Source organism: Phenylobacterium sp. (genome assembly GCF_004299445.1).
Classification (GTDB): domain Bacteria; phylum Pseudomonadota; class Alphaproteobacteria; order Caulobacterales; family Caulobacteraceae; genus Phenylobacterium.
On the sequence record NZ_SCTC01000053.1, the window covers coordinates 55954 to 169721 of the forward strand.

Genomic DNA, 113768 nt, shown 5'->3' on the forward strand with positions numbered 1-113768 from the left:
GACGCCGCGGCGCTGAAGACCCTGTTGGAGCAGCAGGGCGCCAAGGACATCACCTCGCTGGCCGACGGCCAGGCCACGCGCAGCAACATCCGCGCGGCGCTGGAGGGGCTGGGCAAGCGTGCGAAGCCCGGCGACTGGGTGATCTTCTTCTATGCGGGCCATGGGGCGCAGGCGAAGTCGCGCGATCCGACCGAGACCGACGGCATGGACGAGTTCATGGCCCTGGGCGGTTTCACGGTCAGCAAGCCCGACCCCAACACCTACATCCTCGACGACGACCTGCGCGGCTGGCTGGTCAACTTCTTCCCGACCAGCGTGAACGTGCTGCAGATCGCCGACGCGTGCCACTCGGGCACGCTGAACCGCTCGGCGGTCGCCAAGTCGGTGTTCAAGAAGCGCTCGGCGCTGGACAACCCCATGGCCATCAGCCTGCCGCCGCCGCCCCCTGACCCGGCGCGGCTGCCGCCCTCGGCGATCGATCCGCCGAACCTGGTCTATGTGGGCGCCGCCCAGGACGATCAGTTCGCGCTGGAGGGGCCGCTACCGCGGGGCGACAGCCCCTCGCGGGGCCTGCTGACCTATGCGCTGGAAGGCGCGCTGAAGGAGCGGCGGCCGAACGGCAACCTGGTTTCCGACCTGGACAACAACGGCCAGCTCTCGCTCGCCGAGCTGGCCTCGACGCTGGAGAGCCGCACCCGCGAGCTGTCGTCCACCCAGCAGTGGTCCAGCGCCGCGGTGCCGCCGCGCAACGAGCGCAGCGTGATCTTCCAGCCGCTGAAGGCGCCGCCCGCCGACGAGCGCCCCATCGAGGTGAAGCCCGCCGACGACGCCGCCGCCGACCTGCTGGGCGGGAAGGGGCCCTGGGCCTCGATCCCGCGCGGCACGCCCGACCTGACCTGGAACGCCCAGGAGGGCTGGGTCACCGACAACCGCGGCGACCGGGTGGCAGAGGGGCTGAAGACGCCCGAGCAGCTGACCGGCGTGATCATGAAGCGCCGTGCGATCAGCCAGTTGGCCGGCTCGGCCAACGAGCGGCAGATCAAGGTCGATATCGGGCCGCGGCCAAAGGGGCAGCTCTACAAGAAGGGCGAGGCCGTCGACCTGGCGGTGACGCACCGGGGCGGCGCGGGCTTCCTGACCGCCTTCAACCTCGCCAGCGACGGCACGGTGCAGATGCTCTACCCGCTGGACGGCGACGGGAACGGGCAGATGGTGGCCGGCCAGACCCGCGTGGTCATGGCGCGGACCAAGGTGGTGCCGCCGTTCGGCGTCGATAATGTCGTGGCGGTGGTCACGCCGGACGAGCCCATCGTGCTGCGCGCGGCGCTGAAGCGCATCGACGGCAAGCGCGATTCGATGGTGGCCGCGGGCCTGGTGCGCGACGAGCTGGACCAGGCCAAGGGTCAGGCCTCGATGGCCCTGGGCGAGCTCTACACGGGTCCCTGAGCTAACCTAGCGAGCGGCGAGGTAGGCCTCGAGAGCTTCCCGGGCCTGCGCGGCGCAGCCGCCGGACTGCACAGCCAGGATCTGGTCCAGACTGTTCAGTGTCGCCGGGTCGGGGCAGACGCCCGAGCGGCGCCCCCCGAAGGTGCGGCCTTGCGGCGGCGGATCGATCAGGACCCGGAGTTGGGCCATTCGCGTCGGGTCGGCCGGCGCGCCGGGACGCGGCGCCACGGCGCCGGCGGCGCTGCCGCGCAAGGTCGTGACCTCGCCCGAGGCGTTCATGAGGCGCAGCGTCTGGCCGGGCTCCAGCGAGAGCCGCTGGCCCCCGTCGACCTCGGTTCCGGGCTTCAGGGCGGGATTCGTCGAGGCCACGATCACATAGTCGCCGGCGCTGGCGGCGCCCGCGGCGCCCAAAGCCAGAAGAATGCCCAGGACCGCGGTCCGCATGGCGCTACCTCCTGCAACTGTCGGCAGAGTGATCTCGCCCCAAGGGCAAGCGGTCAAGGCTTTGCGCCCAGCGGGGGAACGCCCCGGCCTGCCGGCCCTTCGAAAACACCAACTTTTGAAAAGATGGTGGGTGCTGGGGGATTCGAACCCACGACCCGCTGATTAAGAGTCAGCTGCTCTACCAACTGAGCTAAGCACCCGCTCTAGTCCGCACCTCGTGGAGGCCCGGCGGCGAGGGCGCGGAAAATACGCAAATGCGCGCCTTTGGCAAGGCAGGTCAGAAAACTATTTGCCTGGACCGATCGCCGCGCCGCTTCAGAAGCGCTCAATATCTCTTTGATAGTATAGTCCCGCAAAGCAACCTGAGCGGGTAGCGCGACGATGGCGCTGTGTGCCAACAACGGGGCTGCGAGCGGGGCTGATTCCCCGCCGCGGTCCGGCAAGGGGTGAGCATGAGCGGCGGCGCGGTCGACTTCGACTATCTGGAGGGCTTCGCGGCCGGCGACATGACGGTCGTCACCGAGGTGCTGGCGCTGTTTCAGGGACAAGCCGAGGGGTGGCTGGCCCGCATCGACAACCCGCCCGAGGGCTGGCGCGACCTGGCCCATACCATCAAGGGCGCGGCGCGGGGCATCGGAGCCAACAGGCTGGGCGAGGTGGCGGATCGCGCCGAGCGTGGCGACGAGAGCCTGAAGCCGGACCTTAGCGGCGCGCTCCGCGACACCCTGGCGGACATCCAGGGCTATCTCGCCCGCGCCGGCGGCTGACGCGTCCGGACACGTTTCGCCGCCGTCCGGACGGGACGCCGATTGCGGCGTGAGCGAGGGGACGGCCTCTAGGGGCCATGAGCACCCCGCAAGACACCGCCGCCGCCCCGCCGTCCGCCCGCGCCCAGGCGCTGGACTTGATCGTCACCCTGGCCACCGCGATGGCGATCGCGCTGGTCCTGCGCGTCGCGCTGTTCGAGCCCTTCACCATCCCCTCGGAGTCGATGGAGCCGGGGCTGCAGACCGGCGACTACATCGTGGTCTCCAAGTGGGACTACGGCTGGAGCCGCTATTCCATCCCGCTGGGCCTGCCGCTGTTCTCGGGTCGCGTGCTGCAGAGCAAAGGGCCGCAGCGGGGCGATGTGGTGGTCTTCAAGCTGCCCCGCGATCCCAAGGAGGCCTGGATCAAGCGGGTGATCGGGCTGCCGGGCGACCGCGTGCAGGTGCGCGACGGGACTGTGTTCGTGAACGACCGGCCGATCGTGCAGAGCGACGGCGGCCTGACCCAGGACCCCGGGGCGCCGGACGTCACGGTCCAGCGCAAGCTCGAGCATCGCCCGGACGGCCGCAGCTATGTGACGTTTGACCGTGGGCCCTTCCACGACGGCGACGACACCGGCGTCTATCGCGTGCCCGAAGGCAACTACCTGATGATGGGCGACAACCGCGACAACTCGCTGGACGGGCGCTGGCCGGGCTCGGTGGGGGTGGGCTACCTGCCGGCCGAGAACATCGTGGGACAGGCGCGGATTGTCCTATTGTCCTGGCACGGGGCCTCGATCCTGAAGCCCTGGACGTGGCTCAACATCGATCTCAGCCGCCTCTGCCAATTGATCCGCTAGAGCGCGTTGCGGAAGAGTGGGCGCCGGTTTTCCGCGCCGAAACGCGCTCCAGCTTTAGACGTTCGAGCCTGTTTACTCCGATCAGGCGGTCGCGCCTGATCGGAACAGGCTCTAGCGGCGGAACTCGTCGAAGCTCAGCACGCCGTCACGGTTGGCGTCCTGCTGGACGAACGCGGCGCGGCGCAGGGCGTCGGCGGCCGCGGGCTGGCGGGCCAGCGAGGGCAGGGCGACGGCGCCCACCGCCGCCGCGATCAGGGCGCCCACGACCAGGCGACTGCGGCGGGCCGTGGCGCGCGGCGGGGCGATCTGCTGGTCGATGTAGCCGCGCAGCGCCTCGCTGGCCGAGCGACCGTCGCGCTGGCAACGCTCCATGAACGCCAGCTTGGCGTCGTAGGGGAGCCGGATCTCGAGCGTCTCGCTCTTCTTGGGCGGCCGGGGCGTCTTCATGGGCGGAGCGAACCTCATTTCCGCGCGGGGGAACAGAAAAAAGCTGTCCGGACACGGATGTGGGGATGCCAATGTCGGCCTGCGAGGGCCTGCCGCGTCCTAGTCTGGAACCCCTGTGGAGGCCGCATGAAAGCAGAGACCATCCTCGTCGAGAACGTTGTCAGCTCCGGCAGCCAGCGCCCGGTGAACCGTGAGAAGTACGAGGCCGTTCGCGGCCCGATGCTGGAGGCGCTCCCCGCGACCGCGCCGGGGCTCTCGTCCGCCGAGCTCAAGGCCGCCGTCCTGCCACGCCTGCCCGACGCCCTTTTCCCCGGCGGCCAGACCGTCGGCTGGTGGCTGAAGTGCGTGCAGCTGGACCTGGAGGCCAAAGGCCTGATCGTGCGCCATGGCAAGCCGCTGCGCTGGCATCGGGCTTAGGGGACGAGGACGGCGTCCGTGTAGGTCTCGACCAGCAGGCTGAACGGGCGGCCGTCGGGGGTCTGGAGCAGGGCGCGGTGCTGGAGCACCTGGGGCGGCGGCGTGGCCGGCGTATCGAACGCCAGCTCGCCGCGAGCCTCCCAGCCGGCCGGCAGCGGGTTGAACAGCAGCCGCGACGACAGCGTCCGGCGCTGGAAGCGCAGGGGGGCCACCACCACCCCGAACGGCGTCTCGGTGGTGTTGAGCGCGCTGTTCATCTCGGTGGTCAGGCGGCCGGGCAGGTACCAGTTGTCGGCCTTCGACAGCACCACGTCGCCGCACATCAGCTCGACCCGGCGCAGGCGGATGGGTTCGTTGGCGGCGGCTCCCAGCTCGCGACGGGCGCCGGCGGCGGCCTGCGGGCTGTCCGGGGTCTCGATGCGAAGGGCGCGGACCCGCGGGGCTTCAGGGTCGTGACGGTCGCACAGCGCCTGCAGGACGGCGGTGGCGCTGTCGCGGCTGAGTAGCTCGGCGTTCAGCGTCTGCAGCTGCGCCAGTTGGCGCAGGCGCTGCACATAGGGACTTTGCGAGGTTTCCGCCGGGGCCGGCGAGCTCGCAGCAACCAGGGCCGCCACAAGAACTCCTACAAATCGCAAGCGGGCGTGGCCCCCTAAATCCCAGCGCCGTTGTCGATGGCTCGCAGCGCCTCTTCGTGCGCCTGCGCTTCCGCCTCGATCCAGCCAATGAAGGCTTTGACCTGCGGGAGCCGTCCCTTGGCCTTGGGATGGACGAGGTAATAGGCGAAGTCGACGGCCGTGGCGATCTGCAAAGGCGCCACCAGACGTCCGGAATCGAGGTCGGCCTGGGCCAGGGTGCGCTTGGCCAGCGCCACGCCGCGGCCGTTGGCGGCGGCCTCGATCACCAGGCTGGACTGGTTGAAGCGCGGGCCCCGGTGGCCGTCGATGCCGCGCAGACCGCGGGCGGCCAGCCACATAGGCCAGTCGGGGCAACTGTCGTCGATCTCGGGCGAGCCGTCGTGCAGCAGCACATGGCCGGCCAGGTCCTCGGGCGTCGAGAGCGGCGTCTGGGCCAGCAGGTCGGGGCTGATCACCGGGATCACGGCCTCGCTCACGAGGCGCTTCACTTCCAGCCCCGGATAGCGCCCGGCGCCGTAGCGCAGCGCCAGGTCCACCTCGCCGGCGCTGAGGTCGACCAGCTCCATCCCGGCGTTAAGCCAGACGTCGACGTTGGGGTGCGCGCGTTCGAAGGCGCCCAGGCGCGGCGCCAGCCACTTGGCGGCGAACGAGGGCGGGGCGGTGATGGTCAGGCGGCGGCCGTCGACGGCGGCGGTCAGCAGGCTGGCGGCCTCGGCCAGGCGGTCGAACGCCTCGCGCAGGGCGGGGAGGGCGGTCTGGGCCGCGTCGGTCAGCAGCAGGCCCTTGGGCGTGCGCTTGAAGAGGGCCGCGCCGACATAGTCTTCCAGGTTCTGGATCTGCTGGCTCACAGCCCCCGGCGTCACCGACAATTCGTCAGCGGCCCGGCTGAAATTGAGATGGCGCGCGGCGGCCTCGAACGCCCGGAGCGCGTTCAGCGGCGGCAGCCGGCGGCGCTGTTGGGCGCCCCTATCCATGATCGCTCCGTTCGAGAATCTCTGAACGCCCCGGCAGAAGTCCTTGGGTTGCGAATTGGCCCCTCGCCGCCCTTATTGCAAGCGTCCGCTGGTGTATCGGCCCTTTTCGCCGGCGGACGACAGGCGGGGCGGGCGCAAGTCCGCCCCGTCATGATTTCAGGGCGCGTACGTCGATAGAGAAGCTAATCATGGCCACGAGGAACGACGAAGGACGACGCACCCGGCGCCTGGTGGTGCTAGGCGGTCGCGGGCCTGCGCCGGATGTCGGACGGGTGTGGCTGGTGGGCGCCGGACCGGGAGATCCCGAGCTCCTGACGATCAAGGCGCTGAAAGCGCTGCAGGCCGCAGAAGTGGTTGTCCATGACGGTCTGGTCTCGGACGAAATCCTCGAACTCGCGCCAGCGTCCGCGCGGCGGATCAGCGTCGCCAAGCGCAAGTCGCGCCACAGCTACAGCCAGGACGAGATCAACCGGATGCTCGTCGCCTTCGCGCTGGAAGGCCTGAATGTCGTTCGCCTGAAGGGCGGCGACCCCTTCATCTTCGGCCGCGGCGGCGAGGAGCTGGAGGCCTGCCGCGAGGCGGGCGTCGACTGCCAGATCATCCCAGGCGTGACCGCGGCCCTGGCGGCTGGGGCCTCGGCCGGCGCGCCGCTCACCCACCGCGACTCGGCCCAGGCGGTCACCTTCGTCACCGGTCATGCCAAGGCGGGCGGCGAGCCCGACCTGGACTGGGCCAGCCTGGCCAGGGCCAACCAGACGGTCGTCATCTACATGGGCCTGTCGATGGCCGCGCCGATCGCCGCGCGCCTGATGGCCGCCGGCCGCGCGGGCGCGACGCCGGCCCTGATCGTGGAAAACGCCAGCCGCGCCGACGAGCGCCGCGTCGTCACCACGCTGAGCGGCCTGGCCGAGGCGGCCGCCTCGCTCGGCGGCCCGGCCCTGCTGATCGTGGGCGAGGCCATGGCGCTGGCCCGCGCCGGTGAAGAGGGCGCCGGCGAAGGCCGCGCCCAGGTCGAAACGCTTATCCAAGAGGCCCGCGCATGAAGGCGCTGACCGCCAACCGCCTGACCGATGGCGAGGTCGTGTTCTGGAAGTCCGGGCAGTGGGTCACCCGCTTCGCCGACGCTGAGCTGTGGGCCGATGACGACCCCGCTGCGGGCGAGGCCGAAGGGCAGGGCAAGACCCAACCCACGACCGTGGTCGACGCCTACCTGATCGACCTCGTGGAATCTGAAGGGCTGTGGGCCCCGCTGAGCTACCGGGAGCGCATCCGCGCCCTGGGCCCGACGAACCACCTCCACCACGGCAAGCAGGCCGAGGGCGGGGCGGTGATCGAGGCGCTGCAGCACGCCCACGGCGCGGCCCGTTCGACCGGCCGCGTCAATCTGATCAAGCGGAAGTAGGGCCGATGTACCAGTACGACGTCATCGACAAGGAGATGCTGGCCGACCGGTCCGCGGAGTTTCGCGGGCAGGTGGCGCGGCGTCTCTCGGGCGAACTCACGGAAGACCAGTTCAAGCCGCTGCGGCTGATGAACGGCCTCTACCTGCAGCTCCACGCCTACATGCTGCGGGTCGCCATCCCGTACGGCTCGCTGAACCCCACCCAGCTGCGCAAGCTGGCCTGGATCGGCCGCACCTACGACAAGGGCTACGGCCACTTCACGACGCGGACGAACCTCCAGTTCCACTGGATCAAGCTGGCCGACACGCCCGACATCCTGGACCATCTGGCCCAGGTGGACATGCACGCCATCCAGACGTCGGGGAACTGCATCCGCAATACGACGACCGACCCCTACGCCGGCGCCACGGCCGAGGAGGTGGACGATCCGCGGGTTTGGGCCGAGGCGATCCGCCAGTGGTCGACCTTCCACCCCGAGTTCTCGTTCCTGCCGCGCAAGTTCAAGATCGCCATCACCGCGGCGCCCAAGGACCGTACGGCCGCCAAGGTCCACGACATCGGGCTGGTGCTGAAGCGGGCTCGCGACGGGTCACTGGGCTTCGAGGTGATCGTGGGCGGCGGCATGGGGCGCACGCCCTACGTCGGCCCGACCATCAAGGAGTTCCTGCCGGTCAACCGGCTGCTGAGCTACCTGGAAGCGATCCTGCGCGTCTATAACCGCCACGGCCGGCGCGACAACATCTACAAGGCCCGGATCAAGATCCTGGTCGCCGCCCTGGGCAAGGACGAGTTCGCCAGGCAGGTCGAGGCCGAGTGGGCCAAGATCGGCGAGGCAGCCGACCTGCCCGACACCGAGCTCGCCCGCATCCGCGGCGCGTTTGCGGCGGCCAACTTCGAGGTGCTCCCGGCCCAATCGGAGGCCTTCGAGGCGGCCAAGGCGTCGAACCCCGCCTTCGCCCGCTTCGTGCGCAACAACCTGAAGCCCCACAAGAAGGCCGGCTACGGCATCGTCGAGATCAGCCTGAAGGGCATCGGCGACACGCCCGGCGACGCCACCTCGGAGCAGATGGACGTCGTCGCCGACCTGGCTGAGCGCTACGGCCAGAACGACATCCGCGTCACGCATGAGCAGAACCTGGTGCTGCCCCATGTGAAGCTGGACGATGTGCCGGCCGTCTGGGCGGCGCTCAGCGAGGCCGGGATCGCGACGCCGAACATCAACCTGGTCAGCGACATCATCGCCTGCCCGGGCCTGGACTACTGCGCGCTGGCCAACGCCCGGGCGATCCCGGTCGCCCAGAACATCGCGGCCAAGTTCAAGGATCAGGACCGCGCCGAGAAGATCGGCGAGCTCAAGATCAAGATCTCGGGCTGCATCAACGCCTGCGGCCACCACCATGTGGGCCACATCGGCATCCTTGGCGTCGATAAGAAGGGCGAGGAGTTCTACCAGCTGACCCTGGGCGGCTCGGGCGCCGAGGACGCGGCCGTGGGTTCGATGCTGGGCCCGGCGCTGCCCTACGACAAGGTGGCCGACGCGGTCGACACGCTGGTCGAGGTCTACCTGCGCGAACGCCATGACGGCGAACGCTTCCTCGACACCTTCCGCCGCACCGGCGTCACCCCCTTCAAGGAGGCTGTCTATGCCGACGCTCATTGAGCTGAAGGACGGCGTCTGCCGCGGCGTCGACGACCCGTTCACCCACGTGGCCGACGACCAGGACATGCCGGCTGGCGACGTGATCGTCTCGCTGGCGCGGTTCCAGGCAGAGGGCGAAGGGTTGCTGGCCGAGGGCCGGCGGGTGGGCGTGCGCCTGCAGAGCCACGAGGAGGCCGAGGTGCTGGCCTATGACCTGCCGCGCCTCTCGGTGGTGGCCCTGGAGTTCCCGAAGTACCGCGACGGCCGCGCCTATACGAACGGCTACGTCCTGAGCGGGCGGCTGAAGTTCAAGGGCCAGGTCCGCGCCGTCGGCGACGTGTTGCGCGAGCAGGCGGGCTTCATGGCCCGCGTCGGCTTCGACGCCTTCGAGCCGGCCGACGACGCCAGCGCCAACGAGTGGCAGGCCGCCATCCGCCGCTATCGCCACGTCTATCAGAGGTCTGCAGACGGCCGCGCGCCGGCGTTCGCGGAGCGGGAGTCATGAGCGTGGCGTACGACAGCATCGATCCTGGAACTGCAGCCGCCCTGCGCCTCGACGCCGAGCTGCGCCGCGCGCACCCCCGCACGATCCTGGAAGCCGCCGTGGAGAGCTTCGGCGACAAGCTGGCGCTGGTCTCGTCCTTCGGCGCGGAGTCAGCAGTGCTGCTGCACCTGGCGGCTCAGGTGAAGGCCGACATTCCGGTGCTGTTCCTCGACACCGGCATGCTGTTCGGCCAGACGCTGGACTTCCGCAAGACCCTGGCCGAGCGGCTGGGCCTGACCCAGGTCCGTGACCTGCGGCCGCAGTATCAGGATCTGGCTGTCCACGATCCCCAGGCCAAGCTCTGGCAGACCGATACGGACGCCTGCTGCAACATCCGCAAGGTGATCCCGCTGGATCGTGCGCTGGGCGAGTTCGACGCCTGGATCACGGGCCGCAAGCGCTTCCACGGCGGCGACCGCCTGAACCTGCCCGTGGTCGAGCACGCCCCAGGGGGCCTTGGGGGCCACGTGAAGTTCAACCCCCTGGCCAACTGGGGCAAGGCCGACCTCGACGCCTATGCGGCCGAGCATGACCTGCCCGCCCACCCCCTGGTCGCCCAGGGCTTTCCCTCGATCGGCTGCTGGCCCTGCACCCAACCCGCGGAGGAGGGCGAGGACGCCCGCGCCGGCCGCTGGAAGGGGATGGACAAGACCGAGTGCGGCATCCATGTGGCGCGTGCGCCGGGGACGCCCAACAACGTCGGCGGCGATATCTAAGGCTTTGACGGAATGAACGACGTGTCCCTGGTCCAGCCGGCCGCCGCGGCCCCCAAGGCGTCCGGCGCCTTCTTCGTCGAGACGGTGACGTGGGTCCATCACTGGACCGACACCCTGTTCTCGTTCCGCTGCACCCGCGACCCGGGCCTGCGCTTCTCCAGCGGCCAGTTCCTGATGGTCGGGCTGCAGAAGGAGGACGGCAAGCCGCTGGTGCGCGCCTACTCCGTCGCCTCGCCGTCGTGGCACGAGGAGCTCGAATTCTACTCGATCAAGGTGCCGGACGGCCCGCTGACGTCGCGCCTGCAGCACCTCAAGGTGGGCGACAAGGTGCTGATCGGCCGCAAGCCCACCGGCACGCTGGTGCTGGACGGCCTGAAGCCCGGCAAGCGCCTCTACATGCTGGGCACCGGCACGGGCCTGGCGCCCTGGCTGTCGCTGGCCCGCGACCCCGAGGTCTACGACCGCTTCGAGACCGTCGTGGTCACCCACACCGTGCGCGAGGTCCAGGACCTGAACTACGCCGAGCTGTTCGAGAAGGACCTCAAGGAAGACGAGATCCTGTCGGAGCTGATCGGCGACAAGCTCAAGTACTATCCGACGGTCACCCGCGAGAAGTTCCGCACCCAGGGCCGCATCACAGACCTGATCGCTTCGGGGCAGCTTTTCCGCGACCTGGGCCTGCCGCCGTTTAACCCGGCCGAGGACCGCGTCATGCTCTGCGGCGGCCCCTCGGTGCTGGCCGACCTGAAGCAGCAGCTGCTCGACATGGGCTATGTGGAAGGCTCGCTGGCCCAACCCGGCGACTTCGTGCTGGAGCGGGCGTTCGTCGAGACCTAGGCGCCTAGGTCCGGCTGAGCACGAAGGCTGCGCGGTCCTCCACGCTGCCCTTCGGCACGATCACCGGATGGTAGCCCAGATCGGGCAGCGTCCGCAGGATCTGCGCGAACACGGCCTCCATCTGCGACCAGTCCTGCCGCCGCTCGGCGTCATTGGCGTAGATGTCCTGCCACGGCGGGAAGACGAAGACCTGTCGATTGTAGCGCCGCGTCCGGATCGCCTCGACCAGGGCGGGGGAGGGCGGCACGCCGTTCGTCCCGTACATGTCCATCAGCCCGCGGTCGAAGAACACGCGGCCCGTCTCGCCCGCCAGCCGGTCGAAGTCGGCGATGTCGCGGGCTGTGGTGAGGTCGCAACAGGCCTTGGGGTCGATCCAGGGCACGGCCGAGCCGCCGGCTTCGATCTGCTCGCGGATCACGGCGCGGATGTTCTCGTCCAGGGTGAGCTCGCCCGCCGCCCGCAGGTGTTCGATCAGCGCGGTCTTGCCCGTGCCGCCGCCGCCGGTGAAGACGAAGAAGTTGGGTTTGTGCATCGGTTTCCCTCCCTCGGGGAGGGAAGGCGCCTAGTTCGGCGGGCAGCCCTTGAACTGGCCCACCTTCACGGCGGTCAGCGTCGACAGGTTGAGCTGGCGCATCGTCTTCATCGAGGCGGCGTTGTGGCCCGTGTAGAGGTCCACGCGCTGGCCCTTGATCGCCCCGCCGATATCGGAGGCGTACCAGTAGCCGTCGTGCGCCTGGCCGTCGGGCATCTTCAGGCCCACGGTCTCCTTGATGAAGACCACGGTGCGGCGCGGGATGATGGACTTGTCGACCGCCAGCGTGCGCATGGGCACGACCTTGCAGCCAAGGCTGTCCAGAACGCCGACGCCCTTGGCGCCGGCATGATACAGGGTCGCCTTCACATTGAAGACGCCGGTCCCAGGAAGCGCCCCGGAAATCACCGAAGTGATGAGGTCGCCCACAGGGTCGTTTGGCGCGGCAGACGCGCTGGACCCGAATCCGAGGGCCGAGATTACTGCCAGGGCGGCGAGGCGGCGTCGCATTGACGGCGTCTCCTTCGTCGTTGAACTGGGTGGCCGGAGTCCTACCGGCTGAGGTCCTCCGGGGCAACCCCGGAACGGCGGTTTGTCGCGAGCTGTGAGCTAACCTAACAGCGCGCGTGAGGCAGGATCGCTTGCGCCGCAGGGGAAAACGCCGCACAGCCACGCTCGAAATCCGGAGGCGGGCGCATGAAAATCTATGGGGACAGCAAGTCCGGCAACTGTCTGAAGGTCAGCTGGACCGCCGATTTCCTGGGCCGACCCTACGACTGGATCGACGTCGATATCCTGCAGGGCGAGTCGCGCACGGCCGACTTTCTGGCGATGAATCCGGCCGGTCAGGTGCCGGTCGTGCTGCTGGACGACGGACGCGCGCTGGCCCAGTCCAACGCCATCATCCTGCACCTCGCCGAGGGCTCGCCGCTGATCCCGGCGGACGCCTACGACCGGGCGCGGATGCTCGAATGGATGTTCTGGGAGCAGTACAGCCACGAGCCCTATGTGGCCGTCGCGCGCTTCCAGGTGCGCTACCAGGGCAAGCCGGTCGAGGATCTCGAGCCTCGGCTGGTGGAGCGTGGGAACGCGGCGCTGGCGCGGCTCGAGCAGGGCCTGCAGGGTTCTTCGTTCCTGGTCGGCGATCGCGTCACGCTCGCCGACGTGGCGCTGGTGGCCTACACCCGCCTCGCCCACGAGGGCGGGTTCGACCTGGCCGCCTATCCTTCGGTGAAGGCCTGGGTGGCGCGGGTGGAGCAGGCGCTGAACATCCGCTGAGCCGGCTTGCCATCCGACGGCCGGCAAGCGACACCCGCAGGCATGAAACGCCGCCCCCTTGCCTCCCGGCTGGCCGTCGCCGCGCTGGCCGCCCTGGCTGTCGCCGTCCCCACCTCGCTCGTCGCCTGGGGCGGCACCGGCCACCGGATCTTGGGCGAACTGGCCATGAAGGCCCTGCCCGCCGAGCTTCCGGCGTTCCTGCGCACGCCGCAGGCCGCCGCTGACGTCGGCGAGTTGTCGCGTGAGCCAGACCGGTCCAAGGCTTCTGGCAAGGTCCACGACCACGACCGCGACGCGGGCCACTTCGTCGACCTGGACGACGAGGGGAAGATCCTGGGCGGCCCCCCGATGCTGCCCCTGGCGGCCACCCGGGCAGACTATGAGACCCAGCTGCGCGCCGCGGGGCTCGACCAGTGGAAGGCCGGCTACCTCCCGTACGCGATCATCGACCGCTACCAGCAGCTGACGACCGACCTGGCCTACTGGCGCGTGCTGAACGCCGCCGAGAAGAACCCGGCCTGGAAGAAGAACCGGGCGTGGTTCCGGCAGGACCGGATTCGCCGCGAGGCGCTGATCCTCAAGGGCATCGGCGAGCTGTCGCACTTCGTGGGCGACGGCAGCCAGCCGCTGCACGTGACGACCCACTTCAACGGCTGGGGCGACTATCCGAACCCCAAGGGCTATTCGACGGCGCGCCTGCATGGCCCGTTCGAGAGCGAGCTGGTGCAACAGACCGTGAAGGCCCACGCCGTGGCGGCGAAGATGGCGCCCTTCAAGTCGTGCGGGTGCCCGATCGAGCAGCGCGTCGGCGCCTATCTCACCGAGACCGGCCGTTTCGTGATCCCGTTCTACGAAATGGAAAAGGCCGGTGGGCTCGCGCCCGGCGATCCGCGCGGAACGGCCCTGGCCACCGAGCGCCTGGCCGTGGGCGCCTCCGAGCTGCGCGACCTGGTCGTCGAGGCCTGGCGGGCCAGCGCCAACGTCAGGATCGGCTGGCGGCCGGTGGCGGTGCAGGACGTGCTGTCCGGCAAGGTCGATCCGTATCCGGCGCTCTACGGCGTCGACTGATGCCGCCGCAGTTCGGCGCGCCGCCGCCCGGCCAGGTCCCGCCCGATCGGCCGGCGGCGTTCTGCGTCATCGAACGTGACGGCCTGGTCGCCCTTGTCGAGGTGCCTTGGGAGGGCCGCGGCCTCTTGCTGCACCTGCCCGGCGGCGGGCTGGACCCAGGCGAGACCGAGGCCGAGGCGGCCGTCCGGGAGTGCGGCGAGGAAGCCGGGCTGGTCGTGGCGCTGGACGCCGAGCCGTTCGTCCGCGCGGACCACTATTTCCTGCACCACGACGGGATGATCCGGAACACGCGCGGGGCCTTCTTCGCAGGTCGCGTCCTGGCGGAGGATCCTTCGCGGGTCACCGAGCCAGACCATCGGCTGGTGTGGATGGCGCCGTCCGAGGCGGTCGTTCAGCTCGAGCGCGAGTCCCACGCCTGGGCGGTCGCAGCATGGCTGAGATTGCGCGCGCGCGCCTGACCGGCTAGCAGCGCTGCCCATGACGGCGCAAATCATCGAAGGACTGCCGGTCGCGGATCGCCTGCGGGCGGACGTGGCTACGGAGGTGGCGCGGCTGCGCGCCGAGCATGGGCTCCAGCCTGGGCTGGCGGTGGTGCTTGTCGGGGACGATCCCGCAAGCCAGGCCTACGTGAAGTCTAAGGGCGAGCAGTCCAAGGCGGCCGGGATGCACTCGGTGACCCATCTGCTGCCGGGCGACACGACACAGGAGACCCTGGAGGCGCTGGTCCGCGATCTGGCGGCCGACCCCGCGATCCACGGCGTCCTGGTGCAGCTGCCCTTGCCCAAGCACCTCGACGAGAAGCCCGTTATCGAGCTCATCGGGCCTGACAAGGACGTCGACGGCCTCCACGTCGTCAACGCCGGGCGTCTCGTGGCGGGGTTGCCCGCCCTGGTGGCCTGCACGCCCACGGGCTGTCTGATCCTGCTGAAGGCCACGCTGGGCGACCTGACCGGCAAGCACGCGGTCGTCGTCGGCCGGTCGCTGCTGGTGGGCAAGCCGATCGCCCAGCTGCTGCTGGCCGAAAACTGCACCGTGACCATGGCCCACTCGCGGACCGTCGACCTGCCGGGGATCTGCCGCCAGGCGGACATCCTGGTGGCGGCGGTCGGCCAGCCGCGGATGATCCGGGGCGACTGGATCAAGCCCGGCGCGTGTGTGATCGACGTGGGCATCAACCGCGTGCCTTTCGACAATCCGGAACAGGCGGCGGCCGGTAAGACCAAGATCGTCGGCGACGTGAACTACAAGGAAGCCTTGCAGGTGGCGGGTTCGATCACTCCGGTGCCCAAGGGCGTCGGCCCGATGACCGTGGCGGTGCTGCTGCACAACACCGTGCTGGCGGCGAAGCGGCTGGCGGGCGTTTCGTAGCCGGCCGGCCATCTTGGCGCGTCAGCGCCGTTCAAATCCACACGAACGGAGAGTCCGCCGCCCACCGGCTCGCTGACGATCCAGCGGGTTCGTGTGGTTCGTGTGGTTCGTGGACAAACTGACAGCGCCTGCGACGCCGCGGCGCTAACTGGCCTTCGCGTTCTCGCCCGTCCAGGCCACGACCTCGGCCAGCACGTCGGCCACGGCCTTGTCGTAGGCCGGGACAATCGCACTGACGCGGTTGTCGGCGGCGCGGACGCGCTTCTCGAAGATCCGTTCCGAGACGACGCCGCCGCTCGTGCCGGACGTGAGCGCCCCGCGCACGCGGACGACGACGACCGGCGCCGCCTTGGGCCCGCGGTCGTACTGGGTCTCGAAGTTGCGGACGTCCAGCCGCAGGATGTAGGCGGCCGAGGCCGGTTCCCCCCGCGAGATGATCCGCACATGGCCGGGATCACTGTCGAAGGCGGCGAGGACGGCGGCGTCCCACAGGACCGCGGCGGGCGCGACCCAGCGCGTCTCGGCGATATAGGCGGCCTTGCCCTGGCTGATCGTCAGCAGGCGATCGCCGGAAGACTCCCGTTGGAACAGGGCGTTGGCGCGAAGCACGCCCACCGTGCCCGCCGGCGCGGCGACGGCCTCGGCGGCGAGCGGCTGGCCGAAGCGGTAGAGGTCGGCGGGCTTGCTCTTGGGCAGCAGCGAGACGCAGCCCGAGAGCGCCAGGGCGGCGACGCCGACGGCCGCGAGACGGAGGAGGGGGGAGCGCATCACTTGGGCACCTTCATTTCCTCGGCGGCGGGTTTGCCCAGCGCGCCCGTCGGGCTGGACTGGACGTCGTTGACCAGCCGCTCCAGCGACTCTGCGGCGGTCTGCAGCTGAACGACGGCCGCGGTGATCTGCGGCAGGCCATTGGTGGCGAAGTCCGTGGTGGGGCCCTGCAGCCGCGCGATCATGGCCCGGGCGTCCTTGGCAGCCGCGCGCGCCTCTTCGGCGGCGTCGGCCAGGTTGGCGATGGCGCGCTTGCCGTCGCCGTCCACCACATTGCGGGTCGAGGCCGACAGCTTGGCGATCTCGTCGGCGGCCGTGTCGATCCGCTGGAGCGCGCTCTGGGCGTCGGCGATGATCGCCTTGCGCTCGCGCAGCTCGGCGGTGACCGCCTGGGCGTCGGAGATCGCCGCCGAGAAGGTCTTGATGTTCTCGTCCGACAGCACGCGGTTCACGCGGTCCAGCGCCTCGATGCTGCGGGTCAGCACCGTGCCGCCGCCCTCGAGGAGGTCGGAGAGTTGGCTGCGCTGGCTGCGCAGGATCGGGATGCACTCGCGCAGGCCCTGGCGCGCACAGGCCGTCTGCTTCAGCAGCGGCCGGGTGCCCGTGCCCGAGGTGATCTGCACGTAGTTCAGGCCGGTGATGCCCTGGGGCTCCAGCGTCGCGTAACTGTCGACGCGGATCGGCACCTCCTCGGTCACCCTGACGCGCGCGATGACGTTGCGGGGGTTGGTCTGGTCCAGCGCGATCTTCTGCACTTCGCCGACCTTGATGCCGTTGAAGTGGACTTCGCCGCCCTCGCTCAGACCCCGCACGGGACCCTGGAAGACGATGTCGTACAGGTCGTAATCCCGGGCGATGCTCAGCCGGGCCAGCCAGACGATGAACACCACGAGCGCCGCCATGAGGATCAGCGTCGAGAGGCCCACCAGCGTGTAGTTGGCGTTCTTTTCCATCAATACTCCGTCGTCTCGCGGGCGGCGCGCGCGGCGCGGCCGCGGGGACCCAGGAAGTATTCCCGGATCCACGGATGGTCGGATCTCTCGAGCTCCCGCACGGGCGCGGTCGCGACCACGTGCCGGTCGGCCAGGACGGCGACGCGGTCGGTGATCTCGTAAAGGGAGTCGAGGTCGTGGGTGATCATGAACACCGTCAGGCCCAGGCTGTCGGCCAGGTCACGGGTGAGCTCGTCGAAGGCGGCGGCGCCGATTGGGTCCAGGCCCGAGGTGGGTTCGTCCAGGAACAGGAGCTCGGGGTCCAGCGCCAGCGCGCGGGCCAGGCCGGCGCGCTTCTTCATGCCGCCGGACAGTTCCGCGGGCTTCAGCGATCCGGCCTCTGGCCGCAGACCCACCATGGCGATCTTGAGGTCCGCCAGTTCGTCGGCCTGTTTGCGGCTGAGGCCGGTGTGTTCGAGCATCGGCGCCGTAACGTTTTCCCGCACGGTCAGGTTCGAGAACAGCGCGCCGCCCTGGAAGAGCACGCCCCAGCTGCGCTCGAGTTCGCTCCAGCGCCGGCGCGACGCGCGCTTCAGCTCGTGGCCGAACACCTTGACCGTGCCGGCGGTGGGCGAGCGAAGGCCGATGATCGTGTTGAGCAGCACCGACTTGCCCGTGCCCGAGCCGCCGACAACGCCCATCACTTCGCCGCGCTCGACGACGAGATCCAGATCCTCATGCACCACGTGGTCGCCGAATTGGTTGCCCAGGCCGCGAACCTCGATCGCGGGCCCGTCTCCATCCAGGCCGGACGCATCATCGTCGTCGGGGATTTGGGAGGCCACGGTCATAGGTCGAGCTGCATGTAGATGAGGGCGAAGACGGCATCGATCATGATGATCGCGAAGATGGCGTGGACCACCGCGGCCGTCACGCGCTGGCCCAGCGACTGGACGTCCCCGCCCACCAGCAGGCCCTGGCGGCAGCCGATGCCCGCGACCACGGCGGCCATCACCGGCGCCTTCGACAGCGCAATGTAGAAGTGGTTCGGCCCCACGTTGTCGATGATCCGCTGCAGGAAGAACGTCGGGCCCAGGTCGAGCACGGTCCAGGTCACCAGCAGGCCCCCGGCCAGACCCGCCAGGGTGGCGACGAAGGTGAGCAGAGGGATGGTCAGCAGCAGGGCCAGGAATCGCGGCAGCACCAGCGCGTCGTAGGGGTCGACCCCCATGACCTGCATGGCGTCGACTTCCTGCTGCATCTTCATCGAACCCAGCTCGGCGGCGAAGGCCGAGGCCGAGCGGCCGGCCAGCAGCACGGCGGTGATGACGATGTTGAACTCGCGCAGCACCGCCACGCCAATCAGCTCGACCACGAACACCTCGGCGCCGAACTGACGCAGCATGTTGACGCCCAGAAGGGCGACGACCGCGCCGATGAAGAAGGTGGTGATCGCCACGATCGGGATGGCGTCGAGGCCCGCCCGCTCCATCTGCGTGAAGATCGGCGCCCAGCGGACGCGGCGCGGCGCACGGACCAGGTTCCCGAGCATCCGGCCGGTCACCACCAGCAAGTGGCCGAAGAAGGCCATGGTGTCGAGGAACTCGGCCAGGAGGTCGGTCATGCCGCGGCCGATGCGGATGACCATGTTGTGCAAGCCCACGGGCTCGCGGCGGACGACCCGCTCCACCTGGGTGGCGTTGTTCACGAGCTCGAGCAGGCGGCGCGATTCGGGGCGGCCCGTCACGCGATCGAGGCTGAGATCGGAACCGACGGCCCGTACGATCGCGAAGGCGCCGGCTGTGTCCATGCGGCGCACGCCGCTCAGATCGAGGCCGATCCCATTGATTCCCTTCACCGCCGCCGCCAGGCGATCGGCGGCGTCGCCAAGCTGCGCCGTCGTCCAGTCGCCGCTGAGCGCGACGGTGGGGCGATCGGTCGCGGGCTGCAACTGAAGGGCGGCCGGCTTCTCCATGCGGAAGGTTGTCCCGGTGTACGCGGCGACTGTCCAGCCTCGTCAGCGGGCGGAATGCTCCTTCGAAGGGCGCCGCCCCCGTCCGGGCGACCTGCCGCCAACGCGCATATGGCGAAGGCTGTTCCCGTTCCAGCCTGCGGTTCGTGCACAGCTACGGCCACGCTCAGCCAAGATTTAGTCCAAGTCGCGCGGGTAAGCATCGTCGGTCCGGCCTATACGACACGAGTAAGAGTGGAGAGAGCCCCGTGAACCGCCAGATCGACCTCGCAGGGGCCTCCGGCGCCCGCTACCGGTACTCGCCGCTGGAGGAGAACCGCTTCCTGCCGCCCGCCGGGGCGAATTATGTGATTGCCGAGATCACCGACGATGGCGCCGCCAATGTCGTCTACGCCGGTGAGACCGACAATCTGGCCAGCCAGACCTGGCGCGCCGACCTGGAAAAGGCGCGGCGCAAGTACTCGACCGTCACCGTGCTGACCCGCCTGAACGTGACGCGCGCGGTGCGCGAGGCCGAGCGGCGGGACCTGATCGACCACTACCATCCGCCGCTGAATGGCTGAGACGCTTTGGCGGTTGGCGCGACGCGCGCCATGCTGACCGCGTGGATGGGCCGCCCCTGATCGTGATCTTCGGCGCCGCGGTGCGCGCCGACGGCTCGCCGTCGGCGGCGTTGCTGCGCCGGATCGGCTATGGCCTCCAGGCCTCCCGCGCCTGGCCCGACGCCCCGATCCTCTGCTCGGGCGGGGTGGGGCGGGTCGGCCCCTCCGAGGCCTCGGTGATGCTGGAGGTGCTGGCGCGGGCGGGCGTCGCCGCCGAGCGACTGATTCCCGACGAGGCCAGCCTGGACACCCTGCAGAGCGTCGTCGTCGCGGCCCGTCTGGCGCGACGCCACGGCAGGCCTTTCGTGGTCGCCTGCAGCGACGGCTACCACCTGCCCAGGATCCGGCTCATGCTGGCGGCGCTGGGCGTGCGCAGCGTCGGCGGCCCCACGGGCGGGCCGCGAGGCGCCTTGAAGCATCGGCTGGGGATGGCGCTGCGCGAGATTCCGGCCATTCCGTACGACGTGGTCCTGGTCGCCGCACAGCGACGCCGGCTTCTGTCATAGTGCTGACCCACTCGCCCTGGAGGTTCGGACCATGGCTTCCGATCCGCAGAATCCCTTCCGCAACAGCGCCTGGCCGCAGATGCCGCAGGCGCCCTTCCGAGTCGGGCCGCTGTCACGGAGCCCGGGCTCGACCGAGACCGGCGCGGAACCCAAGTCAGCGCCCGGACCCGGACCGCAAGCCGCGCCCGAGCCGCCGCCGACCCGGGTGACGCCGCTGTACGTCCGCCCCGTGGGCGCGCCGCCGCCGCAGGGTCTGGGGACGGGCGGCGCCTTCCCGGCCGCCCAGCCGCCCGCGCCTCGACCGATCCCGGCGGACCCGCCGCCGATCGTCGCGCGGGCTGCGCCGGCCGAACCCCCGCCACCGCAGCCCCGGGTCGTCGATCCGGAGCCGGTGGGCTTCGAGGTCGAGCCGGTGATCGTCGAAGCGCCGCGGCGACCCGGATCGCCGCCTCCGGCAAAGCCCAGGCCCAGGCGCCGCCCGATCTCGTCGTCGGCATGGGCCGCGGGGGCGGTGGGCGTCGCGGGCGTCGCGGGCCTGGTCTACCTGCTTACCCGCAGCCCTCAGCCGGCCAACCCGGGGCCTGCGCCCGCTGCGGTGGTCGCGACGGCGCCAGCGGTCGCACCCGCGGCGCCTGCCATGGTCACGCCGCCTCCGGCCGCGAGCCCGCCGGTGGTCGCGCCGGCGCCGACACCAGCCCGCAGGCTTGCCGCGGCGACGCCCGCGCGATCGCCGTCGCGGGCCGTCGCCGCGCCCCCGGCCGCCGCCGTCGAAGAAGCGGCTGCGGCGCCGGTGCTGGCCCTACCGCCCGCGGCCCCGCCCCCGGCGGTCGCGCCGCAGCCGGCGTACGTTCCGCGCACGACGCCCGATCCGAACGCGCCGATCACGACGCAGCGGCCCTACTAGCAGGGGCCAAGGTCGCCTGGCCTTCTCCAGCGCACGCACAAAACAAGGGCGGCCCGGAATCGCTCCGGGCCGCCCGCTTCTGTTGTCTCAGATGCTCCGGAGGGTCCCACCGCCATGCGGCAGGACCCAAGAGCCGATCAGTAGGTGAAGCGCAGCGCGACGCCGTAGGTGCGCGGCTGGCCCAGGAACGCGTCGTACGAGCCCGACTGCAGAACGGCGTTGAAGCCGACCTGATAGTACACGTCGTCGAAGAGGTTCTGGGCGAAGGCCTCGACGGCCCAGCGCTTGTCGGCCGACGTCAGACCCACGCGGGCGTTCACCAGCGTGAAGCCCGGTTGGTTCTTCACCGGGTCGAGGTCGGAGCCGGTGTTGAAGCTGGAAACGCTCTTGGCGTTGACCGCAATCCGGCCGACCAGGTCATCGCTGATGTTGTGCTCATAGGTGACGCCCAGCGCGCCGGACCACAGCGGGGCCAGGGAGAGGCGCGAGCCGGGCAGGTTGCCGCCCAGGAAGATCGGGTTGCTCTTCGGATAGTAGGTCTCGGCGTAGGTCACGCCGCCGTTCATCGTCAGGCCTTCGACCGGCGTGAACCAGATGAAGTCGAGATCGACGCCCTTGGAGATCACCTTCGGCACCGAGGCCACCGAGAAGACCAGCCCGTTGAAGGCGTTGAGCTGGAAGTCCTCGTAGCGCTGGTAGAAGCCGGTGACGTTCAGCAGAACCTTGCGGTTGAAGAGCGTGTTCTTCATCCCGAGTTCGTAGGAATCCACCGTCTCAGGCGCGAAGCTGGTGTCGAGCACCGGCGCGGTCGGCTGGCCGCGAACCGTCTGAACGGTCGTGGCGATCCGGTCGAGGTTGAAGCCCCCGGCCTTGTAGCCGCGCGCGAACGACGCGTAGGTCATCACCTCGGGGGAGAAGCGGTAGGCCAGCTTGGCCGTGCCCGTCAGCTTCTCTTCGCTCAGCGACTGGTTGTTGTTGCGGATTTGGCCGAACGCCGGGCTGTTCGAGGCCGCGCAGAGCACCTGGTAGGTCCCGGCGCCCAGGAGGCCGCCGGCGCGGATCAGAGCGCCGCTGGCCGGGAGCGGGCCGCCGAGCGCCGAAGCGCGGGCCAGCGCCGTGGAGCAGCCGATGCCGCCGTCCGTGTTGCTCCAGAAGGTCTTGAGATCCTTGTCTTCCCACGTGTAGCGCAGGCCGACGGTGAGCTCGAGAGCGTCGGTGATCTTGTAGCTGTTGTTCGTGAAGAGCGAGAAGCCCTCCTCACGCTGCTGGTAGAGGTCGTCCTGGCCGTTGCCCGCGACGAACGTCGAGCCCAGCGGGCGGCCGGTGAACACCGACGACAGCGTGTTGCCGAAGAGGGCGTTCACATACTGCTCGTACTGGGTCCCGTAGGTCACCGTGCGGACGTGCAGGCTCAGGTCCTCGCGCGAGTAGAAGGCGCCGACCAGCCAGTCCAGCTTGTCGGTCGCGCCCGCCAGGCGGACTTCCTGGGTGAAGGTGTGGAACTTGCTCGAACCCGGGTTCGAGCTGTTGCTGTGCGTGGGCGAATACAGGATGTCGGCGCTGGTCCAGTCGACGTCCGAACCGCCGGACTGGCTCCAGTCGCGAACCGCGGTGATGGAGGTCAGCTTGGCGCCGCCCAGCCAGGGCGTCTTCCAGTTGGCTTCGACCGAGAAGCCCGAGTCCTTCACCGTCTTGAGGAAGCTGCGGTTGCTGTAGTCGCGGAACGAGTCCGGATCCGGCGGAATCGCGAGGCCGCCGGGGGCCAGCGAGTTGATGATGGCCTGGGTGGCGCCATTCAGGATCTGCACCGCGCCGCAGCAGCGCTCGTCACGCTTGGTGTAGTCCATCGAGACGTTCACATCGATCGTGGACGTCGGGGTGAACAGGAGCTGGGCGCGACCGGTGTAGAAGTCCTGGTCGTTGTTGTCGGGACCCTGGGTCTTGTAATAGCCGTCGCGCTCGCGGGCGGCGACATAGACGCGCGCGGCCACCTTGTCGTCGATGATCGGGCCGGTAAGCGAGATCGAACCGCCGAAGCCGTCGAAGTTGGTGAACTGCGCTTCCGAAGTGGCGCCCAGCCGGAACGAGGGCCGGGCGGTAATGATGTTGATCACGCCGGCGGTCGTGTTCTTGCCGAACAGCGTGCCCTGAGGCCCCTTCAGCACTTCGATGCGGCTGGTCTCGCCCAGGTCGCTGAACGCCACGCCGTTGCGGGGCCGGTAAACGCCGTCGATGATGACGCCGACCGAGGACTCCAGGCCCGGGTTGTCGCCGACCGTGCCGATGCCGCGGATGCGCGCGGTGGTGACAGCCGAGCTGCTGGTGGAGGTCACCGTCAGGCCGGGCGCGACGATGGTCAGATCCTTGATGTCGCGGACGCCGGCGTCCTGCAGCTGCTGGGCGCTGACCGACGTGACCACGATCGGCACGTCCTGCAGGCTCTGCTCGCGCATCTGCGCGGTGACCACGATCTCGTCGACGGTGGCGGCGTTGTCGGTCTCGGTCTGCGCGTTGGCGGCGGCCGCGAAGGCGCCCGCCATCACGACGGCCAGCGCCGACGTGCGGAATAGCATTCCACTGTTCATTTCGCTTCGTTCTCCCCCGGTGCGGCCCCGCTCGTAGGGGAGGTGGCAGGCGCCTGCCCGGAGGGGCGCGAGTACCCACGCAATGCCTTGTGGGCAAAGGGATTGCGTTGTTTCGGACGGGTTAGGGGCCCGGCTGTTGCGCCGAGGTCACGAAACGGTCGCAAGACCGCTGTTTTTGTTACCTCGCGTCGAGACTAGGTTCGCCGAACGAAGTCTTTTGACGCAGCTGTCAGGACTTGGAGTTCGCGCGCTGCGGCTGGGGCGCCGCACGGCGGTCAGGACGAGGGCGGCGTCACATGGAACGGCTGGACCACGGCCTGGAATTCCGGGCGGGCTTCGCAGGCGGCGGCGTGTGACGCGAGCGCCGGCCAGTCGGACGCGGCATAGACCTCGGGCAGGGCTTCGCTGACGAACCGCAGCACGCAGCCGACCGCGACGTCGGCGTGCCCGATCGTTTCGCCGAACCACCAAGGCCCGCTTCGCGCCGCCCGGTCGGCCTCCAGGGCGTCCAGCACGCCCGCGATCTGGGCCCGGCAGCGTTCGACCCACATCGGCGTCCCGCGCTGGTGGATCACTCGTTCGTAGACCAGGCTCACGGCCTTGTCGGCGAGGCCGGTCGCCAGCGCGATCGTCTTCAGGGCCTGCCGCCGGTCCAGGCCCGAGGCGGCGATCAGGGCGCGGTCGCGGCCCGCCTGCTCGTCCAGCCAGTCGAGGATCGCGCCGCTCTCGAACAGCGCCTCGCCGTCGTCCGCGATCAGGGTGGGCACTCTTCGCAAGGGGTTGTGCGCGGCCAGCCGCTCGGCGTCGCCGAACACCGACCACGGCCGGTGCTCGTAGTCGAAGCCATAGAGCCGCAGCGCCACGGCCACGCGGCGCACGAACGGGCTGTCGTATTGTCCGATCAGGATCATCGCGGCTCCCCCAGGCTGTCGCATCCACGGATATGGGCGTCGGGCGGGGCCGGGAAAGGGCCACATGTGTGGAATCCGGCTATGGATATTTCATCGCGTAGCCATTTCGGGGGACGGAGCCCGCGCGCATGAGTCTCGCCATCCTGGGCTTCGCGATGGTGGCCGCGTTCATGACGCTGATCATGACCGGGCGCCTCGCCCCCGTGGTCGCCCTGATCATCACGCCCATCGTCTTCGGCCTGCTGGCCGGCTACGGCCTGGACCTCGGCCCGATGATGCTGGAGGGCGTGAAGAAGATCGCGCCCACCGGCGTGATGATCATGTTCGCCATCCTCTATTTCGGCGTGATGATCGACGCCGGCCTGTTCGACCCGGCCGTGCGCCGTCTGATCGCCATCGTCCACGGCGACCCGGTGCGGGTGGTGATCGGCACGGTGGTGCTGGCGGTGCTGGTGTCGCTGGATGGCGACGGCTCGACGACCTACATGGTGACCGTCGCCGCCATGCTGCCGCTCTACCGGCGAATGGGGCTCAATCCGCTGATCATGGCGTGCCTGGTGATGCTCTCCAGCGGGGTGATGAACCTGACGCCTTGGGGCGGGCCCACGGCGCGGGCGGCCACGGCGCTGCAGCTGGACGCTGGCGCGCTGTTCCTGCCTATGGTCCCGGCGATGGCGACGGCGGTGGGCTTCCTGCTGCTGCTGGCCTGGCTCTATGGGCGCGCGGAACGCAAGCGGCTGGGCGCCCTGCGGATCGACGCCCACAATCCGCCGGGCGGCTTCGACGACCTGACGCTGACCGCGGACGGCGGCGTCACGGTCTCGTCCGATCCCGCCGCGCTGCGCCCGCGGCTGCTGATCGTCAACGCCGCGCTGACCGTGGGACTGCTCGCGGCGCTGGTCTCAGGCGCCGTCCCGCTGCCGATCCTCTTCATGACCGGCTTCGCGGTCGCCACCCTGATCAACTACCCGAAGCCGGCGGACCTGCGGGCCCGCATCGCCGCGCACGCCCCGAACGTCATCGCCATGACGGCGCTGATCTTCGCCGCGGGCGTGTTCACCGGCGTTCTCTCGGGAACCGGCATGGCCGAGGCGATGCCGCAGAGCCTGATCGCGATGATCCCGCCGGCCATGGGCCCCTACATGGCGCCGATCACCGCGGCGCTCAGCCTGCCGATGACGTTCTTCGTCTCGAACGACGCGTTCTACTTCGGCGTCCTGCCGGTGCTGGCCGAGGCGGGCGCGCAGTACGGGGTCTCCAAGGCGGCCATCGGCGCGGCCTCGCTGGTGGGTCAGCCGTTCCACCTTCTCAGCCCCCTGGTGCCGTCCACTTACCTGCTGGTCAGCCTGATCGGTGTCGAGTTCGCCGCCCATCAGCGCTTCACCTTCATCTGGGCCATCGCGACCTGCGCCGTCATGGCCGTCGCGGCGATGCTGTTCGGGGTGTTCCCGTTCCGGGCTTGAGACGAGGCCGCGCCGATCTGCGACGCGGCCGCGACGAGGTCTGAGACCACTCCGCCGTCCGGAAACTCACCCCTTCATGTCCTCGAGTTCAACGCCCCGCGTCTCATGCACCAGGGCGCGGACGAAGAAGAACGAAATAACCGCGAACGCGGCGTAGGCGAGATAGGTGGGAGCAAGTCCCGGCGTCACCACCAGCGACGGGAAGCTCACCGACACCGCCGCATTTGCGATCCACTGCGCGAACCCCGCCACGGCCAGTCCCGAGCCGCGGATCTGATTCGGGAACATCTCGCCCAGCATGACCCACATCACCGGGCCCCAGCTCACGTTGAAGAACACCACGTAGAGGTTGGCCGCGACCAGCGCGATGACGCCGTTGTTGCCCGGCAGGATGACGCCGGTCTCGCCGGGGATCGCCGTCGAGAAGGCGTAGGCGACGGTCGCCAGGGTCACCGCCATGCCCGCCGAGCCGATCAGCAGCAGGGGTTTGCGCCCGGTCCAGTCGACGAGGGCGATGGCCACCAGGCAGGCCGCGATCGACAGGCTGCCCGACAGGATGTTGACCAACAGGGCCTGATCCTCGGTGAAGCCCACCGCCTCCCAGAGCGTCGCGCCATAGTAGAAGACCACGTTGATGCCGACGAACTGCTGGAAGACCGCAAGGCCGATGCCGGCCCAGAGGATGGGGCGGACCTTGCCGGTGGTCTTGTCGATCAGATCCGACAGTTTCGGACGATGGTGGTCGGCCGCGAGGCTGTCGCGGATCTCGGCGATCTTGCGGTCCGCTTCGGCCGCGCCGAACAGCCTGGTGAGCACGTCGCGAGCCTGGGGTTCGAGACCCTTGATGACCAGGAAGCGCGGGCTCTCCGGGATGGCGAGCAGGGCCAGCAGGTAGATGGCGGCCGGCGCGGCCTGCAGCCAGAACATCCAGCGCCAGGCGGGATAGCCCATCCAGAGCGGAGCCGTGGAACCGCCGGCGAACTTCGCCAGCGCATAGTTCGCCACGAACGCGCCGGTCAGGCCGGTGATGATCATGACCTGCTGGATGCTCGAGAGCCGGCCGCGCACGTTGGCGGGGGTGACTTCCGAGATGTAGACCGGCGAGGTGACGCTCGCGGCGCCGACCCCGAGGCCGCCGATGATCCGACCGACGATGAAGGCGGCCGAGCTGTCGGCCGCGCCCGCGAGCAGGGCGCTCACCAGAAACAGGCCGGCGGCCACGAGCATCACGCCGCGCCTGCCGATGATGTCAGCCAGCCGCCCTGCGCCGAAAGCGCCGACCGCCGAGCCTACGAGAATCGCGCCGACGTTGATGCCGACGCCGAGGCGGTCCAGTCCGAACGCAGCTTCCAGGCCCTTCTGGGTGCCGTTGATCGCGCCACTGTCGTAGCCGAACATGAAGCCGCCGATGGTCGCGACGGCGACGACGGTGGTGATGAAGGCGAAGTTGGTGCGACCGACTTCGCCTGGCCCCTGAGCTTGCATGGTCGTCCCCCTGTTCTCGTTGTCATTGTGAAATGGCGGCCACCGACTGGCGTTCGATGATGGCGTGCGGCAGGACGCGGCATTCGGGCTCCGGCCGCCGGCCGGCGCGCAGCCGCCGTGCAGCCTCGGCGAGGAGCGCGACAGCGGCCTGCGCCATGTCGGCGACCGGCTGACGCACGGTGGTCAGCGTCGGCAGGATGGTGGTGGCGAGGGGCGTGTCATCGAAGCCGCACACGCTGACGTCGCCGGGAACGTCCAGGTGGCGGCGATGGGCCGTGGCGATGACGGCGGCGGCCATGTCGTCGTTGCTGGCGAAGATGGCGGTGGGCCGCGAGGCCAGGCGCAACAGGGTGTCGGCGGCGATCAGGCCCGAACCGTACGAGAAGTCGCCCTGCGCGATCAGGGCGTCGTCGCAAGGGATGCCTGCTTCCGCCAGGCTGGCGCGATAGCCGTTGAGGCGTCGGGTGCTGGTCGTCTGGTTTGCGGCGCCCACGATGAAGCCGATGCGGCGGTGGCCCTTCGCGATCAGGGTCCGGGTCATGTCCGCGGCGGCGGCGGCGTCATCGACTGTGACCGCGAACGCGCCGTCGACCGGGGCGCCGGTGGCGAGCTGGACGATGGGCAGGCCCGCGGCGAGCAGGCGGTCGACGAGGTCCGGCGCATCGCAGAACGGCGGCGGCAGGACCACGCCGTCGATGTGTGTCGCCCGCAAGTGCTCGACCATTCCCGCCGCATCGTAGCCCTGCACGCAGTTCTCGAGCATCAACTGGACGTCGGCGCGGCTCGCCTCGGCCAGGCAGCCCAGGAGCACCTCGCTGAGGTAGGCCGAGCTGGGGTTGCCGTAGACGAGGCCGATGCGCGTGCGCACGGCGCCGGCCAGCACGCGGGCGGCCGGGTTCGGGATGTAGTTGAGCCGCGCGATGGCGGCGTCGACGCGTTCGCGGGTTTCGTCCCGCACCCGGGCGTCGCGGTTGATGACGCGGCTGACCGTCATGGCCGACACACCGGCGGCGTCGGCCACGTCGCTGATGGTGGGCGCGACGCCCACGCGTCTGAAGCCCTTCGTCATCCCGCCCGGCTGACCAGGTTCTCGAGCCACTCCTGGCGGCCCGAACGGGGCCTGGGCGCAAGGTCGCGCGCCAGTGCGGTGTCGGCGGCCTCGGCCAGCGAACCCGTGGTCAACGCCCTGCCCAGCGGGCCGTCCCAGGCTGCGTATCGGTCGTTGCGGAACGCGTCGAGCTTGCCCTCTTCGATGATTGCGGCGGCGCGCAGGAGGCCGCGCGCGACCACATCCATGGCGCCGACGTGCCCGTGCAACAGGTCGATCGGCTCGATGCTCTGGCGGCGCACCTTGGCGTCGAAGTTGAAGCCGCCGGTCGTGAAGCCGCCGGCCCGTAGGATCTCGATCATCGCCAGCGTCAGCTCCTCCACCGAGTTGGGGAATTGATCGGTGTCCCAGCCGTTCTGCGGATCGCCGCGATTGGCGTCGATGGAGCCGAAGATGCCGAGCGCCCGAGCCATGGCGATCTCATGCTCGAAGCTGTGGCCCGACAGCGTGGCATGGTTCGCCTCGATGTTGACCTTCACCTCGCCTTCCAGCCCGTAGCGCTTGAGGAAGCCGAACACGCTGGCGGTGTCGAAGTCGTACTGGTGCTTGGTGGGTTCGTGCGGCTTGGGTTCGATGAGGATCGCGCCGGAAAAGCCGATCTTATGCTTGTGCTCGACGACCATCGTCAGAAAGCGGCCGAAGTTGTCGAGTTCGCGCGAAAGGTCGGTGTTGAGGAGGGTGTCGTATCCCTCGCGTCCGCCCCACAGGACATAGTTCGCACCGCCCAGACGGTGTGTCGCCTCCAGCGCTTCGCGGACTTGCAGGGCGGCCCAGGCGAAGACTTCCGGGTCCGGACTGGTGGCGGCGCCGGCGGCATAGCGGGGGTGGCCGAAGAGGTTCGCGGTGCCCCAGAGCAGCTTGCGTTTCGTCTGGGTCTGCAGGCGTTCCAGGTCGTCGACGGCCTCGGCGAACTGACGCTTGTAGCTGGCCGTATCCGTCGCGTCGGCCATCACATCGACGTCGTGGAAACAGTAGAAGGGCGCGCCCAGCTTCTCGAAGAAGTTGAAGGCTGCGGCGCGTTTCGCGGCGGCCGCGCCGCTGTCGTTGGCGCCTGCGTGCCAGGGCCGGTCGAACGTGCCGGCGCCGAAGACGTCGGAGCCCGGCCAGCAGAACGAGTGCCAGAAGCAGACGGCGAAGCGCAGGTGATCCTCCATCCGTTTCCCCAGCACCACGCGGTCCGGATCGTACCAGCGGAAGGCCAGGTCGTCGGTGGCCTCCGGCCCCGCGTAGCGGACCGTCGGCAGATCGGCGAAGTAGTCGGTCATGAAGTGGCCTCTGGGCGGATGCGGGGATAGGCGGCGCGGAACGCGGGCCGCTTGGCGGCCAGGCGATCGCGCAGGTCAGGCTCGGGCTCGACGGTGCGGGCGACGGGCGGGGCGGTGAAAATGTCGGCGATGGCGGCCGGCTCGATCGCGGCATGGGCCAGGCGTGCGGCGCCCAGAGCGGGGCCGACTTCGCCGCCGTCGAGGTAGACCAGGGGCATATCGAGCGCCGCGGCAAGGACGCGACCCCAGTACGCCGATCGGGCGCCCCCGCCGATGACGGCGAGCCGCTGGACCTGCGAGCCGGCCTCGCGGATGGCGTCGAGGCCGTCGGCCAGGGTGAAGGCCACGCCCTCCAGAACCGCCTGCGACAGGCGGCCGGCGTCGGTGTCGTGGTCGAGGCCCAGGAAGGCCCCACGGACGTGCGGGTCGTTGTGTGGCGTCCGCTCGCCGGAAAGGTAGGGCAGAAAGAGCTCGGCGCCCGCCCCGACGCCGCTGGCCTCGGCGCGCTGGAACACCTCTCCCGGACCGGACGCGCCGGTGAGCGCGGCGACCCAGTCGACGCAGGACGCCGCGCTGAGATGGACCGCCATCTGATGCCAGACGCCGGGCAGGCAGTGGCAGAAGGCGTGAACCCCGCGGGCAGGATTGGCGCGGAAGGTCTCGGTGGCGACGAAGATCACGCCCGACGTGCCCAGCGACAGCAGGGCCTGGCCCTCGCGGGCGACGCCGACCCCGGCGGCGCCGGCGGCGTTGTCGCCGCCACCGGCCGCCACGGAAACCTGCGCCACGCCCCACAGCGCGGCCGCCTCGCGGCTGAGCCGGCCGGTCGCCTCCGTGCCTTCATACAGGCTGGGCATTTGGCCGGGGGTGAGTCCGGTCGCGGCCAGCAGCGGTTCGCTCCAGGCCCGCTTCCCGACGTCCAGCCACAGGGTCCCTGCGCTGTCGGACAGGTCGGAGGCCGCGTCGCCCGTCAGCTTCAGCCTCACGTAGTCCTTGGGGAGCAGGACGCGGCGGATCTGACGGAAGACCTCGGGCTCGTGCTTGCGGACCCATGCGAGTTTCGGGGCCGTGAAACCCGGCATGGCCGCGTTGCCGCTGATCGTTCGCAAGTCCGGACAGGCCGCTTCAAGCTCGCCGCATTCGGCGAAGCTGCGGCCGTCGTTCCAGAGGATGGCAGGACGCAGGGGCCGATCGTCTGCGCCCAGCAGGGTGGCCCCGTGCATCTGGCCTGCGAGGCCGATCGCGCGGACCTTGCGGCGAAGGGCGGGATCGAGCTGGCCCACCGCCTTCGTCGCGGCGTCCCACCAGTCGTCAGCCGCCTGCTCGGACCAAAGCGGGCGCGGGCGCGAGACGGAGAGCTGGGCGCTCCCCTGGCCCGCCACGGCGCCGGCGTCGTCGAGCAGGACGGCCTTTACCCCGGAGGTCCCGATGTCCACGCCCAGGTACATCCGCCTGCGCCCCTCCGCGTTTCCGTCCCTTCGTTGATGGTAGCGCTAACATGGACCGCGGCGAGCGCCTAGACCGGATCTCATTCGAGACATCCTACGTGCAGACGAAGGCCCACTTCCGGCTCAGGCGCGGAAGCGCGGGTGGAGACTTCACTGGAAAGACCGGGAAAGAATGGTGGATGCGACAGGGATTGAACCTGTGACCCCCTCGGTGTGAAAGAGGTGGTGGAGGGAATTTCCTTGTTTCTGCCGGTTTCCAGAAGTTCGCAATGTTATTGAAAAATAACATAAAGTAGAATTTTCCCGTTCCGGGAGTTCTTGTCCGTATGGCCTCATTTAGCTTGCTCTGGTATCGGAGTGGTATCGGAGAAAAACCTCCGACACCAAGCTGTAGGCCTGAATCCCCGGCAATGGAAACGCGAAACGCCCGCATTACGAAGCGCTCGGTCGATGCAACGCCGACGCCTAGCGAGGAGGCCGGTGAAACCCGGCTCTGGGACACTGACCTGAAGGGTTACTTTCTTCGGGTTTATCCGTCAGGGCGGCGCGTCTACGCCTTGAAGTACCGGATGGGCCCCTCCCAACGGATCTTCACGATCGGCGTTCACGGATCTCCTTACAATCCGGACACCGCCCGTGATGCGGCTGAGACGGCGCTAAGGCGCATTGCTGATGGCGAGGACCCCGCCACGGAGAAGAAAGAGGCTCGCGCGGCTTTGACGGTCACCGCGCTCATCGACCGCTATATCGAGGAGGGGCCGGCCACGAAGCCCAGCAAGCGACAGAGCACCTGGGAGAATGACGCCTCCAACCTGAGGCGACACATCAAGCCACTGCTTGGCAGGAAGGTAGCCAACCAGGTGACGAAGGCGGAGGCTGCGAGAGCGATCCAGGACATTTCGGTCGGAAAGACAGCGGTCGACGAGAAGAGTCTCAAAAAGCGTGGTCGCGCCATCGTGAAAGGTGGCGCGGGCGTTGCGCGCCGGACAAGGATCACCGCTGCGGCAATGTTCTCGTGGGGCATGGAGCACGGGCTGGTTAAGTCCAACCCGTTCGCGTCGGTGAAGATGTCTGCCCCCCCGCAGCGGGAAAGGTTCCTGTCCCGTGGCGAGGCGGCCCGCCTATTCGCGGCCCTTGATGCGATGGTCGGCGAAGAGTCAGTCAACCCGGCGTTCTGTGACGCGATCCGCCTCCTCTTGCTAACCGGAGCGCGGAAGACCGAAATCCTCGGGCTCAAGTGGGGCGAAGTTGATATCGAGCGCAAAATCCTGCGCTTGCCGCCCGAACGCACCAAGGCCGGCGGGCAGAACGGTGAGCGTCGGATTATCCTGTCGTCGGCCGCCATCTCGATCCTGAAGGACCGGAAGCCGACCAAGGCAAAGGGCGAGGAATTCGTGTTCCCGGCGCTCCGGGGAGAAGGCCACATCGTGGGAATTCGGCGCGCGTTCGCGAAGGTTTGCGAGAGGGCGGAACTGACAGGCGTCCGCATCCACGACCTCCGGCACAGCTTCGCAAGCTTCGCGGTGGCTGACGGAGCTAGCCTTTTCCTTGTGGGCAAGCTCCTCGGTCACGCCAGCGCGCGGACCTCTGAGCGCTACGCCCACCTCAGCCGCGATCCTCTCCAAGATGCGGTGGCGGCAATCGGGAACAGCCTGGTCCCCAATTCGGAGCCAGATGTAGATGAGGGGCCGGCGGCCAATTCCGCAGCCACCGGGCAATGATGGAGGAAGGCCGCGTGCGGGAGTTCGCGAGCGCTCTTCTGGCCCGTGTCCGCATGGGGCAGCTAGCGCCTGAAGAAGCCGACGAAGCGGCCTTCGAGGCTGGCCTCGGCTCACTTTCAAGGGTGCCATCTCCAGAGGAGTATTGGCCAACCTCGAAGCCCCACTGGACCTTGCCCATGGTGCTTGCCTGGATAGCGTGGCGCACCTTCAGCGAGGTTCGTGAGTGGGACGCCGAGTACGTTCCCATGCGCCTGGACTGGGGCCCCCTCGAACCGCAGGGTAGCATGAAGGCCGATTCCGGCTACGGGCTCTTCAGGCGCAAGCGCCCTACATCTGCGCAGTTCTTGAAGTGGGGCGGAAGGCGCTTCGGCCCTTGGATCATGGGTGGCGATGGACGCCCGGCCGTATTCGCCGAGGCCACACCAGCGGACGCCATGCTGCTGATGCGACGATCGTTGGAAGACGGCGAGTTGGTCGCTCACGGCCTGCGCCGGGTGGACGCGGCTCGCGTCGAGATACCTGCCCGTGAGTGGATGAACATGCAGATCGTATCGGATCGCGATGGCGGTGAAGAGCTGCGCTGCGGCAGCGGGCCGAATCCGATCTCCTATCGTGATGCCCTGTTCCTGCGCAGCTCGGTGCTGTCAATTTGGCTAAACCACGCACGTTCCGGGCTGCCCGAACGTTCCGACCCTGAGCTGACCCGAGTGATCGAAGATCCGGCGATAAGGCGGGCAGTCTTCGAGAAGGTGAAGGCTGAAGCGCTTTTCGATAACCAGCCGCGCACCAAGGCAAAGTCGCGGGGACTAAAGGACGGTGATCTTCCCGCGCTGATCGCCGTTATCAAACAAAGCGTCTCCGATGGACATGGATTGCTCACCTTCGACGAGACCGTCGAATGGGGCGAGGACGAAGGCCTTAGTCGCGAAAGCGTGCGAACGTTGCGCCGGCGGTTGCCGGCCAATCTAAAGCGATCGAACACCGACTGGCGTCGCTAAGCAGCCTGGCGGCTAATTCGACCGCCAAGCTAGTTTGAGATGTCCGCCAATCTGGACCGCCAAGCTGGGCGGGGAACAGCTTTGCTCCGATGGCCACGCAGACACCGTGGCGGGAACTTGGAGCACTGCCTTGACCCACTCTCTCCTGACGACCCCCGAGGTCGCGGACCTGCTGCAGGTCGCCGAAATTACCCTCCGCAAGTGGCGGCTGAACGGGGCTGGTCCCCGGTTCGTCCGGTGTGGGGCCAACGTCCGCTATCGCCGCGACGACATCGACCAATGGATCGCCGACCGCACCGTCGCTTCCACGAGCGAGCCCATCCATGGGTAGCCTTCCTGCGCCGTACCGTGGCGGGGTTGCATGAAAGTCTGGGGAGCCAGTAAAACCGACTGGGCGCGGGTGAAGAAGCTGGTTAAGCGCGATGCGCTCCCGGTGGTCTCGAACCCCACCTTGCCGATCAGCCCGCGCAGCCACATGCGCGGCGTGGGCAAGACGCCCTCGATCCTGAACAGCAAGCGCCAGATCGCGGGGTTCACCGACTGGACCCAGCACCAGACCACGGTGCCCAACATCGAAGCCTGGATGGAGGAGCCCGACTACGGCGTCTGCATCCAGACCAGGGACGTGCGCGCCCTGGACATCGACATCCCCAACAAGGCCTTGGCCAAGAAGGTCCGGCTGCGGTTCCTGGAGCTGATCGGCCTGCCCGAACTGCCCAGGCGGTGGCGGGCCGACAGCGGCAAGGAGCTGCTCGCGTTCAGGGTCGAGGGCACGGGCGAGGAGCTGACGCGGCGCTCGTTCATCGTGAAGGAGTGGCAGGACGAGACCACCGGCAAGATCAAGCGCTGGCTGGTGGAGTTCCTGGCCACGGGCCAGCAGTTCATCGCAGCCGGCACCCACCCAGACGGCGAGCGCTACGTGTGGGACGGGGACGGCATGATCCCCGAGGAGGTGCCCACGATCACCCTGGAGGTGTTCCTGGCCGCCTGGGCGCAGCTCTGCGAGGAGTTCAAGCTGGAAGGCACCGAGGAGCGCCACCGGGATCGCCGAGCGCCCACCCTGGTCGAGGGCATCGACGTGTCCGACCCGGTGATCGAGCACCTGGTCGAAAGCGACTGGCCCACCTACGACTACGAGCGCGGACAGCTCTACGTCGAGTGCCCCTGGGCGGACACACACGGCTCGGACAACGGCCCCACGCAGACGAGCTGGATGGCGGCCGGGACCGGCGGCTACCGCAACGGCCACTTCTCCTGCCGGCATACGGGCTGCGACCACCACACGGACGCGGAGTTCCTCCAGGCGGTGGGCTACCGGCCCATCAAGGCCGAGGAGTTCGAGGACCTGTCAGGCGAGCCCGTGGAGCGGCGGGAGCTGGTCACGGTGGGCACGTCGGAGGACCTGGCCGTCCTCACCGCCAGCACGCTCCCTGACGCATCGGCTAAGGCGAAGGAATGGGCGAAGGCCCTCACGCTCCCCAATCCTGGCTTCGACCGGGACGGCCGCGACCATCCCATGATCAACCTGGCCAACCTTCAGCGCTCGCTGAACGCCTACCAGGTGTGCCGGTGCGAGATCGCCTTCGACACGTTCAAGGCCGAGCTGATGATCAGCACCTCGCCTGGCGCGTGGCGGCCCCTGGTGGACGCGGACGCGGTCGAGCTGCGGCTGACCATCGAGCGCACGGCGGGCATGAAGGCCAGCATCGGCCGCGAGCTGATGCGTGACGCCCTGGAGCTGGTCGGCTCGAAGACCCAGTTCGACAGCGCGGTCTACTGGCTGAAGCACGTCGTGCCGGCGTGGGACGGGATCGCCCGCATCCACCGCTTCTGGCCCGACTACATGCAGACCAAGGACACGCCCTACACGCGGGCCTTGGGCAACTACACCTGGACCGCCCAGGCCGCCCGCATCCTCGACCCTGGCTGTAAGGTGGACATGGTCCCGGTGCTGGTGGGCGAGGAGGGCACGCGCAAGTCCACGGCGATCTCGCTCATCCCGCCCAGCGAGGACCACTTCGCGGAGTTCCACCTCGACAAGAAGGACGAGGACCTGGCGCGCCTGATGCGTGGGTGCCTGGTCGGTGAGCTGAGCGAGCTGCGCGGGATCAGCGCACGCGATGGCGAGGCGATCCTCGGCTGGATCACCCGGCGCTTCGAGAAGTGGACGCCCAAGTTCAAGGAATACGCGACCAGCCTGGCGCGCCGCCTGGTCTTCTACGGCACCACCAACGACAGCGAGTTCCTCCAGGCGCACATGGGCCAGCGGCGCTGGCTCCCTGTCATGATCCTGGACATCATCAACACCTGGCTGATCGAGCGCGACCGCCTCCAGCTCTGGGCCGAGGCCCGCGATGTCTACGAGTGCGAGGGCATCCTCTACCAAGAGGTCGAGAAGCTGGCCAAGGCCGAGCGCGCCCAGTTCCGCTACCAGGACCCGCGCCACGACGTGATCGCGCGCTGGGTGGACCAGAGCCTGGACGACGACGACACGCTGACGCCCCGCAACAGCGGCACGCTGACCACGGAGCAGGTTCTGACGGAGTGTCTCGGTGTGGAGGCCTCCCGCATCCAGAAGCGCGACCAGCAAGGCGTGGCTGAAGTGCTGAAGGCCCTGGGCATGGCGCGCATCCAGCGGAAGATGCGTGGGCGCAACATCAAGGTGTGGGTCGATGGCCAAGCGTAGCCAACGGTATCCAACTGGTATCCAACTCGAAAAGGGCGAAAAGCCCAACGATAACAGCGCGGTATCCAAGGTATCCAACTACTACCCAATTAATAGAGAGGGTGAAAATGGAGAAGGTGAGAGTGTGTATGTAGGGGGTATTAATAGGGGCGAGTTGGATACCTCGGATACCTTGGATACCGCGCAAAAATGGGAGCCGGGCGCGCGTGTCCAGGTGGGGCACCCACAACCGGCGAAAAGGTTCGTGGCTCTCAACGAGGAGGGCACCCAGCGCATCGGTGAAGACCACCCGCGTGCGAAGCTGAGCGACGCCCAGGTGGAGCAGATCAGGGACGAGTACGAGGAATATCCGCAGGGCCACGAGCTGCACGTCGGCTACCGCCTCCTGGCCAAGCGCTGGGGCATCAGCCACAGCATGGTGCGCAACATCGTGACCTATCGCAGGCGCAACCAATGGGCTGGCCGCTGGAAGCGCATCGACTGACGGTGCTCTTACCCCTGCGCTGAGCGCGCATCCTGCGGCCATGACCAAGATGGGCCGCCCCACGAAACGCACCCCTGAAATTGAGCGCGAAATCCTATCGCGTCTCGCTGAAGGCGAGAGCTTGCGCGAAATTTGCCGCGACGAGCACATGCCGATGCGTAGCAACGTGTCGCTTTGGGTCAGGGAAGACAGAGACTTTCAGGACCAGGTCGCACGCGCACGCGAGGATGGCACCTGGCACCTGATCGACGAGGCACGCGAGATCGCCGACACGCCCAAGGAGGCGATCAAGACGCAGACCAAGGAGACCGAGGACGGCATCGAGACCACCACGGTGATCATGGACGCCACCGACCGCGACAAGCTGCGCATCGAACAGCGGTGGCGGGAGGCCGAGGCCCTGGCCCCCAAGGTCTACGGCAAGCGGCAGACGCTGACCCACGAGGGCAGCATCGACGTGAACCTCACCGACGACAGCGACGCGCTGATGGCCGAGATCGTCGAGCTGCTCATGTCGGGCCGCGTTAAGCTCCCCAACGGCCTCCAGGTCATCGAGCTGGATGACGAGGAAGAACCGGCCGAGGACGATTACAGCGACATCGCATGAGCCGCCTGCTGATCTTCAAACCTGAACCTTAAGCGCCATCTCCGCGAATAAGGAACTCGCGTGGATTAAGCTTTGGATCAGTCCCTTCAGGCAGGGGAGTATCCCCTTCGGCGGCGGATTTCAGGCCCTTCGCGTGTAACCAAGCAAGATGCTGTGACCAGGTGGGCGTCGGATGCGCGGGCCGTCCGCCCAGACTTACCCTAGGGCATGTAGGCTCGATCTTCTTCACATATGCCAGCGCGTCCCAGCGCGAGGTAAATTCATCGACGCGAACAGACGGTAGTTGAGAAGTATTCTCATACGTAATGAGGAGAGTCGGCTTCGAGAAATCGATTTCGTGGTCAGCTTTTATTGTCGCCACGAAACTATGATCGTCATGTTTTTCGAAATCTGACGTCAAGCGAAGTACGTACATCCGGTCATCTCGATAGGGCTCGCTGTCCACGTCGTCACTTCCAGGGGTGTGTCAGAGAAATTCAAAGCACCATGCCAAACTCAAGAGGAACCGTCGGCTCAAAAAGTGTTTTCCTGGAGCGGACGCACGCGGGGAGTGACGCAGCGTTATCCGGTGGTATCGCGCGCGTGCGCGCGAGTGGCAGTCCGTCGCCGGTTTATGTGCGGTCAGATATCCACCCGGCTGCCAAGATCGCGCGCGATGTTACCGAGCAAGGTCTCAGGGTGTTGGCCCAGAGCCCGAGCGAGGACGATGAATTCGACAAAATCGAGCCTGCGTTCACCGGTCTCAACCTTGGCGACGAACGAGGGCGGCTTGCCGATCAAGGTGGCGATCTCGCGCTGGGTCTTGCCGGCCTGGTGACGCGCCTTCACAAGCGCCTCAATCGCACTCTTGTAGGACTGTGATGACACCCAGCGTCGCATCGCGGCGGTAGCCCCCTTGAGGGCTTGGGCTATTGCGTCTGCGGGTTGCTCCCATTTCAGGAGCACGACAGAATAGACGACGCCAAAAGGGGGTACTAGCCGTGCGCATTCCAATCATTTGCGAGCGGGTGGCGCTGCGGGGGTTCTTAGCGGCCGTCGCCCTTGCCACCATGGCTCAGTCACCTGCCTGTGCTGGCCCCGCAGAAGACGGGTTTTCGGCTGCCGTCCGGGGCGACTTCGAACGCGCGCGGAGCCTCTGGTTCCAAGCAGCAAAGGCGGGCGACCCTGACGCAGCCTTTCTGCTGGGAGACATGTACGAGCGCGGAAAAGGCGTTTCGGTAGATCGGCTCGAAGCTTCGCGCTGGTATTTTCTGGCGGCCGAAAAGGGGCACGCTGAGGCGAAGGCCCGTCTGGCGACACTTACCGATGAAGGGTTCAATGCGGTTGTCGCCATTCCGAAAAGCGAGCCCCCCGTGGGCTCGGATGACTTCAAGGCTCAGTTCGACGCGGATAGTGCTGCAATCGAGGTTCGGTTCGCGGCCTTCAAGGCCTGCGTTGTTGGACAGGCCCGCCGGCTAGAACCATCAGGCGAACGCGCGGATCTGGTCGTTCAGGCGGCGCTCCGTGCCTGTGAGCCCACCCGTGCGGTCCTTCGCGAGGGTGCCCCTTCAATCGGCAGACTGGGGGATCTGATGATGTCAGGCTACGACAACGAGGCTCGCCAGGATGCCAACCTGGCGGTGGTGGAGGCTCGGGCCAAGCGGGCTGCTTCACGACGGCCGGGTTAGACTGTGGTGCCCGGATCGGAGGTGCTTGTTCGCCGTCGGCTTCGACGATCAACCCAGGCCCTAAGGTCCGCCGGTGTGTAGACGATCCGGGTCCCGAAGGTTCGGTAGGGAGGGCCGCCTCCAGAGCCCCGCGCCTTTTCCATCAAGGACTTCGAGAGGGGATATCCGACGACATCCCGAAGGTACGCCACCGCTGCCGTGGTGGTCAGGAACTCAGGGAGCGGCGGTGGAGACTCCTCTACGACCACCACGGGCCGCTCTGGAGGCTCTTGTTCCTGCCGCTCGATCGATTTGACCAGGATGTCGCGACACTCCCTGACGGCCCTTGTGAGGGCATCGGCTAAGTCGATGATTTCTTGCTTGCTGAGTTGCGTCACCGTGAAACCTCCCGTCGCATCCTGCACCACCGCTTGAATTGGGAAAGGAAACTGCAATGCCACGCCCGCGGGCGATCGAGGAAACGCCGCTGCCGAACTGGCCGATCTTGATGGGAACGGCGATGGCGGCCCGATACTTGTCGATGGACGAGAACAGCTTTGCGCTCATCATGAGACGTGAGGGCGTTCGACCTGTTGAGCTTGGTCACGCCATGGTCCGTTGGCGTCGGACCGAACTCGATCGGCTGGTCGCATCCCTCCCGTCGGCCTCCGCCATGCCGGTAGGCGATGTGACGTCGGAAGATCCCGATCGGACCGAGTTCATCGCCAAGAGGATTGCTGAAGAGCTCGCCCGTCGCACCATCATCGGGGACCGCGGCGGCACGACCAATCCGAACGCGGAGTCATTCAGCATTGCCGATGCTGCGAAGATTATCGGGATCGGCAAGTCCACCCTCTACAAGCTGATCGCTGAAGGGAGGTTGGAGACAATGCACATTGGCGGCCGCCGGCTCGTGCGAAGGACGGCGATACAGGCGCTTCTGAGCACCATGTAGGGCGAAGGCCGTCGTGTGCATTGCGAACCCCGTCGGCATGCCCGCTAAGGTATCGACGTCGATGCAATGCTGCCGCACGCGCGACGGATGCGGATCTTCCTATTTGTCGATAAAGTTATAGTTTATATATGACTTTCGCGGTATATAGAGAAATTATGCCGCGCCAACTCTCCGCCCCGTTCTTCAGCGACGCGCCGGTGTTTGATCGAGCCCAGTACGCGAAGGCGGTTGGGCGCGAAACAGGCGACCGCGTCGTGTCCGCCATGCTCGAACAGCACCTGAAGGCGGGGAACATCCGCCGTATCGCCCGCGGCGTCTTCGCCTCAGTGCCGAAACACGCAGACGCCGCGACCTGGTCTGTGGATCGGTTTCTGGCCGCCTCAAAACTGCGGCATGGCGGGGTCATCGGATACCACTCCGCCTTGGAATTGCACGGCTATGCATACACCGAGGGCCAAGACGTCCAGGTGATCGCTGAGGGCCACCCCCTGACGCTGCATGCGGAGGGCCTGACATGTCGCTTCGTGCGACCGCCCAAGGGCCTCAACACGCCGGGCGCCGTCGAGCGAATCGACCGCCTGGGCGTATTTATCCCGGTGACCACCCTGGAACGCACGCTGGCCGACCTGTTTGACCGCCCCGGTCTTGCGGGGGGCGGCGAAGAGCTTCTCAATTCCTTGGATCTCATCACGCGGGTGGACGTCACCAGGCTGCGGAGCCAGGTTGCCGCGATCGGCAACGCCACGGCGGCTGCGGTCTGCGGCTGGTGGCTTGAGAGGGCACCTCCAGAGATGAGGGTGTCTAAAGAGGCGGTGGACAGCTTCCGGCCACTGGCTCCGACGCAACCGCGCTATGCCCTGGGCGCCAAGCCGGGCGACGCGAAGCTCGTGCCGGGCTGGAAGATCTTTCTACCGCCAAGCCTGATCAATCGTCGGTTCGAGGGGACCTGATGGCCCCGCCGTCTCTTCAGACCCTGCAGAATCTTGCGGGTGAGACCCGCCTGCAGGCCGGGACGCTCGAAAAAGTGATCCGCCTCCTCGACCTCCTGGCCGACATCGCCTCCGACGAGGTCCTCAAGGACCGCGTGGCCCTGAAGGGCGGTACGGCTCTCAACGTCTTCTACCTCCAACTCGATCGGCTCTCCGTCGACATCGACCTCAACTACATCGGCGCGCTCGAACGCGAGGCGATGATAGCCGATCGGCCCCAAGTGGAGGCGGCGCTCGCGCAGATCCTCGTGTCGCAGGGGTACGCGCTGAGGCGGCAGCCCGTCGGTCACGGTGGCGGAAAATGGGCAGCGCGATATGGCTCGGCGCTGGGTGGCAATGCCTCCTTGGAGGTAGATCTCAACTTCATGGCACGCGAGCCGCTCTTCGGCGCGCGGTTGAAGCCGTCGGTCACACTCGGTGATCGCCCGCCCAGCCATGCCGTGGTCATCGACATCCATGAGGTCGTCGCCGGCAAGCTCGTGGCCCTTATCGACAGGAACGCGGCGCGTGACCTTTTTGACGCGCGGCGCATCCTGTCGATGCCGGACCTCGACTGGCGGCTCGTTCGGGCAGCATTCCTGGCGTTCGGTGCGAGCCGGCCGTTGGATTGGCGACGGGCGTCGGTAGCCGACATCGGCGGCGACCCTCGTGAACTCCGTGAGAAGCTATCCATCTGTGTGCCGCAGGGGACGTTCAAGGACGTTGGCGGAATGCGGTCCTGGATCGAGGAGTCGGTGGAGTTATGTCGGGCTGCGCTCGGCGGCCTCCTGAAGTGGTCCGACGGTGAGATGCGCTTCCTCGATGCGTTGATCGACCGCGGCGAGATCGACCCGAGCGGCCTGGATGCGCCGCAGGAGGTCATCGAGCGGATCGCTCGGATGCCCATGCTGGCCTGGAAGGCTCAAAACGTGGCGGCACACATCGCCGGAAGGCCGGCGCCGCGTTGAGATTGCGCCTCAGTGCGCCCTAGTTCGTGCCGGCGCCAGCCGCCGCCGCATATCGCTTAACCGTTGCTGGGGAGAGCCCGAAGTGTCGCGCCGTCGCGCTAATGCTGGCCGAATTCTCGCGCCTCCACAGAACGACGGCAGCCGTATCCGCTGCCTTCGGTCTGCCTAGACTATCCTTCCCCCGGTGGGTCTTCCCTGTGGCCTGAAGTGCGGTTCGAGCTGCTAGACGGCCCGCTTCGGTTCGCTCGCGGATTTTGCGCCGCTCCAGATCCGCAACTTGGGCCAGGACGGCCAGAATGATCTCTCCGACGCCGCGGCCGATTTGACCTAGCCCGTGAATTTCGACTGCAACACCAGCGTCGATGAGACGGCGCACGGTGGTCTGCACGTCCAGGGCATCCCGGCCGAGGCGGTCCACGGCGTAAACACAGAGAGTATCGCCCTTCCTGATATGCTCCAGCAGCTTGGCGAAGCCCGGGCGCCCCGCTGCCATCACCCCACCGCTGACACCCACGTCCTCGAACTCTTTGTCGAAACCGCCCCCCATCGCCTGCCGCTGGGCGGCGACGCTCTGGTCGCCGGTGCTGACCCGGTAGTAGGCGATCCGCATATCTGGCTCACAAGTTAGGGTGGAGTTTCTGCTAGCTCATAAGCGCGGCTCATAAACTTGGTCAACTATGTTATGAGCCTTGGCGCAGAACTTACAAGTTGTGATCCAAGTCCCGCCTTGCTGTTAGGCTTCGTATGAAGTGTCGAAACGGCGGTACTCCGTAGAGGTCAAGCGCTGTCAGCGATGGCTACGAGATATTCGTCGGCGGCCATGGCGGGTCCGTTATCGGCCTTGACTTCAAGCTTACCCGGCCAAGCCTGACCATCAGCGACGTTCAGAACTGCCTAACCCGCCGACATGCGCAATTCAGAGCCTTCGGCACTCTCGCGTCAGGGCCAGGCGCGGAGGGCGACGAGCGCCCGCCAGAGTGGAGCGCCAGTCTCCGGCGACGACGCCCTGGCGTACGAATCGCAGATCTTGCGTAGCGGCGTGGCGGCCGCGGGCCAGGCGTAAGCAACCACCAGCATCAGGGAGGCGAGGCGCTCAAGGGCGGCCTTCATGTCCGAACCCATAGCGGCGCGCGCCGCGGCTTCCACCACGATGGTGAAGCCTAGGGCCATCTGCTCGTCGTCGTAACTGAAGGGGCCACGCAGCGTATCGGCATAGTGCTTGGCTAGCTGGAAGATCTTCTGATCGAGCGCGTCGGCGTTCGGCTTGTCCGCAAGGCCGAGCCGGGTGTCGATAGCCATAGCCGGGCCCTGGATGGGCGTCTCACCTCCTTCAATCTTCTCGATTTTCATCGCATCGAAGACCCGGATGAGCCGGTCCTGCAGGTCGGTGGGAAGTCCGGTGCCGCAGAGGCGGTTTACCGTCGCCCAGTGGATGACCTCGGTCGGTTTCTCCTCGAGTCGGGTCACATTGACCTCGAGCGTCTGCCTGCGAGCGGCCCTTGGATCGAAAGGCGGGTCGAGGGCAATCACCGGCGGCATCGCTACGAAGCTGCCCATGGCGTTCGCGGCATCCGGGTTCCAGAGCATCAGGCCAGCATCGAGAATGACCTCTTCGTCCTTTTTGGCGAACAGCGTCGACTGGATAGCCGCTGTCAGGTCCGGCGAGGCGACCGCAACGTCTTCGTTCCCGAAAACGTAGCCGAGGCCGGAGAAGTACAGTGCGCCCGCCAGCATCTGATCCGGCGCGGCACAGTCGGAGTCGAATGGCTGGTTGCGCCAGAGGCTGACCAGCATGTCCTGCTGCGCAGGGTATTTCTCGAAGTCCTTCCTAGCCAGATCCGCCTTGGCGCCATGTTGGAGGGTGAGGGTGCACACGCGGTGCGCGTGCGACCAGACGAGCGCTAGTTGGTGACCTGTGGGCAAGGCGCGCCACGCCGGGTCGTTGGCGTAAGCCCGAGCAGTCCAGTGTAGCAGGGCATTTAAAAAGCGGCCGGCAAGGGGAAGGCCGGCGAGCTCGTCGCTGAGGATCTGGACGGCGCGCTTGCCGTCACCCGACAGGCGCGCGGTCGCCGCCAGATGCAACGCCGTCGTCGGGCTGAACGAAGGCGGAAGGTCGTCTAAACTCTTCACGGTGTCCTTGATGTCGACCGCCAGCGGGAGCGGCAGGCCGCCCAGCCTGCGCAGAGCCTTGCCCACTCCGATCTTGCCGGCCAGCTCGCGCCAGGCGGCCGGCGCCTGGTCGGCGACAGAGCGTGTCAGGTCGCCGAGGCGCAGGTGATGCACCAGCTGGCCGGCCGGTGGGGGCAGGAACTCGCCCAAGCTCTTGATCGCCTTGGCGCCTAAGGCGTCCGAGAGCTGGGCGTAGTGGTCGATCAGGCTGGCGCCGCGGGCGTCCTGAAGGGCCTCGACCAGGTCGCTATCGGACTTGGCGTCGCGAACCGCCGCTTCGACCCGCGCGAGGTCGTCGGGTGCGAGGTCCTTCGCCGCGAGGTATTTCTCGATGGCCTCGCTCCGGTCGCGGCCCTCGGCGGCGATGATGGGGAACCACGGTTCGCGGAGGCGTAGCTCCAGGGCGCCGCTGAGCGCCAGACCGCCGCCGTCGGCTTGCTTGAGAGTCAACTGAACGTCGGCCTGGCTGCGGACCGTGGCTGAACCGTTGCGCAGGGCGCGGGTGACAGCCGACCAAAAGGCCTCCGGCGAGAAATTCACGCCGTTGATGGTGAGAATCCCCATGCTCCCGACGCCGGTATCCGACAGGAACTCAGGATGCTTGAGAAGGCGCTCCTGGATCGTCTCCGGCACCAGGTCGAACACGCGGCGGCGGAACCGGCCGAGGAAGGCCTTGGTCTGATCGGGCGGCAAGTCGAAGTTCGCGACGTCGTCGAGCCGATCGGCGTCCGAGACCAGATTCGCGAGGTGGGTGGCGACAAGGTCTAGGAAGTCGCCCGCGTCGTTGTCGACCAGGGGCGCGATGGCGGTCTCGTTGAGCCATTCCAGCATGGCCGCGCGGCGCGGGCTGGGGACGCCCCAAGACGCTGAGCCCACGTTTGGGATCGCAGATAGTAGGGCGGCCAGGTTGATCGCGGCGAGCAAGGTGCTGGCGCTATCGCCGCCGGGTAGCACGCGCATCGGTTGCTCCTGGCGGAGCGCCGACCAGAGCCAGTCCGACTGAGCCCGAAGCTCCTCGACGGTCGCGTCGTCGTCTCCCCAGAGTTCGGTCAGGCAGTCGTGGACGATGCGGCGAGCGCCCACCATGAAGGGGGTCTCATCGGGGCGACCTTCGAGGTTGGGAATGTCGGTGGGGCCGATCTTCAATTTGCCGTCCAGCCGCATCGCCGCAGCCAGATTGCGACGCAGGACGTTTAGCGCTTCGGACTCGACCACCTCGCCGTCCACGATGGCGGCGGCCTTTAGGGGCGCGAGAACCTCTTCGGTGCGGGTGGGTAGGAAGACGGCGCCGCCGGCGCGCAGCTGCAGCAGCTTTTGCCGGTGTTCCTCAGGCGTGATCCGCTGCGCCGCGAGCAGAGCGTCAAGCACTTCCATCATGCCGACGACGATTTTGGTCTCAGCCAATGGGTAGCCGGTGACGTGCCGGTCATCGATCCAGAGCACGCTGTTCACGCCGCCCGGTGCCGCCAACAGGTCCATCATGCCCTGCTCGATGAAATTGGGCGGCCGCAGCTTGGCGCCTTTGGTTGCAGAGGGGTCTTCAGCGATTTCGTCGTCGCCGTCTGTCGCATGCGCATCATCGCCACCGGAGGCGGCATCCGCGCCATCTTCCTCGGCGAGGTTCATGGCCCGGTGGGCGACGCGCTGGAACTGGCCGGACTCCTGCCGCAGCGAAACTTTCTTCTTTAGTTCGCCGATCCAGTCGGCGAGGGTCTCCCGATCGGCGGCAGCGCGGACCGTCTCGGCCGCGTCGTCGATCACCGATTGGGGGACCTCGCAGGCGAACCCGTCGAGCAACGCCTCAAGGGCGTTGTGCATCGCCAGGGTCTCAAGGGTGTTCTCGACGAACAGGAGGCGGCCCCGTGGCGTCACGGGCTCATCCAGTCCGTCTTCGGCGGGCGGAACCGGCTGGCCGAGGCTCGCGAGCACGCTTCGCACCGTCGGCCCGGCTCCGGCCTCACCGCTCGGCTTGCGCTCGTGGCGCACAGTTTCCGTCTCCGAGGCCGGCGTGTCCTGGGTCTTCAGCCGACGATCCCGATGTGCGTCCAGGATCGCCTGGGCGATTTCGACCTGCGAAATCTGGTGGTGGGTGGCGTCCAGCTCCAGCTTGAGGATTGCGTCGGTCAGGCTGGGACTCACCCGCACCGGCGATTCCAGCGCGTCGAGATGGGGCCAGAGGTCAAGCTGGTCGAGCAACAGGAGGCTCGTCAGGTCCAGGTGGACCTGCCAGCGCTCCCAGGGAGTCTCAATCGGCACCTCGACCGGCCGGGCGCCGTGGCGCAGGAACAGCGGGCGAAGCGCGCCTTTCTCTTTCGCGCGCGGGGCCAGCCGGTAGTGGTCGGCGATCGAGATGCCGAGCGCCGACGCGACGAGGTGGATCGGGGTCGCGCCGGTCGCCAGCAGGTCGGATAGGTTTTGGCTGCGGTCGCGGCGGGCGACCATCTCCTGGACGACGTCGTCGATGTCCACCAACCAGACGTCGCCAGCAGCGCTCTGGGCGCGAGCATGGACCCGCGGCAGAAGCCTCTCCGCCTCAGCGTTGAGCCCTAGCTTGTAGCCCTGCGAGAACGCGTGGAGCAGAAGGCTGTCGGGCACACCAAGGGCTATGGCGACGCGCCACAGGTCCCGGGAGAGAGCCACGTCTTCCCGTGTGACCGCCAGGGAATAGCGGATCGCCCGATCTGGGCCGAGCGCATTGGCAGCGAGCGCCTCTCGGATGGGAGTGAGCGCCGCCTGCACATTGGCGGCCTGAATGTGGATGTCGGCCAAGTTCAGACGGTCGGTAATATCGCCGGTTTCGGTGGCGATGCGCTGCGCCAGCTCAAGAGCGCCGGGCAGATCGTTAACGCGCTCGGTCGCCATCATCACCATGCGCCGGCAGTCGAGGGGCAACTGACCGCCCGGGAAGTCGCCATGCCGCTGCGCAGCGAAGTCCAACAACCCCTGGGCGGATCCGGCGTGGTGGAGCGCATAGATGGCCAGGCGCGTGGCCCGGGCGGTCTCGAACTTTGCCAAGGCTTCGGCGAAGGGGGCGATGGTCCGCCAGCGGCGCTGCTCGGCCAAAGCCGATGCGAGGTCCAGTCCGATCACATTGGGCGTATCGCCGCCGAGGAACTGGCCCAGCAGAGCCTCGACCGCTGTCCAATCTCTGGAGGCTTCCGCCTTGACCAGCGCATCTGCCACGCTGGCTGGCGAGGGAAGATTGGGATCCATCGCCGGCGGGGCTCCGCCCTCGATCCAGTGGGTGGCCGCCTCGGCGGCTTCTCCGGTCTGCACGAGGAAATGGGCGGCGAGCGCCTCGGTCGCGGCGGGAAAGCTGTCGCGCTGAGCGACCATCAGGCCGTAGACCCGCACCTGGTCGCCGGTGGCCTTGCCCCTGGCATAAACTTCGGCGAGGGCCGCTTCCGCAGTCGTACGATCGAAATCCAGGCCCCGCGCCATGCCCCAGCTAATAGCCAGGGCGTCGGTTGGGTCCTCGGTCAGCATCGCGCGACAGAGCTCAGATGCGTCCCCATGGCGATCCGGAAGCAAGTTCGCGAGGCATGCTAGCCGCCAGGCCCGGTCCGTCCGCTCCGGCTTGGTCCGCTCGGTCAAGGGCGTGAAGAGCGCGAGGGCAGCTTCTAGATTGGCGCGCGCGGCGTCGTCGATGCGCACCAGGTCTGGATCTCCGGCGACGGGAAGAATGGCCAGGACGACCGGGGCCATCGGGCTAAGCGCCTCAGCATACCGCGCCATCGCCAGCGAGCGGATCACTTGCAGGTCTTTCGGCGCCATCGCATAGGCGCGCTCCGCTGCGGCGCGGGCTTCGCCCCTGCGGTTCTCCATCGCCCTCAGCCGCGACAGGATGCGCAGGGTTTCCCAGTCGTCGGGGTCTTCGGCGACGAGGCGATCAAGGATGTCTGCCGCTTCGGAAAGACGCTCCTCGTCGAGCAACAGCGCGGCATGCAGCTGACGGTCCAAACGACTAACTGGGTCGCCGAGCACGGGGAACGCGGCGGCCGGACCCACAGTCCGCGCCGCAATGACCGCCGCCACTCGCCGAATGGTCGGATCGAGCACCAGGGCCTCTTCCGACATCTTGGTGGCGGCAGCTATATCGCCCTTGCTCAGCGCCACCGATGCAGCAAGGCGCAGGGCCTGGGCCTGGATAGGCGCACGCAGCTGGCTCCACTGGGTAGGCACCTGCACTTCGGCGAGCAGGCGCTCGACCGGCCCGAGGTCGCCAGCGCGCAACTGCTGCATAGCGCCGGTGAGGCGTGCCGCGACGTTTTCCGAGTTTAGGACGATGAGGTTGTTGACCTGCTCGACCTGGGCCGCAGATAGGATGGCCGGAACGTCCTTGCCGAACAGCGCTTCTGCCCACGCCTCGTGCAGGTATTGGATGGCAACCGAACGGCCAGCCTTGCGGACCCGTGCGGTTAATTGCTCCGGTCCCCAGACCTCGTAAACGATGCCGACATTGGCGAAGCGCCGGGCCTCGGCTTCCCGTTGATCCAGCAGCTTTGTGCTGGTGATATTTTGCGCCGCAGTAGCCAGGATGAAGCGCTTGACGCCCGGCCATTGGCTTTCCTGGTGATCCAGGAAGTCCTTCGACCACTTCTTGAGCTTAGCCGACGTGGCCTCTTCTACGCATTTGCAGGAGACCACGTCACGGTTGTTGTCCGCGACCCGTCCGGCTACGCCGTCGACCCCGAACTGCGTCTGCCCTTCGATCCCGAACAGGTCGACGTTCTTCAGGCTGGGATCGTTCTCCATCAACGCCCGCACAAGACGCTCGAATTCCTTCGGCCGCTCATTGAGCAGGTGGAAGGGGATGACGCCCTTCGACGCGAGCGGCGGCGGTAGATTGGGAGATGCGGGTTCGCTCATAGCTTGCAATCTACTGGACAATGACGGCGCGCCGCCATGCGGTCGTGGGCTTAGGCGCTAAGCTGCTGGCGCGCCGCCGCTCTGCTCCAATGGCGCTCCGACCTCAGGATCCGTAACAAAGATCGCCTGGGCTCCGACGCTCCATGCTTCAACAGCGAACATCGCCGCCGCAGCGTCCTCGGCCGAGCGGGCGCGCGCCTGGATAGCTTGCCTTGAACTAGTGGACGCTGATCTCCGTGCGCGATCAGCCGTCCGAACCTCAGACAGCACCGACACCAGGTCTCCGAGCGAACGAGGCTTGACCCGCAGGTCCTGAAACACTTTCGCTACCATGCCGTCAGTGCGCACCTCCTCCAGCGGGATCGGCTCGGAGCAGATGTAGCGGCTGGTCAGGTCGTAAACGACGCGGTGACGGCCCGCGGGCTGACTGCGGGCGGTAAGCTCGCGTTCGATGTCTGAAGGCCTCACCATAAGGGAGCGGTCAAGTACGGCCCCAGCCTGATAGGCATCTTCATACTCCTGCCAATCGGAGAACCGCGGCGCCACGTAATACGCCTCCGCGCCGCGCTGCTCGGCGTCCACGAGCAGACGGAACTGATCTTCTGTCGTGTCCAGATGAAAGCGCCAGAAAGGGCTGGAGACCGGCGGCCCAGGCTTGCCGGGCGGCACCGAACGGTACCGCTTCATCTGCTGGCCGAGCTTGAACTGAAGCATCAGCACCGCTCCGGGCCGATCAAAGGCCACGTCGAAACCAAGCACCTTCTCGTGAATCAGGCTTGGCAAGAATGGCGTGGCCGTTACGCCTACAGAACGCAGGGCAGCCTCAGCTTCGCGAGTGGCCCCAAAGCCATAGGAGAACTCCGAGAGTCGTTCGTGGAGATCAATCATTCAGGATACCCGCTCCACTTCGATCAATCGTCCGCGCCGATCGCAAGATGCAGGATCCCCATCCTTGCCTTAGCGCCCTCGACAAATTCGGGCTCACCGCGGCAGCCGTCCGCGAGCTGCTTTAGGCGGCGGCCGGTCGTGTCCCACTGGTCTACCTGCGCCTTCTGTCGTCGGTACGCGTGGAACCGTTGCCAGATGAACCCCAGGGCATCGGACCAGGTGATCTGCTTCACAGATGGGTATTGCTTGGTGAGGTCGAGGCTTCGACCATTTCCGATGGCGATGAGGCGCACTCGAAGCCCGTCGGCCTGGTGCATGCCCTTCTCGTAGAGGTCCGCGGCTGCGATCGGGATGCGGTCGAGTGCGAGGCAGCCAAGGGCTGCCAACACTCGCTCGACGTTCTGGCGGTCTCGATCCGTCCAAGGGCCATTCAGCGCGCAAGGTTGGCCGGTCTTCACCTCGACGATTGCCATGTCGATCTGGTCGGGGCTGAGTGCGAGCGCCCTCACATCGTCCACCATTACATCGTCGGGGTTGTCGAACAGGCGCTCCGCCCGATTGGGAAACCTAACCGCGAGCAGATCGGCGTCGGTGCGTTGGCCGCCGCGGCCGGGGGGATGGATGACGAAATTCTCGATCTGGAGAAAGCCGTTCAAGCGGAAGTACCAGTACGCGACTTTCTCGGCTGTCAGCCTCTCGTCTGGCGAGATCGGTCGGCGCGTCGACGTCGCTCCCGTCACGCCGAGGATCCACCCCTCAGCCATCGCGATCGCGCTTTCCTCATCGCTAAGAGCCGGCTGTAGCGAGCGCGCCAACTCGCCGTCGCGGTCGGCCCTGGACATCCAGGCGGCGATGCAGAAGGCGTCGTGCTGATCGGGGTTGCGGCCGTCGTTCTCGAGGTCGCGATTCCAGAGCGCCGGATAGACCTCGGCGATGGCGGAGCGACCCTCGGGGACCTCCCACCCATCGAACGGCCAAAAGTGGACCTGCTGGCCGAGCTTGCGGCGGATGAACCGGAGCCACGGGATGCCGGAGTGGCTGGACTTCGCCACCGACCCTTGGACGTCGAAGTGGAAGACCGACTTCGCCGCACCTGCGCGCCGTTCGGTCAACCGTTTCCAGCGTGTATTGCCTCCGCGGGCCGCGCCGTTTCCGAACGCACCATCGCGCACGTCGTCGACCCTGATGTCGTCGTCGGTCGGCCAGTGGTTCTGGAAGTCTTCAAGGAAGCTGTCCCAGTCGCGCGGCAGCCCATGCGCCTGGAAGTAGCTAAGTGGGAACGAGAAGCCGTGGTCGATCCCAACCAAGGTCGGCGCGTCTTCATTCAGCCGATCCATAAGCCACTCGGCGACGCCGCGCCGGGACCAATACTTTTGGGGAGATGGCGGTGGAAGGACTTCGGCCGGTGGCCCATCGCCCTCGGCCATATAGACGCGAAGGCCCTTCAGGCTCGCGTTGGGTGTCTGAGCGCCTGAATAGTCGATGCCGATGTAGCGGTTGAACGCGGGCATCTCAGTTCCGGCTTAGGCCATAGTCGCCGCGGGCAAGCAGGATATTCTTCCAGAACGTCTCGCGGTCCAGGATGGCTTGGTCGGCGGTTGCGTGGGGGCGGTGTTCGAGCAGCGCGAACCGGAAGGCTTTGCGGCAATAGGCGAGGGTCGGGTCCGTAACGAGCTTGCGCAGTTCGACATTTCCGCCATGACCGGTGGCGGCATACTCGCACCACCGGGACCAAACGCCCCCCTCGCCATAGGCCGAGCCGACGTATCGCTTGCCCGTCGTGATGTCCGAGATCAGGTAAATGCCTTTCACGCTGGTCAAAGACGCCCTCCAGTCCGGGCGGCTGTTGCGCACGAGGGCCTCGAGTTCCTCGAAAGACAGGTCGATGTTTTCATAACCGGGGAATGACCGCCCGGCATAAGGCTCCCGCAGGATCTCCTGGACTTCGAGGTTGTCGTAGTGGTTCTCGAAGTTCACGCGCGTCTGTCGATTTCGGTAGTTCGATCGCAGCTTGAGCCGGCCGATGAACTGGGCGCCGTCGTCTGCGAGCGCCACCTCATACCGATCCTGCAACCGCTCCTGGACGTGGAATACGCCACCGAACAGCCAGATGTCCGGCTCGTGGTAGAAGCGCGCCATTGAGAAGATTAGCGGTCGGTTGAAGTCGTCGCGGGCGGGTCGATAGGCCTGCCACTCTTGCCATTCAGCCCTGTCCCGAATCCAAACTTCTAGCGGCTGATGGTCGCCGTTCCAGCGGGCGAAGTGAACCTTGAACCTAGCGGGTTCGGAAATGGGCCATATGTCTCGCAGCAGGATGGTCATGGGCGAACGCCTGCCCAAGGCCCGCTCCCACGCTTGCTTGCCATGAACGTCACCCCCTGAAGCAGTTCTCGTTGTGCCACGACAGCGCGGCCGGATCGTGGCCCTGCGCAGGGCTGTCCGGCACGGCGATCTCCTGGCCGTGCAAGGCGTAGTAGTGGCGGCCGTTATCGAACTCCTCGCGGATGCGGCGGCTGACCTCGAAGCGGCGCTCCGGGGTTACCGTCACGTATCCAGCATCGAAGAGGCTGTGGATGTCGCGGCGCAGCAGCAGACCGTTGCGGGCCTCGTGCTCCCCGCCATCGCCGTAGGGCCGGATGTGACCAGCCTCGAGGGCTGGCAGGGTTTTCTCTCCGGTCACCGCGCAGCGGCGCTTGTAGATGTCGGTCACCAACACCCGGAACGCGCCCTGGCCGAGCCGCGGTCGGATGAGCTGCGGCTCGCCGAACCGTGGCGCGCTGTCTCCAACGCCGGACGCGCCGGACAGGGGCAGACGATCCTGCACGGCTTCCCACAGCGCCAAGCGGTCAGCGGTCTCGGTGGTGTAAGTCTTGAACGAGACGATATTGGCCGACCAGCTCTCTGGGACCGGTATCCAGTCGACCTCGTCCAGAAAGAACGGCTGCGTCAGGACGCGGCAGCCGACCGTGAAATCGCTGCGGTCAGCCGGGTCGGCCCGGCGATACTTGTCGATCCGGGCGCGCATGGCCCGCGCCGACACGGCTCCGTTGGCCTCGCCGAACGCCAACCAGGCCAGCGAGCATGGCAGGGCGTTGGCGTAGGCGAAAACGCCGCCGCCCACGATGAAATTGCGCGGCGCGTGTAGCTTGAACAGGAACAGCTCACCAGGCTGCAGAGCCCGGAAGCTGCCCGCCGACGGCGCCCAGAAGCTCACCTCGGGCAGGTCAGGTCGTCGGCGAAGGGCCTCGAACCAGTCGCTGTCTGTGACCGCTACAACCAGCCTGACGCCCACGGCGGCTAAGCCCCCTTCAGGCCGAGCGCGGGCAGCAGGCGCTCAACAACCGTGGGGTAAGGACGCTGGCTCCTCACGGCGCAACCCCCTGGAAGGTCTTCGCGCGATGGACGGCTAGGCGTGCCCGGTGCCCGGGCGTAAGTCCGGGAATCGGGCGCGCGCTGGCGATCCCGAGAGCTTCGGCCGCCTTTGGCGTGAGCCGGGCGGATGGAATTGGCCTGCCGTCGTCTTCAAATGCCACCAGACCGGCGTCGAACGCGGCGTCCCACAACGAAGACAGCAGCAGCCCATTGCTGGCATCCAGGCGCTCGGCGTCCGTTGCGCAGGCGGCCCAGGGGATGATGTGTGAGGCGCGCAGAAGGGCGGGGTCGGTAATGCCGGTCATGGGGCAGCGGCCGGACCAGTAGAACATCAAGGCGTCGCGGAACTTGTCCTGCCCGATCCGCTGAACGACCAGACGCTCGGCCTCGGTGGTCTGCGGCAGTCCTGCGACGGCTGCCTCAAAGGCGACGAGCGGCGTGGGTGGCAGGCTCATGGCCAGCTTCCAGGTGCGATCCACGGTCCGCGTCAGGGCCTCGTCGTCGGCGAGCAGGACCGTCGCCGCGCCCGGCCCCGCCACGGGGCACTTTGGAAAGTTGGCGGCCAAGTCCGCCGCGACGCCGGCATGGGTGGCCGACAAGGCGAAGGGCCCAGCGGGCGGAACCCCAGCTATCCACACTTCTCCGGGTGCAGTGGTCGACGCGTATCCAAGCCAAGCGCCTCGGACGCCGAGCTCGACGCTGAAACCCCGATCCCAAGCCGCCTTTTGGGCAAGGGTGCCGACGACCAGGCCGGGGGGGTCTTGTAGGGCGAATGTCACTCGCCGAGCGCCTGAGCGTCCCAGGCCGCGAGGGTCAGGCGAGCGGTGCGGTAGTCGCCGAAGTTCGCGATGTCGTTTTTCTTGAGCACGCGAAAGGTCTCAGACGGGTAGGCGGCACCCATGACGTCTGCCGGATCGAGAATGTATCGCAGTTGGTCTCTCGTTAGGCCGTAGGCGCGGGCGAACCAAGCGTCGAGTTCGGCCCGCAGTTGGGCTCGGCGGTCAGGTTCCCAACGAAAGGGCGAGCCAGGAAAGCCGAGCGTTCTAGCGAAGGGCGAAATACTGAAGCTAGTGTAGATAAGTTCCAATATTCGAGGTATGATGAATTGGAGTGATCTCTCGTCATATTTTTGCGGCGGCAATACGGGTAGTTGTTTAACGTGAAAGAAGTTAATATTAACCCCGCCAACTTTTTGACGTACTATATAATCAAATATTAGAGAAGATAAGTTACCGAGCAATGATGCATATTTGAACGCATCTACATCGCAAAACAATTCATTTAAACTATCGCCAGCACCTACCCTAGGTATAAGACATGGAATAAATGATCTGCTATTTCCTATTCCAGTAATTTTATTGAAGACAATCATGGCCTGGTGATGAAAATCTCCAATTCGTTCTGACACTTCGGATTCGGCAACCCAGTAAAATGGCTGAGGTTCGAAATCGGGAGACTGATATGATGACAAGGGAGTTTCCGGCATTACGCGATATCCGCGCTCATCTCCGCGAGAACCATAGTCGCCGGAGCGATGATCGTAGAAATCGACCATCTTTGCTTCATACAGAGGAACGAATTTAATACCGCGAGGGGAGGTCCAGTTCGCCCCCTCCCTTTCGCAGCCTTCTGAACCAAGTTGAGCAGCAGTCCGAAACAAACCGCTGTCGTTCGACATGTGGAACATGCTCGCGAAGGACGCGCCCCAAGAATTCCCAGTTCGCTCGTTGGTCTCATCCATCAAGATGGGAACTCGAGCATAAATAGACGCAGTAAGTTCGGCGTCCGCACGGGCGCGGAAAATTGGCACCGTCCGCGTATTCGGGTTGATCGCGGAGATTTGAGCCGGTGATAGTGTGAAGCGTCGTGCTGGTTGATCGAGATCAGACGGGATGGCCAGGAAAAACGCGAAGGCCGCTGTCGGACAATCAGTGGCAAGCGTCAGCAGGCTAAACTTAATCGCACTATGAACTGCGGGAAAAAGGCCGGCCCTGTTCTCGAAATCGAAGAGGCTTGCTAGCCGATTTTGGGCTATCAAATGGGCGAAAAAGGGCGCTGTCGTGGCGTCTGTTGCAATGCCAGTCGGGATGATGATTCCGGCCCGCCCCTGTCTTCCAATCAGTCGAGCCGACGTCTCAGCGAACAGGGCATAGGTATTGACGTCTCCCCGACCAGTAAGGGGGTACCGCCCGTCTTCGCCGATCCGCGCGAAGGCTGACGCAGCTTCTGCAGTGCGTTTGGCAGCTTCGAATTCAGCAAAAAGGGTTCGCTTGGGGACATCCTCAGCGACCGCAAGCTCCGCTATCATCCTACGGCGCACCGCCGCATTGGGGGCGGCGGCGATTTCGGCATCGCGTGCGGCAAAGAACTCCTGTTCCTGCAGCTTTATCCGCTCCCATGGAGGGTTGCCTATGACGAGATCAAATCCCGGATCGTTCCCCGCGAGCTCAGCTGGGAACTCCAAGGGCCAGTGAAATACCCGCGCGCGAAGCGCCAAGGCTTCTATGTTATCGCGGAGTTGACCCTGGCCTAACTCGCCACGCACCGCATCCCAGACTGTTCGGGTTGTTGGCACCCGCATCCCGGCACGCTTAGGAACGATAAAGGCAGCAACCCAGGCGTTCGCCGCAAGGAGTAAATTCTGGCGCTCTGTGGACGCCATGAACGCCGCCAAGGCTTGCCGCTTTGCTTCGACCTCAGCAATTGTCTCCTCCGGCATCTCCCGAATTTGTACTGCTTCCCCAGCAAGGCGCTTTGGACGCAGGATCGCTGCAAGGAGTGGACGGTCACGTTCGGACCGATTGACGTTACGAAGGTCGCGGGCCGTCGGCTTGTCGTCGCCGGTTAGCGGTGAGTACGCGGCATCGGGGATGCCCTTCTCCAGTCCGGCCAGATCGTCGAGGCCCAACAATGCGTCGCCGCATCGGATATTCCCATCGAGCAAACTCAGCGGCTTGCCCGGCTCGACGCTCTCAATCCACAGCGCAACCTTGGTCAATTCTACTGCCATGGGGTTGCGATCTACCCCGTGGATACAAGCACTCATCACCTCGCGAAGTGCATGCCTATAGTCGTCCGGTGCAGGTGAGCCATTGGTTCGTATAGCGGCGAGCTGAGCAGCGATCCGGCGTGCCGCAGCCAAGAGAAAGTGGCCAGAGCCGCAAGCCGGATCGACAATCCGCAAAGCGAGCAGCGCCCCTGCCGGATCTTCAGCGCCAGAGACTGTGGCGGCCAAGAGCGGGTTGAGCGCTGAGTCCAACAACGCCTGAACCAGGCTATCGGGTGTGTAGTAGCTGCCGGAAACTTTACGGGCGTTTCCCTTGCTCTCAATTCCCTCCGTTGCGAAGGCAAATTCGGCCCCCCCGCGCTCCAATCTGGGCACCAGTTCCAAGAGGCCCTCGTAGACCGAGCCTAATTCTTCGGACTCCATATCCCGCCAATTGACCGGCACAGGGCCAGCCGGCTCGCGCAACCAAGCCAGGCGATAGATGGCCTCCAGAAGCCGTGAGTTTGCGAGTGCCGCCCCCTCCAGATCGGGGAGACTGTCATGGTCGAACAGCCCGCCGAGCGCAGGAAGACCTAGGCGCGGTTCGCCTCGCCCAAGAGCCCTCATCACGATGCAGAGACCCTCCCACGCATCATGGTGCCGGTCCCAGGCCGCTCGGCGCACCGAGCGGTCGCGCAGACGGCCCAGGGCGTAGCCGCGTGCGTATAGCTGGCGAGCTCCGACCGGCGCGTCAGCGGGATGAAGGAGGCCGCGATCCTCGGCGGCGAGAAGGAAGATCAGGCGGTACACAAGGCGCAGGAGGGTGGCGTAGTAGTCCGCGAGCGATAACGCTCCGGATCGGAGGCGCTCGGCGAGCGCTGTGTTGGCGGGATTCTCAAGGAATCCCTGGCCGAGCAGTAAAAGCGCCGCCTCGACGCCATCGCGAAGCTTGTCGCGCGCGACAGCGCCGGCCTTGGCCCCGTCAGACCGCCACGCCTCCAAGGGGCAGGTCTCATCGTTCGCGGCGAACCGGGAGCGGTGCAGTGTCAGGAACAGCGCTGCGAAGTCGGCGTAGGCCTCGTCGTCGAAGATGGCCGCGAGGTCGAATTCGATGAAGGCCGGACGGGTCAGGCTCGGGTTATCGCGGACGAGCCGCAGGCACCGCCCGTTGGTGGCTAAGCCCCAGAGCGCCGTCGGCTCTGCGTTCAGAAATTCCTGCATCAGCGTCGCGGCCGACCGGCGGCGACCCTGTGCGCTGAGCGCGTCGGACGGGCGGTCGATGGCGTCGGAGGCCGGCGCAACGGCGATGGGCACGGCCCCTGCCATAAGTGCGACGGGAAAGCTGCGCTCGCCGACCGTCACCGGCTCGTTCAGCCGGCCGATGTCCGTAAAGCCCAGAACGTCTTTGAACAGACCTTCGATGAAGCGCGCTGTCGCGCCCACGCCGGGCGTCGGGACGGCGCTGAAGGCTCGCCACTGCGCCTGCCCGATGCGGAAGAAGCGCGCCAGCTCGTCGCGAAGGGTCAGGCCCTTGGGGACGCCGTAGCTGTCGGCGTCCTGACCTGGCAGGCTCGCGGCGGCAATCTTCGCGAACTGCGCCGGGGCGATCAGCGCGCCCATGGCGGTGACGGCGGTGAAGGGTGAACTGGCAGCGGCCATCAGGCGACCTTCGGCAGTAGGGCAAAGACGCCGATGAGATCGAGGGGCAGCACGGCTTCCACCCGAACCTCACCGCTCATGCGCGCCGCCGCCCGGAGTCGGGCGTGGTCGGCGGCCAGCGCCTCTGCCCGTCCGGTCGCATAGGCCGCGAGGCCAGCGCGCGTGGCCTCACGGTCCAGGGTCTCCAACGCGCTTCCGAGCACACGGGCGCGAGCAAGGTCGGCAAGGGCTGCTGCGGCGGGATCTTCAAGTAAGGCGGCGGCGGCGAGGCCTGTAAGGCTTGGTGTGGTGTCGCCCTGCACCCATGCCAGGGTCGCTGCTTCCTCCGCGAGCAGAAGCGTCTCGCGCTGGCCGCTGCGAACGATCAGCTTGAAACGCAACCGGGCCAGCGCCACGACCGTCAGTCGCTCGACGGCCGCCGAGACCCACGCTCCAGCCCGGCCTAGCGGCGCAATGGTCGTGGACAGCGGATCGAGCGCCGCCTCCAGCAAGGCCTCCGCGAGCGTGGCGGTCAGTGGGTGAGCGCGATGCACGATCGTCGCACCGCGAGGCGGCGGCTCCTCGAATGCAAAATGGGTCGTGCCGTCCAGGCGACGCCCTTCCAGTCGGCTGCGGATCGATGCCGGCAGGGCGGCGAGCGGCGCCCGAAGGCCGCCCGACTTCAGCGCTTCCGCCGGGGCCTCCAGGCGCGCGAGGGCGCGGCCGATAAACCGTTCTAGGTCAGCGGGAGTGCCCAGCAGCTCGCGCCATCTGCGCCATTCCGGAAGTACGTCCTGGGGCGACAGGACCCGCTGGGCGAAGCGAGCGCGGCTGCGCTTCTCTCCGGCCTCCACGTCTCGCCAGACTCTTTCGACATGCGCTCGCTCATCGTCGAACGACCCGAAGTCCAGGCTGAGCTGCGTTCTGGCGACGCGGCCTTTACGCAGCAGGACCGCCTGCATCAGCGCGCCGGTCACCGCCGCGGTGTCTTCCGGCAGGGTGACGGCTACACCGGTGGCCTCTTTGATTGCGTCGGCCTTACGAAGGATCACCTCCAGGACTGCGCCGTCGATTGCGCTGTCCGGCGAGTAGAGGGTCACCGAACGGACTACTTCCGCAGGCTGCCCAAATCGATTCACGCGGCCCTCACGCTGCTGGTGGCGGGTAGGGTTCCAGCTCAGGTCGTAGTGGACGACGGCGGCGAAGAGGGACTGAAGATTGATGCCCTCTGACAGGCAGTCCGTTGCAACAAGGATGCGCTGCACACCATCGTCCGACGCCATCGCCTCAACGGCTTTGCGACGGTCGTCTGATGGCAGATCACCGGTCACCACCTCGATTCGTGCCTTGGGAAAGGCTCTGCGAAGGGCTGCGCCCACCGCGTCGGCAGTCGCGATGAAACGGCAAAAGATCACCGGATTGGTGAGGTGGGGGATCAATTTGACCAGCGCTCTTAGCTTCGGATCGGGGCCCAGATTGCTGGCCTGTTCGATGAGTTCGGAAAGCGCGCCACCCTCATCGACCCGCCAGTCGGGGGCGAGGTCTTCGGCGGGCGTTTCGTCGTCGTCGAGGTCGAAGACGCCCGCCTCCAGCTTGTCGGGCAGAGCCGCGACGCGATTGCGAAGGGCGCTGATGGCGGCCTGCGGTGAGCTGCCCACGCAGCGCATCAGAGCCAGCGTGCCCCAGAAGGCCAGTCGACGGCTACGCGCGTCAGTTCCGGCACCCTCGACGACACCCAGGCACCAATCGAGTACCGCTTCGTGGAAGTGCCGGTGGGCGGCGGTGAGCTGGTAAGGTTCTTCGTCCGCCTCATGTTTGGGGAAAGCGCGGTCCTCGCCCCAGGTCTGCCCATCGGCGGTGGGCTCGGTGATGTCGATCCGGCGTCGCTGGACCACGTGGCGAGCCAGGCGCGCACGCCCCGCATCGCTGTCGAGGGTCTCGGCCCCAAACGCCGGATCGAGCAGGCCCAGCAAGCGGGCAAAAGCCACATCGTCGCCGGAGTGGGGCGTCGCGGTAAGCAGGATGAGATGGCGCTCAGCGTCCTGGGCGAGGCGCTGGAGTAGGCCAAACCGCTGCTGGCGACCGCTTTCCGTGCCGACGCAGGCATGGGCCTCATCCACGAGCACCATGGAAGGACAGACGCGCGCGAACTCATCACGGCGACGATCCGCCTTGATGTAGTCCAGGCTCACGACCGTGAATGGGTGGGCATCGAAGAGGCTCACGCCGGGCGGCAGCTCCCGCTCCAGCCGCGGCGCGGAGGCGGCAGTCACCGCTGTCGCATTGATGTCGAACTTCAACTCAAGTTCGCCCACCCACTGATCCACCAGGTGCGGCGGGCAGAGGACGGTGAAGCGCGCGACCTCGCCCCGATCGATCAGCTCGCGAAGGATTAGGCCCGCCTCAATCGTCTTGCCGATCCCGACGTCGTCAGCGATCAGCAGGCGGACCACCGGCAGGCGCAGCGCCATCATCAGCGGCACGAGCTGGTAGGCGCGCGGTTCGAACCCTAAGCGCGCTGCCGACCTGAATGGACCTGCGCCGCGCCGCATCGTGAACCTGAGCGCATCGCTGAGCAGACGCGCAGCATCCTGTGTAGCGAACACCTGAGCGCCGTCAGGATCGATCTTAGGTGGATCGAAGCTGGCGGGGCGAACACCTCCTCGCTCCAGCTCAGGATCGATCCACTGAATGTCGTCTTCCGATCCTGAAAGCGGACGAAGGCGCAGCAGCCCCTCGGTGTCGGAAGGCAACGTGACCCATTCGCGCCCTCGCGCCCGCACAAGCTCTCCGGGGCCGAAGTCGGGCATCAGGCGGACCTTCCAAGGGCAGCAGCGAGATCTGCCGGCGCCATGGGCGCGTCGGGGTCTGTGATCACAAACAGGGTAAAGCCAAGACCCACGGCCACGGATCGAGTGGCCTCGACCGCGTCGGCAGGTCCGGCGGCGACATAGAAGGCCGACCAACTCAGCGGCAGCTGGCCATCGAATGCGGCAGGCGGCGCATTGGGTCGAGGCAGGCCCCAGCGTTCGGCAGTTGCGACCCAGGGGCCGTCCGCCCCGTCCGCATCATGGCACGTAACTTCGGGATCACGAGGAGTGACCTCGGACCTCGCCAGCCTCAAGAGTACGCGCAGGGCGTCCTCGTTGGTCCGGTCGATCAGCTCGTGGTCTGGTTGATTGTAGTAGGAGAGAAGGCACTTATAGCAGCCCTTCACGCAGGCCGCCGTCTCCAGCTCTTTGAGCCTCGAAGGGTCAGCATCATCGATCGCTTCATCAAGCTGTTCGTAGTGCATCAGCTCCAGGGCTGCGTGCGCGATGCGAGCAATTGCGCCGCTGTCCCCAATCAGCCGGTTCAGGACGCCCGCGCCGCCTTCAGTCGCCTCGAACGCCAGCACGGCTCGGCGGTTTGTGCGCTCGGGCACCGGCTCGGCCAGGGTCTCGCCTTGCTCCAGTTGAAACACTAGGTCGAGCCCACGGCTGAGCGCGTGCTGCACCGTCGCCATGGCCTCTGGCGATAGTTCCGCGCCGGCCAGCCGCAGGAGCGCCGCGTTCTTGGTGTCGTGGACGATAGGCACGACCCTCTGAGCCGGGGTCTTGTCTGGGTCGGGCTGGACGTCCGGTCCGCCGTCTTCCTCCGGCGGCTTCTGCCAGCGCCCGCTCACGGGATTGATGCCGAACCCGAAGAGGCTCTTGTCGGCGCGGCGGCGAAGGCCCTTGTTCAGTCGGCTGATGGACGCTCCGGCCGAGTAGTCGATGAGCAGGATTTCACCGTCCGCGTCGGCCGCCACGGCGCGTTTGACGTCGAATGCCCCGTCGCGACGAGGCCAGGCGAAGACCGTCTGGATATCGAATCCCTGCCGCTGGCGCTCCTCGTCATTGGCCGTGATCCGCTCGGTCGGGAGCGTCTCGACGTTCTCAATACGAAGGGTGTTCCTGACCGGCTGCACGCCGGCCATGTGCGCGTCGCACGCATGGCAACGCTCGGGCTCGGCGACCGCGTGTCCGCCGCCGCAGGCATCGCAGATCCACACAGCCGAAGTCGCGAGCCTCTGGCCGCCGTCCTCCTTGATGCTGGCGGGCAAGCGGGCCTTGTGGACGCGATAGGCGCGGCCCTCGTGGTAGATCAGACTAAGCGGCCCGAATTCGGCGATGGCCAGGAAGCGAGCGCGCTGAAGGTAGGTCGAGCGTGAGTTGGACCCGGCTTGGCCTGGTACGAACGCGTAGAGTGGCAGACGGGGGAAATTGTAGCCTGGTAGGAAGCCCTCAGTCGCCAGATAGCGGTAGGTGTAGAAGTCGGATCCGCCTTTCTCCTGCCCAGCTTCGAGCATCCGAATTTGTTCGGCGGCCTGGTTCCATTCCGACCGGGCATTCGCGCGTTCGCGGCCAGACAGGCCGGGGATATTCTGGCGACGGTTGGCCTCGTTCAGTTGGTCCTGTGCGCCGGTGTAGAGCTCTCTCCAGCGGTTGAACGTCTGGGCAAACAGGCCTGGGGCCTCGTCGATCACTTGGCGCGCCACCGCGTCCAGGTCTTCATCCCATTCCTCTCCAAGCTCCGCGCCGACGCTGTTCAGGATACGGCGCACTGCCTTGGCCGCCCTGGGGCCAAGAAGCGGGTCGGCCAGCACGGTCTGTATGTCATCGCGTAGAGGCAACTTGTCCTTAGCGAGATCGAGGACACCAGGGATCGAGGGGTCAAGCTCCGCGCCGGCCTCTGCGATCCAGACCGCGTGCAGGTGAGACAGCACGAGGTCGCGGTTTCCAAGGTCCAGAGACGGCGGCCGGACGATGCCCGCGACCATCTGCGCCCGGTTACCGAAATAGTATTGGTCATGCGGGCTCTGGGCCGCGCAGTAGGTCACCACCAATGCCGGCTGACCCGACCGACCTGCCCGACCGGATCTCTGCGCGTAGTTGGCCGGCGTCGGCGGGACGTTGCGCAGATACACCGCATTCAGGGCCGAGATGTCGACGCCCAGTTCCATCGTCGGCGAGCAGAACAAGACCGGCAGGAAAGCGTCGTTCTCGCCCTCCTTCAGGAGTTCGCTGCGGTGCTCGACCAGCTTCTCGCGATCCGGGCCTCCATAGCGAAAGCGCCACTCCCGCCACTCGCGCTTTTCGGGTTCGACCTGGGCCGTGTGCTCCCGGCCCTCCAAGCCAAACAGGCCCTCGTCACCCGCGGTCAAGCCTGCGGCGAGAGTGCGGTAGAGGCTGGAAAAATAGGGGTTTGGAGGCTTCTCTCCTGCGACTGGACGGCCGACGCCCAATCGAACGCTGGTCGGATTAAGCCGCCAGCCAGGCGTATCGAACTCGGTCGCGATTTCGCGCACAAAGCCGTACTGCCCGGCTGCTGAGAGCATCGCAAAAATCAGGTCGTGATAGGCTTGGGCGTCAAGTTTGGCGCTCCACAACTTCGCGGACCTAAGCTTTCGCGCCAGCCCACTCTGGGCCCCAGCACGCAAGACCTGGGTCTCGCCGCGCTTCCCCGCCTCTTCCTTTCGTGGCGCGTCCACCATCAGGGCCGCGGCGGTGCGTGGCTCTTCCTGGCGGCCAATTGCCCAGGGATCACGGAGCAAAGATTGGGACCGTTCGGCGATGCTGGAAAGATCTTGCCGATCAAGCGCCGGGGTCTCGATCGCGAGCCCTTTTCTCATCGTCTCGAACAGGAGGAGGAAAGCCTGTTCTCGGACCGCCGGAGTCGCCAGCCTCAGGGTGATTGGCCCGGCGGAAAACGCTTCTTCGTCGGCGACTAAGTCCTTCAACGCGGGGTAGCGCGCCTCAACCAGCCGAAGTTCTTCAAGGTTGGGGTTCGTGAAGCGCCAACCCCGTCGCTGATCCACCCAAACACGATGTGCCAGTACGCGAGCAAGCGCAGTCCCGGCGTCGGTGCGCGCAACACCCTTTGCCGTGGGATCCAGCATCCACTCGTGGCGTTGCGCTTCATTCTCGGGAGTGAAGCTGAGTGCATCCTGGACCCTCCGACCAAACTCGTCGGGCGACAGGCCTTCGTCGCCTGCACGTTCTACGGCCACTAGGATGGCTGCTCGCAGAAGGGAGACGAAAAGAAAGTCGTTGAAGTGACCCGACTGAAGAGCCGCATCCTGTCGATTGTCGGTGAAGCCCAGCAGCTTTCGCTGGTGCTTCTTCAGGCTGTCGGTGCGGTTCATCCAGCGCAGAGCGCTGGAGACCAGTAGAGTTGTCGCTGAGCTTCGACCTTCGGCCGACAAGGCGGCGAGCTTGTTGATTTCCCGCGCCTGCGGCGGGGGCTGGTCGAGGCAGGCGGGGCAGAAACCGAACTTCCCCGGGGCGAACCACATCCGCCGGCCGCTCCCCACACGACCACTGGGACCCACCATGATGCATTCGAGGGCGCGAGGGCGGTTACGGGATTTAAGCCGGGTCTGGCCGGACTTGGTTCCTTCGACCCAATCCTCCGGATAGTCCTCAGGCGCGCCGGTGAACCCGAAGTCAGCTTCGGCCGGCTCCGGCATCAGATACCCGGCGCGGTCCTCGCTGTTGGGGTCTTCCACAGGCGTGTCGTCAATCGCTCGGGCAAACACCTGCTGCCCGCCTTCGTCGACGGCGACTGTCACCGAATGAAACTCCTGCCCGCAATTCCGGCAGAAATAGAGGGGATAGAGGCGGGCCTCAGTGTCGTCGGGGTGGAAGAGCTGCCCTTCAACCGTCACCAGCCGGCGCGCCGGCTCGCGTAGCGTCGCATGTGCATGGCCTGCGCCTGAAACGAAGCGGTGCAGCTTGAATGCCAGGAATGCCCTGTCGCCTGCTCCGCCCCGTTCGATCTCTCGCTTACCTGCGAGGGTCAACATCGCACGAAGGGAGCGCTCACAAGCTTCTGCTGGCCGGTCCGCCGCCGCACTTAGCGTCGCCGCAGCCTCTCGAAGCGTAATTGGCGTGCGACGCTCGAGGCCCTGAGCGTCGTTCAAACCCACGGCCATCTCGATCCATGCCGCAAGCGGATGAAGAGCCAGATCTTCGTTGCTGAGATCTGCAGGGAGCGGGCTATCGATAGCGCCGGCAAGGCTGTCACGCCCGAGGTCGACACGGGCGTCCGTCGCACGCGCGAGGGTCTCCGCGATCACCGAGGAGGCCGTAATGTTGGTCGCAAAGAGCTTGCTGGCGACCTGAGCTACCGCGACAGCTCTTTCATCAGCCCCGCCCTCGGACGCCATTGTCGCCGAGGTACCGATGCAGACGGGTTGATTTGTGGGGCATAGACGATCGCGAACCCGCCGCATGAGCATCGCGACGTCGGCACCCTGGCGACCGCGATAGGTATGCAATTCGTCGAGAACGAGGAATTGCAAGCCTTGAGCGTTGCCCATCACTTCCCGATCCTCAGCCTTCTGGCGGGTCATCAGGAGTTCGAGCATCATGAAGTTGGTTAGAAGGATGTCTGGCTTGTTCGCGCGCACGGCTGCGCGCTGCTCCTTATCCTCTTGACCGGTATAGCGGGCGACAGTGGGCCGAAGCGCTGGGGGCAGCCCGGACTGATCAAGGTACCGGTTGATCTCTTCGAGCTGGCTGTTGGCCAAGGCGTTCATCGGGTAGACGATGATGGCCCGCGTTGACTGCGGCTGGCCGGCCGCCCGGGCGCGGATCGCGGCATCGACGATCGGAACAAAGAAGCAAAGCGACTTGCCGGAGCCGGTGCCGGACGTGACCACGAAGCTCTGCCCCGTAGTTCCCTTGACGACGGCTTGGCTCTGGTGGCGATGCAGAAGCAGTGGCTTCCCATCGCCATCGCGGAACACCTTGGCCGTTTCAGGGTGCAGCGTGCCATCCGCAGCCAGAGCACTAACGGTGGCACCTGGTTCGTAGCGCGGATTGATCGAAATGAGTGGCTCAGGCCAGAAGCGGCCGCTCGCGTAAAGCGCTCTAACGCTCTCGTCGATGTCCTTCGCCTTGATGAGGCTGAAGGACCGGGCGAACTGCGCATAGTCGCGCATCAGCGCGCTATCGAGATCAAAGATATCCAACGCACAACCCTCGCGACTCGACGCAATCATTGGGTGGGAACTGGGCAGTCGGCAACCCAGCATAGATCTACCTGCGTGGCGATCTGCCCGATCCAATTGATCGCTCGGTGGTAGCCATCTTCGCGGCGTTGGGCGGTGGCGTCGACGCCAAAGCTGCGATGCGCAGCTTATTCTGCGCGGGAGACACCGATAGTCGCGTTCCGACGGGTATCTATCGCTTGGTATCTATTTGGTATCGGGGGCGCCAAATGGGGTGACGCGAAATTCTCGCATCTCTTTGAAAAGAATGGTGGATGCGACAGGGATTGAACCTGTGACCCCCTCGGTGTGAACGAGGTGCTCTCCCGCTGAGCTACGCATCCGCCGCAGGAAGGGGCGCGCTATAGCGGACCCGATTGTTCGCCGCAAGCGCTCAACAGACGCAGGCACGCCTCGGGCAGCGCATCGAAGTGGTGGACGAGCGCGTCGCCGCCCAGGTCTGCCGCCGGGATGTCGGTGTAGCCGAAGCTGACGATGATCAGGCCGGCGTTCGCGGCGCGGGCGGCGCCGGCGTCGGTGTTCGCGTCGCCGACCAGGATCGTGCGCGACATCGACCCGCCGGCGACATCGACGGCGGCTTGCAGGTGGCGCGGGTCGGGCTTGGCGAAGCCGGCTGCGTCGGGCCCGACGATCGCCGCAAAGCGTGTGGCCAGTCCCAGGGCCTTCAGCAGGGCGACCGACAGGTCGGTGGGCTTGTTGGTGCAGACCGCCAGTGTGGCGCCCTCGGCGGACAGCACGTCCAGCGCGGCCTCGCAGCCGGGGAACGGCCGGCTCTCCTCGGCGATCCGCCCCAGATAGTGCGGAATGAACCGCTCGAAGAGCTGCTGCAGCCACTCGGGCGCTATGTCCTGCCCCGCCGCGCGGAACCCGCGCTGGATCAGGTGGCGGGCGCCGTGGCCGATGAACGGCCGCGCCTGGTCCAGCGGCAGGGGCGGGAGCCCCTCGGCCGTCAGCAGGTGGTTCAGCGTCCCGATCAGGTCGGGGGCGGTGTCGACCAGCGTGCCGTCGAGGTCGAAGGCGATCGTGGCGCCCTCCAGTCTCCTAGCCGCCATTCATCACCGCGGTCGCCGCATCCAGGCCGGCGGCATAGTCGATGAGCGCCTCGGCGGTCAGGCCGATGTAGGTCGCCGCGTCGTCGAAGCGCCGCTCCTCGATGGCCTCGCGCACGCCCGGCAGGGTCTTGGCGCCATAGCCGGTGAAGCGGCCGGGGGCGTAGAGCATGTTCTTGTACCAGGGTCGGAACGGCAGGCCATGGTCGCGCAGCAGGCGCTGCTCCAGCGGCAGGATCGCGGCGTCCAGCCTGACCTTTTGGGCGTCGGTCAGGGTCGGCCCCTTTGAGGCCAGCGTCTGGTCGAACGTGGTCGCGCTGGTCTTCAGCCGGGCGACGGCGGCTTCCAGTTTGCCGAAGTCGATCCGGGGCGATGCGGGCAGGGGCGAGGGGTCGGCGCGGCTGACGCGCGGATCGTCGGCGACCTTGTAGGCGCCCGCGGCCAGCAGCCTGGCCCGGGTCTGGGCCTCGTCGCGGCGGGTGTCGGCCAGCCGCTTCACCTCGTCGACATAGCCGCCCACCACATCGGCCAGGTCGCCGTACCGCTGCACCGGCGTGTCGGCGTCGGCCAGGCGCATCACCATCCGCCCGGTCGTCTTGGCCAGCGCGCCGGCATAGGCGTGGCCGGGGTCCACGAAGCGGCTGTGATGCTCGTAGGTGTCGTAGGCGGAGTGATACACGCCGCCCGAGTCGCCTTCGCCGCCGAAGCCGACATTCAGGCTGGCCAGGCCCAGGTTCTGCAGGAAAGCCGAGTAGTCCGATCCCGATCCCAAGGGCTCGATCGGCAGATCGCGGGCGTGATCCGTGGCCATCTTGCCCAGCGCGACCTGCCGCGGCGTGGCGGTGGGCGAGGTCGCGTCCACTTCCAGGCCCGCGCGAAGGCGGTCGCGCACCGACACGCCGGTCTGCGGGTCGATCACGTCGGCCGAAACCTCGTTGACGAAATGCTGCAGCGAATGGCTGCCGCCCACGCCCAGGAAGCCGCGGCTGTTGGAGTCGGAGTTGATGTAGACGAGCGCCTTCTTCTTGAGCTCGGCGGCATGGGTCTCGGCCCATTCGGTCGAGCCCAGCAGCATCGGCTCCTCGGCGTCCCAGCTGGTGTAGACGATGGTGCGCTTGGGCTTCCAGCCGGCCTTTACGAGGGCGCCCAGCGCCTTGGCCTCGCCCATCATGGCCACGTGACCCGACAGCGGGTCCGAGGCGCCGAACACCCAGCCGTCGCGGTGGTTGCCGCGGACGATCCACTCGTCGGGCCGCGTCTTGCCCTTCAGCGTGGCGATGACGTTGTAGGCCGGCTTCAGCGACCAGTCGGACTCGACCTTGATATGGACCCTGGCCCCGTCGCCGCCGCCCACATGGTAGGTGATCGGCAGCGAGCCGCGCCAGGCGGCCGGCGCCACCGGGCCGTCGAGGGCCGCCAGCAGCACCTGGGCGTCGCCGTACGACAGCGGCAGGGTGGGGATCTTCAGGATGGTCTGGGCGTCGGCGCGCGCCACCCGCTTGGCGTCCTTGGTCGAACCGTACCCGGGGGTCGTCGGGTCGCCCGGGAAGACGGTCATGTCGGCCACCGAGCCGCGCTGGAAGCCCTGCGGCGGCCGCGCCGCGCCCTTGGGATAGACGTCGTCCACCGAATAGCCGTCGTCGCGCGGGTCGGAGTAGATGATCGCGCCCACCGCGCCGTGCTCCTGCGCCAGCTTGGGCTTCAGGCCGCGCCAGCCTGCGCCGTAACGGGCGATGACGATCTTGCCCTTCACCGAGACGCCCAGGCGCTCCAGGGCGTCGTAGTCGGCGGGCATGCCGTAGTTCACGTAGACCAGCGGGGCGGTGACATCGCCGTCCCCCTGGAACGCCACATAGGCCGGCAGCTGGTCCTGGGTGCGGCTCGAGCTTTCGTCGCCGGGGATCGGCCGCTCGGTCAGCGTGGCCTTGAACGGCGCGCCCGCTCCGGCTGTCAGCTCCAGGGCGACCTCCTTGGGCGTCGGATAGAGCACCCAGAACGTCTCGATCTTCGCGTCCCAGCCCCAGCTCCTGAACTGGGCCAGGGTCATTTCGGCGTTCTTCTTATTGTGGGGCGCGCCCACGTGGATCGGCTCGGCCGACATGGTCTTCAGCCAGCCGCCCATCTCGGCGTTGTCGATCATCCCGTCGAACTTCGCCTCGAGCGCCTTGTCCGGGGCGGCCAGGCCGGCGGCGGGCAGCAGCGCCGCGGCGGCGACGGCGGCGAAGAGCAGACGCGAACGAGATGACATGGAGATTCCCCGACTGGACGGCGCGGACGCTAGCCCGCAGTCGCATCGGGTCACAAGGCTTGCTAAGCCGAGGGGCCACTTAAGACTCGCCTTGCCGCCGGAGAGCCCGAATGACCGCCAGAGCCGCCGTGATCATGGCCGCCGGCCACGGCACGCGGATGAAGTCCAAGACGCCCAAGGTGCTGCACAGGGTGGGCGGGCGCACGCTGCTGGACCGCATCATCGACACCGTCCAGGCGGCGGGTTGCGAGCGGATCCACGTGGTGGTGGGCACGATCCCCGCGGTGCGCAAGCTGGTGGTAGACCGCCTGGGCGAGGCCGCGGTGGTGGTCCAGGACCCGCCAAAGGGGACCGGCCACGCGGTCATGTGCGCAGAGGACGCCCTCCGCGACTTCGACGGCGACGTCCTGGTGGTCAACGCCGACCCGCCGCTTCTGACCGCCCAGGACCTGGAGCCGCTGTTCACGCTGCGCCGCGGCGGCGCGGCGCTGGCCCTGCTGGGGTTCGAGCCGGCAGACCCGCTGCTGTATGGCCGCATCCTGCGCGGGGCCGACCAGCATGTGATCCGCATCGTCGAGCCCAGCGTGGCCAGCGACGAGGTCAAGGCCGTCAAGCTCTGCAACGCCGGCATGTACCTGGCGGGCCGCGAGGATCTGTTCCGCTGGCTGTCGCGGTTGACCGACGACAATCCCAAGAACGAGTACTTCCTCACCGGCATCGTCGCCGAGGCGGTGGCCGAGGAGAAGCTGGTCCGCGCCCACATCGCGCCCGAGACCTCGGTGATGGGCGCCGACACGCCGATGCAGCTGAGTCAGGCCGAGGCCGAATTCCAGAAGCGCCGCCGCGCCCACTTCCTCGCAGGGGGCGTGGCGATGACCGCGCCCGAGACGGTGTTCTTCGCCTGGGACACCGAGATCGCCCCCGGCGCGACCGTCGAGCCCTTTGTGGTCTTTGCGCCCGGCGTGAAGGTGGCGACCGGCGCGGTGATCCGGGCCTTCAGCCACCTGGAGGGCTGCATGGTGCGCGAGGACGCTCTGGTTGGCCCCTACGCCCGCCTGCGTCCGGGGGCCGACATCGGCGAGGAAGCCCACATCGGCAACTTCGTGGAAGTGAAGAAGGTCACGGTCGGCAAGGGCGCCAAGGCCAACCACCTGAGCTACCTGGGCGACGGCACGGTGGGCGCCGGCGCCAACATCGGGGCCGGCACGATCTTCTGCAACTACGACGGCTTCTTCAAATACGACACCCACGTCGGCGAGGGCGCCTTCATCGGCTCGAACTCGGCCCTGGTGGCGCCCGTGACGGTCGGGGCGGGCGCCTACACCGGCTCGGGCTCGGTGATCACCAAGGACGTGACGCCCGACGCCCTGGCCCTGTCGCGACCGGCCCAGGTGGAGAAGCTGGGCTGGGCGGCGCGGTTCCGCGAGGTGATGGGCGCGCGGAAGAAGGCGCAGGGGAAATGAGCAGGCGCGTTCCTTTTCCCTCCCTTAATGGGGAGGGACAGGCGGCGAAGCCGCCAGGGTGGGGAAGTGTGGGCCGGAGCGCGGAAGTCGGGGAGGATCGCGACTTCCCCACCCTGACCGCCTCCGGCGGTCTGTCCCTCCCCATTAAGGGAGGGAGGATATGAGCGAGGACCAGAAGCGCGCCGCCGGCGAAGCCGCCGCGGCCCTGGTCAAGCCCGGCATGGTCGTGGGTCTGGGCACCGGCTCCACAGCGGCTTGGTTCGTCCGCGCCCTGGCCGCGCGCAAGCTGGACATCGTGGGCGTTCCGACCTCGCAGGCCACGGCCGAGCTGGCGGCCGGCCTGGGTCTCCGGCTGGGCGAACTGGGCGAGGGGAAGGGCATCGACCTGACCGTCGACGGCGCCGACGAGATCGGGCCGGGCCTCTCGCTGATCAAGGGCGGCGGCGCCGCCCTGCTGCGCGAGAAGCTGGTCTGGGAAGCCTCGAAATCCTGCGTCGTGATCGCCGACGCCGCCAAGACTGTGAAGACGCTCGGGAAATTCCCGCTGCCGATCGAGGTGGTGGCGTTCGGTCACAAGACCACGGCGGCCCGAATCTGCGACGCGCTGGCGGAATGCGATATCGGCATCGCACCGATACTGCGTCGCAAGGACGGCGAGCCTGTCAAAACCGACGGCGGCAACCTTATCTATGACGCTCACTGCGGCCGGATCGAGGAACCGGCGGCCCTGGCGGCGGCGCTGAAGAGCGTCACCGGCGTGGTCGACCACGGCCTCTTCCTCGACCTGGCCGACCGCGCGCTGGTCGGCACGCCCGACGGCGTGATCGAACTCGAACCTTAGGAGGGCCACCTTTGGCCTACGACTACGATCTCTTCGTCATCGGCGCCGGCTCGGGCGGCGTTCGGGCCTCGCGGCTGGCGGCCATGACCGGCGCCAAGGTGCTGGTGGCCGAGGAGCACCGCGTGGGCGGCACCTGCGTGATCCGCGGCTGCGTGCCCAAGAAGTTCATGGTCTATGCCTCTGAATATGCAAAGTCTTTCGAGACCGCGCGCGGCTACGGCTGGACCGTGCCCGAGGCCACCTTCGACTGGCCGCGTTTCCTGATGGCCAAGGACAACGAGATCGCCCGGCTGTCGGGCATCTATGTCCGCAACCTGCAGAACGCCGGGGCCGAGCTGGTCCACGGGAAGGCCCGGCTGGTCGACGCTCATACGGTCGAGGTCGAGGGCCGTGGCCGTGTCACCGCCGACAAGATCCTGGTCGCCACCGGCGGCCGCCCCTGGATGCCCGCCGACCTGCCGGGCGTCGAGCACGCCATCACCTCGAACGAGGCGTTCCACCTGGAACAGCTACCCAAGCGCGTCGTGATCGTCGGCGGCGGCTATATCGCGCTGGAGTTCGCCTGCATCTTCAACGGCCTGGGCGTGGATACGACGGTGGTCCATCGCGGGCCCAACGTCCTGCGCGGCTTCGACGACGACATCCGCAGCCATGTAGCCGAGGAGTTGGAGGCCGCCGGCGTGAAGGTCCGCCTCGGAACCCAGATCGGCCGCATCGAGAAGACGGCGACGGGCCTCGTGGCCCATTGCGTCGACGGTCACGCGACCGAGGCCGATGTGATCATGTTCGCGGTCGGGCGCGTGCCCTACACCGACGACCTGGGGCTGGAGGCCGCCGGCGTCGCGCTCACCGAGACCGGCGCCGTGAAGGTGGACGCGTACTCGCGCTCGAGCGTCGACAACATCTGGGCCGTGGGCGACGTCACCGACCGCATCAACCTGACACCGGTCGCCATCCGCGAAGGCGCGGCCTTCGCCCAGACGGTGTTCTACGACAACCCGACGACCTTCGATCACGACATGGTCGCCTCGGCGGTGTTCACCCAGCCACAGGTGGGCTCGGTCGGCATGTCCGAGGCCGACGCGCGCCACAAGCATGGCAAGGTCGACGTCTATCTCTCCAAGTTCCGCCCGATGAAGGAGACCTTCTACGGCGGCCACCAGCGGGCATTGATCAAGCTGGTGGTGGAGCAGGGGACCGAGAAGATCCTGGGCTGCCACGTGGTGGGCCCCGACGCCGGCGAGATCATTCAGATGGCCGCCATCGCGCTGAAGATGGGCGTGACCAAGCCGCAGTGGGACTCGACCTGCGCCGTCCACCCGACCCTGGCCGAGGAACTGGTCACGATGCGCGAGAAGTACACGCCGCCGGCCCTTGGCGCGGTGGCGTAGACCGCCGAAGCCGCTTATCACGCCGCCATGAGCGACACGGCGCCGGCGGCGCGGGACGGGCTGGGAGTCTGGTGCGGCTGGGTGCTGACCGCCGTCGCCGTGCTGACTCCGCTCATGGCCTGGCTGGGTCCCCTGGGCTTCGCGCCGCTTCTGGGCCTGGCCGGACTGCTCTGCCTGCCGGCGTTCCGGGTGAGCCTGCTCGAGGCGCCGCTTCTGGTGGTGCTGGCTCTGGCGGCGGCCTGGGCGGCCGTTTCGGGCCTCTGGAGCCCCTACAAGCCCGGCGAACTCGAGGAGTCCACGGCCCTCAAGATCGCGTTGCAGATCCCGCTCTACTGGGCCGCCTGGAGCGCCGCGCGCCGCGTCGCCCCGCCGCACAGACGGCGGATCCTCCGGATTCTCGCCTGGGGCCTGGCCATCTACGGCGTGATCCTGCTGATCGAGGCCGTCACGGGCGCGGCCGTCTACCAGGCGCTGCGGAACGCCATCGGCGATCCGATCCGCCCCGATCTCGCCCGCAAGAACATCGCCCAGGGCAGCTTTGCGCTGGCGCTCCTGTGGCCGGTGGCGCTGGCGGCCGGCGTCCGCGCCGGGGCGCCGGCGTGGCTCGCGCTGCCGATGGCGGCCGGCGCCGCGCTTCTGGCCACCCGCTTCCTGTCCGACGCGCCGACCCTGGCCGTCGGTTTCGCCATCCTGATCGCGGGCGTCACCCTGGTGTGGCCTCGGACGGCGCCCAAGGTGTTCGGCGCCGGCGTGGCCCTGCTGATCGTGGCTATGCCGCTCGTCATCCTGGTGGTGAAGGCGGTGGGCGCGGGCCAGCACCTGCCGGTCTCGTGGGCCCAGCGGGTCGGCTACTGGACCTATGCGCTGGAGCGGATCGCCGAGAAGCCCTGGACCGGCTGGGGCCTGGACGCCAGCCGCGCCTTCAGCCCCTACATCCAGCTCCACCCCCACAACGGCCCACTGCAGCTCTGGCTGGAACTGGGGCTGCTGGGCGCCCTGGCGGCGGCGCTGGTCTGGGTGTTCATCTTCCGGCGTCTGGCTCGCGATGCTCGCAACCTCGTGGCCGCCGGGTCGGCCGCCTCGGCTGCGGTGTACGTCTTCTTCGGCGCCATCAGTTTCGGCGTCTGGCAGGAGTGGTGGCTGGCCCTGGGCGCGCTCACCGCGGTGATCGCCGCGATGGGTGACGGCGAAGAGGCGGCGTCGCAGGGGAGGTGACGCCTCGGGCCGCGTCGAGTAAAACGCCCGGCCCGCCGAACGCCCGGCGGTTCCTGAGTGAACACCGATGACCGAAGCCTGGACACCCGCCTCCTGGAGAAGCAAGCCCGCCAAGCACATCCCGGCTGACTACCCGGACCTGGCTGAGCTGTCGCGCGTGGAGACCCAGCTTCGCAAGATGCCGCCGCTGGTGTTCGCCGGCGAGGCGCGTCGGCTGAAGAGCCTTCTGGGCGACGTGGCCGCGGGCAAGGCGTTCCTGCTGCAGGGCGGAGACTGCGCCGAGAGCTTCAAGGAATTCGCGGCCGACAACATCCGCGACATGTTCCGCCTCATCCTGCAGATGGCGGTGGTGCTGACCTTCGCCGGCGGCAAGCCGATCGTGAAGGTGGGGCGCATGGCCGGCCAGTTCGGCAAGCCGCGCTCATCGCCGGTCGAGACCATCGGCGGCGTCGAGCTGCCCAGCTACCGGGGCGACAACATCAACGGCATGGAGTTCACGCCCGAGGCGCGGATCCCCGATCCCCAGCGGCTGATCCAGGCCTACAGCCAGTCGGCGGCGACGCTGAACCTGCTGCGCGCCTTCGCCGGCGGCGGCTATGCCGACCTCTACAACATCCACCGCTGGACGCTGGGCTTTGTGGCCGACAGCCCGCAGGGTGCGCGCTACCGCGAACTGGGCGACAAGATCTCGGAGAGCCTGCGCTTCATGGACGCCCTGGGCATCAACGCCCAGACCCACCCGACCATCCACCAGGTGGAGTTCTTCACCAGCCATGAGGGCCTGCTGCTGGGCTACGAGGAGGCCATGACCCGGGTCGATAGCACCTCGGGCGAATGGTACGACACCTCGGCCCACCTGCTGTGGATCGGCGAGCGCACGCGCCAACTGGACCACGCCCACATCGAGTTCTTCCGCGGCATCAGGAACCCGATCGGCATGAAGGTGGGCCCGACGCTTGAAGGCGACGAGCTGAACCGCCTGATCGACGTGCTGAACCCCACCGAGGAAGCCGGCCGCCTGACGCTGTACGGCCGTTTCGGCTCCGACAAGATCGCCGGGCGCCTGCCCGACCTGCTCAAGGCCACCAAGGGCCGCAACGTGGTCTGGGCCATCGACCCGATGCACGGCAATACGCTGACCGCCACCAACGGCTACAAGACGCGGCCCTTCGACCGCATCCTGTCGGAGGTGAAGGCCTTCGTGGACATTTGCATCGCCGAGGGGACCCACCCCGGCGGCGTGCATCTGGAAATGACGGGCCAGAACGTCACCGAGTGCCTGGGCGGCGCCCGCGCGCTCAGCGAAGGCGACCTGGCCGACCGCTACCACACCCACTGCGACCCCCGCCTCAACGGCGAACAGGCCCTGGAGCTGGCGTTCCTGGTCGCCGAGCGGCTGAAGGATGACCGCGTAGACCTGAACCAACGCGTCGCGCAGGCGATCTAAAAGACACACTGTTCACCTCTCCCAGGCGCGGCAGCGCCGTGGGAGAGGCCGGGAGAGGGCGGCGCGGCCGTGGATGCACGCCCGACGTTGGACCCGATCGCACCGCGAGCTGGTCGGCGGAAGCCCCCCGGTCAGCGCATGCCCGGCGGCTCCGGCTGGTGAGCCCCGGGGGCGGCGGCTTCTAGACGGCGAGCCCCGACTTGAACAGCCCGACGATCTCATCGGCGATTCGGTGCGGCTTGGAGTTGTCGAGCTGGTCGATCCACTTCGGGATCCAGAGAAAGGCTCCCGCCCGCGCAATGGTGAGCGGGCGGTAGTCCACCCTGCGCCGGGTGCCGTCGGCGATGCCTTCCATCGCCACGGCGTCGCTGCGCTCCAAGAGCTTGCGAAGCCTGTCGGCAAACGTGGCGCGCAACCCCGGATCCAGCACCTCGCCACCCATCCAGGCCGCTACGGGTTGCAGCGGCCCGGCCTGCGCCTGCGTGTTGAGATGCGTAATGATCAGAGACTTCTCGAGGCCGTCGCGACCGTTCCGCTCGGCGAAATCCATGAACACCTCGTAGAGCTTGTAGCCCCGCTCGAGGCAACCGCGGATGAGGTCCTCGCGATCGTTGAAGTAATGGTAGACGGTCCCGCGCGTGACGCCCAGGGCGGCCACGACGTCCTCGAGAGACAGGCTTTCGGCGCCGCGAAGGTTGATGAGCTTCGAGCCGGCCATGAGGATCTGCTCGATGCGCAGGTCGGCCACGCTGAGGGCGTCCAATCCACGCACCTGCAGCGGGGAAAACATGTCGGCGCTCTGATGGAGCGCGAATGGCGTGTCGCGGTCCGTGGCCGAGCCCCACGCGACGAAGTCCAGGATCGCAGCGACGTTCTCGATGTCGCGCTCGGCTTCGACCCACTGCCCGGAGACGCGATAGAAGGCCACCATCGAAGGCAGCACCCGGGCGATCAGCTGCTCGTCGCACGGGCGGATGTTGCCCAGTCGGATGCCCTCGCCGATCATGGCGGCCAGCCGCTCGTAGTTGCGGCGAACGTCACGGGTGATGATCTCACGAGGGCCCGGGGACAGCAGGCCGATGTCGGTGATGACCGCCGTTCGCTTGGCCTCTTCGCCGAGACTTTCCTCCAGATAGCGGAGCACCCGCGGAAGGCCTGGCGCAGCCGCCTCCGCGCGGTCCAGCCACTCGGTCTCGGCCGCACAGCTGCGCTGGTAGCAGCGGAACACCAGGTCCTCGCGGTCGGCGACGTAGTGGTAGACCGTCGCCCGGCTGAGGCCGAGCGCCTTGGAGAGATCCGCAAGGCCCACGGCGCCCACCCCGTGGGCATTGAACAGCTGCGCGGCGGCCGCAAGAATCTGCTCCTGTTTGGAGACCTTGGGCTCAACGTCGCGCCGGCGCGTCCGCGCGGTCCTGGTCCGCCCCGCGCTCTCGGCCTTCTCAATCGTCACGAACAGAATTCCTCAGAGCCGGCGATGCCGCCGCGAACCTAGGGCCCTGCGCGACGCCAACACAAGGCGTGGCAGCGGATGATCCTTCCTGTCAGGCAGTCAGCGTCGGACGTCGACGCATGTCAACATACATCAACGTCGAAATCGGTTGACCCGGATCGCCGACGCTGACACACGTCCACATACACAAACGTCGAAAATCGACGGCGCGGCCTTTTGGCCTTCTTCGGGGAGTGAACGATGAGACGCATGCAACTGCTCGCCTGCACCGGGCTGCTGACCGCGCTGGGCCTGCCGGCTATGGCACAGTCCCAGGCGGCGCCCGCCGCGGCGATCGCGCGGGCCGGGGCCGACGACACGACTGTCGAAGCCATCGTGGTGACCGCGCGCAAGCGTGAGGAGCTCCTGGAGGATGTCCCCGCGGCCATCACCGCCTTCGGCAAGAACGACATCGCCCGCTATGGGCTCAACAGCGTTGATGAACTGACGCGTCTGACGCCGGGCCTTCAGACCGCCGAGTCGTCGGTGTCCTCCGGCGGCTCGATCTCGCTGCGTGGCGTCGGCAGCGGCTCGACCAACTACCTCGGCGACCAGGCCGTCTCGATCAACGTCGACGGGATGCAGGTCGGCACCCTGAACATCCGCAAGACGGCCCAGATCGATCTGGCCCAGATCGAGGTGCTGCGCGGACCGCAGGCGCTGTTCTTCGGCAAGAACAGTCCGGGCGGCGTGATCTCGCTGAAGACGGCAGACCCGGGGAACCGCGAGGAGATCGAGGTCAGCGCCGGCCTCGAGGCCGTGTCGCAGGATTACTACGTGCAGGCGCTGTACTCCGCGCCGCTGAGCGACCAGGTCGGGCTGCGGCTCGTGGGTCGCTACTCCAAGATGAACGGGTACTTCAACGTGAAGACCGTGCCGGCCAACGGCGACCCCCTCGTCATCCCGGCCCACGTGGACCAGTACCCCGTCGGCGAGGAACTCTTCTTCCGCGGCACCCTGGTCGTCGAACCCACCGACAACCTGAAGATCAACAGCAAGTTCACCTACAACAAGTCAGAGGTCGAAGGCGGGTCGATCACCACCCTGCAGCGTATCAGCTGCCCGAACGGCGCCCCGCAACTCCAGCCGGCGTTCCCCTGCGTCGGCGACCGTGACATCTATCGCGGCGGCGCCCCCGCGGTCGTCGCCCAGCTGGTGCCCGGCTCGCCGACCCTCGATGGCCTCGGTCTGCGCAACAACGAGCAGATCCTCGCCACCGTTCAGGCCGACTACAAGATCACGCCGAATCTCACGGCGACGTCCGTCACGGGCTACTACTGGTTCGACGAGATAAACGCCCACAACGCCTCGATCGGGCCCCGGGCGACGCTGCTCGTGCCCTACCTGCCGTTCGAGATGAAGCAGTTCACCCAGGAGCTGCGTCTGGCCTCCAGCTTCGAAGGTCCGCTGAACGTGACCCTCGGAGCCTTCTACGAATCCAGAACGGCCGATGGCGCGCAGGACGCTGTCATCCTGACGGGGGCCGCCCCGTTCGCGATCGGCACCGAGCGGACCCACCAGAGCCAGGACGCCTACTCGCTCTTCGGCCAGCTGATCTGGACGCCGACCGACCGGCTCGAGGTTTCCGGCGGGCTTCGGTATTCGCATGAGCGGAAGGACCTGAGGTTCTTCCATCGCGGCGTAGATGTGACCGCCAATCTGGCCACCGACGAGCTGAAGTTCAGCAACGTCTCGCCGGAACTGACCGTCTCGTATGATCTCACCCAGGAACTGATGGTCTTCGGGTCCTACAAGGAGGGGTTCAAGTCCGGCGGCTTTGACGCCGGCTTCACCAACGGGGCCATTGGCCGCGCCCGGCCGGGCGCCTTCAACAACACCTTCGCCGAGGAGCACGTTTCGGGCTTCGAAGGGGGTGTGAAGGGCAATTTCGCCCGGCGGCTGACGTTCGGTGTCACGGCCTACGCCTACGACTACACCGACCTTCAGGTCGGCGCGTTCGATGCGGCGTCGATCTCCTTCAAGGTGCTGAACGCCGCGGCCGCCGAGGTGCAGGGCATCGAACTCGAGGTGGATTGGCAGACGCCGGTCGATGGACTGAGCCTCAGGGGTTCGGCGGCCTATAACGACGCCAAGTTCAAGGACTTCCTTTCGGGCTGTTACCTGGGCCAGACGCCGGCTCTGGGGTGCAACAAGACCCTCAACCCGGCCACCGGGGCGTTCCTGGAGCAGGACATGGCTGGCCGGCGCATGAACAACGCCCCGGAAGTCGTGGTGTTCGGTGGCTTCCTCTATACCCGCGACCTCACGCAGGGCCTCGGCCTGGAGCTCACGCTCGACGCGGAATACTCCAGCGCCTACTTCGCCAACCTGCGCCAGTCGCCGCAGGATCTGCAGGACGCCTACACCAAGATCAACGCCGGCGTCCGTCTGTTCGGTCCCGACCGCAAGTGGGAGCTGGCGCTGCTCGCCCGCAACCTGACCAACGAATACATCTTCGCCGCCAGTGGGCCGGTCACCCTGACAGGATCCGGAAGCGGAACTCCGACCGCGCGCTTCGGGGACGAAAGCGCGGCCATCACCCGTGGGCGGGAAGTCTTCCTCCGCGCCGCCTATCGGTTCTGACCCTTAGCGGGCGCTCTTCGCGAGCGCCCGTTCCTTTCCCACGAGGTGTCAACGTGCGTTCGCTCAAGTCCTTGCCCCATTCCCAACTGATCATCGCTGCGGGCTTCGCCGCTCTCAGCGGTTGCGCCAGCGTCGAGGGGGCAGCCTCCGGCGGCGGCTCGACCGGCTCGTCGTCGAGCGCCGTCCTCTCGCTCGAACCCATTGCCGGGGCGGTGCAGAAGCGCATCGACGACGGGTCAATTCCCGGGGCTTTGGTGCATATCTCCGAGCGCGGGCGGTCCAGCTACAGGCAGGCTCAGGGCTACGCCGATCTTGAGCGGCGAATCCCGGTGGCCCCCGACACGATCTTCCGCTTCTACTCGATGACCAAGCCGATCACCTGCGCGGCTGTGATGACGCTCTACGACGCCGGGCGCATCGACCTCGACGCGCCGATCAGCCGGTACCTCCCGGAGTTCCGGGAGATGCGGGTGCGCACGACTTCGGGGCTGGTCGCCGCCAAGCGCGACATCACCGTGCGCCACCTCATGACCCACACGTCCGGGCTCTCATACGAGATCCTGCCGGGGCCGGTATCCGACGACTATCGCCGCGCCGACGTCTTCGCGATCCGCAACCGCACCACCGAGACACTCGAGGCCCACGTCAGGCGTCTCTCCGCGCTGCCCCTGGCCCTCCAGCCTGGCGAGGGGTGGAACTATGGCGAGTCCATGGGCGTCCTTGGTCGGCTCGTCGAGGTCGTGAGCGGCCAGTCCTACCGGACCTACCTGAAGGCCAACGTCCTGGATCCCCTGGGGATGACGGACACCGACTTCTTCGTGCCCGCGGAGAAGGCCCACCGGCTGGCGCAACTCTACACCAAGGCCGGCGCGGCTCCGCTGCAGAACGCGCAGGACGCGGCCCAGTTCGGCGGCAGCTACCTCGAACAGCCGAAGCTCGAATATGGCGGAGCGGGGCTTGTGGGCACGGCGGACGACTACATGAGCTTCGCGCACATGTTGCTGGCCCGCGGCACCCACAAGGGCGCCCGCATCCTGTCCGAAAAGAGCGTCGACATGATGATGTCGAACCAATTGCCACCGGAGCTGGGGGAACAGCCTCTGGTCTCGGCTGGCCGCGCGCCCGGGGTCGGATTCGGCTTCTGTGGCTTCGTGGTCGTTGCGCGCGACCAGCGCAGCCCGCCCGGAAGCGTGGGCGAATACGGGTGGAGCGGCTGGGCCAGTACGGCCTTCTGGGTCGATCCCGCGCGCGACCTGGCCGGCCTCGTCTTCACCCAGGTCGTCCCCGACGAGGTTGGCGCGATCCGCCTCGCGGACGATGTGCGCGAAGTGATCTATCGGGCCGCCAACTAGGCGAGGGCAGGGTTCCGGGGCTTTTCGGCCCACAAGCCAGCGCAACGCGTCGCTCCGGTCAAGGCATGCCGGGCGGCGCCGGTCTGTTCGTCGGGCTGGCTCCGGGGCGCGGCTGTGCCCCCAGGGCCACGCCACGGCACAGTCCGCTGACGACGGCCAAGCCGGCCTTGCCAGGTTTTGACGCGGGCGCCAGTCTCCGCGCCTCTTTGAAAACCCCGGGACCCTTCGTCATGGACCGCCCAGCGGCCCACGCGCCTTCGCCTGTCCGCCAAGACCTCGCGACCCTGCTCAAGCTGTCGGGGCCGGTGGTGATGTCGCGCCTGGGCATCATGGCGATGGGGCTGACCGACGCTGTGGTCGTGGGCCGCTATTCGGCGACCGAGCTGGGCTATCACGCCCTGGGCTGGGCCCCGACCAGCGTGGTGCTGACCATGGTGGTGGGCCTGCTGACCGGCGTGCAGGTGATGACGGCGCGGGCGATCGGGGAGGGGCGGCGCGACAAGGCCGGCGCGGTCCTGCGGCGCGGGCTGGCCTACGCCATCTGGATCGGCCTGGCCTCGACCGTCTTCCTGGCGCTGGTCGGGCCGCCCTTCATGCACGTCATCGGGCTGGAGAGGGACCTGGCCGACGGCGCCACCCGCGCGCTGCTGGTCTTCTCGCTGTCGCTGACCGGCTACGCCATGAGCGTCACCGCCAGCTTCTGGCTGGAGGGACTCTCACGTCCGGGCCCTGCTGCCTGGGCCATGTGGGTCGCGAACGTCGTGAACCTGGGCCTCGTCCTGTTGCTGGTGCCGGGCACATTCGGCCTGCCGGCCCTGGGCGCGGTGGGCGCCGCCTGGGCCACCACGGGCGCGCGCACGTTCCTGGCCGTGGCCATGCTGGGCTACATCGCCCTGATGCCCGAGGCCCGCGCCCTGGGCGTGTTCACGAAGCCCGAGCGCGACCGCGCCGCCGAGGCCGAGCAGCGGCGGATCGGCTACGGCGCCGGCGCCTCCAACTTCCTGGAGGTCTCGGCCTTCGCCAGCATGAACATCTTCGCCGGCTGGATCTCGGGCCTGGCCGTGGCCGCCTGGGCCATCGTGCTGAACGTGGCCGCCATCGTCTTCATGGTCCCGCTGGGCCTGGCCACAGGGGCCGCCGTGCTTGTGGGCAGCGCCTATGGCGCGCGCGACGTCGCGGGGGTCAACCGCGCCGGCGCCGTGTCGTTCGCGGTGGCCGCGTCGTTCGGTCTGGTGGTCTCGCTGGCCATCTGGCCCACCGCGCACCTGATCGTCAGCGGCTACACGACCGACGCGGCGACCATCGCGCTGGCGGCTCCGGCGCTGGTGCTGTCGTGCCTGTTCTTCTTCCCCGACTGCCTGCAGGTGGTGGCGGCCCAGGCGCTGCGCGCCCGTGGCGACATCTGGCTACCCACCTACACGCACCTCACCAGCTATGTCCTGGTGATGATGCCGCTGGCCTGGTGGCTGGCCATCCCGCTGAAGATGGGCGTCAACGGCATCGTCTGGGCCGTGATCATCGCCAGCTTCCTGTCGGGTGGTCTCCTGCTGGCGCGCTTCTGGATGCTGAGCCGGCGGGACCGCTGAGCCGTTTCCCCCCCGCGGGGAGGGAAGTTACGCCCCGGCCCCCAGGATCCAGCCTTCCTCGCGTTCGGCGTCCAACACCACATCGGCGGCCGTGCCCTTCGGGGGACCGAAGAGGGGGCCCAGCTTGTTGGCTTCGTCCAGCCGGGCGAAGTGTTCGGCCGTGGCGCGCACCTGGGCCAGGTCCTTCACCTCGCCGGGGGCCACGGTGGGCTTCAGCAGCGACGGGTACACCTCGGCCACCACGGCCTCGACGCCCTGGAGGTCAGCCTCGGTCAGCGCCTTGAAACCGGTCTCGAACGGCCAAGCCTTCACGCCTTCGCCGCGGGCGGCCTTCAGTCGGCGCACGAATGGGATGCCCAGGATCGCCTGACCGCCCACCGAACCGTTGTAGTAGAGCTTCCAGATCGACGAGGCGCCCTTGGCCGCCAGGTCTGCGTGGCGAAACTCGGGCAGGTCGTCCGGTCCGTGCTCGCGGCTGCGCTTGGGCTGGAGGGTCGTCAGGGTGTCCTTGGGCGGGCAGCCCCAGAACGGGAACGGACCGCCGGTGATCCGCCGGTTGATCTCGGAGCCGACGCCGAAGCGGTTGTTGGTGTTGTCGGCCTTGTCCTTGACCATCTTGTTCAGCTGGTCCCACGTCGCGCGCCACGGCTCGTCGCCCGGCAGGTTCAGCGCCGCGGCCAGCCCGCGCGGGAATCCCAGCGGGAAGTCAAAGCCCACCAGCGCGCGCTCGCCCCGCTTCTTCAGGTCGTCCAGGATCGCGGTCAGCCGCACCTCGGCCTCGGCGCGGGTGGCCGGGTTGAAGCTCTCGAACGCCATGCGGAAGCGGATGTCGCGCTTGAGCACGCCGATCCAGATGGAATCCGCGCCGGTGGTCGGCTTGGCCGCCGCGCTCCAGTCGACGATCACGTAGGCGCTGAACAGGCGCGGCAAGGCCGGGCTCCAGATACTGAGAAAACAGGAATGGCAGGCTTGTACGACATCCCTTCGCCGAAGGGCAGGGCTATCGGTGAGCGCGGAGCGGCGCGTGAGCGCCGCTGCGTCAGCCCAGCTTCACCAGCATCTTGCCCAGGTTTTCGCCCTTGAAGAGACCGAGGAAGGCGTCGGGGGCCTTCTCGATGCCTTCGAAGACGGTCTCCTTCCAGGTGACCTTGCCCTCCTTCACCCACTGGGAGAGGTCGCGCAGGAAGGCCGGCATCATGTCCCACGAGCTGGAGACGATGAAGCCTTCCATCCGCAGCTGCTTGCCCACCATCAGGACCAGGTTCCGGGGCCCGGGCGGCATCTCGGTGGCGTTGTACATCGAGATCGCGCCGCACAGGGCGAAGCGGGCGAAGGGGCGGGCGGCGGTCAGGGCCGCCTCGAGGTGCTCGCCGCCGACGTTGTCGAAGTAGACGTCGATGCCGTTCGGCGCGGCCTTGAGCAGCGCCGCCGTCAGGTCCTTCTCGGCCTTGTAGTCGATGGCGTGGTCGACGCCGATCGACTTCAGGAAGGCCACCTTGTCGGGGCCGCCGGCCGAGCCGATGACGGTGTGGCCCTTGGCCTTGGCGATCTGGGCGACCATCGAGCCCACCGCGCCGGCCGCGCCCGAGACGAACACCACGTCGCCGTCCTTCAGCGCCGCGATCTTCAGCAGGCCGGCGTAGGCGGTGAGGCCAGGCATGCCCGCGGCGCCCAGGAACGCCTGGATCGGCAGGCCCATGGGGTCCAGCTTCTGCACCTGGGCGGCCGGGGCGTTGAAGCCCTCGCGCCAGCCGAAGCCCGACTGCACCAGGTCGCCGGGCTTGAACGCCGGATCGCTCGAGGCGGTCACTTCGCCGACCGCGCCGCCGTCCATGGCTTTGCCCAAGGCGAAGGGCGGGGTGTAGCTCTGCACGTCGTTCATGCGGCCGCGCATGTAGGGATCGACCGTCATCCAGAGGTTCTTCACCTGCACCTCGCCCGCGGCGGGCGCGGGGAGCTCGACGGTGGCGAGCTCGAAGTTGTCGGCGGTCGGCATGCCGTTGGGCCGGCTCTTGAGGCGGATCTCACGGACGGCGGTCATGGCGGCTTCCTTCCAGGTTTGTTCGTTCAAACAGGTGTATGACCTTCGGCGGGTGGCGTCGAGGCTGCGCAGCGTGCTAGCAGCCCGCCCCATGAGCGAGACCTTGCGCGCAGGCGTGATCGGGGCGGGCGTCTTCGGCGGGTATCATGCCCGCCAGTATGCGCGTCTGCCTGGGGTGACCTTCCAGGGCGTCTACGACATCGATCCCGAGCGCGCGGCCACGGTGGCGATGCCTCTGGGCGGGCGGGCCTTCTCCGAGCTGGAGGCCTTCCTGGCGTGCGTGGACGTGGTGACGGTGGCCTCGCCCGCGACCCATCACGCCGAGCAGGCGCTGGCGGTCATCGCGGCTGGCAAGCATGTCTACATCGAGAAGCCCATCGCGATCAGCGTGGCCGACGCCGAGCGGGTGCGGGCCGCGGCGGCGAAGGCCGGCGTGGTCGTCGCCTGCGGCCATCAGGAGCGGGTGGTGTTCCAGGCCATGGGCCTGCTGGACGTGCCAGAGCAGCCCCTGCTGCTGGAGGCGCTGCGCCACGGCCCGCCGTCGGACCGCAGCCGCGACGTCTCGGCCGTGCTGGATCTGATGGTGCACGACATCGACCTGGCCCTGGCGATCGCCGCCTCGAACCCGGTGACCGCCGAGGCCGAGGGCGCGCGAGGGTCCGACGGTGTCTGGGACGTGGTTCGGGCCGAGGCCAGCTTCGAGAGCGGTTTCACGGCGATCCTGGACGTCTCGCGCCAGGCCGCCGCGCGCAAGCGGACGATGCGGATCGTCTACCCCTCGGGCGAGGTCGAGATCGACTTCGTGGCCCGGACCTTCCGCAACACCACGCCGTTCGAACTGAACGCCGACTTCGCCAACACCCCGGCTGCGTCCGATCCCCTGGGGGCCAGCGTCGAGGGCTTCCTGCAGGCCGTCCGAGGCCTGGCGCCGCGGCCGGTGGTGACGGCCGAGGAGGCCATGGCCGCGCTCGATCTGGCGATCGCGGTAGAACAGGCATTGGAAGACGCGGGGTAACAGCGCTAGCGTCCGGCCCGACCCATTCCGGAGGCCCCCATGTCCAGCGCTCACGACTACAGCTTCGACGCCATCGCCGGCGGCCCGCTGCCGATGGCCACCTTCAAGGACAAGGTGGTGCTGCTGGTGAACGTGGCGTCCAAGTGCGGGCTCACGCCCCAGTATGACGGGCTGGAGAAGCTCTACACAGACTACAAGGACAAGGGCTTGGTGGTGCTGGGCGTGCCCTGCAACCAGTTCATGGGCCAGGAGCCGGGGTCCGAGGCGGAGATTCAGACCTTCTGCCGGACCACCTATGGGATCGACTTCCCGATGACCGCCAAGGTGGACGTCAAGGAGGCGGGCGCGCACCCGCTCTACAAGTGGGCCGAGCAGCAACTGGGCGAGCCGGCCGTGCCGGTCTGGAACTTCCACAAGATCCTGCTGGGCAAGAACGGCGAGGCCCTGCAGGCCTTCGGCCCGCGCACCGAACCCCAGGATCCGGCCCTGGTCGCCGCCATCGAGGCGGCGCTCTAAGGCGGTCTGGACGAGCCCTCCTCCCCAACGGAGGAGGAGGGCGCGAGCCTAGCCGTTTACGTCGATCACCACCCGGCCCCGCACCTTGCCGTCCAGGATCTCGGTCCCCAGGCGGGGCAGATCCGAGAGCGTGGCCGTCGAGGTCATCGCCGCCAGCTTTCCGAGGTCGAGATCGCGGGCGAGGCGACCCCAGGCTTCGACGCGGTCCGGGGCAGGGCGCATGACGCTGTCGATCCCCACCAGGGTCACGCCCCGCAGGATGAACGGCGCCACCGAGCCTGGGAGGTCCAGGCCCTGAGCCAGACCGCACGCGGTGACCGCGCCGCCATAGCGTGTCTGGGAGAGCACATTGGCCAGCGTGTGGCTGCCTACCGAGTCCACCGCGCCGGCCCAGCGCTCCTTGCCGATCGGTCGGGCCGGTCCCTGGAACTCGGCGGCGTCGATGACTTCGGCTGCGCCCAGGTCGGTCAGGTAGGCGCCCTCGCTGTCCTTGCGTCGCGACGAGGCCACGACGCGGTAGCCCAGCCTGGCCAGGAGGGCGATGGCCACGCTGCCCACGCCCCCGGCCGCGCCGGTCACCAGGATCTCGCCGGCGTCGGGCGTCACGCCCTGGCGCTCGAGCCCGATGACGCTGAGCATGGCGGTGTAGCCGGCGGTGCCTATGGCCATCGCCTGGGCCGAGGTCAGGCCCTGCGGCAGCTTCACCAGCCAGTCGCCCTTGACCCGCGCCCGCTGGGCATAGCCGCCATGATGGGTCTCGCCCACGCCCCAGCCGTTCAGCACCACGCGATCGCCGGCCTTGAAGCCTGAATGGCTCGACGTCTCGACGACGCCGGCGAAGTCGATCCCCGGGATCAGTGGCCAGACCCGCACCACCGGCGATCGGCCGGTCAGCGCCAGCCCGTCCTTGAAGTTGATCGTGGAGTGTTCGACCCGGACGGTGACGTCGCCGTCCATTAGGTCGGCGTCGGTCAGGTTCTCGAAGCGGGCCTCGGGCGCGCCGTCGGTCTTGTGCAGGCGCAGGGCGCGGAAGCTGTCGGTCATTTTTCGCTCGCTGAAACAGGGGTGAGGCCGTGACGGTCGCCTTTGCGACCCTTCACGGCGAGATCGACGGTGAGCAGGCGACGTTCGCCGTCCATGCGCATCTGGTTGCCGGGCATCCACATCATCGCGACATAGTCGCCCAGCGAGTCCTCGACGGCCCGGCTGAAGCCTTGTGCGTCCTGGGCCTTGTTCATCTGCAGCTTGGCGAAGCGCAGGTAGCCGGGGTCGTTCTCGGCCACGCGCCGCGCCCAGGCGAAGGTCTCGCGCTCGAGGTTGGCGGAGGGCAGCACACGGTTCACGAAGCCGTCGTCCGCGGCCTCCTGGGCGGTGATGAAGCGGCTCTCGAAGCACAGCTCCTTGGCGCGGCGGATGCCGATGTCCCACGGGATCGACATGTACTCGACAAAGCCCGGGAGGAACTGCGCGTCGTCCGCGGCGAAGACCACGTCCATGGCCGCGGCCAGCATCCACCCGGCGTAGATGCAATAGCCCTCGACCATGGCGATCGTCGGCTTCTCGAAATTGCGCCACTTGAGCAGCAGGTCGAGGTTGTACTTCTTGAAGGCGTCGTAGTGCTGGATGCCCCCCGCGCCGATCTTGGCCTGGCGGTACGCGGCGCCCTCGGGCGTGCCCAGATCGTGGCCGGTGGAGAAGACGCCGCCCGCGCCGCGGACCAGCACGATCCGCACATCGGGGTCGTCTCGCGCCAGGTCGAAGGCGCCGTCGATCTCATCCAGCATCTTCCAGCTCTGGGCGTTGCGATAGCGCGGGCGATTGAGCGTGATCACACCGACCCCCGCCTCGACGCCGTAGATGATCTCCTCGAACGTCATCACGCCCCTCCCTTTGTGCTTTTCGGCGACTATAGGCAGGGTGACGCGAAGGCGCGAAGGGAGCACTCGTGGGCGACACCACAACCGACATCGTGACCCGGAGCCTCGAGCGGCTGGCCGAGCGGGTAGGGGACCCGACGCCCCAGGTCTACCAGCGGCTCTTCGCGCGGCTCCCGCAGGCCGAGGCGCGCTTCGCCCGCGACGTGACGGGAGACATCAAGGGCGAGATGCTGAGCATGGTGTTCGGCTGCCTGATGGATCCCGCCGGGCCCTATCAGGTGAACCTGGTGAAGTCGGAGCGGGTGAACCACGACGGGTACGGCACGCCCAACCACGAGTTCGACAGCTTCTTCCAGATCGTGAAGGAGACCTGCCGCGACCTGCTGGGGTCCGACTGGACCGCGGCCGAGGAAGAGGCCTGGAACACCCAGATCGCGCGCGTGACCTCGATCACCCAATGAGAAGGGCGCCCGGCCTTGCGGCCGGACGCCCCAACCCGTCGCCGGGCCCTCCAGATCAGAAGAAGCGGTACTGCACCTCCACGCCGTACGTGCGCGGCGGGTTCAGCTCGAACGTGCTGTTCTGCCCGAACACGCCGGTGCGGTCGGCGGTCGGATTGGCGAAGGTGGGCGTCGTGCCGGCGCGCCGGCCGGCGGTGGCCCCGTTCGCATAGCCCTCGTCGTTCAGGACGTTCTTGGCGTAGCCGATGATCGTGAAGCGATCTTCCTTGTCACGCCAGACGAGCCGCAGGTCGACCTGATCGAAGTCCGGCGACTTGTAGTAGCTACGGTTGAAGATCGAGCCGTACTGGGCCCCCCGCCAAACCCACGTCGCCGAACCCGTCAGGCTGCCGGCGTCGAACTCCCACGTGTAGTTGCCGTTGATCGTGAAGCGGTGCTTCGCCGAATTGGGCAGCGCGTAGCCCTCGAGGTCCTGCAGGAACTGCGGACCGGCGCAGAAGGCGTCGACGACCGTGGTCGCCCGCGTCCGCCGCGCATTCGGCGCCTGGGCGCAGCTGTCGGCGCCGTCGATGGCGAGACCCTCTTTGATCTCGGTGTCGAGGAACGAGTAGTTCGCCAGGATCTGCAGGTTGTTGATCGGCTGCCAGATGGTCTCCAGCTCGAGGCCTTTGGACTCGGCCTTCGGCACGTTGAACAGCACCGAGTTAGCCGTGCCGCCCGCCGTGGCGGAGGGCTGGGACAGCGGCACCTGGGCGTTCTTGTAGCGGTAGTAGAAGAGGCCGGCGTTGACCTGCAGCGTGGGCCCGATGTTGGTCTTCAGGCCCATTTCGAAGCTGTCCAGAGTCTCCTTCTCGGTCCGCGGGTCGGCGCCCAGGGACGTATCGATGCCGATGCGGAAGCCGCCGGCCTTGTAGCCGCGGCTGTACTTGGCATAGCCCATCGTGTCTTCGGTGGGCGTGTACTGGAAGCCGAGCGTGCCGGTCACGGCGCTCCATTTGTCGTCGTAGAGACGGGTCTTGAAGCCGCTGACCGGGTCGTAGGTCGTCGAGACGACGCCCTCACCGCCGGCCAGGCCGAGAACGGGCGTCACGTCGACGGGAAGGCCGGCGTTCAGGGTGCCGGGGGCAAAGACGATCCGGACCCGCTCGTAGCCGTGCTTATGGTCGGTGCCGTAGCGCAGGCCGACCGTGGTCTTCCACTTCGGTGCGAACTCCCAGTCGATCTGGGTGAAGATCGCCTTGGAGTGCAGGTTGAAGTGCGGGCGGTCATCGTAGATCCGACGCAACGGAGCCGACGGCGCGAGGCCGCCAACTGCGCTGGCGACGATGCCGTCGAGCCGCGTTTCGTCCGGCAGCTGGGTGAAGACCGGCTGGTCGTAGGTCTCATGGTAGAGGAACGCGCCGAAGACGTACTGCAGCGGCCCGTCGCCGGTTGAGATCAGGTTGATCTCGTGGCTCCACCACTCTTCCTTCTCCTGGTAGTCGAACTCGTAGCGCGTGGGATAGGTCTGGCGGCCCGTGCCCGCGGCAAGGCACGCCGGGATGGAGGCCGCCGGCAGCGTGTGGCAGGTCGAGTAGGATTGCACGCCCGTGCCGTCCTGATCGCCGGTCAGGAAGTAGTGATACTTGGTGCCGCCGGTCACATACTTCAGGTCGAAGTCGTCGGCATGGTAGGTCCAGTGGTTGGCGACGATGATGGTGTTGGTCAGCCGCACCGTTCCGGGCGTGTTCACGCAGATCTTCCGCGAGTTCCCGATCGCCACGTTCGTCGCGGGGCAGCCTCCAGCGTCGACGTTCGTGGCCAGGCCCGAGTAGGCGAAGCCGGCATTCGGGACCAGGTTGTTGGCCTGCGACTGCTGAGCGGTGTTGTAGGGGAAGGGCGCCCAGCTGGAGCGCGAGCCCGGGCCCCCGCCGCCATTGTCCCAATGGATCAGGCTGACCTTGAGCCAGGTCTCGAGGCGGTCGCTGAACTGGATCGCCAACTGGCCTTCGAAGAAGGTCGTGTCGATCACGCCGCCTTCGTCGCGGGCGTCCGGGTCGGTGCTGATGTTCTCGAACCAGCCCTTGGTCTGCTTGTCCCAGTTGCCGACCAGACGGAACTGCATCCAGTCGGTAATCGGGCCCGAGATGGCGCCTTCGAGCAGGCGGCGGTTGTAGTTCTGGTAGGTCCCGCGCACCTCGCCGTACCACTCCTCGGTCGGCCGGCGGGAGACGATGTTGATTGCGCCGCCAATGGAATTGCGTCCGTACAGCGTGCCCTGGGGACCGCGCAGCACTTCCAGACGTTCGATGAAGATAGGGGTTTCGCCAGCCTGGACCGTGGACGTGGAATAGATGCCGTCCGAATACACGGCCACCGACGAGTCGGCGGCGTGCGAGTTGTTCAGACGGCCGACCCCGCGCAGCGAGATGCGGTCGGTCTGGGTCGAGTACTGCAGGCCCGGCGTGAAGTTCGTCATGTCCTGGACGGTGTTGATCCCGACCAGATCGCGCTTCTCGGCGGTGAACGCCGAGATCGCCACCGGCACGTCCTGCAGGCTCGCTTCCCGCTTCTCGGCCGTGACTACCAGCTCTTCGATCGTGTTGACGCTTTGGGCCTGGGCGGCGGCGCCGACCAGAGTTGCGACCAGCAGTGTGCTGGACGCCAGCAAGTGGTGTCTGAACCTCATTGGGCTGCCTCCCCGCAGCATCATGTGGGCGGTTGGGCCGCCCGTTCTGGCGACGCGTTCGGGGGTCGCCGGTTCATGCGCCGGCGTTCCCCCTACACTGAAAACTCAGAAGAACTTGTAGCGAAGCTCGACCCCGTAGGTCCGCGGCGGCGTGACGTAGAACGTCTTGCGGATGCCCTGGACGCAGTTGCGCGTCCCGGCCGCGCCAGCGACCGGAGAACACGTCAGGCCGGCGACCGGCTGTGCGCCGTAGACGCTGGAATAGCCGCCGTGCAGACGCTCGGCCGTGGCCCCCTGATCGTAGCCGATCGTGTCGAAGATGTTCTTCACGTAGCCGATGAACTCGTACTTGTCGTCGGCCGACTTCCAGAGCAGGCGGGCGTCCACCTGATCCCAGGACGGGGCCTCGTAGTACCAGCGCTTGAAGAGGCCGCCATAGGACTTGTCACGCCAGGCGTACGAGATGTTGGCGGTCAGCGAGCCGGGTTCAAAGTCCCAGGTGTAGTTGGCCGCGATCGCGAACTTGTGCCGCGGCGCATTGGGGAGGTCGCCCCCCTTCAGGCTCTGCTCGCGAATAAACCCGTTGTTCGGCAGGCCTGCCGTGAAGTCGTCGACAGCGCAGGCCGAGTTGTTGACACACTGGGCGAAGGTCAGAAGCGGCTGCGCGCCCGGCTGGATCGCCGTCCGGTCGACGCCGTCGACCGCGGCGCCTTTGCGGATATTGGCGTCAATGTAGGCGTAGGTGCCGATGATCTGCAGGTTCTCGATCGGCTGCCACAGGATCTCGGCTTCGAAGCCGCGCGAGCGCGCCTTCGGTACGTTGTAGAACGCCGTCGTCGTCGAGCCGATGGCCGTGCCGGCGATCCGGGTGATCGGAATCTGCAGGTTCTGGTAGTCGTAGTTGTACACGGCGAGGTTCGTCTGGAGCGAGGAGCCCCAGGTGCGCTTCATGCCCAGCTCGAACGAGTCGACCGACTCCTTGTCCGAGTAGGGCAACTGGCTGATCACCGTGAAGATGCCGATGTTGAAGCCGCCCGACCGGTAGCCGCGCGCGTAGCTGGCATAGACCAGCGTGTCGTCGTCCGGCGTCCACTCCGCCTTCGCGGTCCCGGTAACGGCCGACCATTTCGCATCGTACTCGCGGCTCGCGAAGCCGGTGGCAGGATCGTAGGTCGTGCGCCCCACGACACCTCTGTCGACGCGGCTAATGCCGGCGCCGCCCTGTCCGTTGGCGACGACGCCCGCGCCCGGACCCGTGAGGTCGATCAGGAGCGGGAAGACTTCCGGCGGGAAGCCGACGCAGGCCGGCAGGCCGAAGCATAGGATGCGTGTCGACTCGGTGCCGTACTTGCGGTCATGCGAGTACCGAATGCCACCGGTCAGAGTGAGCGTCGGCGAGACCTCGTAGCTGGCTTGGCCGTAGAAGGCGTAGGAGGTGTTCTTCACATCCGGGCGGTTATCGAAGCGACGCCCGTTGCCTGGTGCGCAGGGCGCAGCCACCGGCAGCGACGTCTGGCCGCCGGACGCGCAGACGGCGGGCGGCGTCGAGCGCCACTGCACTTGCCGCGGGTCCTCGGTGGTCGAGACCGGCTGCTTGTAGGCCTGGTGGTAGTAGTAGGCGCCGGCGATCCACTGGAAGGGGCCTTCCGTGGTGGAGACCAGGTTCAGCTCGTTGGAGATGAAGCCGTTCCGCTCCTGATAGTCGAACCGCTCTTGCGGATAGACGATCAGCGGCGCGCCGCCGACCGCCGAGTTCAGGCTGTATTGCAGGATCGAGGGGTCGCGCGTGCCGTTGGGGGTCGACCCGTTCAGGTGGTACCAATAGCGTGTGCCGCCGACGATGTACTTAATGTCGAACTTGTCGGCGTGGTACGTCCAGTGGCTGGCCACCGTGTACGCGTTGGGCACCCGGACCGTATAGCTCTGGGGTCGATTGAAGAGCCACGGGCTCTCATGCGAGGCGTTGACGCAAGGATTTGGCCCCGCGCCGACCACGTTGACGGCAAGTCCGCTACAGCCGAAGCCGGGATTGAAGTGGCTCGCCGCGTCGTAATACTGGCTGATGTCCCAGCCGTTGCCGCCGTTACGATTGGTGGCGCTGACATCGGGCAGAATCGTGCCGTTCAGATCGTAGATGTTGGGCGACCACCCGCCTGAAGAGGCGCCCGGACCGCCCGCGCCGTTGCGCCAGTTGGTGTAACCGAGCTTGGTCCACATCTCGACGCGCTCGGAGAACTTCACGTCGAACTGAACCTCGCCGTAGAAGGTGTCGAGAACGTTGCCTTCCGAGGGCATGCCCGGAACGATGTTCTTGGCCCACCCCTTGCTCTGGCGCTCCCAGTTGGCGGCGACACGAAACTTGACCTGGTCGCTGATTGGGCCTGAGGCCGCCGCTTCCAGCACCGAGCGGTTGTAGTTGCCGTAGGTGGCGCGCGCCTCGGCGTACGGCGTGTCTGTCGGCCGTCGAGAGAGGATGTTGATCGCGCCGGCGATGGAGTTGCGTCCGTACAGCGTGCCCTGCGGCCCCCGCAGCACCTCGACCCGGTCGAGGAACAGCGTCGAGGACCCGGCGCGCACCGCGAAGGTCTCGTAGACCCCGTCGGCGTAGTTCGCGACCGAAGCATCGGCCGACAGCACGTTGGTTAGGCGACCCAGGCCGCGCAAAGACACCCGGTCGGTGGCGGTCGAATACTGCAGACCCGGCGTGAAGTTGGTCATGTCCTGAATGGACTGAATGCCGACGATGTCGCGCTGTTCGGATGTGAACGCCGAAATGGCGACCGGCACGTCCTGAAGACTCTGCTCGCGCTTCTCAGCCGTAACGACCAACTCGGCGATGGTGTTGGTGTTTGCGCTGCTCTGAGCGTGAGCGGATGCGCCGACGAAGGCGGCCAGCATAGCACTGGACGCCAACAGATATGGCCTGAAACCCATCTGGACTGCCTCCCCGCAGCTTTTGATGTCAGCGCTATTCTCTGCGCTTAGAAGGCAAGCTGAAGCAGGTCCGGGAAGCCGTCAACGCACATTCCGACTTGTGAACAGCGTTAAGTTAATAGGCCTAAGTTACCGCCTAAGCTGGAGGGAAGTCGTGCCTTCTTATCTGCTTGTAAGCGGCACAGTTTTGGGTGATCCTCTTACGGTTTCTGACTTTGTTCATCCCAACAACAACCTGAGGGCGCGCGAAAGCGCGCCCTATTTGTTTTGAGCGGGCCTCAAATTGGCCATGCTGGACGTCTATTTCGCGAATGCGAAATAAACCGAAACCTTACGAAATAACGGATCGCGCCGCCCCACGTACCATCGTTATGCGCAGTGCAACATGTTACGTCAGCGGGCCGGTGATACAGCTTGGGGTTGATCGGGCGGCCGCAATTCGGCGCGCTCTTTCGTCTGGGGCGGGTCGCCCTTAGAGAGTGTGTCTCAAGTCGGAGGCTCAGCCCATGCATCGCAACCCGGACGGATCCTGGGACAAATCCAGGCTGCCCAGCCGACACACGACGATCGGCCCGTCCAAGGCTCCGCACCGGTCGTACTACTACGCCATGGGCCTCGGCAGCCGCGACATTGCGCAGCCGTTCGTCGGCGTGGCGCATTGCGGCAACCAGTCAGCCCCCTGCAACACCGCGCTCGAGCGCCAGGCCCACGCCGCGGCCGAGGGCGTGAAGGCCGCCGGCGCGACGCCGCGTGAGTTCTCGACCATCACGGTCACCGACGGCATCGCCATGGGCCACGAGGGGATGCGCTCATCGCTGGTCAGCCGCGAGGTCATCGCCGACTCGGTCGAGCTCAGCGTCCGCGGCCACGCCTATGACGCGCTGGTGGGCATCGCCGGCTGCGACAAGAGCCTGCCCGGCATGATGATGGCCATGCTGCGCCTGAACGTGCCGAGTGTGTTTCTTTACGGCGGCTCGATCCTGCCCGGCCGCCTGGACGGCCAGGACCTGACCGTCCAGGACGTGTTCGAGGCCGTGGGCCAGTTCTCCGCGGGGACCATCAGCGAGGAGCGGCTCTGCCAGGTGGAGCAGCACGCCTGCCCGGGCGACGGCGCCTGCGGCGGCCAGTTCACCGCCAACACTATGGCGCTGGTGTCCGAGGCCATAGGCCTGGCCTTGCCGCTGAGTTCGTCGTTGCCGGCGACCTATCTGAGCCGCGACGACTATGCCCGCGCCTCAGGGGCCGCGGTGGTGCGCCTGATCGAGCAGAACATCCGCCCGCGTGACATCTGCACCCGTAAGGCGTTCGAGAACGCCGCGGTCGTGGTGGCGGCCACCGGCGGTTCGACCAACGGCGGCCTGCACCTGCCGGCCATGGCGCACGAGTGCGGGATCGAGTTCACGCTACGCGACTTTGCCGAGATCTGCGCCCGCACCCCCTACATCGCCGACCTGAAACCCGGCGGTCGTTTCGTGGCCAAGGACATGGGCGAGGCGGGCGGCGCGCCCATGCTGATCAAGACGCTGCTGGAGGGCGGCTACCTGCACGGCGACTGCATGACTGTGACCGGCAAGACGCTGGCCGAGAACGTGGCCGACGTGAAGTGGCGCGACGACCAGGAGGTGATCCGCCCCGTCTCCAACCCGCTGTCGCCCACCGGCGGCGTGGTGGGCCTGTGGGGCAATCTGGCCCCCGACGGCGCGATCGTGAAGGTGGCCGGCCTGAAGCACATCAAGCACCGCGGTCCGGCCCGGGTGTTCGACGGCGAGGAAGCCTGCTTCGCTGCGGTGGAGGCGCGCGACTACAAGGAAGGCGACGTGCTGGTCATCCGCTACGAGGGCGCCAAGGGTGGCCCCGGCATGCGCGAGATGCTGTCGACCACCGCGGCGCTGTACGGCCAGGGCGTGGAGAACATCGCACTGATCACCGACGGCCGTTTCTCCGGCGCGACCCGGGGCCTGTGCGTCGGCCACGTGGGTCCGGAAGCGCAGGCGGGCGGCCCTATCGGCCTAGTGAAGGATGGCGACATCATCAGCATCGACGCCGAGACCGGCTCGATCGAGCTGGAGGTCGATGCGGCCGAGCTGGAACGCCGCAAGGCCGACTGGAAGCCGCGCAAGACCAATTACCAGACCGGCGCGATCTGGAAGTTCGCCCAGATGGTGGGCCCGGTGCACCTGGGCGCCACGACCCACCCTGGAGCTGCGGCCGAGACGCACGTCTTCGCCGACCTTTGACGCCGTGAAGACGATCGGCGTCCTGGGCGGGATGAGCGCGGAGTCCACCGCGCTCTACTATCGCGAGCTGAACCGGCTGGTGCGCGAGCGCCTTGGCGGACTGCATTCGGCCGAACTGTTGATCCGCTCGGTGGACTTCGCACCGATCGCCGAGCTGCAGGCGCGGGACGACTGGGCGGCCACCGGTGCGCTGCTGGCGGAGGCGGCGCGACGGCTGGAAGGGGCGGGGGCTGAGGCGATCATCCTGGCCACCAACACCATGCACCTGAACGCCGAGGCGATCCGTGCGGCGATCAGCGTGCCGTTCCTGCATATCGGCGATGCTACCGCGGCGGCGCTGACAGCGAGGGGCGTCAAGCGGCCGCTTCTGCTGGCCACGCGCTTCACCATGGAGAAGGCGTTCTACAAGGACCGGCTGATCGCCGCCGGCCTCGATCCCCTGGTCCCCGATCCGGCCGACCGGGATCGCCTGCAGGCGATCATCTACGACGAGCTGTGCCAGGGCGTCGTGAAGCCCACCTCGACGGCGGCCGGGATGATGATGGTCGAGCGTGGACTGGCCGCCGGCGCCGACGGGGTCATCTTCGGTTGCACCGAGGTGGGCTTGCTGCTGAGGCCCGAGGATGTCGGCGTGCCGGTGGTCGACACCGCGCTGGTCCACTGCGAGGCGGCGGTGGATTTCGCGCTGGGTTGATCCTCAGGGCAGGGCGGCGACCCCGAACAGATAAGGGTGACCCAGGGCCAGCGCCGCCCAGACCGCCACCGCAGCCAAGAGGCGCCAGGCCCCGATCTCGCCCAAATTCAGCGTCTGGCGGCCTGAGAGGATCGCGGCGAACGGCACGTTCGAGGTCTGGCTGGTGAAGGCGTCGTAGGCGGGCCCCAGGGTGCGGCGCCGCTTGGCGTCGATGCTGGCCGTCCCGAACAGCGCCAGCGCCAGCATCGCGCCGAACAGCACCAGGGCCGCCGGCTCGCCGTTCACCACCAGATGGCCGAACGCCCAGACAGCGACGCCCCACAGGAACGGGTGGCGGGTGATCCGCACCATCCCCTTCACCGCATCGGGCCGCTCCAGCACGTCTTCCTGGCGTACGCTGGTCGGGTTGGGCGTAGTGAGCCCCGGCACGATCAGCAGCATGGCGAGCAACTGCAGGCCCACCTGCACGTGGCGTGAGGCCTCGCCCACCGTCCAGAGGGGGGTGGCCGGCTCGCTGCGAGCCTGGGCGAAGGCGAACCCGAGCCAGGCGAGGCCTGCCACGGACGCCAGCGAGAAGAGGCCCATATAGGGGCCCTGGCCGATCCGGCCGGTAAGTGCGTCACGGAGCCGGGTGCCCGAAACGAGCAGATGCAGCAGGACGAAGAAGGCGGCGGCGGCGATCAGGTTCGACATGAGGCCCTCGCTCTTTTGATTTACGTCGTCAATTTATAACATCTTCGGGGTCGTCTTCAATCGGCTCGTCGTCGAGGTCGTCGAAAAGCGGGCCGGCCGGCGCGGCGATGGGGGCGGCCGCGGCGGCGCGGACCGGCGACGGGGCGGGAGCCTGAACCGACGCCGGCGCGACCGCCCGCGGCGTGATCGGCCGACGCAGCACCGACTCCATGCGCGCCATCCAGCGGTTGGCTTCGGCCAAGGCTTCGTCGGGCTCCAGGCGACCGCGGCGCCCGACATCCTCGGGTCGCCAGAGATCGAGCTCGAAGTCTGGATGGTTTGGATCGTCGAAGATGAACCGCAGTCGCACGCGCTCCTGAGGCTGGGCCAGCTGATCCAGGGCGCGGCGCGGCTCGCCGCGGAAGGCCCTCGCCGCCACCTGTCGGTCGACGATCAGCTCGACGCCCAACAGTTCGTCCAGGCCGTAGTCCAGCCGCCAGGCGCCGCGGTCCCAGGCGATGCAGACCTTGGATTGCGCCAGGTCGAAGCCGATGCCGGCGCCCCGCCCGCGGGCGATCAGCAGCGGCTGGGGCGGAGCGCCCAGGGCTTCGGTGAGGGTGCGCCGGATGCGTCGGCCTTCCTCCATGAACCAGACCACCGCCGCGCCCAGCAGCGAGATCGCGCCGCCGGCCAGCGCGAGCAAGGTCAGCAGCCTCGCGATCTCGTCCATGGACCGACGTTACGCTCGATCTGTGAGTCGCCTAAGCCGGGCGGATGACCGGGATGTGCGGGGCCGAGTCCAGGGGCGCCAGACCGGCCAGCCGCGGGTCCTCGATGATCTCCACCTCGCGCCGGAAGGGCTTGAAGCCCGAGCGCATGTAGAACTGCGGCGCGTTGGGATGGTCGAAGGTGCAGGTGTGCACCCAGAAGCGCTTGATTGGGCGCGACCATGCCAGCTCGATCGCCCGGTTCATCATCCAGCGCGCGGCGCCGCCGCCGACCAGCCCTTTGGTGACCCCGAAGAAGGCCAGCTCGCAGGTGTCAGGCTCGAGGAAGTCGAGCTCCAGGATGCCAAGCTCGCCGCCGGGCGCCTCCAGCCGGTAGACCTCGACCACGGGGTCGGCCAGCAGCGCCGCCAGTTCGGCGTCGGGCATCCGCAGGCGCATGAACCACAGCCAGTCGCGGCCCACCGCCGTGTAGAGCGCGCGGTATTCCTCGATCGTGGGGCTGGGCATCCGCCGCAGGGTCCAGCCCGGGTTCTCCACCTCGGGTCGCGGCGCGGGGCGCTCGAACATCTCCAGCGAGGTCACGATCGCAGCGGCCGCGCCCGCCGGCACGTCGTGGAAGCCTTCGGAAAGCATGGGCTAAAGATCCAGTTCGACCATGAGGGGCACGTGGTCGGACGGCTTGTCCCAACCGCGCACGTGCTTGTGGATCGCGACCCCGGTGAGCTTGTCGGCCGCCTGGGGCGAGAGAAGGGCGTGATCGATCCGGATGCCGTTGTTCCGCTGCCAGGCGCCGGCCTGATAGTCCCAGAACGTGAAGGCCCCGGGCGCGCCATCGGCCTGCAGATAGGCCTCGGTCAGACCCAGGTTCTTCAGCGCCCGGAATGCGCCGCGGGTCTGCGGCTGGAAGAGGGCGTCGTCAGTCCAGTTCTCGGGATGCGCCGCGTCGCGCGGCTCGGGGATCACGTTGTAGTCGCCCATCAGACAGAAGGGCTCCTCAAGCACCAACAGGTCGCGGGCATGCGCGCTGAGCCGCTCCATCCAGGCCAGCTTGTATCCGAACTTTTCGGTGCTCACCGGGTTGCCGTTCGGCAGGTAGATCGAGGCGACGCGCACCGGCTCGGGGCCCGAGACGACCGCCTCGACGTAGCGGGCCTGTTCGTCGCCGTCGTCACCCGGCAGTCCGCGGCGGACATCCTCCAGCGGCGTCTTCGAGAGCAGGGCCACGCCGTTGTAGGTCTTCTGGCCATGCACTGCGACATTATAGCCAAGACGTTCAAAGGCTTCGGTCGGAAACTTCTCGTCGATGCACTTGATTTCCTGCAGGCAGGCGACGTCGGGATTGGCCTCCTCGAACCACCGCACGACGGTTTCCAGCCGCGCGTTCACAGAGTTGACGTTCCAGGTGGCGATACGCATCCAGGGCTCCCGTTTCGGGCGTGAAGCTAGTGGCGAGGGCTGCGTTGCTCAATGCCGGTTTGCCAATGCCGCGCCGGCTTGACCTTGCCGCCCGGCCATGGCCTGCCTGGGGGGCAAGGAGGAGCCATTGCGAAGAGCCGCCATCGCATTTTCAGCGCTGCTAGCCACGCCAGCCTGGGCTCAGCCTGTTCCTCCGCCGCAGCTGGACCTACCCAAGCCGGCGCCACCCACCACCACGCTGTCGGGCGAACCGCTGTGCGCGCCTGAAAAGCTGACGCGCATGGTGGTCCGCAACATCTCTCCCGGCCTGCCGGCCGCCGCGCCGGCGGCCCAGCCACGAACGTTGTATCGCCAGGGCGCGCTGTACATGCGCAGCGAGGAGAGCCCCGATCCTTCGCGCGGCCAGCCGGTGGTCATCGTCGCCGAACCCGACATCTGGATGGTCAACCTCTCGACGCGGACAGGCCAGCATCAGGTCGATCCGGGGCCGGAGTTCGTCGTCCGCGCCCCCGTGCTGCCGATGACGGCCGAGACGCCGCCGCAGTTCCGGTCGCTGGAGTACGGCTGCGAGCTCGAGTTCCTGAGGCGCAACGGCGCGGAGTCGCCGATACAGGTGGTCCCCTGGGGCGAGGGCAAGGCGACGGTTCACCAGGTGACGGTGGGCGAGCACATGCTGAGCCTGTTGCTGACGGAGCGGCGGCAGGCGCCCTTGCTGGTGGCGTACTCCCGGGCGGGCAAGGGTGTGTTCATGATGCGCTATGACGAGTTCCGAAACGATCTGACCGATCGTCCCGGACTGTTCGCGCCATCCAAGGACATGAAGATCACGGAAGCGGGCCCGCTCAACAGGCCGGCCGCACCGACCGCGCCGCCGCCGAAGCCCTAGATCGAGAAGCTGACGCCGCAGCCGCAGCTGGACTTGGCGTTGGGATTGCGAATCCGGAATTCCGCGCCGGCCAGTTCGTCGACGAAGTCGATCTCCGAGCCCTTCAGCAGAGCCAGCGATATGACGTCCACCAAGGCGGCCGCGCCATCGCGCTCGACCTTCAGGTCATCCGGCTGCGCTTCGTCCACCAGGTCGAACTGGTACTGGAAGCCAGAGCAGCCGCCGCCCTCCACCGCCACGCGAAGCATGACCGGGCGGCCCTCGGTGGCGCCGATGGCCTGGATGCGTTTCGCCGCGGCGGGCGAGAGGGTGACGTCGATGGTGTTCATGCTTCCGTTAGACGAACGACTGCCCTGGACTATATGAGGGCGCAAGCGGCTTCGACCAAGAGGCCATGCGCTCAGAACGGTTTGATGGCCTCAACGCTCCCACCTCGTGTCGTATACGCTGAACAGCCCGGCCAGTCGCGGGGCCGCAAGGTCCCTGAGGCGGCGAGCCGTACGCGGACCGACTTCGCCCGCGACCGCGACCGCATCATCCACTCGACGGCTTTCCGGAGGCTGAAGGAAAAGACCCAGGTCTTCGTGGCGCACGAAGGCGACCATTTCCGCACGCGGCTGACCCACAGCCTGGAGGTGGCGCAGATCGCCCGGTCGCTCGCGACGGCGCTGGGCCTGGACGCCGACCTGGCCGAGACCATCGCCCTGGCGCACGATCTGGGCCACCCGCCGTTCGGCCACGCCGGCGAGGACGAGCTGCAGGTTCAGATGCAGGGCTACGGCGGCTTCGACCACAACGTGCAGACGTTCCGGGTCGTGACCAAGCTGGAGCGGCGCTATCCCCGGTTCGACGGGCTGAACCTGACCTGGGAAACCCTGGAAGGGGTGATCAAGCACAACGGTCCGGTGATCGACCAGCTGAGCAAGCCATCCTGGAGCGCGATCTCGGAGTTCGATGGGCAGTACGGCCTGCGCCTCGACACCTGGGCGTCGGCCGAGGCCCAGGTCGCGGCCCTGTCGGACGACATCGCCTACAACAATCACGACGTCGACGACGGCGTCTTGGCCGGCCTGTTCAACCTTGATGAGCTGGCTGAGGTGCCGCTGATCGGGCCGCATATCCGCAGCACCTGGGCCGACTATCCCGCGTGCGAACCCGGCATCGTGCGGCTGGAGGCCGTGCGCCGGATGATTGGAGCCATGGTCGACGACGTGATGGCCGAGACCCGCCGCCGGGCCGAGGCCGGGCAGGTGGGGACGGCCGAGGACGTGCGGATGCTGGGCCACGCCCTGGTGTCGTTCTCGCGCGACATGGTCGAGGACCTGGCGGTCCTGCGCCGGTTCCTGATGGAGCGGATGTACCGCCACTGGAAGGTCAACCGCACCCGCAGCCAGGCGCGCCGGATCCTGGCCGAGATGTTCCAGCTGTTCATGGCCGAGCCCGACGTGCTGCCGGCCGAGTGGTTCGCCCGCGCTCAGGCGCGTGACGAGGCGGGGCGGGCGAGGGTGGTCTGCGACTACATCGCCGGCATGACCGACCGCTTCGCCATCGAGGAACACAAGAAGCTGTTCCACCTCGACGTCTGGAACTGACCGCCCGTGGACGTGCTGGTGGTAAGGGCCCCCATGTACCATTCCCCCGGGGACGAGGCGGCCTTCGCGGGCTGGCTACGGCGCATCCGGGCGGTCAACGGCGTGCAGACGCGCGGCCACAACCTGCATATCCAGCTTCGGCCCGGGAAGGTCTCCCAGGACGAGCAGCGTGAGTTCCGGGCTCTCTTCCACCGCTACGGCATGGACACCAGCGAGATCGAGGAACTCGGGCGGCGGTAGGGTTCGTCTCCATCCTGCCGCGATTATCCACCACATCCTCACCGGGCCGTTTCGCGGCCTGTCCCTCCCCGGCAAGGGAGGGAATAAACTCCAATCTCTGCGCACTTGATTCGCCCCGGAGCCCTCGCGATGTCCGACCATGAGCGCGGCGCCTACACGCCGCCGCACGCCGACGCTCCGCTGAGCTTCGATCCGCGCCAGCCGGTGCGCGGCGCCCGGCCGATTCCGTTGACCCTGATCCTCTCGGTGCTGGTGCTGGCGGCGCTGGTGGCGGCGATCCTGTGGTTCTACCAGTCGGGCGTGCGCCAGGCGGGCGAGGCGCCGCAGACGGTAGGCGCCCCGGTGGCCGGCATCAAGGAAGCCGCCAAGGCCGACGCCCAGCCGCAGGATCCCGCCGCCGGCCTGCAAATCTACCGCTCGGACGAGACCGCGGGCCAGCTGCAGACCCTGCCGGCCGAGCCCAAGTTCACCCCGCCGCCCGAAACGCCCCAGGCGCGGCCCACGACGCCGATCGTGGTCACCCAGGCGCCGCCGGTGCAGACTGCCCCCGCCAAGGTCACTCCGCCGCCGGCTGCGACTCAGGCGGCGTTGAAACCCGCCATTCCCGCCACGCCGCCTGCGAAGGCCCCGCCGCCGCCGCCGCAGAAGGTCGCCACGGCGCCAGCGCCGCCGCCGAAGGCCGCGCCCCCACCGCCCGAGAAGAAGGCTCCTGAGCCCAAGGTCGCCGCATCCGCTGGCGGTGCACGGGTGCAGGTGGGCGCCGTGTCGTCGACGGCGCTGGCCGACAAGGCCTGGAGCGACGCCGTCGCCGCCGCGCCCGGTCTCGGCGCCGGCAAGGGCAAGGCCGTGGAGAAGATCGAGGGGGGCACGCTCTACCGCACGTTTGTCACGGGTTTCGCCTCGCGCGGTGACGCTCAGGCGTTCTGCGCCAGGCTCCAGGCCGCCGGAAAGAGCTGCTTCGTCCGGTGAGCTCGGGCGCCTGCATCCTGGGGTGCTCAGGACCTGTCCTGACCTCGCCGGAGCGGGCGCTTTTCGCTGAGGTGCGGCCGTGGGGGTTCATCCTCTTCGCTCGCAACGTCGAGAGCCCCGGCCAGCTTCGGACGCTGACGGCTTCCCTGCGCGAGACGGTGGGGCGGACCGACGCCCCCATCCTGATCGACCAGGAGGGCGGACGCGTGCAGCGCCTGGGGCCGCCGCATTGGGGCCGCTACCCGCCCGGCCGTGACTACGGGGCGCTGAAGGGCGTCGACCCCCTGTATCGCCGAGAGATCGCACGGCTGGGCGGCCGACTGTTGGCGCACGACCTCGCCACCGTGGGAATCAACGTGGACTGCCTGCCCGTGCTGGACGTGCCGACCCCCGGCGCCCACCAGGTGATCGGGGACCGCGCCTATGGCGACGAGCCCGACGAGGTGGCGCTGCTGGGCCGCGCGATGGCCGAGGGCCTGCTGGCCGGCGGTGTGCTCCCGGTGATCAAGCACATCCCCGGGCATGGCCGGGCACAGGCTGACAGCCACCTGGACCTGCCGGTGATCGAGGCCGGCTGGGAAGAACTGGACGCTCGCGACTTCGCGCCATTCCGGGCGCTCTCGGACATGCCGTTGGCGATGACCGCCCACGTCATCTACGCCGCCATCGACCGCAAGCGCCCGGCCACGACCTCGGGCAGCGTCATGCGTACAGCGGTGCGCGGCGCGATCGGCTTCAGCGGGCTGGTGATGTCCGACGATCTTTCGATGAAGGCGCTGCAAGGTGGTTTCCGCGAGCGGGCGGCCGATGCGCGGGCCGCGGGCTGCGACGTGGTCCTGCACTGCAACGGGGATCTGGCCGAGATGGCCGCGGTGGCAGAGGGGGCGGGGCGGTTGCGCGGCCTCCCGGCCCGGCGGGCGCAGGCGGCGCTGGCCAGGCGGCCGAAAGCTGTGGAGCCCTTCGATGCGGCGGCAGGCCGCGCTCGCTTCGACTCCGCGTTTGAGGGAAGGTTCGCGGCATGAGCGGCGGATTCCAGCCATCCCTCGACTTCGCGGCCGCGGCCACCGCCGCCGAGGACGGCGAGGCGCTGATCATCGACGTCGAGGGCTATGAAGGCCCTTTGCACGTCCTGCTGGCGCTGGCCCGCACGCAGAAGGTCGACCTGCTCAAGCTTTCGATCACCAAGCTGGCCGAACAGTACCTGGTGTTCGTTCAGGAGGCGCGCCGGCGCCGCTTCAGCCTGGCGGCCGACTATCTCGTGATGGCGGCCTGGCTGGCCTACCTGAAGTCGCGGCTGCTGCTGCCCAAGCCCGAGCAGCCCAAGGCCGAAGATGCGCCCGCCGAGGAGATGGCCGCCCGCCTGGCCTTCCGCCTCGCCAAGCTGGAAGCCATGCGTAACGCCGCCGAGCTACTGCGCACGGCGCCGCAGCTGGGCCGGGATGTGTTTGGCCGTGGCGACCCCGAGGCCATCCGCATCGTCCCCTCGGGCCGGATCGAGGGAGACCTCTACAGCCTGATGAGCGCCTACATCGGCCAGCGCCAGAAGGAGGCGCAGCGCAGCTACAAGCCCGCCGTCCCCCAAGCCTATCCGCTGGAGGACGCCCGAGACCGCCTGCGCCGCCTGCTGCCTGACCTGGATCGCTGGACGCCGCTGACGGGCGTCGCGCCGATGGGCACGCCGACGGCCGGGCCGACCCGCGCGTCGTATGTGGCCTCGACGCTGTCGGCCAGCCTGGAACTGGTGAAGGAAGGCGCGCTCGAGGCCCGGCAGATCGAAGCCTTCGCCGACATCTATCTGCGCGCCAGGAAGGGGGAGGCGACGACGTGAGCGACGCCCTGGAGACCGCCCGCGAGATCGAGGCGCTGCTGTTCGCCGCTGCGGGGCCGCTGACCGAGGCCGACCTCGCCAAGCGCCTGACCGAGGGCGCCGACGTTGTCGGCGGGCTGGCCCTGCTGGCGCGGCGGTATGAAGGCCACGGGGTGGTGCTGGCCAATGTAGCCGGCGGCTGGCGCTTCCAGACCGCCGAGGACCTGGCCTGGCTGATGACCGAGGAGCGCGACGAGCCGCGCCGCCTCTCGAAAGCCGCCCAGGAGACCCTTGCGATCATCGCCTACCACCAGCCCGTAACCCGCGCCGAGATCGAGTCGGTGCGCGGCGTTCAGGCCAGCAAGGGCACGCTGGATGTGCTGCTGGAGCTGGGCCTGGTGCGGATGCGGGGCCGCCGGCGCACCCCGGGTCGCCCGGTGACCTACGGCACCACCGACGCCTTCCTCGAGCATTACGGTCTGGCGACCCTGAGCGACCTGCCCGGGATGGCCGAGATGAAGGCGGCGGGCCTGCTGTCGCTGGACCTGCCGCCCGACTTCGTGGTGCCGAATCCGGACGCCCCGATCACCGACGAGGACCCGCTGGACGCCGACGCGCCGGAATTCCATGTCGATTTTCTGAGCGAGGATTCTGTTCCCTGATGGGCAGGGACGTTGGCTTGCCCGCCCGGGAGCGACTATATAGCCCCTGAGATTACGGACCCGCGCCGTTGGGGTGGGGTCCAAGGAGAGTTCAGCGCATGGGCGCCCTCAGCATTTGGCACATCGCCCTTATCGTCGTCGTCGCCGCGGTCCTGTTCGGTGGCCGGGGCAAGATTTCCAGCCTGATGGGCGACACGGCCAAGGGCATCCGCGCGTTTCGCGACGGCCTGAAGGGCGACGAAGGGTCGGAAGAGGCCAAGAAGACCCTTCCGTCCGACGAGAAGGACAGCACGCGCGCCTGATCGGCCGCGCGGCACAGGTAATTGCGCCGGCTGCCTTGCCGCGGCCGGCGCTTCTCATTAGGCGTCCCTGATGCTTCCCGAAATCGGCGGACTGGAATGGCTCGTCATCGCGATCGTGGCGCTGGTCGTGATCGGTCCGAAGGACCTGCCGGTGATGATGCGGCGGATGGGCCAGTACATGGCCAAGCTGCGCGGCATGGCCAACGAGTTCCGCGCCAGCTTTGATGAAATGGCCAGGCAGTCGGAACTGGACGATCTTCGCAAGGAGGTCGAGGCCATGCGGCGCGGCCAGTTCGGCAGCACGGACTTCGGCGCCGACATGAATTCCACTGTCAGCGAGATCGAGCAGTCGATGGCCGACGTGGGCGTCCAGCTGCACCCGCCGATGAGCTACCAGTACGACTCATCGACCGCGCCGCCGCTGGAGATTTCGGAAGCGCCGGCGCCCGAGCCGAAGCCAAAGACGCCGCGGGCGAAGAAGGCTGTGAACGTCGCCGAGGGCGCAACGGTCGAGAAGCCGAAGCGCGCGGCCAAGGCCGCAACACCCACTGTCGAGGCTCCCAAGTCGCGCAAGCGGGCGCCCAAGACTGTCGAGGGCGGCGCGTGAGCGACTACGACGACTCTGAAATCGAGGCCTCGCGGGCCCCGCTGCTGGACCACCTGATCGAGCTGCGGAAGCGGCTGATCATCTGTGTGGCTGCGATCATCCTGGGCTTCGCGATCTGCTTCGCCTTCTCTCAGCAGATCTACACGGTGCTGCTGCACCCGTTCAAAATGGCCGCGCAGATGTATGCGGCCACAGGCAAGGGGCATGGCGGGGCCGGCCCGTTCGATCTGCTATTCGTGCTCATCGGCCTGAAGGCGGCGCCGGCGGCCACGGGCACGCTGGAACTGATGTTCACGGCGCCGCTGGAGTTCTTTTTCACGAAGCTGAAGCTGGCCGGCTTCGGCGCGGTGATCCTCACGTTCCCGGTGCTGGCCTGGCAGGTCTACGCCTTCGTGGCGCCGGGCCTCTACAAGCGCGAGCGTCACGCCTTCCTGCCGTTCCTGGTGGCCGCGCCGGTGCTGTTCTCGATGGGCGCGGCGCTGGTCTACTTCATCATCCTGCCCTTTGTGCTGTGGTTCTCGCTGAGCCAGCAGATCATGACCGAGGGCATCGCGGTGCAGTTGCTGCCCAAGGTGTCGGACTATCTGACGCTGGTGACGACGCTGCTGCTCGCCTTCGGGCTCTGTTTCCAGCTGCCGGTGGTGCTGACCCTGCTGGGCCTGGCGGGCATCGTGAACTCGGCGATGCTTTGGAAGGGCTGGCGCTACGCGGTGTTCGCCGTCGTGGTCGTGGCGGCCATCGTGACCCCGCCTGATCCGATCAGCCAGCTGCTGCTCGCGACCCCCATTGTGCTGCTCTATTTCATCTCTATCGGCTGCGTGAAGCTCATCGAGCTGCGCCGGAAGAAGGAAGACGAAGCGGCCGGAACCGACGTCGCCACCACCTGAGCTGGGACAGCCCCGATCCCGTTGGAAGCGGGGTGGGGGGTTGGCCCGGTTCCCGACGCGCTCTAGAGAAACCGCTTCCCTCATCCCCAGCGGCGCCCATGCACGACATCCGAGCCATTCGCGAAACCCCCGAGCTTTACGAGAAAGCCTGGGCGGTGAAGGGCTCGTCCGGGAAGGTGGCCGAGATCCTGGCGCTGGACGCGAGGTTGCGCGCCGCCCAGACGGCCGGTCAGGCAGCCCAGGCCGAACGCAACGAGGCCTCGAAGAAGATCGGCCAGGCCAAGGCCCAGAAGAACGAGGCCGAGGCTCAAGCTCTGATGGCGCAGGTCGAGGCGCTGAAGGCCGGCCAGGCCGAGCACGCTGAGACCGAGCGCGTCACGGCTGAGGAACTGCGCGGCATCCTGGCCTCGCTGCCGAACATCCCGTTCCCCGACGTGCCCGTCGGCGCCGATGAGCACGACAACGTCGAGGTCCGCCGCTGGGGCGAGCCCTTCGCGATCTCGAATCCGAAGGATCACGTCGATCTGGGCGAGGGTCTGGGCCTGCTGGACTTCGAGGCGGCCAGCCGCATGTCGGGCGCGCGTTTCACCGTCCTGAAGGGCCAGTTGGCTCGCCTGGAGCGCGCCATCGGCCAGTTCATGCTGGATCTCCAGACCCAGGAGCACGGCTATCTCGAGGTGGCCCCGCCGCTTCTGGTCAACGATGCCGCGGCCTACGGCACCGACAAGCTGCCGAAGTTCGCCGAGGATCTGTTCCAGACCACCGACGGCCGCTGGCTGATCCCGACCGCCGAAGTGCCGCTGACCAGCCTGGTCATGGACCAGATCGTGGCCGAGGAAGACCTGCCGCTGCGCTTCACCGCGCTGACGCCCTGTTTCCGGTCCGAGGCCGGCGCCTCGGGGCGCGACACGCGGGGGATGATCCGCCAGCACCAGTTCAACAAGGTGGAGCTGGTCTCGATCGTGGCCCCGGAGAAATCCGAGGAGGAGCACGAGCGGATGGTAGGTTGCGCCGAGGCGGTGCTGAAGCGCCTGGAACTGCCGTTCCGCACCATGCTGCTGTGCACCGGCGACATGGGCTTCGGCGCGCGCAAGACCTACGACCTCGAAGTCTGGCTGCCCAGCCAGGGCAAGTACCGCGAGATCAGCTCGTGCTCAAACTGCGGCGACTTCCAGGCCCGGCGCATGGATGCGCGCACCAAGAAGGCCGGCGAGAAGGGCACCCGCTTCGTCCACACGCTGAACGGCTCGGGCCTCGCCGTGGGTCGCACCCTGGTCGCGATCATGGAGAACTACCAGGATGAGGGCGGTCGCATCGCGATCCCGCAGGCGCTGCATCGGTATCTGCCCGGGCTGACGCACATCGGGGGTGAGGGTTGAGGATCCTCCTCACCAACGACGACGGCATTCACGCCGACGGGCTGGAGGCGCTCGAGCGGATCGCCGCCAAGCTCTCGGACGACGTCTGGGTCGTGGCCCCGGAGTACGAGCAGTCGGGCGCCAGCCGGGCGCTTACGCTGGCCGACCCCATCCGCGTTCGCCAGCTGTCCGAACGTCGCTTCGCCACGACCGGCACTCCCACCGACTGCGTCATGTTGGGGGTCAACGACCTGATTCCGGGACCGAAGCCGGACCTGGTGCTGTCGGGCGTGAACAGGGGCGCGAACCTGGCCGAGGACGTCACCATGTCGGGCACGGTGGCCGGCGCTATCGAGGGCATGGCCCTGGGCGTGCCGTCGATCGCGCTGTCGCAGATGGGCTTCTACGAGGAGGGGACCAGCTTCGCCCCCGCGGAGACGTTCGGCCCCGGGATCATCAAGCGACTGGTCGAGATCGGCTGGCCCAAGGACGTCGTCCTGAACGTCAATTTCCCGAACGGGCCGATCGAGAACATCAAGGCGGTCGAGGTCACCCGGCAGGGCTTCCGCGACTTCCAGATTCGCCACAACGAGAAGCGCACCGATCTGCGCGGCCGCGACTACTATTGGGTGGGTTTCCAGCCGCTGCGCTCCAATCCGGCCGAGGGCACGGACCTGCGCGCGCTGTACGACGGCCGCATCTCGGTGACCCCGCTCCACATCGACCTCACCCACGCCGCCACGGTCCACGACCTGAAGGGCAAGCTGGGCGGCGTCCCGCCGAAGGTCTGAAATGGCGGAACCTGAAGACAGCCCCGAAACCCAGATGGCGCGCCTGATCCTGGCGCTGCGCAGCCAGGGCGTGACCGAGCCCAAGGTGCTGACGGCCATCGAGACGACGCCCCGGCCGCTGTTCACCCAGGACCTGTTCAAGGACCGCGCGTTCGAGGATTCGGCCCTGCCCATCGCCTGTGGCCAGACCATCAGCCAGCCGTTCGTGGTGGGCCTGATGACCCAGGCGCTGAAGATCGACCGGCGCGACCGCGTGCTCGAGATCGGCACCGGCAGTGGCTATCAGACGACGATCCTCTCGAAGATGGCCCGGCTGGTCTACACGGTCGAACGGTACCGGACGCTGATGAAGGAGGCCGAGAGCCGCTTCAAGACGCTGGCCCTCACAAACATCATCACCCGCTTCGGCGACGGCGGGGAGGGTTGGCCCGAGCAGGCGCCTTTTGACCGCATTATGGTCACGGCGGCGGCGCCAGGAGAGCCGAAGGCTTTGCTTTCGCAGCTGAAACCGACTGGGGTTCTGGTGGCGCCGATCGGGAAGGGGCCGGTTCAGGTTCTGCGCCGTTACACCGGCGACGGACAGGGCGGGTTCACTGTGGAAGACCTGATCGACGTGCGTTTCGTGCCGCTGCTGGACGGCGTGGCGAAGGAACTCTGACCTTTTCGTGTTCGCGTTGCGACGGGTTGCGGGTTGGCGGGGGCGCCGGCACGCGGCCACTATCCCCCCTCACGCCCCGCTTGATTCTGTGAGCTACCCGGAGCGGCGATGCCTAAACTGTTCGAACGCACGGCCCTGATCCTCCTGGCCACCACGGCGCTGACCGCGGCGTCGGCCCATGCCCAGGCGCCCGCGGCCGATGCCGCGCCGGCGCCTCTGCTGGTCATCGCGCCGGCCGCCGACGGCGCGGTCGCCGTGACCGGCGAGGACGCGGCCGCCCGGGCCAGGTCGCGTGGGTCGTCGTCGACCTATACGGTTCGCAAGGGCGACACCCTGGCTGAGATCGCCGACCGGATGAACGTCACGATCGAGGCGGTGGCCAAGGCCAATGGGCTGAAGAAACCCTACCGGCTCCAGCCCGGACAGAAACTGAAGAACCCCAAGGCCGCCCAGGCGGCCCCGGCCCGTAAGCCCAGGTCCGAACCCGGCGCGTCAGGGGGGACCTATACAGTGAAGTCCGGCGACACCCTGTTCGCCATCGCCCAGCGCAACGGCACGACTGTGGACGCCCTGCGCGCCGCCAACGGAATGGGACGCAGCACCGCGCTGGTCCCCGGCCGCAAGCTGAAGCTGCCGGGCGGCGCCGACGAGCCCGTGGCCGAGGCGCCGGAGGAAGACGCCGAGCTGGCCGAGCGCATGGCCAACGCCGCCACGCCCCGCAACGAGCCGCGTGCTCCGTCCGCGTCCGAGGCCACCGGCGAGCGGGTCTCGACCGAGCGCCAGGTGACGGGCCGGGTGGTCTCCATCGACGTACCCGGCAAGGCCTACAGGGTGAAGAAGGGCGATACGTTGGAGCGGGTGGCCAACCGGCTGGACAGCGACGTCGCCGAACTGGCCCGCCTCAACAAGCTGAAGAAGCCTTATCGGCTGCAACCGGGCCAGACGATCCGGGGCCCGGGCGCTTCGGCCAAGGCCTATGTGGTGGGCCGTGGCGACACAATCGGGGAGATCGCGCGGCGCTTCAGCGTGACCGAAGCTGAGCTGCGCAGCGCCAATGGCCTGCGCCGTGGGGCCAGCGTCGCGCCGGGCCGCCGCCTGCGGTTGCCGGCCGGCTACCGCGATCGCGGCCCGATCACCACCACCGTGCGCATACCCGAGCCGGCTGCGCGCACCGCGCCGCCCTCGACCTTCGAGACGCCGGCGCCTCGCCCCTCGACGCCGGCGCCGCGACCCTCGCAAAGTGTGCTGCCAGACCAGCCGCAGCCGTACCGGCCGTCGCCGGGCGTTACGCCCGGATCGGCGCAGCCCTATCGCCCGCCGCCTGGCCCCGCCCCGGGCCAGACCCCGTTCCCGCGGACGGGACCGGTCGCTGGCGCGCCGGTGGCCTCGCCGCCGGTATCCGACGCCCAGATCAGCGAAATGGGCCGGGGCCTCTTCGTCTGGCCGATCCAGGGGCAGGTGATCTCGGGCTTCGGCGGGCGAGGGCAGGGGCCGCGCAACGACGGCCTCAATATCCGCGCCAATGTCGGCGACGCCGTCCGCTCGGCGGCCTCTGGCGAGGTGGTCTATGCGGGCGACCAGGTGCCGGGCTTCGGCAATCTGGTGCTGATCAAGCACGCCGATGGCTGGGTCACGGCCTATGGCCACCTGAGCCGCATCGACGTGCGGATGCAGCAAAAGGTCACTCAGGGCCAGCCGATCGGGCAGGCCGGGACCACCGGCGGGGTGTCCGAGCCGCAGTTGCACTTCGAGGTCCGCTATGCGCCGACCCCGCAGGAGCGCGCCCGGCCCGTGGACCCGGCGCTGGTGCTGCCCCGTTAGGTCTAGGCCTTGGAGGTCAGGTCGAGGGCGCTGTCGGTGACGCCGCCCTGTTCGACGCGCACGCCCAGGTAGCGCATCACGCCGTCCTTGAAGCTGATGTCGGTGACCGCCAGGTCACGGTCGCGCTTGAGGTGGCTGACGTCGCTGAGCGTCAGACGCAGCAGCATGTCGTCACGCTGGACGCCGTCGGCCTCGGCCGCTTCGATCTGTTTGCGGAAGTGTGCGGACGCCGGGCCGCGGCGTGCGGGTTCGCGAGCCATCGAACTACGCCGCGTTGAAGAAGCCGTGCTCGCCGAAGACGCGCACGAGGCAAGGCTGACCGGCGTCCTGCGCGACACGGGCTTTGCGGTTGGCGGCGGCCTTGGCCACTTCCTTGTCAGGGCTGGCGTCGGTGATTTCGCCCAGATATTCGACCGCCCAGCCGCCCGGGTGGCGCACCACGGTGAAGACGGCGCGTTCGGGTGCGTTTCTCATGCGGTCAGCTCCAGCTTGCCGCGGAGCGCCTGGCAGGCGTTCGACGCGGCGCGCCAATCTATAGTCAAAGCGTCACAGAGTCCCTCGCGTTAAGCGGTATTCCGCATGTTCTTGCGAGAGGTGTCGAAATCTCGTAAGTTCGAGGCATCGAATATCGCACTGGCTCGCGAAATTTCTCCACGGAACTTCCTGAAGTTTCCTAGGCAGATATACCCACGACCCTCTCCGAGATTTTGATGCGAACGCCGCTCTGCGGCGGAAATTATTTGCACCCGGAAAGGGAACAAAAATGGCTACCGGTACTGTGAAGTGGTTCAACGGAACCAAGGGCTTCGGCTTCATTCAACCCGACGACGGCGGCGCGGACGTGTTCGTGCATATCTCGGCGGTTGAGCGCGCCGGCATGAACGGCCTGAACGAAGGCCAGAAGGTTTCCTTCGAACTCGAGCGCGACAAGCGCAGCGGCAAGATGTCGGCGGGCCAGCTGCAAAGCGC

100 protein-coding genes and 2 tRNA genes (2 of these 102 only partly in view) are annotated in these 113768 nt (G+C 67.5%); 56 read left to right on the plus strand and 46 right to left on the minus strand.

Features of this window, described 5'->3' with window-relative positions; genetic code table 11:
* Positions 1–1446: the 3' portion of a caspase family protein gene (locus EPN98_RS14730; protein ID WP_293363637.1), read on the plus strand. Its footprint begins 138 nt before the window's first position; the window shows 1446 of its 1584 coding nt (coding positions 139–1584); its start codon lies off the left edge, out of view; the stop codon is at positions 1444–1446.
* A gap of 6 nt (positions 1447–1452) precedes the next feature.
* Here the strand turns inward: EPN98_RS14730 and EPN98_RS14735 are convergent, their stop codons facing one another.
* Positions 1453–1890 carry a hypothetical protein gene (locus EPN98_RS14735; protein ID WP_293363639.1) on the minus strand — a complete coding sequence of 146 codons (438 nt, stop codon included), beginning with the start codon at positions 1888–1890 and terminating at the stop codon, positions 1453–1455.
* 124 nt (positions 1891–2014) lie between these two features.
* Positions 2015–2090: transfer RNA gene (locus EPN98_RS14740), tRNA-Lys, on the minus strand.
* A 252-nt stretch (positions 2091–2342) separates the two neighbouring features.
* Here EPN98_RS14740 and EPN98_RS14745 point away from each other — a divergent pair.
* Both EPN98_RS14745 and lepB read left to right on the plus strand, forming a co-directional pair.
* Entirely contained in the window at positions 2343–2657 is a 315-nt protein-coding gene (locus EPN98_RS14745; RefSeq protein WP_293363640.1) for an Hpt domain-containing protein, read from the plus strand.
* 77 nt (positions 2658–2734) lie between these two features.
* Positions 2735–3499, plus strand: a complete 765-nt coding sequence (gene lepB, locus EPN98_RS14750) for a signal peptidase I (protein ID WP_293363642.1) — start codon at positions 2735–2737, stop codon at positions 3497–3499.
* A gap of 111 nt (positions 3500–3610) precedes the next feature.
* On the opposite strand, the gene EPN98_RS14755 is transcribed toward lepB, so the two are convergent.
* Positions 3611–3946, minus strand: coding sequence for a hypothetical protein (locus EPN98_RS14755; RefSeq protein ID WP_293363644.1), 336 nt, complete (start codon positions 3944–3946; stop codon positions 3611–3613).
* A gap of 126 nt (positions 3947–4072) precedes the next feature.
* Between EPN98_RS14755 and EPN98_RS14760 the strand changes: the two genes are divergently transcribed.
* The gene (locus EPN98_RS14760; RefSeq protein ID WP_293363645.1) at positions 4073–4363 is read left to right on the plus strand and encodes a hypothetical protein; all 291 of its coding nucleotides are present in this window, start codon (positions 4073–4075) and stop codon (positions 4361–4363) included.
* Here EPN98_RS14760 and EPN98_RS14765 read toward each other — a convergent pair.
* Entirely contained in the window at positions 4360–4977 is a 618-nt protein-coding gene (locus EPN98_RS14765; protein ID WP_293363646.1) for a hypothetical protein, read from the minus strand. The two genes, EPN98_RS14760 and EPN98_RS14765, sit on opposite strands and share 4 nt — an antisense overlap.
* A 35-nt stretch (positions 4978–5012) precedes the next feature.
* Positions 5013–5972 carry a transcriptional regulator GcvA gene (gene gcvA / locus EPN98_RS14770; RefSeq protein ID WP_293363648.1) on the minus strand — a complete coding sequence of 320 codons (960 nt, stop codon included), beginning with the start codon at positions 5970–5972 and terminating at the stop codon, positions 5013–5015.
* Between the two features lie 188 nt (positions 5973–6160).
* On the opposite strand from gcvA, the gene cobA reads away from it, so the two are divergent.
* From cobA to EPN98_RS14800, 6 genes are read left to right on the plus strand one after another with little or no spacing between them, the layout of a single operon-like run.
* Positions 6161–7015: a uroporphyrinogen-III C-methyltransferase gene (gene cobA, locus EPN98_RS14775; RefSeq protein WP_366558480.1), complete on the plus strand. Its 855-nt coding sequence runs from the start codon at positions 6161–6163 to the stop codon at positions 7013–7015.
* Complete coding sequence (locus tag EPN98_RS14780; RefSeq protein WP_293363649.1) at positions 7012–7374, plus strand: DUF2849 domain-containing protein; 363 nt, start codon at positions 7012–7014, stop codon at positions 7372–7374. The genes cobA and EPN98_RS14780 overlap by 4 nt, the downstream gene beginning before the upstream one ends.
* Before the next feature lie 5 nt (positions 7375–7379).
* On the plus strand, positions 7380–9035 hold the full coding sequence (locus EPN98_RS14785; protein ID WP_293363651.1) for a nitrite/sulfite reductase: 1656 nt from the start codon (positions 7380–7382) through the stop codon (positions 9033–9035).
* Positions 9019–9519, plus strand: a complete 501-nt coding sequence (locus EPN98_RS14790; RefSeq protein WP_293363652.1) for a DUF934 domain-containing protein — start codon at positions 9019–9021, stop codon at positions 9517–9519. Before EPN98_RS14785 ends, EPN98_RS14790 begins: the two co-directional genes overlap by 17 nt.
* Positions 9516–10274, plus strand: coding sequence for a phosphoadenylyl-sulfate reductase (locus EPN98_RS14795; RefSeq protein ID WP_293363654.1), 759 nt, complete (start codon positions 9516–9518; stop codon positions 10272–10274). Before EPN98_RS14790 ends, EPN98_RS14795 begins: the two co-directional genes overlap by 4 nt.
* A 12-nt stretch (positions 10275–10286) precedes the next feature.
* Positions 10287–11111, plus strand: a complete 825-nt coding sequence (locus EPN98_RS14800; protein ID WP_293363655.1) for a ferredoxin--NADP reductase — start codon at positions 10287–10289, stop codon at positions 11109–11111.
* A gap of 4 nt (positions 11112–11115) precedes the next feature.
* Here the strand turns inward: EPN98_RS14800 and EPN98_RS14805 are convergent, their stop codons facing one another.
* Both EPN98_RS14805 and EPN98_RS14810 read right to left on the minus strand, forming a co-directional pair.
* Entirely contained in the window at positions 11116–11643 is a 528-nt protein-coding gene (locus tag EPN98_RS14805; protein WP_293363657.1) for an AAA family ATPase, read from the minus strand.
* Positions 11644–11673: 30 nt separating this feature from the next.
* Complete coding sequence (locus EPN98_RS14810) at positions 11674–12153, minus strand: 3D domain-containing protein (RefSeq protein WP_293363659.1); 480 nt, start codon at positions 12151–12153, stop codon at positions 11674–11676.
* A 186-nt stretch (positions 12154–12339) separates the two neighbouring features.
* Here EPN98_RS14810 and EPN98_RS14815 point away from each other — a divergent pair, with 186 nt between their 5' ends.
* From EPN98_RS14815 to folD, 4 genes are read left to right on the plus strand one after another with little or no spacing between them, the layout of a single operon-like run.
* Positions 12340–12921 (plus strand): glutathione S-transferase family protein, encoded by a 582-nt coding sequence (locus tag EPN98_RS14815; protein WP_293363660.1) that lies wholly within the window; start codon positions 12340–12342, stop codon positions 12919–12921.
* A 42-nt stretch (positions 12922–12963) separates the two neighbouring features.
* Entirely contained in the window at positions 12964–13989 is a 1026-nt protein-coding gene (locus tag EPN98_RS14820; RefSeq protein WP_293363661.1) for a S1/P1 Nuclease, read from the plus strand.
* Positions 13989–14447, plus strand: coding sequence for an NUDIX domain-containing protein (locus EPN98_RS14825; RefSeq protein WP_293363663.1), 459 nt, complete (start codon positions 13989–13991; stop codon positions 14445–14447). The genes EPN98_RS14820 and EPN98_RS14825 overlap by 1 nt, the downstream gene beginning before the upstream one ends.
* 19 nt (positions 14448–14466) lie before the next feature.
* Entirely contained in the window at positions 14467–15357 is an 891-nt protein-coding gene (gene folD / locus EPN98_RS14830) for a bifunctional methylenetetrahydrofolate dehydrogenase/methenyltetrahydrofolate cyclohydrolase FolD (RefSeq protein WP_293363664.1), read from the plus strand.
* Between the two features lie 144 nt (positions 15358–15501).
* On the opposite strand, the gene EPN98_RS14835 is transcribed toward folD, so the two are convergent.
* Genes EPN98_RS14835 through EPN98_RS14850 form a run of 4 tightly spaced genes read right to left on the minus strand, consistent with a single transcriptional unit; the run spans position 15502 to position 19032 of the window.
* The gene (locus EPN98_RS14835; protein WP_293363666.1) at positions 15502–16125 is read right to left on the minus strand and encodes an ABC-type transport auxiliary lipoprotein family protein; all 624 of its coding nucleotides are present in this window, start codon (positions 16123–16125) and stop codon (positions 15502–15504) included.
* Entirely contained in the window at positions 16125–17078 is a 954-nt protein-coding gene (locus tag EPN98_RS14840) for an MlaD family protein (RefSeq protein WP_293363667.1), read from the minus strand. The genes EPN98_RS14835 and EPN98_RS14840 overlap by 1 nt, the downstream gene beginning before the upstream one ends.
* Positions 17078–17908 (minus strand): ABC transporter ATP-binding protein, encoded by an 831-nt coding sequence (locus EPN98_RS14845; protein ID WP_293363668.1) that lies wholly within the window; start codon positions 17906–17908, stop codon positions 17078–17080. Before EPN98_RS14845 ends, EPN98_RS14840 begins: the two co-directional genes overlap by 1 nt.
* A complete protein-coding gene (locus EPN98_RS14850) occupies positions 17905–19032 on the minus strand; it encodes an ABC transporter permease (RefSeq protein WP_293363670.1) in 1128 nt (375 codons plus the stop codon). Before EPN98_RS14850 ends, EPN98_RS14845 begins: the two co-directional genes overlap by 4 nt.
* A gap of 245 nt (positions 19033–19277) precedes the next feature.
* Between EPN98_RS14850 and EPN98_RS14855 the strand changes: the two genes are divergently transcribed.
* From EPN98_RS14855 to EPN98_RS14865, 3 genes are read left to right on the plus strand one after another with little or no spacing between them, the layout of a single operon-like run.
* Complete coding sequence (locus EPN98_RS14855) at positions 19278–19592, plus strand: hypothetical protein (RefSeq protein ID WP_293363672.1); 315 nt, start codon at positions 19278–19280, stop codon at positions 19590–19592.
* A 41-nt stretch (positions 19593–19633) separates the two neighbouring features.
* Complete coding sequence (locus EPN98_RS14860; protein ID WP_293363673.1) at positions 19634–20137, plus strand: YdcF family protein; 504 nt, start codon at positions 19634–19636, stop codon at positions 20135–20137.
* A 31-nt stretch (positions 20138–20168) separates the two neighbouring features.
* Positions 20169–21041: a hypothetical protein gene (locus tag EPN98_RS14865; protein WP_293363675.1), complete on the plus strand. Its 873-nt coding sequence runs from the start codon at positions 20169–20171 to the stop codon at positions 21039–21041.
* Positions 21042–21178: 137 nt separating this feature from the next.
* Here the strand turns inward: EPN98_RS14865 and EPN98_RS14870 are convergent, their stop codons facing one another.
* Positions 21179–23626, minus strand: coding sequence for a TonB-dependent receptor (locus tag EPN98_RS14870; RefSeq protein ID WP_293363677.1), 2448 nt, complete (start codon positions 23624–23626; stop codon positions 21179–21181).
* Between the two features lie 275 nt (positions 23627–23901).
* On the minus strand, positions 23902–24537 hold the full coding sequence (locus tag EPN98_RS14875) for a glutathione S-transferase family protein (RefSeq protein ID WP_293363678.1): 636 nt from the start codon (positions 24535–24537) through the stop codon (positions 23902–23904).
* A gap of 128 nt (positions 24538–24665) precedes the next feature.
* On the opposite strand from EPN98_RS14875, the gene EPN98_RS14880 reads away from it, so the two are divergent.
* A complete protein-coding gene (locus EPN98_RS14880; RefSeq protein ID WP_293363680.1) occupies positions 24666–26000 on the plus strand; it encodes a CitMHS family transporter in 1335 nt (444 codons plus the stop codon).
* 66 nt (positions 26001–26066) lie between these two features.
* Here the strand turns inward: EPN98_RS14880 and EPN98_RS14885 are convergent, their stop codons facing one another.
* Genes EPN98_RS14885 through xylB form a run of 4 tightly spaced genes read right to left on the minus strand, consistent with a single transcriptional unit; the run spans position 26067 to position 31306 of the window.
* On the minus strand, positions 26067–27485 hold the full coding sequence (locus EPN98_RS14885; RefSeq protein WP_293363682.1) for a sugar porter family MFS transporter: 1419 nt from the start codon (positions 27483–27485) through the stop codon (positions 26067–26069).
* Between the two features lie 22 nt (positions 27486–27507).
* Positions 27508–28554: a LacI family DNA-binding transcriptional regulator gene (locus EPN98_RS14890; protein ID WP_293363684.1), complete on the minus strand. Its 1047-nt coding sequence runs from the start codon at positions 28552–28554 to the stop codon at positions 27508–27510.
* Positions 28551–29858, minus strand: a complete 1308-nt coding sequence (xylA, locus tag EPN98_RS14895; RefSeq protein WP_293363685.1) for a xylose isomerase — start codon at positions 29856–29858, stop codon at positions 28551–28553. Before xylA ends, EPN98_RS14890 begins: the two co-directional genes overlap by 4 nt.
* On the minus strand, positions 29855–31306 hold the full coding sequence (xylB, locus tag EPN98_RS14900) for a xylulokinase (RefSeq protein ID WP_293363687.1): 1452 nt from the start codon (positions 31304–31306) through the stop codon (positions 29855–29857). The genes xylA and xylB overlap by 4 nt, the downstream gene beginning before the upstream one ends.
* Positions 31307–31716: 410 nt before the next feature.
* Between xylB and EPN98_RS14905 the strand changes: the two genes are divergently transcribed.
* The 6 genes from EPN98_RS14905 to EPN98_RS14930 all read left to right on the plus strand — a co-directional run bounded on the left by EPN98_RS14905 (position 31717) and on the right by EPN98_RS14930 (position 37802).
* The gene (locus tag EPN98_RS14905; protein WP_293363688.1) at positions 31717–33027 is read left to right on the plus strand and encodes a site-specific integrase; all 1311 of its coding nucleotides are present in this window, start codon (positions 31717–31719) and stop codon (positions 33025–33027) included.
* Between the two features lie 176 nt (positions 33028–33203).
* Entirely contained in the window at positions 33204–34025 is an 822-nt protein-coding gene (locus tag EPN98_RS14910) for a hypothetical protein (protein WP_293363690.1), read from the plus strand.
* 130 nt (positions 34026–34155) lie between these two features.
* Positions 34156–34356, plus strand: coding sequence for a helix-turn-helix domain-containing protein (locus EPN98_RS14915; RefSeq protein WP_293363691.1), 201 nt, complete (start codon positions 34156–34158; stop codon positions 34354–34356).
* Positions 34357–34386: 30 nt separating this feature from the next.
* Complete coding sequence (locus tag EPN98_RS14920; protein ID WP_293363693.1) at positions 34387–36711, plus strand: VapE domain-containing protein; 2325 nt, start codon at positions 34387–34389, stop codon at positions 36709–36711.
* A 244-nt stretch (positions 36712–36955) separates the two neighbouring features.
* The gene (locus EPN98_RS14925) at positions 36956–37195 is read left to right on the plus strand and encodes a hypothetical protein (RefSeq protein WP_293363694.1); all 240 of its coding nucleotides are present in this window, start codon (positions 36956–36958) and stop codon (positions 37193–37195) included.
* Positions 37196–37235: 40 nt separating this feature from the next.
* A complete protein-coding gene (locus tag EPN98_RS14930; RefSeq protein WP_293363695.1) occupies positions 37236–37802 on the plus strand; it encodes a hypothetical protein in 567 nt (188 codons plus the stop codon).
* 28 nt (positions 37803–37830) lie between these two features.
* Here EPN98_RS14930 and EPN98_RS14935 read toward each other — a convergent pair whose 3' ends face one another.
* Together EPN98_RS14935 and EPN98_RS14940 are read right to left on the minus strand one after the other, a co-directional pair.
* On the minus strand, positions 37831–38247 hold the full coding sequence (locus EPN98_RS14935; protein ID WP_293363697.1) for a hypothetical protein: 417 nt from the start codon (positions 38245–38247) through the stop codon (positions 37831–37833).
* 176 nt (positions 38248–38423) lie between these two features.
* Positions 38424–38681 carry a helix-turn-helix transcriptional regulator gene (locus EPN98_RS14940; RefSeq protein WP_293363698.1) on the minus strand — a complete coding sequence of 86 codons (258 nt, stop codon included), beginning with the start codon at positions 38679–38681 and terminating at the stop codon, positions 38424–38426.
* A 101-nt stretch (positions 38682–38782) separates the two neighbouring features.
* Between EPN98_RS14940 and EPN98_RS14945 the strand changes: the two genes are divergently transcribed.
* The 4 genes from EPN98_RS14945 (at position 38783) to EPN98_RS14960 (ending at position 42339) form a co-directional block, all read left to right on the plus strand.
* Positions 38783–39469 (plus strand): tetratricopeptide repeat protein, encoded by a 687-nt coding sequence (locus EPN98_RS14945; protein ID WP_293363699.1) that lies wholly within the window; start codon positions 38783–38785, stop codon positions 39467–39469.
* Between the two features lie 433 nt (positions 39470–39902).
* Positions 39903–40403: a helix-turn-helix domain-containing protein gene (locus EPN98_RS14950; protein WP_293363700.1), complete on the plus strand. Its 501-nt coding sequence runs from the start codon at positions 39903–39905 to the stop codon at positions 40401–40403.
* Between the two features lie 155 nt (positions 40404–40558).
* Positions 40559–41353: a hypothetical protein gene (locus EPN98_RS14955; protein WP_293363701.1), complete on the plus strand. Its 795-nt coding sequence runs from the start codon at positions 40559–40561 to the stop codon at positions 41351–41353.
* The gene (locus tag EPN98_RS14960; RefSeq protein WP_293363702.1) at positions 41353–42339 is read left to right on the plus strand and encodes a nucleotidyl transferase AbiEii/AbiGii toxin family protein; all 987 of its coding nucleotides are present in this window, start codon (positions 41353–41355) and stop codon (positions 42337–42339) included. The genes EPN98_RS14955 and EPN98_RS14960 overlap by 1 nt, the downstream gene beginning before the upstream one ends.
* A 19-nt stretch (positions 42340–42358) precedes the next feature.
* Here EPN98_RS14960 and EPN98_RS14965 read toward each other — a convergent pair whose 3' ends face one another.
* From EPN98_RS14965 to EPN98_RS15025, 13 genes are all read right to left on the minus strand, one after another.
* The gene (locus EPN98_RS14965; RefSeq protein ID WP_293363703.1) at positions 42359–42949 is read right to left on the minus strand and encodes a recombinase family protein; all 591 of its coding nucleotides are present in this window, start codon (positions 42947–42949) and stop codon (positions 42359–42361) included.
* Positions 42950–43278: 329 nt separating this feature from the next.
* Positions 43279–49377 carry a hypothetical protein gene (locus EPN98_RS14970; protein ID WP_293363704.1) on the minus strand — a complete coding sequence of 2033 codons (6099 nt, stop codon included), beginning with the start codon at positions 49375–49377 and terminating at the stop codon, positions 43279–43281.
* Positions 49378–49434: 57 nt separating this feature from the next.
* Positions 49435–50265 carry a hypothetical protein gene (locus EPN98_RS14975; RefSeq protein ID WP_293363705.1) on the minus strand — a complete coding sequence of 277 codons (831 nt, stop codon included), beginning with the start codon at positions 50263–50265 and terminating at the stop codon, positions 49435–49437.
* Positions 50266–50288: 23 nt separating this feature from the next.
* Positions 50289–51776: a hypothetical protein gene (locus tag EPN98_RS14980; protein ID WP_293363706.1), complete on the minus strand. Its 1488-nt coding sequence runs from the start codon at positions 51774–51776 to the stop codon at positions 50289–50291.
* Between the two features lies 1 nt (position 51777).
* Entirely contained in the window at positions 51778–52587 is an 810-nt protein-coding gene (locus EPN98_RS14985) for a GIY-YIG nuclease family protein (RefSeq protein WP_293363707.1), read from the minus strand.
* 49 nt (positions 52588–52636) lie between these two features.
* The gene (locus EPN98_RS14990) at positions 52637–53557 is read right to left on the minus strand and encodes an HNH endonuclease (RefSeq protein ID WP_293363708.1); all 921 of its coding nucleotides are present in this window, start codon (positions 53555–53557) and stop codon (positions 52637–52639) included.
* A gap of 73 nt (positions 53558–53630) precedes the next feature.
* Positions 53631–54236, minus strand: a complete 606-nt coding sequence (locus EPN98_RS14995; protein WP_293363709.1) for an HNH endonuclease signature motif containing protein — start codon at positions 54234–54236, stop codon at positions 53631–53633.
* Positions 54237–54412: 176 nt separating this feature from the next.
* Positions 54413–58282 carry an N-6 DNA methylase gene (locus EPN98_RS15000; RefSeq protein WP_293363710.1) on the minus strand — a complete coding sequence of 1290 codons (3870 nt, stop codon included), beginning with the start codon at positions 58280–58282 and terminating at the stop codon, positions 54413–54415.
* Positions 58282–61071: a DEAD/DEAH box helicase gene (locus EPN98_RS15005; RefSeq protein ID WP_293363711.1), complete on the minus strand. Its 2790-nt coding sequence runs from the start codon at positions 61069–61071 to the stop codon at positions 58282–58284. Before EPN98_RS15005 ends, EPN98_RS15000 begins: the two co-directional genes overlap by 1 nt.
* Positions 61071–66257, minus strand: coding sequence for a DEAD/DEAH box helicase (locus EPN98_RS15010; RefSeq protein WP_293363712.1), 5187 nt, complete (start codon positions 66255–66257; stop codon positions 61071–61073). Before EPN98_RS15010 ends, EPN98_RS15005 begins: the two co-directional genes overlap by 1 nt.
* Positions 66258–66544: 287 nt before the next feature.
* Positions 66545–66619, minus strand: a tRNA-Val gene (locus EPN98_RS15015).
* An 18-nt stretch (positions 66620–66637) separates the two neighbouring features.
* Positions 66638–67348, minus strand: coding sequence for a phosphoglycolate phosphatase (gene gph / locus EPN98_RS15020; RefSeq protein ID WP_293363713.1), 711 nt, complete (start codon positions 67346–67348; stop codon positions 66638–66640).
* Positions 67338–69593 carry a transferrin receptor-like dimerization domain-containing protein gene (locus tag EPN98_RS15025; protein ID WP_293363714.1) on the minus strand — a complete coding sequence of 752 codons (2256 nt, stop codon included), beginning with the start codon at positions 69591–69593 and terminating at the stop codon, positions 67338–67340. Before EPN98_RS15025 ends, gph begins: the two co-directional genes overlap by 11 nt.
* 110 nt (positions 69594–69703) lie before the next feature.
* On the opposite strand from EPN98_RS15025, the gene glmU reads away from it, so the two are divergent.
* The 5 genes from glmU (at position 69704) to EPN98_RS15050 (ending at position 75950) form a co-directional block, all read left to right on the plus strand.
* Positions 69704–71056, plus strand: a complete 1353-nt coding sequence (gene glmU, locus EPN98_RS15030) for a bifunctional UDP-N-acetylglucosamine diphosphorylase/glucosamine-1-phosphate N-acetyltransferase GlmU (protein ID WP_293363715.1) — start codon at positions 69704–69706, stop codon at positions 71054–71056.
* A gap of 160 nt (positions 71057–71216) precedes the next feature.
* Positions 71217–71897: a ribose-5-phosphate isomerase RpiA gene (rpiA, locus tag EPN98_RS15035; RefSeq protein ID WP_293363716.1), complete on the plus strand. Its 681-nt coding sequence runs from the start codon at positions 71217–71219 to the stop codon at positions 71895–71897.
* Positions 71898–71908: 11 nt separating this feature from the next.
* Positions 71909–73288, plus strand: a complete 1380-nt coding sequence (gene gor, locus EPN98_RS15040; RefSeq protein ID WP_293363717.1) for a glutathione-disulfide reductase — start codon at positions 71909–71911, stop codon at positions 73286–73288.
* A gap of 27 nt (positions 73289–73315) precedes the next feature.
* Positions 73316–74503, plus strand: a complete 1188-nt coding sequence (locus EPN98_RS15045; protein ID WP_293363718.1) for an O-antigen ligase family protein — start codon at positions 73316–73318, stop codon at positions 74501–74503.
* 67 nt (positions 74504–74570) lie between these two features.
* Positions 74571–75950, plus strand: coding sequence for a class II 3-deoxy-7-phosphoheptulonate synthase (locus EPN98_RS15050; protein ID WP_293363719.1), 1380 nt, complete (start codon positions 74571–74573; stop codon positions 75948–75950).
* 181 nt (positions 75951–76131) lie between these two features.
* Here the strand turns inward: EPN98_RS15050 and EPN98_RS15055 are convergent, their stop codons facing one another.
* Entirely contained in the window at positions 76132–77400 is a 1269-nt protein-coding gene (locus EPN98_RS15055; RefSeq protein WP_293363720.1) for a TetR/AcrR family transcriptional regulator, read from the minus strand.
* Positions 77401–77640: 240 nt separating this feature from the next.
* On the opposite strand from EPN98_RS15055, the gene EPN98_RS15060 reads away from it, so the two are divergent.
* The 3 genes from EPN98_RS15060 (at position 77641) to EPN98_RS15070 (ending at position 82960) form a co-directional block, all read left to right on the plus strand.
* Positions 77641–80022, plus strand: a complete 2382-nt coding sequence (locus EPN98_RS15060) for a TonB-dependent receptor (RefSeq protein ID WP_293363721.1) — start codon at positions 77641–77643, stop codon at positions 80020–80022.
* 53 nt (positions 80023–80075) lie between these two features.
* Entirely contained in the window at positions 80076–81374 is a 1299-nt protein-coding gene (locus EPN98_RS15065; protein WP_293363722.1) for a serine hydrolase domain-containing protein, read from the plus strand.
* Positions 81375–81604: 230 nt separating this feature from the next.
* On the plus strand, positions 81605–82960 hold the full coding sequence (locus EPN98_RS15070) for an MATE family efflux transporter (protein WP_293363723.1): 1356 nt from the start codon (positions 81605–81607) through the stop codon (positions 82958–82960).
* A 27-nt stretch (positions 82961–82987) separates the two neighbouring features.
* Here the strand turns inward: EPN98_RS15070 and EPN98_RS15075 are convergent, their stop codons facing one another.
* Together EPN98_RS15075 and EPN98_RS15080 are read right to left on the minus strand one after the other, a co-directional pair.
* Positions 82988–83890, minus strand: a complete 903-nt coding sequence (locus tag EPN98_RS15075; RefSeq protein ID WP_293363724.1) for a cobalamin biosynthesis protein CbiG — start codon at positions 83888–83890, stop codon at positions 82988–82990.
* Between the two features lie 109 nt (positions 83891–83999).
* On the minus strand, positions 84000–85001 hold the full coding sequence (locus EPN98_RS15080) for an NADP-dependent oxidoreductase (RefSeq protein ID WP_293363725.1): 1002 nt from the start codon (positions 84999–85001) through the stop codon (positions 84000–84002).
* Positions 85002–85092: 91 nt separating this feature from the next.
* Between EPN98_RS15080 and EPN98_RS15085 the strand changes: the two genes are divergently transcribed.
* Together EPN98_RS15085 and EPN98_RS15090 are read left to right on the plus strand one after the other, a co-directional pair.
* Entirely contained in the window at positions 85093–86016 is a 924-nt protein-coding gene (locus EPN98_RS15085; RefSeq protein ID WP_293363726.1) for a Gfo/Idh/MocA family oxidoreductase, read from the plus strand.
* A gap of 39 nt (positions 86017–86055) precedes the next feature.
* Complete coding sequence (locus tag EPN98_RS15090; protein ID WP_293363727.1) at positions 86056–86532, plus strand: glutathione peroxidase; 477 nt, start codon at positions 86056–86058, stop codon at positions 86530–86532.
* Positions 86533–86580: 48 nt separating this feature from the next.
* Here EPN98_RS15090 and EPN98_RS15095 read toward each other — a convergent pair whose 3' ends face one another.
* Both EPN98_RS15095 and EPN98_RS15100 read right to left on the minus strand, forming a co-directional pair.
* On the minus strand, positions 86581–87576 hold the full coding sequence (locus tag EPN98_RS15095; RefSeq protein ID WP_293363728.1) for an MDR family oxidoreductase: 996 nt from the start codon (positions 87574–87576) through the stop codon (positions 86581–86583).
* Positions 87573–88409: an enoyl-CoA hydratase-related protein gene (locus tag EPN98_RS15100; RefSeq protein ID WP_293363729.1), complete on the minus strand. Its 837-nt coding sequence runs from the start codon at positions 88407–88409 to the stop codon at positions 87573–87575. Before EPN98_RS15100 ends, EPN98_RS15095 begins: the two co-directional genes overlap by 4 nt.
* Before the next feature lie 68 nt (positions 88410–88477).
* Between EPN98_RS15100 and EPN98_RS15105 the strand changes: the two genes are divergently transcribed.
* Positions 88478–88870: a globin gene (locus EPN98_RS15105; RefSeq protein ID WP_293363730.1), complete on the plus strand. Its 393-nt coding sequence runs from the start codon at positions 88478–88480 to the stop codon at positions 88868–88870.
* Between the two features lie 55 nt (positions 88871–88925).
* Here EPN98_RS15105 and EPN98_RS15110 read toward each other — a convergent pair whose 3' ends face one another.
* Together EPN98_RS15110 and EPN98_RS15115 are read right to left on the minus strand one after the other, a co-directional pair.
* Positions 88926–91538: a TonB-dependent receptor gene (locus tag EPN98_RS15110; RefSeq protein ID WP_293363731.1), complete on the minus strand. Its 2613-nt coding sequence runs from the start codon at positions 91536–91538 to the stop codon at positions 88926–88928.
* A 105-nt stretch (positions 91539–91643) separates the two neighbouring features.
* Positions 91644–94472, minus strand: coding sequence for a TonB-dependent receptor (locus EPN98_RS15115; RefSeq protein WP_293363732.1), 2829 nt, complete (start codon positions 94470–94472; stop codon positions 91644–91646).
* A gap of 506 nt (positions 94473–94978) precedes the next feature.
* On the opposite strand from EPN98_RS15115, the gene ilvD reads away from it, so the two are divergent.
* Together ilvD and EPN98_RS15125 are read left to right on the plus strand one after the other, a co-directional pair.
* Complete coding sequence (gene ilvD, locus EPN98_RS15120) at positions 94979–96709, plus strand: dihydroxy-acid dehydratase (RefSeq protein ID WP_293363733.1); 1731 nt, start codon at positions 94979–94981, stop codon at positions 96707–96709.
* Positions 96710–96713: 4 nt separating this feature from the next.
* Complete coding sequence (locus tag EPN98_RS15125) at positions 96714–97403, plus strand: aspartate/glutamate racemase family protein (RefSeq protein ID WP_293363734.1); 690 nt, start codon at positions 96714–96716, stop codon at positions 97401–97403.
* A 3-nt stretch (positions 97404–97406) separates the two neighbouring features.
* Here the strand turns inward: EPN98_RS15125 and EPN98_RS15130 are convergent, their stop codons facing one another.
* Genes EPN98_RS15130 through xth form a run of 4 tightly spaced genes read right to left on the minus strand, consistent with a single transcriptional unit; the run spans position 97407 to position 100219 of the window.
* Positions 97407–98096, minus strand: a complete 690-nt coding sequence (locus EPN98_RS15130; protein WP_293363735.1) for an NnrU family protein — start codon at positions 98094–98096, stop codon at positions 97407–97409.
* Between the two features lie 28 nt (positions 98097–98124).
* Complete coding sequence (locus EPN98_RS15135; protein ID WP_293363736.1) at positions 98125–98805, minus strand: hypothetical protein; 681 nt, start codon at positions 98803–98805, stop codon at positions 98125–98127.
* Between the two features lie 31 nt (positions 98806–98836).
* Entirely contained in the window at positions 98837–99436 is a 600-nt protein-coding gene (locus tag EPN98_RS15140) for a GNAT family N-acetyltransferase (protein ID WP_293363737.1), read from the minus strand.
* Positions 99437–99439: 3 nt separating this feature from the next.
* The gene (gene xth, locus EPN98_RS15145) at positions 99440–100219 is read right to left on the minus strand and encodes an exodeoxyribonuclease III (RefSeq protein WP_293363738.1); all 780 of its coding nucleotides are present in this window, start codon (positions 100217–100219) and stop codon (positions 99440–99442) included.
* A 127-nt stretch (positions 100220–100346) separates the two neighbouring features.
* Here xth and EPN98_RS15150 point away from each other — a divergent pair, with 127 nt between their 5' ends.
* Positions 100347–101105: a hypothetical protein gene (locus EPN98_RS15150; protein ID WP_293363739.1), complete on the plus strand. Its 759-nt coding sequence runs from the start codon at positions 100347–100349 to the stop codon at positions 101103–101105.
* Here the strand turns inward: EPN98_RS15150 and erpA are convergent.
* Positions 101102–101434: an iron-sulfur cluster insertion protein ErpA gene (gene erpA, locus EPN98_RS15155; RefSeq protein ID WP_293363740.1), complete on the minus strand. Its 333-nt coding sequence runs from the start codon at positions 101432–101434 to the stop codon at positions 101102–101104. The genes EPN98_RS15150 and erpA overlap by 4 nt on opposite strands.
* Before the next feature lie 84 nt (positions 101435–101518).
* Here erpA and EPN98_RS15160 point away from each other — a divergent pair, with 84 nt between their 5' ends.
* From EPN98_RS15160 to EPN98_RS15220, 13 genes are all read left to right on the plus strand, one after another.
* Positions 101519–102697, plus strand: coding sequence for a deoxyguanosinetriphosphate triphosphohydrolase (locus EPN98_RS15160; protein WP_293363741.1), 1179 nt, complete (start codon positions 101519–101521; stop codon positions 102695–102697).
* A gap of 33 nt (positions 102698–102730) precedes the next feature.
* Positions 102731–102937: a hypothetical protein gene (locus EPN98_RS15165; protein WP_293363742.1), complete on the plus strand. Its 207-nt coding sequence runs from the start codon at positions 102731–102733 to the stop codon at positions 102935–102937.
* A gap of 129 nt (positions 102938–103066) precedes the next feature.
* Positions 103067–103906, plus strand: a complete 840-nt coding sequence (locus EPN98_RS15170; protein WP_293363743.1) for an SPOR domain-containing protein — start codon at positions 103067–103069, stop codon at positions 103904–103906.
* Positions 103903–104928, plus strand: a complete 1026-nt coding sequence (gene nagZ, locus EPN98_RS15175; protein ID WP_293363744.1) for a beta-N-acetylhexosaminidase — start codon at positions 103903–103905, stop codon at positions 104926–104928. Before EPN98_RS15170 ends, nagZ begins: the two co-directional genes overlap by 4 nt.
* Positions 104925–105734, plus strand: coding sequence for a ScpA family protein (locus tag EPN98_RS15180; RefSeq protein ID WP_293363745.1), 810 nt, complete (start codon positions 104925–104927; stop codon positions 105732–105734). Before nagZ ends, EPN98_RS15180 begins: the two co-directional genes overlap by 4 nt.
* Positions 105731–106375: an SMC-Scp complex subunit ScpB gene (scpB, locus tag EPN98_RS15185; RefSeq protein WP_293363746.1), complete on the plus strand. Its 645-nt coding sequence runs from the start codon at positions 105731–105733 to the stop codon at positions 106373–106375. The genes EPN98_RS15180 and scpB overlap by 4 nt, the downstream gene beginning before the upstream one ends.
* A 98-nt stretch (positions 106376–106473) precedes the next feature.
* Complete coding sequence (locus EPN98_RS15190) at positions 106474–106677, plus strand: twin-arginine translocase TatA/TatE family subunit (protein WP_293363747.1); 204 nt, start codon at positions 106474–106476, stop codon at positions 106675–106677.
* Between the two features lie 70 nt (positions 106678–106747).
* Positions 106748–107284: a Sec-independent protein translocase protein TatB gene (gene tatB / locus EPN98_RS15195; protein WP_293363748.1), complete on the plus strand. Its 537-nt coding sequence runs from the start codon at positions 106748–106750 to the stop codon at positions 107282–107284.
* Entirely contained in the window at positions 107281–108171 is an 891-nt protein-coding gene (gene tatC, locus EPN98_RS15200) for a twin-arginine translocase subunit TatC (RefSeq protein ID WP_293363749.1), read from the plus strand. The genes tatB and tatC overlap by 4 nt, the downstream gene beginning before the upstream one ends.
* Positions 108172–108269: 98 nt before the next feature.
* Positions 108270–109550: a serine--tRNA ligase gene (serS, locus tag EPN98_RS15205; protein WP_293363750.1), complete on the plus strand. Its 1281-nt coding sequence runs from the start codon at positions 108270–108272 to the stop codon at positions 109548–109550.
* Complete coding sequence (gene surE, locus EPN98_RS15210) at positions 109547–110320, plus strand: 5'/3'-nucleotidase SurE (protein ID WP_293363751.1); 774 nt, start codon at positions 109547–109549, stop codon at positions 110318–110320. Before serS ends, surE begins: the two co-directional genes overlap by 4 nt.
* A 1-nt stretch (position 110321) precedes the next feature.
* Complete coding sequence (locus EPN98_RS15215; protein WP_293363752.1) at positions 110322–110978, plus strand: protein-L-isoaspartate(D-aspartate) O-methyltransferase; 657 nt, start codon at positions 110322–110324, stop codon at positions 110976–110978.
* Between the two features lie 108 nt (positions 110979–111086).
* Positions 111087–112799 (plus strand): LysM peptidoglycan-binding domain-containing protein, encoded by a 1713-nt coding sequence (locus EPN98_RS15220; protein WP_293363753.1) that lies wholly within the window; start codon positions 111087–111089, stop codon positions 112797–112799.
* A 2-nt stretch (positions 112800–112801) separates the two neighbouring features.
* On the opposite strand, the gene EPN98_RS15225 is transcribed toward EPN98_RS15220, so the two are convergent.
* Together EPN98_RS15225 and EPN98_RS15230 are read right to left on the minus strand one after the other, a co-directional pair.
* Positions 112802–113059 (minus strand): hypothetical protein, encoded by a 258-nt coding sequence (locus tag EPN98_RS15225; protein WP_293363754.1) that lies wholly within the window; start codon positions 113057–113059, stop codon positions 112802–112804.
* Positions 113060–113063: 4 nt separating this feature from the next.
* Positions 113064–113273: a hypothetical protein gene (locus EPN98_RS15230; RefSeq protein WP_293363755.1), complete on the minus strand. Its 210-nt coding sequence runs from the start codon at positions 113271–113273 to the stop codon at positions 113064–113066.
* Positions 113274–113562: 289 nt separating this feature from the next.
* On the opposite strand from EPN98_RS15230, the gene EPN98_RS15235 reads away from it, so the two are divergent.
* Positions 113563–113768 carry the 5' portion of a cold-shock protein gene (locus EPN98_RS15235; protein ID WP_293363756.1) on the plus strand. The gene runs 4 nt beyond the window's last position, so only the first 206 of its 210 coding nucleotides appear in the window; the start codon lies at positions 113563–113565; its stop codon lies beyond the right edge, outside the window.

Bases quoted from the DNA above. Each gene is read 5' to 3' on its own strand.
- EPN98_RS15045 (WP_293363718.1), top strand. From the start codon at position 73,316: ATGAGCGACACGGCGCCGGCGGCGCGGGACGGGCTGGGAGTCTGGTGC.
- EPN98_RS15160 (WP_293363741.1), top strand. From the start codon at position 101,519: ATGGCCTCAACGCTCCCACCTCGTGTCGTATACGCTGAACAGCCCGGC.
- EPN98_RS14845 (WP_293363668.1), bottom strand. From the start codon at position 17,908: ATGACCGTGGCCTCCCAAATCCCCGACGACGATGATGCGTCCGGCCTG.
- EPN98_RS15140 (WP_293363737.1), bottom strand. From the start codon at position 99,436: ATGCTTTCCGAAGGCTTCCACGACGTGCCGGCGGGCGCGGCCGCTGCG.
- EPN98_RS14840 (WP_293363667.1), bottom strand. From the start codon at position 17,078: ATGGAAAAGAACGCCAACTACACGCTGGTGGGCCTCTCGACGCTGATC.
- EPN98_RS15225 (WP_293363754.1), bottom strand. From the start codon at position 113,059: ATGGCTCGCGAACCCGCACGCCGCGGCCCGGCGTCCGCACACTTCCGC.
- serS (WP_293363750.1), top strand. From the start codon at position 108,270: ATGCACGACATCCGAGCCATTCGCGAAACCCCCGAGCTTTACGAGAAA.
- gph (WP_293363713.1), bottom strand. From the start codon at position 67,348: ATGGCGGCTAGGAGACTGGAGGGCGCCACGATCGCCTTCGACCTCGAC.
- folD (WP_293363664.1), top strand. From the start codon at position 14,467: ATGACGGCGCAAATCATCGAAGGACTGCCGGTCGCGGATCGCCTGCGG.
- EPN98_RS14835 (WP_293363666.1), bottom strand. From the start codon at position 16,125: ATGCGCTCCCCCCTCCTCCGTCTCGCGGCCGTCGGCGTCGCCGCCCTG.
- tatB (WP_293363748.1), top strand. From the start codon at position 106,748: ATGCTTCCCGAAATCGGCGGACTGGAATGGCTCGTCATCGCGATCGTG.
- EPN98_RS14920 (WP_293363693.1), top strand. From the start codon at position 34,387: ATGAAAGTCTGGGGAGCCAGTAAAACCGACTGGGCGCGGGTGAAGAAG.
- EPN98_RS14825 (WP_293363663.1), top strand. From the start codon at position 13,989: ATGCCGCCGCAGTTCGGCGCGCCGCCGCCCGGCCAGGTCCCGCCCGAT.
- EPN98_RS14785 (WP_293363651.1), top strand. From the start codon at position 7,380: ATGTACCAGTACGACGTCATCGACAAGGAGATGCTGGCCGACCGGTCC.
- EPN98_RS15100 (WP_293363729.1), bottom strand. From the start codon at position 88,409: ATGACGTTCGAGGAGATCATCTACGGCGTCGAGGCGGGGGTCGGTGTG.
- EPN98_RS15130 (WP_293363735.1), bottom strand. From the start codon at position 98,096: ATGTCGAACCTGATCGCCGCCGCCGCCTTCTTCGTCCTGCTGCATCTG.
- EPN98_RS14815 (WP_293363660.1), top strand. From the start codon at position 12,340: ATGAAAATCTATGGGGACAGCAAGTCCGGCAACTGTCTGAAGGTCAGC.
- EPN98_RS15050 (WP_293363719.1), top strand. From the start codon at position 74,571: ATGACCGAAGCCTGGACACCCGCCTCCTGGAGAAGCAAGCCCGCCAAG.
- xth (WP_293363738.1), bottom strand. From the start codon at position 100,219: ATGCGTATCGCCACCTGGAACGTCAACTCTGTGAACGCGCGGCTGGAA.
- EPN98_RS14820 (WP_293363661.1), top strand. From the start codon at position 12,964: ATGAAACGCCGCCCCCTTGCCTCCCGGCTGGCCGTCGCCGCGCTGGCC.
- EPN98_RS15095 (WP_293363728.1), bottom strand. From the start codon at position 87,576: ATGACCGACAGCTTCCGCGCCCTGCGCCTGCACAAGACCGACGGCGCG.
- rpiA (WP_293363716.1), top strand. From the start codon at position 71,217: ATGAGCGAGGACCAGAAGCGCGCCGCCGGCGAAGCCGCCGCGGCCCTG.
- EPN98_RS14940 (WP_293363698.1), bottom strand. From the start codon at position 38,681: ATGCGACGCTGGGTGTCATCACAGTCCTACAAGAGTGCGATTGAGGCG.
- EPN98_RS14950 (WP_293363700.1), top strand. From the start codon at position 39,903: ATGCCACGCCCGCGGGCGATCGAGGAAACGCCGCTGCCGAACTGGCCG.
- EPN98_RS15000 (WP_293363710.1), bottom strand. From the start codon at position 58,282: ATGGCCGCTGCCAGTTCACCCTTCACCGCCGTCACCGCCATGGGCGCG.
- EPN98_RS15025 (WP_293363714.1), bottom strand. From the start codon at position 69,593: ATGTCATCTCGTTCGCGTCTGCTCTTCGCCGCCGTCGCCGCCGCGGCG.
- EPN98_RS14985 (WP_293363707.1), bottom strand. From the start codon at position 52,587: ATGACCATCCTGCTGCGAGACATATGGCCCATTTCCGAACCCGCTAGG.
- EPN98_RS14890 (WP_293363684.1), bottom strand. From the start codon at position 28,554: ATGACGAAGGGCTTCAGACGCGTGGGCGTCGCGCCCACCATCAGCGAC.
- EPN98_RS15070 (WP_293363723.1), top strand. From the start codon at position 81,605: ATGGACCGCCCAGCGGCCCACGCGCCTTCGCCTGTCCGCCAAGACCTC.
- gcvA (WP_293363648.1), bottom strand. From the start codon at position 5,972: ATGGATAGGGGCGCCCAACAGCGCCGCCGGCTGCCGCCGCTGAACGCG.
- EPN98_RS14865 (WP_293363675.1), top strand. From the start codon at position 20,169: ATGGCTTCCGATCCGCAGAATCCCTTCCGCAACAGCGCCTGGCCGCAG.
- EPN98_RS14910 (WP_293363690.1), top strand. From the start codon at position 33,204: ATGGTGCTTGCCTGGATAGCGTGGCGCACCTTCAGCGAGGTTCGTGAG.
- EPN98_RS15115 (WP_293363732.1), bottom strand. From the start codon at position 94,472: ATGGGTTTCAGGCCATATCTGTTGGCGTCCAGTGCTATGCTGGCCGCC.
- EPN98_RS14905 (WP_293363688.1), top strand. From the start codon at position 31,717: ATGGAAACGCGAAACGCCCGCATTACGAAGCGCTCGGTCGATGCAACG.
- EPN98_RS15090 (WP_293363727.1), top strand. From the start codon at position 86,056: ATGTCCAGCGCTCACGACTACAGCTTCGACGCCATCGCCGGCGGCCCG.
- EPN98_RS15110 (WP_293363731.1), bottom strand. From the start codon at position 91,538: ATGAGGTTCAGACACCACTTGCTGGCGTCCAGCACACTGCTGGTCGCA.
- EPN98_RS14875 (WP_293363678.1), bottom strand. From the start codon at position 24,537: ATGATCCTGATCGGACAATACGACAGCCCGTTCGTGCGCCGCGTGGCC.
- EPN98_RS15180 (WP_293363745.1), top strand. From the start codon at position 104,925: ATGAGCGGCGGATTCCAGCCATCCCTCGACTTCGCGGCCGCGGCCACC.
- cobA (WP_366558480.1), top strand. From the start codon at position 6,161: ATGGCCACGAGGAACGACGAAGGACGACGCACCCGGCGCCTGGTGGTG.
- EPN98_RS14795 (WP_293363654.1), top strand. From the start codon at position 9,516: ATGAGCGTGGCGTACGACAGCATCGATCCTGGAACTGCAGCCGCCCTG.
- EPN98_RS14965 (WP_293363703.1), bottom strand. From the start codon at position 42,949: ATGCGGATCGCCTACTACCGGGTCAGCACCGGCGACCAGAGCGTCGCC.
- EPN98_RS14975 (WP_293363705.1), bottom strand. From the start codon at position 50,265: ATGATTGATCTCCACGAACGACTCTCGGAGTTCTCCTATGGCTTTGGG.
- EPN98_RS15170 (WP_293363743.1), top strand. From the start codon at position 103,067: ATGTCCGACCATGAGCGCGGCGCCTACACGCCGCCGCACGCCGACGCT.
- erpA (WP_293363740.1), bottom strand. From the start codon at position 101,434: ATGAACACCATCGACGTCACCCTCTCGCCCGCCGCGGCGAAACGCATC.
- EPN98_RS14880 (WP_293363680.1), top strand. From the start codon at position 24,666: ATGAGTCTCGCCATCCTGGGCTTCGCGATGGTGGCCGCGTTCATGACG.
- EPN98_RS15220 (WP_293363753.1), top strand. From the start codon at position 111,087: ATGCCTAAACTGTTCGAACGCACGGCCCTGATCCTCCTGGCCACCACG.
- EPN98_RS15060 (WP_293363721.1), top strand. From the start codon at position 77,641: ATGAGACGCATGCAACTGCTCGCCTGCACCGGGCTGCTGACCGCGCTG.
- xylA (WP_293363685.1), bottom strand. From the start codon at position 29,858: ATGACCGACTACTTCGCCGATCTGCCGACGGTCCGCTACGCGGGGCCG.
- EPN98_RS14735 (WP_293363639.1), bottom strand. From the start codon at position 1,890: ATGCGGACCGCGGTCCTGGGCATTCTTCTGGCTTTGGGCGCCGCGGGC.
- EPN98_RS14810 (WP_293363659.1), bottom strand. From the start codon at position 12,153: ATGCGACGCCGCCTCGCCGCCCTGGCAGTAATCTCGGCCCTCGGATTC.
- EPN98_RS14970 (WP_293363704.1), bottom strand. From the start codon at position 49,377: ATGAGCGAACCCGCATCTCCCAATCTACCGCCGCCGCTCGCGTCGAAG.
- EPN98_RS14760 (WP_293363645.1), top strand. From the start codon at position 4,073: ATGAAAGCAGAGACCATCCTCGTCGAGAACGTTGTCAGCTCCGGCAGC.
- EPN98_RS15215 (WP_293363752.1), top strand. From the start codon at position 110,322: ATGGCGGAACCTGAAGACAGCCCCGAAACCCAGATGGCGCGCCTGATC.
- EPN98_RS15135 (WP_293363736.1), bottom strand. From the start codon at position 98,805: ATGGACGAGATCGCGAGGCTGCTGACCTTGCTCGCGCTGGCCGGCGGC.
- EPN98_RS15085 (WP_293363726.1), top strand. From the start codon at position 85,093: ATGAGCGAGACCTTGCGCGCAGGCGTGATCGGGGCGGGCGTCTTCGGC.
- EPN98_RS14805 (WP_293363657.1), bottom strand. From the start codon at position 11,643: ATGCACAAACCCAACTTCTTCGTCTTCACCGGCGGCGGCGGCACGGGC.
- EPN98_RS15230 (WP_293363755.1), bottom strand. From the start codon at position 113,273: ATGAGAAACGCACCCGAACGCGCCGTCTTCACCGTGGTGCGCCACCCG.
- EPN98_RS14745 (WP_293363640.1), top strand. From the start codon at position 2,343: ATGAGCGGCGGCGCGGTCGACTTCGACTATCTGGAGGGCTTCGCGGCC.
- EPN98_RS14960 (WP_293363702.1), top strand. From the start codon at position 41,353: ATGGCCCCGCCGTCTCTTCAGACCCTGCAGAATCTTGCGGGTGAGACC.
- EPN98_RS14790 (WP_293363652.1), top strand. From the start codon at position 9,019: ATGCCGACGCTCATTGAGCTGAAGGACGGCGTCTGCCGCGGCGTCGAC.
- EPN98_RS14850 (WP_293363670.1), bottom strand. From the start codon at position 19,032: ATGGAGAAGCCGGCCGCCCTTCAGTTGCAGCCCGCGACCGATCGCCCC.
- EPN98_RS14930 (WP_293363695.1), top strand. From the start codon at position 37,236: ATGACCAAGATGGGCCGCCCCACGAAACGCACCCCTGAAATTGAGCGC.
- EPN98_RS14780 (WP_293363649.1), top strand. From the start codon at position 7,012: ATGAAGGCGCTGACCGCCAACCGCCTGACCGATGGCGAGGTCGTGTTC.
- EPN98_RS14800 (WP_293363655.1), top strand. From the start codon at position 10,287: ATGAACGACGTGTCCCTGGTCCAGCCGGCCGCCGCGGCCCCCAAGGCG.
- xylB (WP_293363687.1), bottom strand. From the start codon at position 31,306: ATGTACCTGGGCGTGGACATCGGGACCTCCGGGGTAAAGGCCGTCCTG.
- EPN98_RS15005 (WP_293363711.1), bottom strand. From the start codon at position 61,071: ATGCCCGACTTCGGCCCCGGAGAGCTTGTGCGGGCGCGAGGGCGCGAA.
- EPN98_RS14870 (WP_293363677.1), bottom strand. From the start codon at position 23,626: ATGAACAGTGGAATGCTATTCCGCACGTCGGCGCTGGCCGTCGTGATG.
- EPN98_RS14755 (WP_293363644.1), bottom strand. From the start codon at position 3,946: ATGAAGACGCCCCGGCCGCCCAAGAAGAGCGAGACGCTCGAGATCCGG.
- glmU (WP_293363715.1), top strand. From the start codon at position 69,704: ATGACCGCCAGAGCCGCCGTGATCATGGCCGCCGGCCACGGCACGCGG.
- ilvD (WP_293363733.1), top strand. From the start codon at position 94,979: ATGCATCGCAACCCGGACGGATCCTGGGACAAATCCAGGCTGCCCAGC.
- lepB (WP_293363642.1), top strand. From the start codon at position 2,735: ATGAGCACCCCGCAAGACACCGCCGCCGCCCCGCCGTCCGCCCGCGCC.
- EPN98_RS14885 (WP_293363682.1), bottom strand. From the start codon at position 27,485: ATGCAAGCTCAGGGGCCAGGCGAAGTCGGTCGCACCAACTTCGCCTTC.
- EPN98_RS14955 (WP_293363701.1), top strand. From the start codon at position 40,559: ATGCCGCGCCAACTCTCCGCCCCGTTCTTCAGCGACGCGCCGGTGTTT.
- EPN98_RS14980 (WP_293363706.1), bottom strand. From the start codon at position 51,776: ATGCCCGCGTTCAACCGCTACATCGGCATCGACTATTCAGGCGCTCAG.
- EPN98_RS15165 (WP_293363742.1), top strand. From the start codon at position 102,731: ATGTACCATTCCCCCGGGGACGAGGCGGCCTTCGCGGGCTGGCTACGG.
- EPN98_RS15080 (WP_293363725.1), bottom strand. From the start codon at position 85,001: ATGACCGCCGTCCGTGAGATCCGCCTCAAGAGCCGGCCCAACGGCATG.
- EPN98_RS15190 (WP_293363747.1), top strand. From the start codon at position 106,474: ATGGGCGCCCTCAGCATTTGGCACATCGCCCTTATCGTCGTCGTCGCC.